General features: G+C 57.7%; 125 protein-coding genes and 1 tRNA gene (1 of these 126 only partly in view). 50 read left to right on the forward strand and 76 right to left on the reverse strand.

The features are described from left to right. Window positions 1-39 precede the first annotated feature (39 nt). The 6 genes from ACM6IO_RS03070 to ACM6IO_RS03095 form a co-directional block, all read right to left on the reverse strand. Complete coding sequence (locus tag ACM6IO_RS03070; RefSeq protein ID WP_414910879.1) at window positions 40-1446, reverse strand: ABC transporter substrate-binding protein; 1407 nt, start codon at window positions 1444-1446, stop codon at window positions 40-42. Between the two features lie 263 nt (window positions 1447-1709). Next, entirely contained in the window at window positions 1710-1955 is a 246-nt protein-coding gene (locus ACM6IO_RS03075) for a ferredoxin family protein (RefSeq protein ID WP_007946457.1), read from the reverse strand. Between the two features lie 25 nt (window positions 1956-1980). Further along, the gene (locus tag ACM6IO_RS03080; RefSeq protein WP_192228316.1) at window positions 1981-3711 is read right to left on the reverse strand and encodes a fumarate reductase/succinate dehydrogenase flavoprotein subunit; all 1731 of its coding nucleotides are present in this window, start codon (window positions 3709-3711) and stop codon (window positions 1981-1983) included. Then, window positions 3708-4460, reverse strand: coding sequence for a GntR family transcriptional regulator (locus ACM6IO_RS03085; RefSeq protein WP_008039052.1), 753 nt, complete (start codon window positions 4458-4460; stop codon window positions 3708-3710). The genes ACM6IO_RS03080 and ACM6IO_RS03085 overlap by 4 nt, the downstream gene beginning before the upstream one ends. Before the next feature lie 147 nt (window positions 4461-4607). After that, window positions 4608-5204, reverse strand: a complete 597-nt coding sequence (locus ACM6IO_RS03090) for a hypothetical protein (protein WP_414910880.1) — start codon at window positions 5202-5204, stop codon at window positions 4608-4610. Between the two features lie 36 nt (window positions 5205-5240). Then, a complete protein-coding gene (locus ACM6IO_RS03095) occupies window positions 5241-6128 on the reverse strand; it encodes a Dyp-type peroxidase (protein WP_414910881.1) in 888 nt (295 codons plus the stop codon). Window positions 6129-6314: 186 nt separating this feature from the next. Between ACM6IO_RS03095 and ACM6IO_RS03100 the strand changes: the two genes are divergently transcribed. Both ACM6IO_RS03100 and ACM6IO_RS03105 read left to right on the forward strand, forming a co-directional pair. After that, window positions 6315-7940, forward strand: a complete 1626-nt coding sequence (locus tag ACM6IO_RS03100; RefSeq protein ID WP_414910882.1) for an NADP-dependent glyceraldehyde-3-phosphate dehydrogenase — start codon at window positions 6315-6317, stop codon at window positions 7938-7940. A gap of 47 nt (window positions 7941-7987) precedes the next feature. After that, on the forward strand, window positions 7988-9028 hold the full coding sequence (locus ACM6IO_RS03105) for an FUSC family protein (RefSeq protein WP_414910987.1): 1041 nt from the start codon (window positions 7988-7990) through the stop codon (window positions 9026-9028). Here the strand turns inward: ACM6IO_RS03105 and ACM6IO_RS03110 are convergent, their stop codons facing one another. Further along, a complete protein-coding gene (locus ACM6IO_RS03110) occupies window positions 9029-9922 on the reverse strand; it encodes a DMT family transporter (protein WP_008039057.1) in 894 nt (297 codons plus the stop codon). 135 nt (window positions 9923-10057) lie between these two features. On the opposite strand from ACM6IO_RS03110, the gene ACM6IO_RS03115 reads away from it, so the two are divergent. Continuing rightward, window positions 10058-10495 carry an Lrp/AsnC family transcriptional regulator gene (locus ACM6IO_RS03115; RefSeq protein ID WP_008028095.1) on the forward strand — a complete coding sequence of 146 codons (438 nt, stop codon included), beginning with the start codon at window positions 10058-10060 and terminating at the stop codon, window positions 10493-10495. 64 nt (window positions 10496-10559) lie between these two features. Here the strand turns inward: ACM6IO_RS03115 and ACM6IO_RS03120 are convergent, their stop codons facing one another. Next, window positions 10560-11231, reverse strand: coding sequence for a Bax inhibitor-1/YccA family protein (locus ACM6IO_RS03120; protein ID WP_007915443.1), 672 nt, complete (start codon window positions 11229-11231; stop codon window positions 10560-10562). Window positions 11232-11354: 123 nt separating this feature from the next. Between ACM6IO_RS03120 and ACM6IO_RS03125 the strand changes: the two genes are divergently transcribed. Next, window positions 11355-11442 (forward strand) — tRNA-Ser (locus tag ACM6IO_RS03125). 215 nt (window positions 11443-11657) lie between these two features. Further along, window positions 11658-11867: a hypothetical protein gene (locus tag ACM6IO_RS03130; RefSeq protein WP_414910883.1), complete on the forward strand. Its 210-nt coding sequence runs from the start codon at window positions 11658-11660 to the stop codon at window positions 11865-11867. A gap of 71 nt (window positions 11868-11938) precedes the next feature. Here ACM6IO_RS03130 and ACM6IO_RS03135 read toward each other — a convergent pair whose 3' ends face one another. From ACM6IO_RS03135 to ACM6IO_RS03260, 26 genes are all read right to left on the reverse strand, one after another. Beyond that, entirely contained in the window at window positions 11939-12769 is an 831-nt protein-coding gene (locus ACM6IO_RS03135; protein ID WP_414910884.1) for a MinD/ParA family protein, read from the reverse strand. A gap of 449 nt (window positions 12770-13218) precedes the next feature. Next, window positions 13219-13731 carry a DUF2514 family protein gene (locus ACM6IO_RS03140; RefSeq protein WP_414910885.1) on the reverse strand — a complete coding sequence of 171 codons (513 nt, stop codon included), beginning with the start codon at window positions 13729-13731 and terminating at the stop codon, window positions 13219-13221. Beyond that, window positions 13728-14153: a cell wall hydrolase gene (locus ACM6IO_RS03145; RefSeq protein WP_414910886.1), complete on the reverse strand. Its 426-nt coding sequence runs from the start codon at window positions 14151-14153 to the stop codon at window positions 13728-13730. The genes ACM6IO_RS03140 and ACM6IO_RS03145 overlap by 4 nt, the downstream gene beginning before the upstream one ends. Window positions 14154-14214: 61 nt before the next feature. After that, the gene (locus ACM6IO_RS03150; protein ID WP_414910887.1) at window positions 14215-14685 is read right to left on the reverse strand and encodes a hypothetical protein; all 471 of its coding nucleotides are present in this window, start codon (window positions 14683-14685) and stop codon (window positions 14215-14217) included. A 10-nt stretch (window positions 14686-14695) separates the two neighbouring features. Next, on the reverse strand, window positions 14696-16003 hold the full coding sequence (locus ACM6IO_RS03155; RefSeq protein WP_414910888.1) for a hypothetical protein: 1308 nt from the start codon (window positions 16001-16003) through the stop codon (window positions 14696-14698). A 3-nt stretch (window positions 16004-16006) separates the two neighbouring features. Beyond that, window positions 16007-19210: a host specificity protein J gene (locus tag ACM6IO_RS03160; RefSeq protein WP_414910889.1), complete on the reverse strand. Its 3204-nt coding sequence runs from the start codon at window positions 19208-19210 to the stop codon at window positions 16007-16009. Next, window positions 19207-19818, reverse strand: a complete 612-nt coding sequence (locus tag ACM6IO_RS03165; protein ID WP_414910890.1) for a tail assembly protein — start codon at window positions 19816-19818, stop codon at window positions 19207-19209. Before ACM6IO_RS03165 ends, ACM6IO_RS03160 begins: the two co-directional genes overlap by 4 nt. 58 nt (window positions 19819-19876) lie before the next feature. Next, the gene (locus ACM6IO_RS03170) at window positions 19877-20212 is read right to left on the reverse strand and encodes a hypothetical protein (RefSeq protein ID WP_414910891.1); all 336 of its coding nucleotides are present in this window, start codon (window positions 20210-20212) and stop codon (window positions 19877-19879) included. A 58-nt stretch (window positions 20213-20270) separates the two neighbouring features. Continuing rightward, window positions 20271-20978 carry a C40 family peptidase gene (locus ACM6IO_RS03175; RefSeq protein WP_414910892.1) on the reverse strand — a complete coding sequence of 236 codons (708 nt, stop codon included), beginning with the start codon at window positions 20976-20978 and terminating at the stop codon, window positions 20271-20273. Between the two features lie 2 nt (window positions 20979-20980). After that, entirely contained in the window at window positions 20981-21673 is a 693-nt protein-coding gene (locus ACM6IO_RS03180; protein ID WP_414910893.1) for a phage minor tail protein L, read from the reverse strand. Further along, window positions 21670-21999 (reverse strand): phage tail protein, encoded by a 330-nt coding sequence (locus ACM6IO_RS03185; RefSeq protein WP_414910894.1) that lies wholly within the window; start codon window positions 21997-21999, stop codon window positions 21670-21672. Before ACM6IO_RS03185 ends, ACM6IO_RS03180 begins: the two co-directional genes overlap by 4 nt. Window positions 22000-22008: 9 nt before the next feature. Continuing rightward, window positions 22009-25041: a phage tail tape measure protein gene (locus tag ACM6IO_RS03190; protein ID WP_414910895.1), complete on the reverse strand. Its 3033-nt coding sequence runs from the start codon at window positions 25039-25041 to the stop codon at window positions 22009-22011. 27 nt (window positions 25042-25068) lie between these two features. Then, entirely contained in the window at window positions 25069-25335 is a 267-nt protein-coding gene (locus tag ACM6IO_RS03195; RefSeq protein WP_223553454.1) for a DUF1799 domain-containing protein, read from the reverse strand. A 53-nt stretch (window positions 25336-25388) separates the two neighbouring features. Next, window positions 25389-25772, reverse strand: a complete 384-nt coding sequence (locus ACM6IO_RS03200) for a phage tail assembly chaperone (RefSeq protein ID WP_414910896.1) — start codon at window positions 25770-25772, stop codon at window positions 25389-25391. 9 nt (window positions 25773-25781) lie between these two features. Continuing rightward, a complete protein-coding gene (locus tag ACM6IO_RS03205) occupies window positions 25782-26429 on the reverse strand; it encodes a phage tail protein (protein WP_414910897.1) in 648 nt (215 codons plus the stop codon). 70 nt (window positions 26430-26499) lie between these two features. Next, complete coding sequence (locus ACM6IO_RS03210; RefSeq protein ID WP_414910898.1) at window positions 26500-26919, reverse strand: phage tail terminator-like protein; 420 nt, start codon at window positions 26917-26919, stop codon at window positions 26500-26502. Continuing rightward, the gene (locus ACM6IO_RS03215; protein WP_414910899.1) at window positions 26916-27512 is read right to left on the reverse strand and encodes a hypothetical protein; all 597 of its coding nucleotides are present in this window, start codon (window positions 27510-27512) and stop codon (window positions 26916-26918) included. Before ACM6IO_RS03215 ends, ACM6IO_RS03210 begins: the two co-directional genes overlap by 4 nt. Continuing rightward, window positions 27509-27877 (reverse strand): hypothetical protein, encoded by a 369-nt coding sequence (locus ACM6IO_RS03220; protein WP_414910900.1) that lies wholly within the window; start codon window positions 27875-27877, stop codon window positions 27509-27511. Before ACM6IO_RS03220 ends, ACM6IO_RS03215 begins: the two co-directional genes overlap by 4 nt. A 157-nt stretch (window positions 27878-28034) precedes the next feature. Next, entirely contained in the window at window positions 28035-28535 is a 501-nt protein-coding gene (locus ACM6IO_RS03225) for a DnaT-like ssDNA-binding protein (RefSeq protein ID WP_414910901.1), read from the reverse strand. A gap of 9 nt (window positions 28536-28544) precedes the next feature. Continuing rightward, entirely contained in the window at window positions 28545-28853 is a 309-nt protein-coding gene (locus ACM6IO_RS03230; protein WP_414910902.1) for a hypothetical protein, read from the reverse strand. 53 nt (window positions 28854-28906) lie between these two features. After that, window positions 28907-29875 carry a major capsid protein gene (locus tag ACM6IO_RS03235; protein WP_414910903.1) on the reverse strand — a complete coding sequence of 323 codons (969 nt, stop codon included), beginning with the start codon at window positions 29873-29875 and terminating at the stop codon, window positions 28907-28909. An 11-nt stretch (window positions 29876-29886) separates the two neighbouring features. Beyond that, a complete protein-coding gene (locus ACM6IO_RS03240) occupies window positions 29887-30597 on the reverse strand; it encodes a hypothetical protein (protein ID WP_414910904.1) in 711 nt (236 codons plus the stop codon). Between the two features lie 426 nt (window positions 30598-31023). Then, the gene (locus ACM6IO_RS03245; RefSeq protein ID WP_414910905.1) at window positions 31024-32109 is read right to left on the reverse strand and encodes a minor capsid protein; all 1086 of its coding nucleotides are present in this window, start codon (window positions 32107-32109) and stop codon (window positions 31024-31026) included. Next, the gene (locus ACM6IO_RS03250) at window positions 32084-33544 is read right to left on the reverse strand and encodes a DUF4055 domain-containing protein (protein ID WP_223538780.1); all 1461 of its coding nucleotides are present in this window, start codon (window positions 33542-33544) and stop codon (window positions 32084-32086) included. Before ACM6IO_RS03250 ends, ACM6IO_RS03245 begins: the two co-directional genes overlap by 26 nt. Further along, window positions 33544-35031, reverse strand: a complete 1488-nt coding sequence (locus ACM6IO_RS03255) for a terminase (protein ID WP_223538779.1) — start codon at window positions 35029-35031, stop codon at window positions 33544-33546. Before ACM6IO_RS03255 ends, ACM6IO_RS03250 begins: the two co-directional genes overlap by 1 nt. Before the next feature lies 1 nt (window position 35032). Beyond that, window positions 35033-35632 (reverse strand): hypothetical protein, encoded by a 600-nt coding sequence (locus tag ACM6IO_RS03260; RefSeq protein ID WP_223538778.1) that lies wholly within the window; start codon window positions 35630-35632, stop codon window positions 35033-35035. Window positions 35633-35707: 75 nt separating this feature from the next. On the opposite strand from ACM6IO_RS03260, the gene ACM6IO_RS03265 reads away from it, so the two are divergent. Then, a complete protein-coding gene (locus tag ACM6IO_RS03265; RefSeq protein ID WP_223538777.1) occupies window positions 35708-35914 on the forward strand; it encodes a hypothetical protein in 207 nt (68 codons plus the stop codon). 31 nt (window positions 35915-35945) lie between these two features. On the opposite strand, the gene ACM6IO_RS03270 is transcribed toward ACM6IO_RS03265, so the two are convergent. Further along, entirely contained in the window at window positions 35946-36200 is a 255-nt protein-coding gene (locus ACM6IO_RS03270) for a hypothetical protein (protein WP_414910906.1), read from the reverse strand. A gap of 137 nt (window positions 36201-36337) precedes the next feature. On the opposite strand from ACM6IO_RS03270, the gene ACM6IO_RS03275 reads away from it, so the two are divergent. Further along, entirely contained in the window at window positions 36338-36526 is a 189-nt protein-coding gene (locus tag ACM6IO_RS03275) for a hypothetical protein (RefSeq protein ID WP_223538775.1), read from the forward strand. 11 nt (window positions 36527-36537) lie between these two features. Here the strand turns inward: ACM6IO_RS03275 and ACM6IO_RS03280 are convergent, their stop codons facing one another. After that, window positions 36538-36726: a hypothetical protein gene (locus tag ACM6IO_RS03280; protein WP_414910907.1), complete on the reverse strand. Its 189-nt coding sequence runs from the start codon at window positions 36724-36726 to the stop codon at window positions 36538-36540. A gap of 53 nt (window positions 36727-36779) precedes the next feature. Further along, complete coding sequence (locus ACM6IO_RS03285; protein WP_214382207.1) at window positions 36780-37112, reverse strand: phage holin, lambda family; 333 nt, start codon at window positions 37110-37112, stop codon at window positions 36780-36782. A gap of 277 nt (window positions 37113-37389) precedes the next feature. Between ACM6IO_RS03285 and ACM6IO_RS03290 the strand changes: the two genes are divergently transcribed. Next, entirely contained in the window at window positions 37390-37728 is a 339-nt protein-coding gene (locus ACM6IO_RS03290; protein WP_414910908.1) for a hypothetical protein, read from the forward strand. Window positions 37729-37787: 59 nt separating this feature from the next. Here ACM6IO_RS03290 and ACM6IO_RS03295 read toward each other — a convergent pair whose 3' ends face one another. From ACM6IO_RS03295 to ACM6IO_RS03355, 13 genes are all read right to left on the reverse strand, one after another. Continuing rightward, complete coding sequence (locus ACM6IO_RS03295) at window positions 37788-38240, reverse strand: hypothetical protein (protein WP_414910909.1); 453 nt, start codon at window positions 38238-38240, stop codon at window positions 37788-37790. A gap of 194 nt (window positions 38241-38434) precedes the next feature. Beyond that, on the reverse strand, window positions 38435-38980 hold the full coding sequence (locus ACM6IO_RS03300; protein ID WP_414910910.1) for a hypothetical protein: 546 nt from the start codon (window positions 38978-38980) through the stop codon (window positions 38435-38437). Next, complete coding sequence (locus ACM6IO_RS03305; protein WP_414910911.1) at window positions 38977-39552, reverse strand: recombination protein NinG; 576 nt, start codon at window positions 39550-39552, stop codon at window positions 38977-38979. Before ACM6IO_RS03305 ends, ACM6IO_RS03300 begins: the two co-directional genes overlap by 4 nt. Further along, window positions 39549-40019 carry a hypothetical protein gene (locus tag ACM6IO_RS03310; protein WP_414910912.1) on the reverse strand — a complete coding sequence of 157 codons (471 nt, stop codon included), beginning with the start codon at window positions 40017-40019 and terminating at the stop codon, window positions 39549-39551. The genes ACM6IO_RS03305 and ACM6IO_RS03310 overlap by 4 nt, the downstream gene beginning before the upstream one ends. Next, window positions 40009-40353, reverse strand: coding sequence for a hypothetical protein (locus ACM6IO_RS03315; RefSeq protein ID WP_414910913.1), 345 nt, complete (start codon window positions 40351-40353; stop codon window positions 40009-40011). The genes ACM6IO_RS03310 and ACM6IO_RS03315 overlap by 11 nt, the downstream gene beginning before the upstream one ends. A 92-nt stretch (window positions 40354-40445) precedes the next feature. Continuing rightward, a complete protein-coding gene (locus ACM6IO_RS03320) occupies window positions 40446-41240 on the reverse strand; it encodes an ATP-binding protein (protein ID WP_414910914.1) in 795 nt (264 codons plus the stop codon). Beyond that, on the reverse strand, window positions 41230-42072 hold the full coding sequence (locus ACM6IO_RS03325; protein ID WP_414910915.1) for a DnaT-like ssDNA-binding domain-containing protein: 843 nt from the start codon (window positions 42070-42072) through the stop codon (window positions 41230-41232). The genes ACM6IO_RS03320 and ACM6IO_RS03325 overlap by 11 nt, the downstream gene beginning before the upstream one ends. Next, window positions 42072-42878 carry a Rha family transcriptional regulator gene (locus ACM6IO_RS03330; protein WP_414910916.1) on the reverse strand — a complete coding sequence of 269 codons (807 nt, stop codon included), beginning with the start codon at window positions 42876-42878 and terminating at the stop codon, window positions 42072-42074. Before ACM6IO_RS03330 ends, ACM6IO_RS03325 begins: the two co-directional genes overlap by 1 nt. A 144-nt stretch (window positions 42879-43022) precedes the next feature. Further along, window positions 43023-43319, reverse strand: coding sequence for a hypothetical protein (locus tag ACM6IO_RS03335; protein ID WP_223553416.1), 297 nt, complete (start codon window positions 43317-43319; stop codon window positions 43023-43025). Beyond that, complete coding sequence (locus ACM6IO_RS03340) at window positions 43319-43750, reverse strand: phage regulatory CII family protein (RefSeq protein WP_403016035.1); 432 nt, start codon at window positions 43748-43750, stop codon at window positions 43319-43321. The genes ACM6IO_RS03335 and ACM6IO_RS03340 overlap by 1 nt, the downstream gene beginning before the upstream one ends. 187 nt (window positions 43751-43937) lie before the next feature. Further along, complete coding sequence (locus ACM6IO_RS03345; protein ID WP_414910917.1) at window positions 43938-44129, reverse strand: hypothetical protein; 192 nt, start codon at window positions 44127-44129, stop codon at window positions 43938-43940. Between the two features lie 21 nt (window positions 44130-44150). Then, a complete protein-coding gene (locus ACM6IO_RS03350) occupies window positions 44151-44354 on the reverse strand; it encodes a hypothetical protein (RefSeq protein WP_414910918.1) in 204 nt (67 codons plus the stop codon). 36 nt (window positions 44355-44390) lie between these two features. After that, the gene (locus ACM6IO_RS03355; protein WP_414910919.1) at window positions 44391-44639 is read right to left on the reverse strand and encodes a transcriptional regulator; all 249 of its coding nucleotides are present in this window, start codon (window positions 44637-44639) and stop codon (window positions 44391-44393) included. A gap of 95 nt (window positions 44640-44734) precedes the next feature. On the opposite strand from ACM6IO_RS03355, the gene ACM6IO_RS03360 reads away from it, so the two are divergent. The 7 genes from ACM6IO_RS03360 to ACM6IO_RS03390 all read left to right on the forward strand — a co-directional run bounded on the left by ACM6IO_RS03360 (window position 44735) and on the right by ACM6IO_RS03390 (window position 48597). Then, window positions 44735-45607: a S24 family peptidase gene (locus ACM6IO_RS03360; protein WP_414910920.1), complete on the forward strand. Its 873-nt coding sequence runs from the start codon at window positions 44735-44737 to the stop codon at window positions 45605-45607. A 95-nt stretch (window positions 45608-45702) separates the two neighbouring features. Then, window positions 45703-45852: a hypothetical protein gene (locus ACM6IO_RS03365; protein WP_414910921.1), complete on the forward strand. Its 150-nt coding sequence runs from the start codon at window positions 45703-45705 to the stop codon at window positions 45850-45852. Between the two features lie 51 nt (window positions 45853-45903). Further along, window positions 45904-46035, forward strand: a complete 132-nt coding sequence (locus tag ACM6IO_RS03370; RefSeq protein WP_414910922.1) for a YHYH domain-containing protein — start codon at window positions 45904-45906, stop codon at window positions 46033-46035. Between the two features lie 28 nt (window positions 46036-46063). Next, window positions 46064-46291 carry a hypothetical protein gene (locus tag ACM6IO_RS03375; RefSeq protein WP_414910923.1) on the forward strand — a complete coding sequence of 76 codons (228 nt, stop codon included), beginning with the start codon at window positions 46064-46066 and terminating at the stop codon, window positions 46289-46291. Window positions 46292-46607: 316 nt separating this feature from the next. Continuing rightward, entirely contained in the window at window positions 46608-47105 is a 498-nt protein-coding gene (locus ACM6IO_RS03380) for a DUF6978 family protein (protein WP_414910924.1), read from the forward strand. After that, window positions 47102-47869 carry a DUF1828 domain-containing protein gene (locus ACM6IO_RS03385; protein ID WP_414910925.1) on the forward strand — a complete coding sequence of 256 codons (768 nt, stop codon included), beginning with the start codon at window positions 47102-47104 and terminating at the stop codon, window positions 47867-47869. The genes ACM6IO_RS03380 and ACM6IO_RS03385 overlap by 4 nt, the downstream gene beginning before the upstream one ends. Before the next feature lie 251 nt (window positions 47870-48120). After that, a complete protein-coding gene (locus tag ACM6IO_RS03390) occupies window positions 48121-48597 on the forward strand; it encodes a hemerythrin domain-containing protein (protein ID WP_414910926.1) in 477 nt (158 codons plus the stop codon). A gap of 182 nt (window positions 48598-48779) precedes the next feature. Here ACM6IO_RS03390 and ACM6IO_RS03395 read toward each other — a convergent pair whose 3' ends face one another. Then, on the reverse strand, window positions 48780-49517 hold the full coding sequence (locus tag ACM6IO_RS03395; protein ID WP_414910927.1) for an SPOR domain-containing protein: 738 nt from the start codon (window positions 49515-49517) through the stop codon (window positions 48780-48782). A gap of 92 nt (window positions 49518-49609) precedes the next feature. Beyond that, window positions 49610-49921 carry a DUF1654 domain-containing protein gene (locus ACM6IO_RS03400; RefSeq protein WP_414910928.1) on the reverse strand — a complete coding sequence of 104 codons (312 nt, stop codon included), beginning with the start codon at window positions 49919-49921 and terminating at the stop codon, window positions 49610-49612. A gap of 628 nt (window positions 49922-50549) precedes the next feature. Here ACM6IO_RS03400 and ACM6IO_RS03405 point away from each other — a divergent pair. The 12 genes from ACM6IO_RS03405 to ACM6IO_RS03460 all read left to right on the forward strand — a co-directional run bounded on the left by ACM6IO_RS03405 (window position 50550) and on the right by ACM6IO_RS03460 (window position 57038). Next, window positions 50550-50909, forward strand: a complete 360-nt coding sequence (locus tag ACM6IO_RS03405) for a hypothetical protein (protein ID WP_414910929.1) — start codon at window positions 50550-50552, stop codon at window positions 50907-50909. A gap of 447 nt (window positions 50910-51356) precedes the next feature. Beyond that, window positions 51357-51605 (forward strand): hypothetical protein, encoded by a 249-nt coding sequence (locus ACM6IO_RS03410; RefSeq protein WP_414910930.1) that lies wholly within the window; start codon window positions 51357-51359, stop codon window positions 51603-51605. Then, complete coding sequence (locus tag ACM6IO_RS03415) at window positions 51602-51835, forward strand: hypothetical protein (protein ID WP_414910931.1); 234 nt, start codon at window positions 51602-51604, stop codon at window positions 51833-51835. The genes ACM6IO_RS03410 and ACM6IO_RS03415 overlap by 4 nt, the downstream gene beginning before the upstream one ends. Further along, window positions 51832-52026: a hypothetical protein gene (locus ACM6IO_RS03420; RefSeq protein ID WP_214382175.1), complete on the forward strand. Its 195-nt coding sequence runs from the start codon at window positions 51832-51834 to the stop codon at window positions 52024-52026. The genes ACM6IO_RS03415 and ACM6IO_RS03420 overlap by 4 nt, the downstream gene beginning before the upstream one ends. A 166-nt stretch (window positions 52027-52192) precedes the next feature. Further along, window positions 52193-52381: a hypothetical protein gene (locus ACM6IO_RS03425; RefSeq protein WP_414910932.1), complete on the forward strand. Its 189-nt coding sequence runs from the start codon at window positions 52193-52195 to the stop codon at window positions 52379-52381. Window positions 52382-52542: 161 nt separating this feature from the next. After that, a complete protein-coding gene (locus ACM6IO_RS03430; RefSeq protein WP_414910933.1) occupies window positions 52543-53703 on the forward strand; it encodes a hypothetical protein in 1161 nt (386 codons plus the stop codon). Window positions 53704-53758: 55 nt separating this feature from the next. Further along, window positions 53759-54748, forward strand: a complete 990-nt coding sequence (locus ACM6IO_RS03435; protein ID WP_414910934.1) for a RecT family recombinase — start codon at window positions 53759-53761, stop codon at window positions 54746-54748. Then, window positions 54748-55410, forward strand: a complete 663-nt coding sequence (locus ACM6IO_RS03440; protein WP_414910935.1) for a lambda exonuclease family protein — start codon at window positions 54748-54750, stop codon at window positions 55408-55410. The genes ACM6IO_RS03435 and ACM6IO_RS03440 overlap by 1 nt, the downstream gene beginning before the upstream one ends. A gap of 20 nt (window positions 55411-55430) precedes the next feature. Then, window positions 55431-55673 carry a hypothetical protein gene (locus ACM6IO_RS03445; protein ID WP_414910936.1) on the forward strand — a complete coding sequence of 81 codons (243 nt, stop codon included), beginning with the start codon at window positions 55431-55433 and terminating at the stop codon, window positions 55671-55673. Then, window positions 55670-56179 carry an HNH endonuclease signature motif containing protein gene (locus ACM6IO_RS03450; RefSeq protein WP_414910937.1) on the forward strand — a complete coding sequence of 170 codons (510 nt, stop codon included), beginning with the start codon at window positions 55670-55672 and terminating at the stop codon, window positions 56177-56179. Before ACM6IO_RS03445 ends, ACM6IO_RS03450 begins: the two co-directional genes overlap by 4 nt. Next, window positions 56172-56648 (forward strand): hypothetical protein, encoded by a 477-nt coding sequence (locus tag ACM6IO_RS03455; protein WP_414910938.1) that lies wholly within the window; start codon window positions 56172-56174, stop codon window positions 56646-56648. Before ACM6IO_RS03450 ends, ACM6IO_RS03455 begins: the two co-directional genes overlap by 8 nt. Before the next feature lie 81 nt (window positions 56649-56729). Continuing rightward, window positions 56730-57038 (forward strand): hypothetical protein, encoded by a 309-nt coding sequence (locus ACM6IO_RS03460; protein ID WP_414910939.1) that lies wholly within the window; start codon window positions 56730-56732, stop codon window positions 57036-57038. Between the two features lie 6 nt (window positions 57039-57044). Here ACM6IO_RS03460 and ACM6IO_RS03465 read toward each other — a convergent pair whose 3' ends face one another. Next, a complete protein-coding gene (locus ACM6IO_RS03465; RefSeq protein ID WP_414910940.1) occupies window positions 57045-57626 on the reverse strand; it encodes a hypothetical protein in 582 nt (193 codons plus the stop codon). A 47-nt stretch (window positions 57627-57673) separates the two neighbouring features. Then, complete coding sequence (locus ACM6IO_RS03470; protein WP_414910941.1) at window positions 57674-58210, reverse strand: hypothetical protein; 537 nt, start codon at window positions 58208-58210, stop codon at window positions 57674-57676. Window positions 58211-58294: 84 nt separating this feature from the next. On the opposite strand from ACM6IO_RS03470, the gene ACM6IO_RS03475 reads away from it, so the two are divergent. Together ACM6IO_RS03475 and ACM6IO_RS03480 are read left to right on the forward strand one after the other, a co-directional pair. After that, entirely contained in the window at window positions 58295-58582 is a 288-nt protein-coding gene (locus ACM6IO_RS03475; protein WP_414910942.1) for a hypothetical protein, read from the forward strand. A 27-nt stretch (window positions 58583-58609) separates the two neighbouring features. Then, complete coding sequence (locus tag ACM6IO_RS03480; protein WP_414910943.1) at window positions 58610-60292, forward strand: DNA cytosine methyltransferase; 1683 nt, start codon at window positions 58610-58612, stop codon at window positions 60290-60292. Here ACM6IO_RS03480 and ACM6IO_RS03485 read toward each other — a convergent pair. Beyond that, entirely contained in the window at window positions 60283-60636 is a 354-nt protein-coding gene (locus ACM6IO_RS03485) for a hypothetical protein (protein WP_414910944.1), read from the reverse strand. The genes ACM6IO_RS03480 and ACM6IO_RS03485 overlap by 10 nt on opposite strands. A gap of 597 nt (window positions 60637-61233) precedes the next feature. Between ACM6IO_RS03485 and ACM6IO_RS03490 the strand changes: the two genes are divergently transcribed. Further along, entirely contained in the window at window positions 61234-61824 is a 591-nt protein-coding gene (locus ACM6IO_RS03490; protein WP_414910945.1) for a hypothetical protein, read from the forward strand. Then, on the forward strand, window positions 61821-62114 hold the full coding sequence (locus tag ACM6IO_RS03495; RefSeq protein WP_223538739.1) for a hypothetical protein: 294 nt from the start codon (window positions 61821-61823) through the stop codon (window positions 62112-62114). The genes ACM6IO_RS03490 and ACM6IO_RS03495 overlap by 4 nt, the downstream gene beginning before the upstream one ends. A 43-nt stretch (window positions 62115-62157) precedes the next feature. Here ACM6IO_RS03495 and ACM6IO_RS03500 read toward each other — a convergent pair whose 3' ends face one another. Both ACM6IO_RS03500 and ACM6IO_RS03505 read right to left on the reverse strand, forming a co-directional pair. Beyond that, window positions 62158-62454, reverse strand: a complete 297-nt coding sequence (locus tag ACM6IO_RS03500) for a hypothetical protein (protein ID WP_223538738.1) — start codon at window positions 62452-62454, stop codon at window positions 62158-62160. Between the two features lie 172 nt (window positions 62455-62626). Continuing rightward, window positions 62627-62830, reverse strand: a complete 204-nt coding sequence (locus ACM6IO_RS03505; RefSeq protein ID WP_223538737.1) for a hypothetical protein — start codon at window positions 62828-62830, stop codon at window positions 62627-62629. Between the two features lie 176 nt (window positions 62831-63006). Here ACM6IO_RS03505 and ACM6IO_RS03510 point away from each other — a divergent pair, with 176 nt between their 5' ends. Genes ACM6IO_RS03510 through ACM6IO_RS03535 form a run of 6 tightly spaced genes read left to right on the forward strand, consistent with a single transcriptional unit; the run spans window position 63007 to window position 66671 of the window. Next, a complete protein-coding gene (locus ACM6IO_RS03510) occupies window positions 63007-63594 on the forward strand; it encodes a hypothetical protein (RefSeq protein WP_414910946.1) in 588 nt (195 codons plus the stop codon). Window positions 63595-63643: 49 nt separating this feature from the next. Next, window positions 63644-64006, forward strand: a complete 363-nt coding sequence (locus tag ACM6IO_RS03515; RefSeq protein ID WP_414910947.1) for a hypothetical protein — start codon at window positions 63644-63646, stop codon at window positions 64004-64006. Further along, window positions 64003-64320, forward strand: a complete 318-nt coding sequence (locus ACM6IO_RS03520) for a hypothetical protein (protein WP_414910948.1) — start codon at window positions 64003-64005, stop codon at window positions 64318-64320. Before ACM6IO_RS03515 ends, ACM6IO_RS03520 begins: the two co-directional genes overlap by 4 nt. 52 nt (window positions 64321-64372) lie before the next feature. After that, window positions 64373-65332, forward strand: coding sequence for a hypothetical protein (locus ACM6IO_RS03525; protein WP_414910949.1), 960 nt, complete (start codon window positions 64373-64375; stop codon window positions 65330-65332). 45 nt (window positions 65333-65377) lie between these two features. Beyond that, window positions 65378-65620, forward strand: a complete 243-nt coding sequence (locus tag ACM6IO_RS03530; protein ID WP_414910950.1) for a DUF4224 domain-containing protein — start codon at window positions 65378-65380, stop codon at window positions 65618-65620. A gap of 1 nt (window position 65621) precedes the next feature. After that, window positions 65622-66671, forward strand: a complete 1050-nt coding sequence (locus ACM6IO_RS03535) for a tyrosine-type recombinase/integrase (RefSeq protein WP_414910951.1) — start codon at window positions 65622-65624, stop codon at window positions 66669-66671. A 1520-nt stretch (window positions 66672-68191) separates the two neighbouring features. Here the strand turns inward: ACM6IO_RS03535 and ACM6IO_RS03540 are convergent. The 5 genes from ACM6IO_RS03540 to ACM6IO_RS03560 all read right to left on the reverse strand — a co-directional run bounded on the left by ACM6IO_RS03540 (window position 68192) and on the right by ACM6IO_RS03560 (window position 75575). Further along, window positions 68192-68473 (reverse strand): excalibur calcium-binding domain-containing protein, encoded by a 282-nt coding sequence (locus ACM6IO_RS03540; protein WP_414910952.1) that lies wholly within the window; start codon window positions 68471-68473, stop codon window positions 68192-68194. A 292-nt stretch (window positions 68474-68765) separates the two neighbouring features. Continuing rightward, window positions 68766-69776, reverse strand: a complete 1011-nt coding sequence (locus ACM6IO_RS03545; RefSeq protein WP_414910953.1) for a fimbrial protein — start codon at window positions 69774-69776, stop codon at window positions 68766-68768. Window positions 69777-69885: 109 nt separating this feature from the next. Next, window positions 69886-70917 carry a fimbrial protein gene (locus ACM6IO_RS03550; protein ID WP_414910954.1) on the reverse strand — a complete coding sequence of 344 codons (1032 nt, stop codon included), beginning with the start codon at window positions 70915-70917 and terminating at the stop codon, window positions 69886-69888. Between the two features lie 81 nt (window positions 70918-70998). Further along, window positions 70999-72213, reverse strand: coding sequence for an EAL domain-containing protein (locus ACM6IO_RS03555; protein ID WP_414910955.1), 1215 nt, complete (start codon window positions 72211-72213; stop codon window positions 70999-71001). A 149-nt stretch (window positions 72214-72362) separates the two neighbouring features. After that, the gene (locus tag ACM6IO_RS03560) at window positions 72363-75575 is read right to left on the reverse strand and encodes an ATP-binding protein (protein WP_414910956.1); all 3213 of its coding nucleotides are present in this window, start codon (window positions 75573-75575) and stop codon (window positions 72363-72365) included. 230 nt (window positions 75576-75805) lie between these two features. Here ACM6IO_RS03560 and ACM6IO_RS03565 point away from each other — a divergent pair, with 230 nt between their 5' ends. Together ACM6IO_RS03565 and ACM6IO_RS03570 are read left to right on the forward strand one after the other, a co-directional pair. Then, complete coding sequence (locus ACM6IO_RS03565) at window positions 75806-76705, forward strand: EAL domain-containing protein (RefSeq protein WP_414910957.1); 900 nt, start codon at window positions 75806-75808, stop codon at window positions 76703-76705. Window positions 76706-76776: 71 nt separating this feature from the next. Next, entirely contained in the window at window positions 76777-80439 is a 3663-nt protein-coding gene (locus ACM6IO_RS03570; protein ID WP_414910958.1) for a transporter substrate-binding domain-containing protein, read from the forward strand. A gap of 59 nt (window positions 80440-80498) precedes the next feature. Here ACM6IO_RS03570 and ACM6IO_RS03575 read toward each other — a convergent pair whose 3' ends face one another. The 7 genes from ACM6IO_RS03575 to ACM6IO_RS03605 form a co-directional block, all read right to left on the reverse strand. Continuing rightward, on the reverse strand, window positions 80499-81128 hold the full coding sequence (locus ACM6IO_RS03575) for a response regulator transcription factor (protein ID WP_192415655.1): 630 nt from the start codon (window positions 81126-81128) through the stop codon (window positions 80499-80501). 146 nt (window positions 81129-81274) lie between these two features. After that, entirely contained in the window at window positions 81275-83776 is a 2502-nt protein-coding gene (locus ACM6IO_RS03580; RefSeq protein WP_414910959.1) for a fimbria/pilus outer membrane usher protein, read from the reverse strand. Window positions 83777-83860: 84 nt separating this feature from the next. Then, entirely contained in the window at window positions 83861-84577 is a 717-nt protein-coding gene (locus tag ACM6IO_RS03585) for a molecular chaperone (RefSeq protein WP_414910960.1), read from the reverse strand. A gap of 59 nt (window positions 84578-84636) precedes the next feature. Then, the gene (locus tag ACM6IO_RS03590) at window positions 84637-85236 is read right to left on the reverse strand and encodes a fimbrial protein (RefSeq protein WP_414910961.1); all 600 of its coding nucleotides are present in this window, start codon (window positions 85234-85236) and stop codon (window positions 84637-84639) included. A 215-nt stretch (window positions 85237-85451) separates the two neighbouring features. Then, a complete protein-coding gene (locus ACM6IO_RS03595) occupies window positions 85452-87299 on the reverse strand; it encodes a GldG family protein (protein WP_414910962.1) in 1848 nt (615 codons plus the stop codon). Between the two features lie 3 nt (window positions 87300-87302). Next, window positions 87303-88037: an ABC transporter permease subunit gene (locus ACM6IO_RS03600; protein ID WP_223449399.1), complete on the reverse strand. Its 735-nt coding sequence runs from the start codon at window positions 88035-88037 to the stop codon at window positions 87303-87305. Beyond that, window positions 88034-88957 (reverse strand): ABC transporter ATP-binding protein, encoded by a 924-nt coding sequence (locus tag ACM6IO_RS03605; RefSeq protein WP_223553855.1) that lies wholly within the window; start codon window positions 88955-88957, stop codon window positions 88034-88036. Before ACM6IO_RS03605 ends, ACM6IO_RS03600 begins: the two co-directional genes overlap by 4 nt. 246 nt (window positions 88958-89203) lie before the next feature. Here ACM6IO_RS03605 and ACM6IO_RS03610 point away from each other — a divergent pair, with 246 nt between their 5' ends. Next, window positions 89204-90136 (forward strand): hypothetical protein, encoded by a 933-nt coding sequence (locus tag ACM6IO_RS03610; RefSeq protein ID WP_414910963.1) that lies wholly within the window; start codon window positions 89204-89206, stop codon window positions 90134-90136. A gap of 161 nt (window positions 90137-90297) precedes the next feature. On the opposite strand, the gene ACM6IO_RS03615 is transcribed toward ACM6IO_RS03610, so the two are convergent. Next, window positions 90298-90849, reverse strand: a complete 552-nt coding sequence (locus ACM6IO_RS03615) for a cytochrome b (protein WP_414910964.1) — start codon at window positions 90847-90849, stop codon at window positions 90298-90300. A gap of 201 nt (window positions 90850-91050) precedes the next feature. Between ACM6IO_RS03615 and ACM6IO_RS03620 the strand changes: the two genes are divergently transcribed. The 7 genes from ACM6IO_RS03620 to ACM6IO_RS03650 are packed head-to-tail and all read left to right on the forward strand — an operon-like array spanning window position 91051 to window position 97342. Beyond that, window positions 91051-91728 (forward strand): thermostable hemolysin, encoded by a 678-nt coding sequence (locus ACM6IO_RS03620; RefSeq protein WP_414910965.1) that lies wholly within the window; start codon window positions 91051-91053, stop codon window positions 91726-91728. Next, window positions 91718-93199, forward strand: a complete 1482-nt coding sequence (locus ACM6IO_RS03625; RefSeq protein WP_414910966.1) for an AMP-binding protein — start codon at window positions 91718-91720, stop codon at window positions 93197-93199. Before ACM6IO_RS03620 ends, ACM6IO_RS03625 begins: the two co-directional genes overlap by 11 nt. Beyond that, complete coding sequence (locus tag ACM6IO_RS03630) at window positions 93196-93870, forward strand: TenA family transcriptional regulator (protein WP_008028063.1); 675 nt, start codon at window positions 93196-93198, stop codon at window positions 93868-93870. The genes ACM6IO_RS03625 and ACM6IO_RS03630 overlap by 4 nt, the downstream gene beginning before the upstream one ends. Next, the gene (locus ACM6IO_RS03635; RefSeq protein ID WP_008039066.1) at window positions 93857-94663 is read left to right on the forward strand and encodes an SDR family oxidoreductase; all 807 of its coding nucleotides are present in this window, start codon (window positions 93857-93859) and stop codon (window positions 94661-94663) included. Before ACM6IO_RS03630 ends, ACM6IO_RS03635 begins: the two co-directional genes overlap by 14 nt. Further along, entirely contained in the window at window positions 94660-95304 is a 645-nt protein-coding gene (locus tag ACM6IO_RS03640) for a tetratricopeptide repeat protein (protein ID WP_192228338.1), read from the forward strand. The genes ACM6IO_RS03635 and ACM6IO_RS03640 overlap by 4 nt, the downstream gene beginning before the upstream one ends. Before the next feature lie 11 nt (window positions 95305-95315). Continuing rightward, window positions 95316-95978: a response regulator gene (locus ACM6IO_RS03645; RefSeq protein ID WP_414910967.1), complete on the forward strand. Its 663-nt coding sequence runs from the start codon at window positions 95316-95318 to the stop codon at window positions 95976-95978. Then, window positions 95975-97342: a sensor histidine kinase gene (locus ACM6IO_RS03650; RefSeq protein WP_414910968.1), complete on the forward strand. Its 1368-nt coding sequence runs from the start codon at window positions 95975-95977 to the stop codon at window positions 97340-97342. The genes ACM6IO_RS03645 and ACM6IO_RS03650 overlap by 4 nt, the downstream gene beginning before the upstream one ends. An 88-nt stretch (window positions 97343-97430) precedes the next feature. On the opposite strand, the gene ACM6IO_RS03655 is transcribed toward ACM6IO_RS03650, so the two are convergent. The 5 genes from ACM6IO_RS03655 to ACM6IO_RS03675 all read right to left on the reverse strand — a co-directional run bounded on the left by ACM6IO_RS03655 (window position 97431) and on the right by ACM6IO_RS03675 (window position 103186). Then, window positions 97431-98279: an ureidoglycolate lyase gene (locus ACM6IO_RS03655; protein ID WP_008024786.1), complete on the reverse strand. Its 849-nt coding sequence runs from the start codon at window positions 98277-98279 to the stop codon at window positions 97431-97433. Window positions 98280-98317: 38 nt separating this feature from the next. Further along, window positions 98318-99058 (reverse strand): SDR family oxidoreductase, encoded by a 741-nt coding sequence (locus ACM6IO_RS03660; protein ID WP_223414821.1) that lies wholly within the window; start codon window positions 99056-99058, stop codon window positions 98318-98320. Next, window positions 99055-100437, reverse strand: coding sequence for an MFS transporter (locus ACM6IO_RS03665; protein ID WP_032832480.1), 1383 nt, complete (start codon window positions 100435-100437; stop codon window positions 99055-99057). The genes ACM6IO_RS03660 and ACM6IO_RS03665 overlap by 4 nt, the downstream gene beginning before the upstream one ends. 89 nt (window positions 100438-100526) lie before the next feature. Next, entirely contained in the window at window positions 100527-102107 is a 1581-nt protein-coding gene (locus ACM6IO_RS03670) for an aldehyde dehydrogenase (NADP(+)) (protein WP_280161518.1), read from the reverse strand. Window positions 102108-102235: 128 nt separating this feature from the next. Then, window positions 102236-103186, reverse strand: a complete 951-nt coding sequence (locus ACM6IO_RS03675) for a LysR family transcriptional regulator (RefSeq protein WP_008024779.1) — start codon at window positions 103184-103186, stop codon at window positions 102236-102238. Window positions 103187-103300: 114 nt separating this feature from the next. Here ACM6IO_RS03675 and ACM6IO_RS03680 point away from each other — a divergent pair, with 114 nt between their 5' ends. Together ACM6IO_RS03680 and ACM6IO_RS03685 are read left to right on the forward strand one after the other, a co-directional pair. After that, window positions 103301-104482, forward strand: coding sequence for a fumarylacetoacetate hydrolase family protein (locus ACM6IO_RS03680; protein WP_414910969.1), 1182 nt, complete (start codon window positions 103301-103303; stop codon window positions 104480-104482). A gap of 47 nt (window positions 104483-104529) precedes the next feature. Next, entirely contained in the window at window positions 104530-106317 is a 1788-nt protein-coding gene (locus tag ACM6IO_RS03685) for an IlvD/Edd family dehydratase (protein ID WP_008024776.1), read from the forward strand. Between the two features lie 66 nt (window positions 106318-106383). On the opposite strand, the gene ptrR is transcribed toward ACM6IO_RS03685, so the two are convergent. Continuing rightward, window positions 106384-107265 (reverse strand): putrescine utilization regulator PtrR, encoded by an 882-nt coding sequence (gene ptrR, locus ACM6IO_RS03690; RefSeq protein WP_192415615.1) that lies wholly within the window; start codon window positions 107263-107265, stop codon window positions 106384-106386. 100 nt (window positions 107266-107365) lie between these two features. Between ptrR and ACM6IO_RS03695 the strand changes: the two genes are divergently transcribed. Next, window positions 107366-108735: the 5' portion of an aldehyde dehydrogenase family protein gene (locus ACM6IO_RS03695; protein ID WP_414910970.1), read on the forward strand. 22 nt of this gene lie beyond the right edge of the window; only the first 1370 of its 1392 coding nucleotides appear in the window; the start codon lies at window positions 107366-107368; the stop codon falls past the right edge of the window.

The raw sequence follows: 108735 nt of genomic DNA on the forward strand, positions 1-108735 counted from the left end.
GCAAGCCGGCTCCTACAGGGGATTGCGGGGTTCTGGCGGTTAGCGGGCGGCTACGGCCTGGGTGGTGGCGTCGGTGAAGTCGAGGACTTTGCCGCCCTGGGCCGTGGCGAATTGCTGGGCCTGGCCCTTGAGCAGGAACGCGCTGAGGCGCCCTTTCGCGTCACTGGCAAACCACGCCTGATCCGCCAGCAACTTGATCCCGCTGTCACTCGCCTGGGCATACACCGCGCGGATGTTTTTGCCTTCAGACTTCAAACCGGCCAATGCGGTGAACGCCGATTCCGCCGAGGCGTACTGACGCACTTTCGGCTCGCCGCGCACCCAGATCTCGGCCACATGACTGAAGTCGGTGATGGCTTTGCCGCTCAACGCATCCACTGCTTTGAGCGGTGTCTGGCCGTAGTCGGCCAGTTGCGCGGTGTAGTCCAGATTCGAGGCCTTGAACGCGGCGCGGATGTACTGGTCGTCGATGAAGGTGTTGAGGTCGAGACCGCGATCAGCCTTCTTCAGCAGCTTGAGGGTGTCGATGGCGGTGCCGACCGCCTGGCGATATTCCGGCTTCCAGCTCAGGTCGCGGGTCTGCACGCCGAGCGGGCCGTGGAACAGATAATTAACCTCGGCATCGACGCCGGTGACCTTGGCAATCAACTCGCTGTACTTCTCGGGTTCTGCCGCCAATAACTGGTTGGCTTCGATGCTGGCGCGCAGGTACGCGACGACGATTTCCGGGTACTTTTTCGCGTAGGCCTGATCGACCAGGGCGCCGTGGAACGTCGGCGTATTCGCCTGGGAGCCGTCATAGATCTTGCGAGCGAAGCCACGGCTCGGGAACAGTTCGGCGAACGGCACAAAGTCGGCGTGGGCGTCGATCTTCCCGGCCTGCAACGCGGAACCGGCGACTTCCGGCGGCTGGGCGATGATATTCACGTCTTTGAGCGGGTCCCAACCCTGAGCCGCCACGGCGCGCAGCAACATGCCATGGGCGGTCGAGGCGAACGGCACGGAGATGGTCTTGCCCTTCAACTCCGCCAGTGATTGCACGCCCGAAGCGCTCGGCACGACGATGCCGTTGCCGCTGCCCTTGATGCTGCCCGACAGTACGCTGATAAACAGACTGTGCTTGCCGGCGGTTTCGAACGCGACACCGTTGAACGAGCCGGGGAAATCGGCCATCGCGCCGAAGTCCAGTTTGCCGGCGACCATCTCGTTGGTCAGGGGCGCGCCGCTGGTGAAGTTCTTCCACTCGACCTCGTATTTGGCGTCCTTGTATTGGCCATCGTGGGGCAAGTATTTGTCCAGCAGGCCGAGCTCGCGAATCAACAGGCCGCCGGCGGCGCAGTTGATCGTGGTGTCCTGGGTGCCGATGGCAATGCGGATGGTTTCGGCGGAAGCCGACAAGGTGAAAGAAGCCAGTACCAGACCGGCCAATGCTGCACGCAATAACATGGTGAATCCCCTCGAATCATTTATAGGATGTTCGTCTCCGCCACGATCAGGGCGTGGTGGGAAACGAGGGGTGTTTGAAGCAGGCGTCCGGTGTTGCCGGGTAGCGTTTTATGTTGTTTGGGCTGGCCTCTTCGCGAGCAAGCCCGCTCCCACATTGGAACTCGATCAATTGTAGGAGCCGGCTTGCTGGCGATGGTGTGTCAGCCAAAGAGATGTCGACTGACACTCCATCGCCAGCAAGCCGGCTCCTACAGTTCGGTGTTTCAACGCAGCAAATAAGGGATTTCGACTTTCACCGCCCCGGTCGGGCAGTCCTTTTCGCACGGCATGCAGTACCAGCATTCGTCAAAGGCCATGTAGGCCTTTTGCGTGGCCGGGTTGATCGCCAGCAAGTCCATCGGGCAGACGTCGACGCACACGGTGCAGCCTTTGTGGGCGATGCACAGGTCCTCGTCGACCGTGACGGGTGCATTGGAGCGGAAGAAAATTTCCTGGGGTTGATAGGCCATTGGTCGGTCTCTCTTATAGTCAGGCTCAGGCCGCAAAGGCACCGACGCGCAGCCGGTCATAGGCCTGCATTTCTTCGGCATCCAGCGGGATGATGTAGGGCTCGACGGCTTTCTTGAAACTGCTCATCTGGCCGTTTTCATCCTTCTTCAAATGGCAATGGCAGAACCAGTCGCTGTCGTTGCGCTGCGGGTGATCGACCCGATAGTGGTAAAGCCCCCAGCGACTTTCGGCGCGGAACAACGAAGCGCGGGCGGCCATTTCGGCGCAGTCGCGGATCATGCTGACTTCCATGGCGCGCATCAGTTCGTGGGCGTTGTGGGCCTTGATCTGATCGAGATCGCGCTGGATATCGCTGAAACGCTGCAGGCCGATCTGCATCTTCTTGGTCACTTTCGGCGGTTGCAGGTAATCGTTCACGAAGCGTCGCAGCTTGTACTCGACCTGGGCCGGCGGCAGTCCGTGTTCGCGGTCCAGTGGCGCGTAGACCCGCGCTTTCTCTGTCTCGATCTGCTTGGCATCGACCGCTGAAAATTCGCGACCGGCGACAAAATCCGCCGCATTAGTGCCGGCAAACCAGCCGTAGGTGAACGCGCCAAGCATGTAGTTGTGCGGCACGGCGGCCATGTCACCCGCCGAATACAAACCCTTGACCGAGGTTTCGGCCTTCTCGTTGACCCACACACCCGACGCCGAATGCCCGCTGCAAAAACCGATTTCCGAGATGTGCATCTCGACCATCTGCGTGCGGTAATCGGTGCCGCGATTGGCGTGAAACTGGCCGCGACTCGGGCGTTCGTTGCTGTGCAGGATCTCTTCGATGTTCTGGATGGTTTCCTCGGCCAGGTGATCGAGCTTGAGGAACACCGGGCCGTTGCCGCTTTCGAGTTCCTGGTGGAACTCCCACATCATCTGGCCGCTCCAGTAGTCGCACTCGATGAAGCGCTCGCCCTTGTTGTTGGCGGTGTAGCCGCCCAATGGGCCCGTAACGTAGGCGCAGGCCGGGCCGTTGTAATCCTTGATCAGCGGGTTGATCTGGAAGCATTCGAGGTTCGCCAGTTCGGCCCCGGCGTGATAAGCCATGGCGTAACCGTCGCCGGCATTGGTCGGGTTTTCGTAGGTGCCCATCAGGTAACCCGAGGACGGCAGGCCCAAGCGCCCAGCGGCGCCGCACGCGAGGATCACCGCCTTGGCCTTGATCACGTGAAAATCGGCGGTACGGCAGTCGAACCCCATCAGGCCGTTGACCGCGCCCTCTTCGTCCGTCAGCAAGCGCGTGCAAACCACACGGTTGGTGATGCTGACCCGGGCGCGTTTCAACTGGCGGTACAGGACTTTCTTGATGTCATGCCCTTCCGGCATCGGCAGCACATAAGCACCCATGTGGTGGACCTTTTTCACCGCGTAGTCGCCGGTTTCGTCCTTCTCGAATTTGACGCCCCAGCGGTCCAGTTGCTCGATGGTTTCGAAGCTGTGGGTGGCGTAGGCGTAGACCGCTGCCTGATTGACGATGCCGTCGTTGGCGATGGTGATTTCCTTGGTGTACTGCTCCGGCGTGGAATGGCCGGGAATGATGGCGTTGTTCAGGCCGTCCATGCCCATGCTGATCGCGCCGCTGCGTTTGACGTTGGCCTTGTCGATCAGCAACACGCGCAGGTCGCGGTTGCGCTCCTTGGCCTTGATTGCCGCCATGGGACCCGCCGTGCCACCGCCGATCACGACGATGTCGTATTCCTGTTCGAGGGTACTTCTTGTCATGCCTGCGCCCCTTTGTGCCGGTCGATCCGCAGGCGGTACTGGAAGGCATCGCCACGGTAGTAAAGGTGTTCGAAGTCCACGGGTTGGCCGCTGGCATCGTGGGTCAGACGCTCGATGCGCATGATCGGCGAGCCGGGTTCGATGTTGAGCGCCTGGGTCAGGTCGCTGTCGGCGAGGACGGCATCGATGGCCAGATCGGCATGACCGAGGGCCAGGCCGCAGTCGTTTTCGAGGATCAGGAAGATGTCGCGGGTGACCAGATCGGCCTTTTCCAGCCGTTCGCCGATGGCTTTTGGCAGGTAGGTGATTTCCAGTGAGATCGGCTCGCGGTTGATCAGGCGCACCCGCTTGATCTGCGCCACGATCTCGCCTTCGGCCACCTGCAAACGCTCGGCGACGAGTTTGTCGGCGGGGATGAATTTGAAACTGCGCAGGCGGTTGATCACCTCGTAGCCACGCCCGGTCATGGACTCGGCGAGGCCTTGCAGGGTGCTGACGTTCTGGAAGGTTTTCGGCTTGGCGACGAAGGTGCCCTTGCCGTGAATCTTGAAGATCAGCCCTTCCTTTTGCAGATCGCCGAGGGCCTGGCGCACGGTGATGCGGCTGACTTTGAACAACGCGCCAAGCTCGCTTTCCGAAGGCATCTGGCTGTCTTGCGGGTATTCACCGTCGAGAATGCGGGCACGCAGGACGTCGCGCAGTTGAGTGTGCAAAGGAACACTGCTGAGGGAGAGAACGTTATCGGTCATGGCAGATCACTTGTTATAACGAGTTATGACGTGATCTTAGAGTTCTAGTGCGAGGGTTGAGAAATACTGTTTGAGAATAAGGTTAGATTCGCGGGATGCCGCGTTACCTGATGCACCGCGCTGCATGGATCGCCGGCAAGCCGGCTCCTACAGGATTGGCGTCAACCAAACACTCCCGGCACGCTTGCCGGCGATGGCGTCCATGAAATCGCCTTCGCCGGCAAGCCTGGCTCCTACAGGATTGGCGTCAACCGAATATTCCCGGTACACCCGCGCACTTGTAGGAGCCGGCTTGCTGGCGGTGGCGTCCATGAAATCGCCTTCGCCGGCAAGCCGTGCTCCTACAGGATTGGCGTCAGCCGAACATTCCCGGCACGCATACGCACTTGTAGGAGCCGGCTTGCTGGCGATGGCGCCCGTGAAATCGCCTTCGCCGGCAAGCCTGGCTCCTACAGGATTGGCGTCAACCGAACATTCCCGGCACACCCACGCACTTGTAGGAGCCGGCTTGCTGGCGATGGCGTCCATGAAATCGCCTTCGCCGGCAAGCCGTGCTCCTACAGGATTGGCGTCAGCCGAACATTCCCGGCACGCATACACACTTGTAGGAGCTGGCTTACCGGCGATGGCGCCCGTGAAATCGCCTTCGCCGGCAAGCCGGGCTCCTACAGGATTGGCGTCAACCGAACATTCCCGGCACGCCCACGCACTTGTAGGAGCCGGCTTGCCAGCGATGGCGTCCATGAAATCGCCATCACCGGTAAGCCGGGCTCCTACAAATCAACCGACGCGCAGTGCGCGCAAATCCAGTCGACCGTCCTTCAGCGGTGGGCACCAGTAGTAGCCGCCGGTGATCGGGCGACTGATGCGGTACAAGCCGTCGGTGATGCCATCTTCCAGACCGCTCATGCGCCGCAATTGGGCTTCGAAGGCGTCGAGGGAGAAACCGAACGCGAGGAACATCAGACCGGCGCGATCCCCTTCGATCCACGGCATCGAGCGGCGGACCACAAACGCCTCAGGGGCGAAGCTTTCCTGGGCGGTGCGTTTGACGTGGGCAGAGATCGGCGCGTCATCGATTTCTTCGTTGTCGCTCAAGCGACGGCCCATGATGTTGTCCTTTTCTTCGGACGGCATCGCGTGGAAGCCCTTCAGGTCGTGCTGCCACTGCTGGATCGCGGCGAAGCTGCCACCGACCACACCGTCAGCACCCTCACCAATCAACGCGGCAGATACGGCGGCTTCATCGTGCGGGTTTTCGGTGCCATCTTCATAACCGGTCAGGTCGTGGCCGGTGAGGTGGCGGAACGTTTCGTTCATCTGCACCAGGCGCAGGGCCGGTGCCAGCGCTGCTTCGATGGCGGTGGCGCGATTGAGCAACTCGCCACGGTCGACACCATGCAACCAGCACCACAGCGCGTGCTGGGTCGACGGGTTGTCGACGCCAACGCCGGTCAGTGCCGGAAACGGCCGCAGCCCGTCGATCTGCACGTGCAGCGCCTTGACCAGGGATTCACCGAAACCGGCCACCGCCGACTTCCCGTCCACCAGCAGCATCAATTTGTCGAGCGCGGCCGGCAGAGCATCGACGGATTCCAGCGCGAAGAACATATGACGGGCTTGAGGTGGAACGGGGGTGGCGAGGATGCCCGGCTGGTAGTAACTCATATGAACTCCTTAATAAAGAGCATGAAGTTTACCCGCAGCGTCGGCCGTTGTGTGTTCTCAGGTCAAAAGATCGCCGGATCTTGACCCCGGCACTTAAAAAGTCGAGGCAATAAGGCGTATAACCTTTGAAGTGAATTCTGAACTGCAAGCCGCCAGCGCATGGCTTACATCACATGGAGTAGCGACATGACCACAGCACACATCCTCGGCAACCTGTTTCCCGACGCCAGCGACATCCCGGAAAAGTACCGCCTCGACGGCCAGACCGAGCAACGTGAATACCTGGTCGATGGCGAACTGAAAACCTGGGCCGGCCCCCTCGCCCAAGTCCGCAGCCCGGTGTACCTGACCGGCGAAAATGGCGACGAACAAGTGATCCTCGGCAGCACGCCGCTGCTCGATGCCGACACCGCGCTGACCGCGCTCGACGCCGCCGTCCGCGCCTATGACCGGGGCCAGGGTTTGTGGCCGACCATGCGCGTGGCCGAACGCATCCAGCACGTCGAAGCGTTTCTCGGGCGTATGCGCGAACAACGCGAAGCCGTGGTCAAGTTGCTGATGTGGGAGATCGGCAAAAACCTCAAGGACTCGGAAAAAGAGTTCGACCGCACCTGCGACTACATCGTCGACACCATCAACGCGCTCAAGGAACTCGACCGCCGCTCCAGTCGTTTCGAGCTGGAACAGGACACGCTCGGCCAGATCCGCCGCGTACCGCTGGGCGTGGCGCTGTGCATGGGACCTTACAACTACCCGCTGAACGAAACCTTCACCACGCTGATTCCGGCGCTGATCATGGGCAACACCGTGGTGTTCAAACCGGCCAAGCTCGGCGTGCTGCTGATTCGTCCGCTGCTGGAAGCGTTCCGCGACAGCTTCCCGACCGGTGTGATCAACGTCATTTACGGCAGTGGCCGCGAGACGGTCAGCGCGCTGATGGCCAGCGGCAAGATCGATATCTTCGCGTTCATCGGCACCAACAAGGCCGCCAGCGACCTGAAAAAACTCCACCCGAAACCGCACCGTTTGCGCGCAGCGCTGGGCCTGGACGCGAAAAACCCCGGCATCGTTTTGCCTGAGGTGGACCTGGACAACGCCGTGAACGAAGCGGTCACCGGTTCGCTGTCGTTCAATGGCCAGCGTTGCACCGCGCTGAAAATCCTCTTCGTCCACGAAGACGTGGTTGAGGCGTTCATCGACAAATTCAACGCCAAACTCGCCAGCCTCAAACCCGGCATGCCGTGGGAAAGCGGCGTAGCCCTGACACCGCTGCCGGAGTCGGGCAAGGTCGATTATCTGCACGGGCTGGTTGCGGATGCCGTGAGCAAAGGTGCCCGTGTGGTCAACCCGAATGGCGGTGAAACCCGCGCGTCCTTCTTCTATCCGGCGGTGTTGTTCCCGGTGACGCCGCAGATGCGCGTCTATCAGGAAGAACAGTTCGGCCCGGTGGTGCCAATCGTGCCTTACCGGCATCTGGATACGGTGATCGATTACGTCCTGGAATCGGACTTCGGCCAGCAACTGAGTATCTTCGGCACCAACCCGGTGGCGGTTGGCCGTCTGGTCGACACCTTCGCCAACCAGGTCGGGCGGATCAACCTCAACGCCCAGTGCCAGCGCGGCCCGGACACCTATCCGTTCAATGGTCGCAAGAACTCGGCCGAAGGCACGTTGTCGGTGCATGATGCGTTGCGGGTGTTCTCTATTCGCACGCTGGTCGCGACCAAGTTCCAGGAGACCAACAAGGACCTCATCAGCGAGATCATCAGCGGCCGCAGTTCGAGTTTCCTGACCACCGACTACATCTTCTGAGGACCACGAGCCTGAGTACATTCAGAGCCAACCGACTACCACCGTTACTGCGCCGGGTACTGCGTCCGTTACTGGACCCGTACCGGCGCTATCGCCACGCCAGATTGATTCACGCCGTGCGTGTATCGCTGGGGTTGCTGGCGACGATCCTGCTGACCACCGGCATCCACCTGCCCCACGGTGAGTGGGCGTCGGTGACGATGCTGGTGGTGATCGGCGGTTTGCAGCACCACGGCAACATCGGCAAAAAAGCCGCCGAGCGCGCCATCGGCACCTTGATCGGCGCTGGTGTCGGCCTGTTATTGGTGGCACAACAAGCCTGGCTCGGGATGCCGTGGCTGACCTATTTTGCGATGTCGGTGGTCTGCGGATTCTTCTCATACCACGCCATCGGCAAGGGCGGTTACACGGCGCTGCTGTCAGCGATCACCGTGTTTATCGTCGCCGGGCATGGCGATAATCCGGTGACCGACGGGCTGTGGCGCGGGGTGGATATCCTGATCGGCATTGCCCTGGCCCTGGCGTTTTCCTTTGCGCTGCCGCTGTACGCGGTTTACTCCTGGCGCTACAACCTGGCCGATGCGCTGCGCGATTGCGCGACGATTTACGGGCGCATCATCAATGGCCAACCCGTGACTGATGACGAGCACGTGAAGTTGATGAATCGCCTGAACACGGTGATGGTGCAACAGCGCTCGCTGATGCCGTCAGTGTCCAAGGAAGTGAAGATTTCAATGACCGAGCTCGATGCGATCCAGCGCCATTTGCGCATGTGTGTCAGCACCCTGGAAATCCTCGGCAACACCCGACCGGATGCCAATGACCCCGACGCCATGGCGCATCTGCAATCGGCGTTAAAAGCGGAGCATCGGCTGATTCGCGTGCAATGGGTGGGGATGGCGCGGGCGCTGAAATCCGGCGCGTCCCAGCGGCTGAATCGACCCGTCGAGCTGCCGGCGGATTCAAGCCTGGACGCACCGGTCTATAACTCGCTGGACGGCTACCGGCTATTGATCTGGCAGCTGGCCAGCAACATTGGCGAAATGCGCCAGCGCCTGGCCAAGACCGCGCCGTGTTGGAATATCTGATTATTGTGTAACTGTCCGCCGAAACTTCAGGCTCCAGCCTTGTTGCATGCCCGCGGCGGCCAGCAGAATTGCAGCGACACCGATCCATTGCAGCATTTCCAGACGATGACCAAAGGCAAACCAGTCAACGAAAATCGCAGCAATCGGGTAAATGAACGACAACGCACCGGTCAGTGCCGTCGGCAATTTCTGGATCGCGCCGTACAGCAACACGTACATCACGCCGGTGTGAACAATGCCGAGAGTCACCAGGCTGGCCCAGGCGCTCGGTGCTTGCGGCAACGCCGAGAAGTGCGCGAATGGCGCGAGCAACAACACGCCGGTGCTGACCTGAATAAGCGCGATCAGGTGCGGTGGCGTGCCGGTCAGGCGTTTGATGATCAACGCCGCAATCGCATAAAGGAAAGCGGCCCCAAGCGCCAGCGCGATCCCCATCAGGTAATCATTGCCGCCCTCGCCCTGTTGCCCGTGTGCGCTGACAATCGCCAGCATCCCCAGAAACGAAACGCCCAGCCAGAACAGTTTCTGCAGGGTGATTTTTTCGTTGAGGAACAGCGCGGCCAAGCCGACCAGCATAAACGGCTGAACGTTATACACCGCGGTGCCAATGGCAATCGAAGCGCGGGAGTAAGAGGCAAACAACAGCACCCAGTTGCCGACAATCGCCACGCCGCTGAGCACGGCCAGCAGGAACGTGGTGCGGGTCAGAATGCCGGGGCGCAGGAAGCCGAAAGCCGCGCAAATCAGCAACAAGGTGCCGGCGCCGAACACGCAACGCCAGAACACCACGTCCAGCACCGGTTGCCCGGACACCAGCACGAACCAGCCGATGGTCCCGGAAATCAGCATGGCGGCGGTCATCTCGAATGACCCGCGACGAAGTGTTTTGTCCATCATCAGACTCCTGTGATTGAGCCCAAAGTATGCCCATCCAACCGGGGGCTTCTCCAGCGCAAAAAGCAGGCTAAACTCGACATCTGCCTTTTTTATCAAGGCGGTTTCGATTAATTGCCTTACAGGGGTTGCGCCATGACTGACGATATCGACCAGGTGCTGATTACGGCGTTGATGGAAGACTCACGGCGTTCGCTCAAGGCGCTGGCAAACCTCAGCGGCCTGTCCTCACCGAGCGTCGCCGAGCGTTTGCGCCGCCTCGAAGAACGCGGCGTGCTCAAGGGCTACACCGTCGAGATTGATCCCAAGTGTTTCGGCTATCAACTCCAGGCCATCGTGCGAATCCGCCCGTTGCCGGGCCAGTTGCAAGAGGTGGAGCGGCAAATCCAGGCGATTCCCGAATTCACCGAGTGCGACAAGGTCACCGGCGACGACTGCTTCATCGCCCGCCTGCACGTGCGCTCGATGGAACAACTGGACACCCTCCTCGACCGCCTGAACACCCATGCAGAAACCAACACCGCCATCGTCAAGAAAACCCCGGTGAAACGGCGGTTACCGCCCATGGCGTGAGCCTTCAGCCAAATCGCAGGCAAGAAAAAACCCGCCGAAGCGGGTTTTTACTCATGGACGACGATTAATCATCGCGGCTCATGATGCCGAAGATCTGCAACAAGCTGATGAACAGGTTGTAGATCGACACATACAGGCTGATGGTCGCCATGATGTAGTTGCGCTCACCGCCGTGAATGATGGCGCTGGTCTGGAACAGAATGCAGACCGAGGAGAACAGCACAAAACCTGCGCTGATCGCCAGTTGCAGACCGCTGACCTGGAAGAAGAAGCTCGCCAGCGTCGCACCCAGCAGCACGAAGAAACCTGCGGTGATGAAGCCACCGAGGAAGCTCATGTCCTTACGGGTGATCAGCACGTAAGCCGACAGACCGCCAAACACCAGCGCCGTCATCGCGAAGGCCGAGCTCACTACTTCCGCGCCGCCCTGCATGCCCAGGTAACGGTTGAGGATCGGGCCGAGCAGGAAACCCATGAAACCGGTCAAGGCAAACGCCGACACCAGGCCCCACGCGGAATCACGGAGTTTGTTGGTTAGGAAGAAAAGGCCGTAGAAACCGATCAGCACCACGAAGATATTCGGGTAGCCGACGCGCATCTGCTGGGCGACGAACGCCATCACGCCGCTGAATGCGAGGGTGAGAGCGAGCAAGCCGTATGTGTTGCGCAGGACGCGGCTAACCTCTAGCTGCTCAGCCTGCACGCTGTTATTAACTGCGTAATCCTGTTCGCGCATGGCGACACTCCTGTTGGTTTGAAACGTTCAGTCGCAAAGATCATAACAGACGCTCTGTAACAAGCCATGCACAGAGTTTGACAGTGTGTTTCATTCAGGTATTATGGCGCCCGCAACGCAAACGGAGGTGTGGCCGAGTGGTTTAAGGCAACGGTCTTGAAAACCGTCGACTGTAACAGGTCCATGAGTTCGAATCCCATCGCCTCCGCCATCTTTATACGACAAAGCCCTGATTATTCAGGGCTTTTTCGTTTCTGGGATTTGGCGAATCCTTCTCCGATTAGCAGGTGTTCCATAACTATTATGGAAGCGTTCCATAACTCAGCCTTATTTGCCCCTCCACGGCGTCCTGCCGAATGCTTCCCTTCTCCTTTATGTGTCACCACATTTCCGCTGCTACGCTGACCTCATAACTGAGGATTCACGATGCCAAATTCAGATCTGCTCCCTTCCCTGCTATTCAAGATCAACGAAAATCAACTCGCGCTCGAAGCTGCCATCCTGGAACTGTCGAACTGGGTGGAGCAGCGAGGCGCTGCCGACGTCGCCGACAACGTGCGCGGCGCCCTGGAGGCCCTCGACCGCAACGAGGAGTTCATCAAGATGACGCTCGCGGTGATGATGACCCCGGAATGACTTGGCGCCTAAAGCAGAAGAGATGGTGGTTAACACAACTCGCAAGCTAGGAGCGACGAGCCAAGCCACCACTACGGGAGGAGCCTGCTCGAGTTAAGAACGAGCTGATCAACGAAGAACTCCACATGCCCTCTGGGGCTGGTCGGCAAGGGTAAATCGTCGATCTTTCGAGCGATGCTCTGAAAAGCTTGCGCGCACTTGGAACGCGGAAACGCTTCGTAAACGGCGCGCTGCTTCTGCACCGCCTTGCGCATGCATTCGTCGTACGGCACCGCTCCCACATAACACAAGGCAACGTCGAGGAAGTTATCGGTGACCTTGGTCAATTTAGCGAACAGGGCTCGACCCTCCTGCGGGCTCTGCGTCATATTTGCCAGTACTTGGAAGCGGTTCATACCGTAATCACGACTAAGCAGTTTGATCAACGCGTATGCATCGGTGATCGAGGTCGGCTCGTCACTGACCACCAGCAACACTTCCTGGGCTGCCCGGACGAAGCTGACCACCGAATCTCCGATGCCCGCGGCTGTGTCAATCACCAGTACATCGATACTGTCACCGATGTCACTGAAGGCCTGGATCAGGCCTGCGTACTGAGCCGGAGATAAACGCGCCATGTTCTGGATGCCTGAAGCCGCGGGGACAATTCGCACCCCACCCGGACCCTGCACCAGTAAGTCGGATAGCTCACAGTGACCTTCGATTAAATCGGCAAGCGTGTACTGCGGGGAAAGGCCCAATAGGGCATCGATATTCGCCAAGCCAAGATCGCCATCCAGCAATACGACTCGCCTCCCAAGTTCCGCCAGCGCCAATGAAAGGTTCACAGCCACAGTCGTCTTGCCGACGCCGCCCTTTCCGCCAGTCACGGCGATAACTTGTACAGAATGCACACCATCCATGTTATTTATCCCTTCCATGTGCAACGTGCGCGAGTAATTACCAACTATCTCCATTTGTGCAATGGTAGCCGAAAGGTGCAGATTCACGACCCTAGCTATCACGGAACCACCAAAAACGCTGTAACCCACACAAAATCACACCCCAGTAATGCTGCGGTATGGGCTTGGATTGGGCGCGGGCCTTATAGACCAAGGGTTGCAGCTTTCCGCTGTCTAAAACTCAACGTTCAGAACACTTCGCTTCGGCCCAGCAAAACCGAGATAGATCGCGGTAGTTTTAGACAGCGTTTCACCCTCCTCCGGCGCCCTGGCGAAAGAACACAATCCACCTATCGAAGTAGTGATTCACTGGCACATCGCTGGTAATCTCCGCGCCACGTTCGCCAAACATTAAGGGATGGAGGCGAAAATAGAAGCCCCGAAGCCGCGAACCTTCGGGGCTTTGCTTTTTATTGCAACGAATCATATGCCTGCTCGCAGGTCATTCCCCGGGCTCGGGCTTGGTCAGCAACTTCAGCCAGTTCGCCCGCTCGCTGATCAGCGCGCTTGAACACGTCGGCAAGCACCATTGCGGCGCGGGTAGCTGCCTTGCTTGCGGCGGCAGCGCAGGAATTGCCGCTGGCTTCACTGGCCGCGAGGCGAGCGGCAAGGTCGTTGGCTGCTCCGCGCAGGCTGTCAGCAGCATTGCGAGCCCGGACAGCATCAGCAGTTGCTTGATCGATGATCTGTTGTCCATCTTGAATCGCCTTGTTGATGGAGAGTTGACGGGCTTGTTCTTTGGCACGCTCTGCGGCCTCGTTGTCGGCCTTCCCAGCGGCGTCTCGTGTGTCGCGGGCATTCCACCTCGCCTGCCATTCGGCATCCTTCACCGATCCGCCAAAGTGATAGATGCCAAAGGCCGCGCCGGCAGCCAGTAGTACCGCAGCTATATAAGGAAGAACTCGTAGGATGATGTGCGTCATGGCACATCCCTGAAGAAGACGTGACCACCAATCTTCACCGTCTGTTTGGCACCCTTCGCCCAGGCTGGCGCCTTCATCATCGCGGCGGCGTAGTAGTGCGTGGCGCCACCGGTGGGGTCTGGCACCTTTCCGTCAATCACCTGGTCAGCGGCGATCCGCGCCTGCGCAAGCTCGCGGAACGGGATCTGCTTGATGCCGATCAGGAACGCATAGTTCGGGTCGCTCTTATTCCAGCAGCTGAACTGATAGGGCTTCTGGCACACGCCTGCGTAGCCTTCGCCCCACCAGGATTTTTCCTTGCCATCGTTCACGCGGTTGCGGATGGTCCAGGCAACGGCGATCTGACCCGCTAGGCTTTCGCCGCGCGCCTCCCCCCACAACGTTCGGGCGAGAATGTCGCGATCTTTATCGGTAACTGGCATCACTTTTCTCCAGGCACAAAAAAACCGCTCAATGGCGGCCGGTTTACAGGGTGATTTCGCGTTAGACGGTGGATGGAGCCGAAGCTGAGACCGTAAGGTCCATCCCGCTTGTTGGCTGAACTGGCCAGGTGACAACGGTGTGCCAGCCTGCCTGCGAGGTCACACGCCCCAACGAAATGGAGTAGTTCTTCCATTTCGTCAGTTGGGCCTTCCGAGCAGGATACTCAGCCTCTTCTTCTGGGGTGGCGGCGAATTCCTCCTGCCCTTCAACCCCGATATTTTCGATGGCGCTCTCAAGGTCGCCAATCCGATTGGTGAGCGCGGTTTTTTGGGCTGCCGCAAGCTGTATAAATTGCTGCAGTTTGGCGCTGTTGATGGCGAGGTAATCCGGCGGAGGGTCCATGAACGCAAGATAGCGCGGATCGTCGTCGGGAACTTCGCCCTGATTCGGGTACTCAGTTGGGTCTTGTGGGCAGCCAAAGACAGAAACCACAGCCACTTGCGACGCATCCGAAAATTGAACGTATGGCATATGACCGCCTTTAGAAGGTGTAAGAAGTGACATAAATGAGCGCCGTTAGCGTGCCGGCCGATGTCGACACCGCATACCACATGGTTTGCAGCGTGATGACCACTAAGTTGAAATAGCCGGATGCGCTCGTATAGCCGCCTGTTACAAATGTCTGTCCGATGCCCACGGAGTTTGCCGACAGCCGTGCGGCATAGTCACCAGGACTGCTTGCCGACACCTTGACATAACCACCAACGCTTTTTGCATTGGGTGGAATTGCCGTCGATAGAGAGAGTGACGTCAGGCCGCCGGAGTTGGTGGATGTACTTAAAACGTTTACGTCGGGCGTGGACACCTTGCGAGAGTCCGAATCCAGATAAGCAATACCAAACTGGCTCGAGCCGGTGGTCGGCATCACCCCGATCAGTGCGGACGCGGTATACCCGGAAGGCATATTCGCTCCCGAATAAACCTCGGTCTGCACGCCGGCGGTGGCGTTCTTTGCCAACAGGGCACTTGCCAGAGTGGTCGGATTGTAGATCAGGTAGACCGCCACCCAGCCACTTACCGGGGCGCTCCCCGTGTCCATGCCGCCGGCGCCAGTGGTCGCGAGATTGATTGTCTTGCTGAGACTGGAAAGTTTGTAGCCCGTCCCGCCAAGTGCGGTTTCGACGATCGCCTCGTCCGCCGTGAAGGTGGCGGTGGCTGACGCTGCGGTAATCGACATCTTGCCATTGCGGGTGCTGCCAACCACTGGCGGCTGGATTTGAGCAAGAGTCACTGCATGTTTGCTTTTTGTCGCATCTGCCACCTGCTGCGGCGCACCGGTGCAGAACAGCAGGACGTACGAGCCGCCACCAACCGAAGCGTTCCATTGAATCCAGGCGATACCGTTGGCGATGATCTCGCCCCCCTGGAGCGCCGCATGCGCAGCGCCAACGATCGCCACCACACCCAAGCCATCGTTGATGGTGCAGGCTCCTGGGTTGGCGTTGGCAGCCTTGAAGCGGAGTGGTGTGCTCTCGCTTCGCGCGGTGAGCGTTGGCACGAAATTGCACACGTAGGCGCCGGCTGCGCCGGTGTCGGCGACGAATTCACCCTGGCTTGCCGCGTCGCGTAGCGGGGCATCCAGCGGACCTTTATCAAGCCATGCGGAATTCGCGGCGTTTCGTTGTTTGAGACGTCCTGTCCCGGTGTCTCCCCAAACTTGGCATGGGAATGTCGGGCTTGGGGCCGAAGCCCCGCTGCTCTGAGAAGCAAGCGCCTGCAAAGCAGCATTCGCATCATTCCGGAATACCAGGCCAGAGGCATTGTCCAGCGTCATATCATGTTGCGACATAAGTCAGTATCCCTTAGAGATGTAGTCAATCGAGCGGCCTGACTGGGCGACCCCACTGGAATTGCGAATGAAGACCGTGAAGCCCGTTGCGGTCTTGGCTGACACGTCCGGCCAATCACCGGGAGCGAGGTTTTGTGCAGTGATGCTGACGGCCGGCGAGGCGTTGAACGGCGGTGAGTAGGTGACGGTAAGCCCGCCCACTGGAACCTCGATGTCGTTTCCGCTTTCGATCCGGTCTGGCATGTCGATCACCACCTCGAGTTTGGATACGTCGATCCAGTGAGTGGTCTGCTCGACCGAGCCGCGAAGCTGGAAGTCGAAAACCCGAGCACGGTAATCGCCGACAACAAACGGCTTCCATGCCGACCAAGCGGCCGGTAGCACGTCCGAGGTACGTACCCACAGCGACAGCGAAGCTCCATTTGGCGGATCGCCATCAATGCCGAGCAGCACATCGAAGTCCACGACCGTGTCGATGTAGGTGCCGTCGTCATACAGGGCAGCGGCGACATCGGCCGTCAGCGTGCAGTCGTAGACGTACCCAAGGTCAGCAGGAGCCGTGAAGCTGTAGGTCGAGGTGAACAGCGATCCGCCGAACTTGTCGATCTCGCCCAAGACAGCATCAATATCGGTGACATCATCGATAAAGCCGGCACCAGACATTTTCAGCAGCCCGCCCGATGGCGCCGCGTTGACCGCCACACCGGTGAAGTCTGGCGATTCAGTAATGGTCAGCACCACATTGGTCGGCAGCGGAACTTGAGCATCGGACCAGACCTCGGTCACCGGCCCGCCGACACCAGAGGAATCGACCGCACGCGCCAGGTACTTGCCAGGCAGCAAGGCGACCACGGACGACGTGGACCGCCCCGCCACTTCGGCCAGTGGTAAGGCCGCATCCCAGTTAGCCGACGTATTGCGTGTATGCCGGATGGAGATGCTGCCGCCGAGCTTCACATCAAGCTCCGGTGCGGCATCCCATGCCAGTGTGGCCACGCTACTGATCACATCCAGTCGCAGACCGGTGAGCGCCGACGGCGGCGCCAGCAGCGCCTGAGCGTTGTACTCCTGTATCGATCCAGGGCCCGCCAGACCAAGGACTGACTTCGGCGTGACCCGAACCGACCACAGCCCCGATGAAGCCGAGTCGAAATCAATCGTTGGCGTGTTGATCTCCGTCACGTATTCCCAGTTACCGCCCGGTTTCTTGACTTCGATCTGGTAACGCATGGCGCGCGGTGGCGGTGTCCAGCTGACCGTCAAGCGAGCGGCAGCCAGGCCGGTGCCGGTGTCGTACAGCGACTCAAGGAACGTGAGTTGCCCTACTGCATCCGGTTTGCCGAGATTGACGATGCTGGTCGGATTGTCGACGTCAGGCGCACCGAACTCGACCTGGTCGAACTTGTCCGGGTCGTAAGCGATACCGCTGATCGCGTAGGTGCCGTCATCACCTTCGCTGACGCTGACCACGCGAAACTTCTGCGTTTCCAGCTCAGGAGTGGAAAACACCCAAGGCGCAGTGGCCAAAGGGGCAGATGCAAGCGGCGGAGAGACGGTGATCGATGTTCCACCAACCCCAACGGTTGCCGGGACAACCGCATAAGACCCATCTGACATGACAACACCGACTGTCCCGGTGCCGGCCAGTCCGATAGGGGCATCCAGCAGCAGCGTTGAAGCGGTACTGCCAGCCAAGAGTCGGCCGCCATTGCGAGCTCCGGCGCGATTCGCATCTGCGATATCAATGATGTCGCCTGGAAGCGGCAGCGCCCCGTCGGCGCCGACGGCAAAGGAAACCGCCTCAGTTTCGGCATACAGCAGCCAGCGGCCAAGGCGGCGCGCCTGGCCACGGGATGTGCAGCCGATGGCCACGACGTCGCTCTGCTGGATTCGATTCCACTTGGCGATCAACTCAGGCCGCTCGACGATCTCGACCGACTGCTTGTATTGCTGGAGCGGATCGTTCCAGGTGACAGCTGCGACGTTGAAGCGCTGATCGGACGCGACCGACTGATAGTTGAAGTCGCCGCCGACCACGTTGGAGTTGTTGAACAGGTAGCGGCTGGAGTGCGGAGCGTCCTGCACAGCAGTCAGCGAGCCGCCGGCCCAGAAGCAAATCGCCCGGAACACCGACACCATGTCGTTGACCAGCTTCCACGCATCTTGCTGAGTGGTCAGGGCGATGTTGCAGGTAAACCGCGGCTCCATGCCGCCAAAGCCGTTCGGCACCAACACATCGCAGTACTGGGCGATGCTGTACAGCGAGTACTTGTCGATCAGTGTCGAATCGAGCAAACCACCAAGCCCGTAGCGGGTGTTGGTTAGCATGTCGTACCAGATCCAGGCCGGGTTATCTGTCCATGCCCGGACAAAGGTGCCATCCCAAGAACCGGTATACGCTCGCGTGCCGGTGTTGTAGTTGCTCGGCACTAGGACCTTGATACCGTGGATCTGGAAAGCCATGCGCGGAATGCTGGAAAACTGCTGTGCATCGATCGAGATGCCGATCATCGCGGTGTTCGGGTAACGCAGCTTCTCGTCCCACAGCAAGGTGTAGCTGTCGAAGAAGGTACGGTTCTGGATTGCGCCACTGATGGAGTCGGACGACAACCGGGTGGCACGGATGTAGCGCGGCAGGCCGCCGGATACCGGCAGGCGGACGTAATAGGAGAACTGCGTCCGGCTCATGGTCTTGCCAGTGATCCAGATGTCGTCACACAGCTGGAACCAGGCGCTGGCTCCGATCTTCCCTTCCAGCCGGAAAACAACAGTTGATCCGGTGGTGTCGCCGCTCGTAGTGTTCTGCTCGCTCAGCTGCGGAACGCTGATCGTGAACCGAGTGGCATCCACGTCGGTGTCGGTGATGGCGCGCTCAATGGCGACGCCGTATTTCAGTTCAACCCCTACCGACTGCTCAGCCTCAAGGCCGGTCATCGGCATGTAGGCTTGGCCTTGGGTGCCGAGGCGGATATCTACGCCGACACCGGAGAAGTTGTAGCTGCCGTCGGCGTTCTGAAGCGGCACGTCGTCGAAGAAGATCTGCTGCGCGCCAGTGATTCCGGAGATTTCGCCTTCAGAGATAGCGTGCAGCACTCTTACGTGCTGATTGGAGCGAAGGCTGTCTGGCGCTTCTACCGGGGAGCGAGACGAACCACCGCCGCCACCACCCTTCCCGCCACCCTTCCTGCCGACAATGACTTCGCTCATACAGGAATCGCCTCTGCCCAGGTGCCGATAGCGACCACGCTGGAACCGACCAGCATGTGGCCGTAAACAACAGGCACAGGGAGGCCTTGCTGCGTGGAGTTGAACGCACCGTTGAACAGGTAGCTGGGTTTGTTTTCGGTACTGGCTTGGTCCTGTTGATCCGGCGTCTTGGGTACCGGCGTGAGCATTTGAACGACGCCGCCGATGGCCATGCCTATGCCTACAGATACCAACGCCCCCCCTATTGGGCCGGAAATTGGCGTAATGAACGCCCCCACCACGATTAGGACAACGCCAATCACGGTCTGAAGTAGGCCGCCATTCTTGCTGCCGGCGATGACAGGAACAATGCGGATCTCGGTGGTGCCGCTCAACGAAAATTCGGTTTTACCAACATTCTCGCGGTTGCGAAAAATGGCGTAACGCAGACCACGGCGAGCTGAGTCGCGGATGAATTCCTCAAACCCATGAACGGTATGCTTAAGCGCGCTGAAGGCCTCGGCTGCAGTTCCCGTTTCCAGATGGCGGACATGCTTGCGGCCGAAAGCTTGAGCCAGGCTGCCAGACAGCAAAATGGTGGTCATAGGCAGTGCATAGGCAGTACTCATACTTTTCTCCAGGCAATAAAAAACCGCCCGGAGGCGGTTTGATGTGTCTGCCCGGTTCTTATAGGCAGTCGATTACTGGCTGTTTCCAGCCATCAGTTCCAAGCTTCGTTACTGGGAAATAGGCCTTGATATTCGACCCTTCTGGCGAACGCTCAACACTTGCGAGAGACACCACTCCGTAATAGGTGGCGGATGCGGCAATTTTATAGCCTTGCTCGGTTTCAACTGAGGTGGTTGCTGGATTCATTGAAAGCCACTTCGGACCGAGGCATCGAGCATAAACCTGAGGCGTTTTGCTCGATTTCACCACAAGGTCAGGGCCGTCACTTTCCCTGCCGGCGATTGTGCATCCTGCCAGTGTGATCAATGCCAGGGCCGTGAGTGTTTTGTGCATGTTGAGCCTCCATGGGTTTTGGCGACTCTACCAGTGAAGATGCGCAGAAAGACAGGGCCTACCTTCGGTAGCGCATGATGTGCGTCGTACACTCACGGTAGGCGCGGCCGTAGACCTCTTTACAACTCAGCCGCCCATAGAGGTGATGCAGCAGAACATCACCCTCCAGCCAGATCGCGCCATGGCACGGTGTGGGACTGCCGATCGCCATAACGATCAGATCCCCCTGCTCTGGCGTATCGACCGGGACGAAACCAGTCTTGGCGAAGTTGTCGACATACAGGTTATCGCCGTTGTGCCACCAATCATCCTTGCGGTGGAAATCCGGCAAGATGATGCCGAGCTCTTGGCGGTAGTAGTCACGGACCAGGGTGTAGCAGTCAATCACGCCGTGGACGAACACGCGCCCTTCCAGCGGCATCTCGCCGGCGGCCGGCATCTCATGCCAGGTTGCGGTGCCATCCTTCAGCCCGACAATCCACCAGGTCATCCGACTCGCCGCATGGCTCGCCAAATCGTGCAGGCTCGGTTCCGGCCCGCAATCTGGGTGCGAGTGCACAATAGCCACGATGCCACCCATATCTTCGGCGGCGGCGTAGTCTTCAGGGTGCAGGATAAAGTGATCTGGCTTTTCTGACTGGTTGCGGCACGGGATGTATCGAGGCTTGCCGCGCACGGCGACGACCAGGCCAACAGCCTCGCGGGGATACTCGGTTCGGGCATGCGCTTCGGCATCAGCCCGGCACTTGTTGAACAGTTCGCTCATGATCAAAGTCTCGGTACGCGGGCAATGCCCGGGAAGCCACCGAACGGCAACTCGCCATATTCGCCAAAGCGCTTCTTGCAACCGGCCATGGTCCGGCTGCATTGGTCCTTGGCTGGGTCGCTGGTGGGGTTGTTGGCATAGTCCGCCACTGGCCCGCCGGCATAGCCGCACTCGCCAGAGCGGTAGGCCCACAGGCAAGTGCCGGCCACCACCTGGCGCCGAGGCAACTTCACGCCCTGCAGGTCGAGCGGCGAGCCAAGCTCGAACTCGATGGCGGCAGGTGTTTCGTTGACTTTGCGTGTGATGAACCACGTTTCGGTTGGATACTCTTGAGCCGGATTAGCCCCTGGGTTTCCGCCGGTGAAGTTCACCGCATCCAAATACTTGACCAGCGTGCGGCGGCGCTTCAGCTTGATCCCTAGCAGGTCATCGTATTGCCTGCACAGCGCCGACACCGCGCCGCCGAAGTTGCCGAGCTGAAGCTTTGGGCGGGCCGGAGACCCTTGGCTTGGCGTTCCAAACTCCACCGCCTGAAGCGGCCACGGGGTGTAAGTATTGCCCTGCCACACCACCGAACCCCGTGTTTCGTTGACGCCCGAATGGAAGCGCAGCGTCTGGTCAGGAAGGATCAGCTCGAAGCCTTCCCAGATCGACATGCCCGTTGCCAGTGAAAGCTGACCTTGAAGGGTGGTCATTCGTAAACCTCCTCAAAGATCGCGGACAGGCCATCAACGCCGAGGGCGATGTTGGTTCGCACCCACTCACGGCAAACAAAAACCCCGATCAATTGACCGGGGTGCGTGTAGTTGAAGGCTTCGATGGCGCCTCGGGCCGCGAGAAATGCGTCGATCAGATCAATCTCGGCCTTGGCTCGTTTGAACATCAGCGAATACTTGCGCGGCTGTCGGTTGATACCGGTTCCTTGCCGCTGCTCGTAGTTGTCACCGAACTTGATGACCTTGACGGTTGGGGTGATGGTTTTGGAGGCGTCATATGTTGCTCGCCATGTGAATGTCGGCATGACGCCTCCTTAAGTGAGTTGCCCGCCGTTACGGCGGGCAAGAGCGATTTCTTGTTTGGCAACCGCCGCCATAGCCGCGGCAAGACGCGCAGGGTCGGGCATGGTGCCGCCGCCTTCACTTGCATCGATATGGAAGGTAAAGCTCATGGTGGTGGAGTTGCCGCCACCTCTGATGCCAAGGCGTCCTTGTGAGTCTCGTGCCAGCGGCACGATTGCCTCATCCCCTGCCTCGCCCATCACACCGGTTTTACCGTTGGCCATACCAAACGCCGTTGGCTTGCTGACGATACTGTTGGTGAAGGCAGCGCCGTCGGCAAACATCTGCACGCCGCTGGACCATGCGCCACCCTTGGCTTGCGGAAACATTACAGAACCATTGCTTGCATCGAACTGGCTACCGAAGTTACTTGCACCCTGAGAGGTCCCGCCTGCAGTAGCAGCGCCGGTTGCCCCTCCACTTCCACCTCCGCCGAAGTAGCTCAGCGCAGCACCAAACAGACTGCTCAAAATTGCCGAGCTCGCTTGCCTGGTCGCAATCCGCGCCATATCAGCGAGAATCGACTTCGCGAAATCCGCAAACGACAACTTCCCGGTCATCGCGAAGTTGACGATCGCGTCTTCCATCGAGCTGAAGGCGTTGGTGAATAGGGTTTCTGTCTGCCCAGCAACGTCTCTCGCCGACTCCAGATAGTTTTGCCATGCCGAAGAAGCACCGGCGCTCCAATCACCCTGGGCCGCCGTCATGTCGTCGTAGTTGGATTGAACTGTGTCGTGCAAATCCTTTTGTGTGGCTTTCAGTGCTGCCAGCTTCTGGGTGTACTCGTCGAGGCTCATGCCGCGCGAGCCATCGCCGTACTGGTTGGCCAGTTCGAGGCTTTGCTGATTGAAGCGATCGTCGATGCCGTTTTGCTGATCCGTCAGTCCGCGCTGTCGATCGCCTTGGCCAAGGCTGGACGCTGCACGCAACCCCTGTTGCCGAAGCGTCTCGACTTGTAGCTGCAAGGCACTGGTGTAACTGTTGACCGCGAGCTCCTGTTTATTCAGGCGCTCCTTCTCTTTCAGTCTCAACACTTCCAGCTCGGTTTCAGAGTCCTGCTGCGCCTTGACCATGGCGGAACGGGCATCCGAGATCTTTTGATCAATCTGGATAACCTGCGCCGCTGTTGTTCCTTTCTTGGTCTTGGCCGCTTCGAGCGCATCGATTTCAGACTGGTAACCCTGGGCAACTTCAGTGGCCTGCTGCTTCAACAGACTGACGCGCTGCTCGGTGTAGCTGGCCTGGGAGATAACGCCGGCGCGCTGTGATGCTTCGAGCTCTTTGTCCGCGTTTTTGTAATAGGCCAGAGTTTCGGCTAGTACGTTTTTCGCGTTGTTGAAGCCGGTCAGATCGACGCTTCCCGCAGCGGCAGCTGGGTCCTTGTTCTTGTCCTTTATGTTTTGGATGTTTTTGGTAACAACATCAGCCTGAACAGAGGGATCATTGGGAGTTGCCTTTCGGATCGCCTCTACGTCACGCAAATACTCCTTGATGAGCTTGTTACGCTTTTCTTCGTTTGTGAGGTTTGAGTCAGTGAGCGCTTTGACTCGGCGCTGTGCGTCTTGCGCCTTGTCCTGGGTCTGCTGATACAGTCCAGCGGCAGAAGCAATTGCTGCTTGGGTATCCCGTTGTTTGGTAAGGAATTCGAGCTCTTGCTGAGAGTTCTGCAGCTTCTTCTTGGCGTCGGTGTCATCAGGGTCGGCGGCCAAAGCGCTGCGTGCGAAAGCGACACTCTGGGTAAGCTCAACAATTCGCTTCGCCGATTCCTCCGCCCGACCGATATCCTTGAAAGCATCCAGGGTCTTCTGGGTTTCAGATGCAACCCCCTTCCAAGCCCTTTCCCAGAGACTGAGATTGCTGATGATTTGCCCAGATCTGGACTGAATCGTATCGGCATAGGTGTCTGTCAGTAGCTTGGTGGCGCCAATGGTGTCGCCCTGTTCTTTCAGGGCAACAATTTGCGAATATACCGACGCAGTAAGGAAGTGGTACTGGTCGTTAAGCGACTTAGCAGCCGCCACCGGATCCTCAGCAATCTTCACAAACTCGGCAACGGTTGCATCCACCGATTTACCGGTGGCTTTTTCCATCGACAGAGCTGCCTCGGCGATCTCGACGAAACTGCCGCTCGCAAGTTTTCCGCTACCGGCCAGGGTAGCCAGCACTTCAGCGGCGGCCCCCGTTGTGCCTACCGTTGCGCTGACCTGACGCGCCATTTCGGAAAGCTGTCCGGCGCTGGTGCCGGCAAAGTTCCCAGTGAGTGTCAGCCCCTTGTTGTACTCGCTCGTTTCCTTCGCGCCCTGATAATACGCGTAAGCCAGCCCGCCCACGGCGGCAGTGGCCAAGGCGATTGGCCCTAAGATGGAAAGCAAGCCAGCGGCAGATGCGCCGGCACCTGCACCCAGTTGTGCCACTGCGCGAACGCCGCTACCCCAGTCACCAGACGACAGCGCATTACCGAGCTGGACGACGTTTTCCTGCGCCTGACGAGTGCCGAGTTTCAGCTTATCGAAACCGGTGGCGGTTTTTTCGAGCTTGGCGTAATCCTTGTCGATCTTGCCCAGCGCCGAGTTGTACTGGTCCTGACTGATGCGTCCAGCATCGAGGTGCTTGCCCAGCTGTTCGACTTGAGTGTCCAGCTTGGAGATTGCAGCCTTGGCCGGATCAATAGCACCGAGCAGGCTGTTCAGTGCCTTCTGCTCATCCAGTGTCGACTTGGCCAGCGCGATCTGTTGCTTGTCGAGCTGGGCGGTAATTTTGGAGAATTCCGCCTCGCCGTAAGCTCCGGTCTGGGTGAGTTTCGCCAGGCTTTCGCGCTGCTTGGCAAGTTCCTGCGTGGAGGTCGCGCCTTTCGACAGCGACTTCTCCAGCGCCTCCATCTCTTTCATCAGGCCGACGGCAGACTGCTCTGCCCGCTCGCCGGACTTGGTCAGCTTGTCGAGATCGGTCGCAGCCTGAGCAGCATCGGCGGAGTCGACCTTGATGCCGAGTTCTGCAATGTTCATCGACTCACCTTGAATAAGTGCCCGTGATTACGGGCTGTTGTCGCGTGCGTCGGCCATTACCGCGATAGCTTCCGACTCCATGACACGGATGTCCTGGAACACGCGCGAGCGGTCCTTGGCAGGGATGCCGACGAGTTTCATCACTTCTGGCAGTACGCCGTAATCGAGACCGGTTGCGCCGCATGCACCCGTGCGCCACTGGGTCCACATCGAGTCCATGACGAGGAACGACTTCCAGTTGTCCGGCCAGACTTCGAATGTGTCGTCGACGTCCGACGGAGAAAGGCCAAACACTGAAAGAACGCCCTCCGTAGTCGCCGGCTCGTACAGTGCGCGTGCGGCGTCGGTCAGTTTCCCAGGCGAGCCTTCCCAAAGGCTTCGCTGTAGGTCTTCACAACCGAATCTGAAACACCGATACAGCTCTTCACCAGGGCAGTGATTGACTCGTCGTTGAGCTCATCATCGAAACCCCAAGCCACCACCAGGTCCTTGATTTGATCGGCTCCTTGCTCGACTTCTGCCGCGGTTACATCAGCAAGGGTTGGCTGTTTGCCTTTGAATCGCTCGCCGATGGCTTCCGCTTTTTCTTTCCAGGAATCAAACAGCTCAGCCAGCGCTGTACGGTCGCGGTACTTGAACGTAAACGGCACCATGGCTGGATTGCCGCCTACCTGGGGGATGGCTACGTCGACAGTGAATGTCGGTTTCGGCGCGATGGAAAACTTTGCCATGTGGATTCCTTACGACAGGTAGCGAGTAGGTGCGGCCTGCAAGGCCAGGGAGACGGTGCGAGTCAGAAGATTGTTGCGGGATACGGCAGGCTGAAGCGAGAACGAGGTGTAGGCGCCGTAGTACAGCTTGTCGGTACCCGGCAGGTTCAGGCGAGCGGCCTGCATAGACTTCGCGGCATCGGCGGCTGTAACTACGGACACATACGGAAGAGTCGGGTCATCGGCGACAGTCAGCACCATGCTGGCGGCGGATTTATCGGTAGGCAGTTGGCGGCCTTGCTGGTCTTCAAGGAAGACGATGTCAGCGTAGTTCTGCTCGCCGCCGGAGAAGGCCACATCGGTGATCTGCGGGATTTGCGCCCAGGTCAGTACCTTCGTCAGCGTGCCCGCGCCAGAACCAGCTGGGAAGATCTGGGTGCTGGTGGTGTCAATTGCTTCCAAGGTAATCGCGGTCGCGGTGGCGGTCTTAACGCGAACCACCTTGCCATTGAGTGGCGTCCAGCCAGAAGCGATCTGCACAATGTCACCAGTCACCAGCGTGGCGCCGACAACGGTGCAGATGGCTTCGGAGGCATTGGAGATGGCAGAGAATGGCAACGCGGCAGCGTAGGTAGCGGCATGCTCGAACGTCGCGCCATTCGGGAGTTTGTAGCCCATGGGGTTTTCCTCTTTGCAGAAATGACAGAACCCGCTCAATGGCGGGTTCTGGGTTTGCCCAATGGGCGGATTAGGTAGTGGTATCGGCGCGGTACTGGAACGAAACCGGCAAAGCGAATGCGGTGTCTTCTTGCTGCTCAGGCCCGGGCTCGACAGGCGTCATAACCTGGGCGCTGAAGCCGGGCTTGGTCAGCCGGTCGTAAAGTGGGAACAGCGCAGTCAGCTCGTCGACCAGCCCCTCGGCTGCTCCAGTGCCACCGCCAGAGGGTGTCACGATCGTGATCTGAAACAGCCCCGTGTATAACCGATGGGCTCCAGCAAGGTCATTGCTGTTTGTGCCCGCCGGCAGCAGGAACGCCCGAAGGTAGGTCTCGTTCGCGGTCGGCGCAAAGTCAACGTTTTGGTAAGAGATGCGCAGCGCAGGACTGCGTGTATCGGCCCATGTTTTCAGCCGCCCCTCAAGCAAGGACCTGATGATCTTGTGACTCATACCTGATTATTCCTGATGGCGTCATCAACGATCTGCTGGAAGCGGGCCACAGTGATGCGAACCATGCCGGCGGGGGCTTGCTTCGAATGCCCGTATTCCAACGGTATTGCATACGGCAGATTGTTAATGAGGTAGGCAGTCTGTCCCGCGGTGAAGTCGCTGACCGCGGAGACCAGTGCAGCGATAGTCTCCTGCCCGCCTGGGTCAACCTCGTCAAACGTGACGTTCTCGACGACATCAATTGAAAGGTGCCAGTTCGCCCGAAACCGCCCGCCTACGTAACCGTCAGGGGCGCGGACGTCCATGCCGTCGTTCAGCTTGCGCCCGGGCTTGAGTCGCCCCGCCGTTGTCAGGTTGGTCGGATCGTTACGCAGGCCGCTGTTGTGATCGTCCACAGCCTTGTTGTACTGGCTGGCCACCGCGTTCTGCGCCCAGATCTCGGGATTGCCCACTGGAGACATGCGGATGACGCTGCTGCCCACCTCGATGATGATCTCGCGCAGGCTCGCGTCGATGGCTTCGGTAGCTTGAGCAGCGAATTCGGCGAGGCTCAACGCGAAGCTGCCGGACTGGCCAGAGCCGACGCGGCTCATGACCGCACCTGGAGCTCGTACAGGATCGGCGTACCCGCGGGATTGATCTCTTTCAGCGGAGGGACGATTGACCAGGTGCGACCTTGAACGATGACCTTGTTCAGTAGCCCTGGCACCCACGCCAATCCCTGCGCAGCGATTTTCAGCTTCTTGTCGCCCTGCTTGATGAGGCTGTTGTTCTGGAATTCTTGACCGGTGAAGTCGATCAGCATGCCCTGGGCGGTTTGATCGATTACGGTATCGGGTGGCGCGGTCCCGGCTTCGGGGTCGTACTCGCCGACGGTTGTCGCTCGGATAATCACGGGCTGGCCGAACTCTGTGATCATCTCCAGAGCCATCAAGGCCATTTCGTCGTAGAAGGCCATGCTGGCTCCAGATGTGAAAAACCCAGCACAAGGCTGGGCTTTCGAAATAGGTGCAGAGGGCCGGCACTGATCTCCGGCTTGGGGTCGACGTAGCGCGCTCGCCCCGCTTATAGCTACGGTAGCTGCGCATCAGCCTGCGCATCCATCTGCATAAACATTATGCCCGAACTGCGAACAGCCCGCGTTTCTGAAGGTAGTCAGCAAACTGCGTCGCACTGGGCCGATCCGGTGCCGCCGGCAATAGGCGGCCGCTAGTGTTCGGGATCGTCGCGTACTCGCGGGTTACCGCACCTTCGACACGCTCCAGCGTCACCGCGCCTTTGCGCTTCTCTGGTGGGTCAATGTCGTCAGCATGAATCTCGGCAGCCAGAGCCATCTGGCCATACTGGATGCGGGCCGGCAGGTAGTTGTCGGGCTTGATCTGCTGATCCAACTCGACGCCACGGCGCGGCCAGGCTAGAGCCTGATCGCTGTCCGTCTTGCGCCCCTTCCAGGTCATGCCATCCATCGCCAAGGCGGACCGGCGCAGCAACGCTTCTTGCGCTGGCTCGTCCGCAGGGATGGTCACACCGAACTTCACGGCGTACATGACCAGATCTGCGGCACTTGCGTAGCTTTCGGCGTCTTGCTTGCCGGTGCCGTCCTCGATGATGAGCATGTGTCAGTCCTATTCTTTGAGCAGTTTCAGCAGGGTTGGCAGATCGGCCTTGTCGTCAAAGGTTACGCTTTTTTCAGTCAGCGAGGCCTTCACTTGGTCGAGGCTGAGCTTGTCGCGCGGATCTGCCGATGGAGACTTCGAAGCCGGACGGTACTCAGGCTTCAGCTTAGCCTTCGGCGGCTTCTCCACTTCGCCACCGCGATCTTCCGTCACGTTTGCGTCGATGATGATCAGGCCTTCCTTCTTGGCGATCGCCTTCACGTCATCTTCGTAGCGGTGGAACGGACCCGGCAGATACCAGATGTTGTTGTCGGTCATCACTGTCACTCCGCTGCGCCAGGACATTATGCCCCGGCGCAGTCATCGATTGGTTACTTGGAAGCGTCGCCGATCAGGGCCACACCGGCGGTGTCCTTAATGCTGGCTGCGGTTTTGTCCCAGTTGGTGCCGGTCGCAAGCGCGGCGCTGGATGGAGACTTGCCGCCGTTCGCGACATCCCAGGTGTAGCCCTTGATGCCGAGGCCAAAGGTGTAGTCCACCTGGATGGTCGTGGTGATGCGCTCGTTACCGTTGTTGGTCTGCACGTTCGAGATGATGTCTCGGTTGTCGTGCACAAGCGCGGCACCAGCCGCCAGACCAAGGATGATCTCCTTGTTCGGCGTGCCGGTTTGAGCGAGAGCCGGCGCATCGGTGACGATCGAGGTCTTGCCGAGGATATCGACGACGCGAACGTTGCCGGCCTGGAACAGGTTGTTCGGGTTAGCGAGACCCTGGCCGACCAGTTTGTGCCAGGTGGTGCCCTGCATGACTTGAGCAACCAGGTTCTGGCTGGCATCGCCGAACTTCGCATGCGCGCTGTTCAGGCCGGCTTGGGAGATACCAAGAGTGGCCGACACGTCGTTTACCGCTGCTGCTTGCGCAGTGATGGCTGCTACCAGTGCAGCGATGGCAGTGTTCAACTGATCCTTCAGCAGCACTTCAGCGAACGCGCGGCTCGCAACTTCAACGCCTTGCGCAGTCGGACGCTGCAGCCAGGTCATTTGCGACGGCTCGTAGCGAATCGGACCGAAGCCACCCGCCACTTTCACGGTGGTGTCTTGCAGTTCGGTCAAGTCGACCGGAGTCACCGCGGCGTTGGCGCCGTAGCGGTTCACGCGACGCTGAGCTGCACCGAGGTTCTGGAAGAACGACTCTTGCAGGAAGTCACCGGTGAAGCCGTTCGGAGACAGCACAATCGCGCCGTTGCTGGCTGCGTTGAACGCTTCCAGCATTTGATCCAGCGTCTCGAGAGTCGCCGGCATGATGTAATCGTTGAAAACCTGCATTTGAGACAGGGACATGGGTCAAATCCTTAATTAAGAGGGAGATCAGAGAACCGGGACGCGATTGCCGCCGTCCGTTCTGCTTTGGTACCGCCAATGTTTCCTTTCGCGGCCCCGCCGCCACCTCCAGCACCGCCGGCCCCGCCGCCAGATGCCTTGCTTCCCGCAATCAGCGGCGCGAACGCCACGTCATTTGCGAATTCTGCTTTCAGCTCATCCAGCGTTGCCGCTGAGAGCTTGCCCTGCTGGTCGAGCACGACCACAACAGGCTTCCCGTCGCGCTGCTCGACGCTCAAACGGCGTTCGATGTGCGGCAACAGGGCTTTGGCGCTACCCGGGATTGCCAGGGCAGACGCAATATCAGTAGCGGTACGGCCGACAGTCAGATCCCGGATCTGCCCGCCCATCGTTCCGCGCTCTTGTTCCAGGAGGGCGTTCTTTTCTGATTCAAGACGGCTGTACTTTTCGGACCAGGACTTTTCGAGCTCTTCGACATTGCCGGTCTTGCGGGCATTCTCTTCGCGCTCCAGGCGCGCCTGATCTTCGGCGTCCTTGCGGGCCTTGTCGGCGGCCTTCTTCTCGTCCAGCAGTTCCTGAACCTTCGACTTCAGGCCAGAGACGTCCTCTGGCTGCGGCAAACCTTCAATGCCGAGAGTGAACTTGCCGTCCTTCTCGACATAAAGCGCTTTCGCGGAGTCATCGAGACCATCCAGAGTGTCCAGCTGATATTTCAAACCCATTTGTGTGTCTCCCAGAGACGATTTGCAGGCCCTGCCCGCAGACATAAAAAAGCCCCGGTAAATACCGAGGCTGTGCTTGAAGTAAATTTTCGTGCAGGGCTGACCCTGTCAGTCTTTTGATCCATTGAACGCGATCCGATCGTCACCCAGGAGATCTAGCCCCACGCAGCCGAAACCGTGAGCCTCAGCTGCTTCCCTTACCCTCTGGATCAATTTTTCAGGATCCTGCGCAGCATCACCGACTACGGGGACGCTCCCGATTAGCCAGCGAGGATCCCGCGCAAGGCGCAGTGTGTTCAGTACCAAATCAATGGTGTGGCCGAAGTTCTGCTCTGACTGTGAATACATGGTTGCCGCCTCTCGTTTTGTGTTTACAAAAGGCTAACACCATAAAAAACACCTTTACGGCAGGGGTTTGCATGCTTTTCACAATCTCGCCCGCTCGAACGCCAGAGGCTCAAGGGCTTTCATCTGCACAAGGGTCAGTGGTTTGAAATTGCGATCAAGCTGCAGCTCTGAGAATCGCTCGATGCTCAGTCCGCCTTCGCGGAACAGCTTGGCGCGGACCGGGCCAATGGCCTTGTCCTGAAATGCCGCCGGTTGCTGCTGGAGCCAGTCGTAATAGCTGAGGTCTGCCCTCACCTGCTGGGCGCCTCCGTCGCCGATGGATGCGCGCGTGGCCTCCTTGGCGAACAGAGCGTTGAAGCGGGTCACGGCAACAATGGTCGATCGGCAGTTGATGTGGATCGGCGGCCGAGGCCCCTCAGTCAGCTTGAAGCGCTGCTTGTCGAGCGTCCGGCACTGGCTGGTGGTCTTCGTGTCCAGCGTGCTGACCCACTCCACGGCCTGCACGACATCGGAGTTCTCTTTCAGCGTCTCCATGCGCGCTTGAGTGGCAACGTGTTGCACCGCCGTCCGCACCACAGCGCCGGCGTTCCGGTTGGTCGTGGCCAGGATACCGTCGTTGTACTGGAGCGCTTTGGTCCCGCGGATGCTCTTGATGATCTGGAAGTTGGTTTGGCCTTCGAAGAAGCCCTGCCGGATCGCGCCAGTGAGGCGTTGTCGCTCGGTGGAGGTGAAGCCATAAATGAACGACTTGAGCAGCTTGCCGCCGTCCGCGCCGCGCACACTGAGCGGGTTCGTGAGGATGGCCGCCCGGATTGCAGCAGCGCCAGGCACTGCCGCATCAAACGAGACGCCCACCGGTGCCGCCCGGGTCAGACTGGTCGCTTCAAACTCAGCCTCGTAGTTGGCGATGTCGATCAGGTCGAGGTTCAGCTTCTCGCTGTACCGGTCGAAGATGCCCAGCAGCAGGCTATCCACCTCGCTCAGCAGCCGTTCCAGCCGCGCGACGGTGTAATCCGTCAGATCCGCACGCGTCAGCCGCTCACGGATCGAGCGATCAATCTCCTTGAGGAATGGCCCGAACTTCGCGACCTCCCCCGACTTCAGTTGCTCAAGGAAGACGGCGTGCCGAATCGTGGCATCAAGGATCGCTTGGTTTGCCGCCATTCGGGATTACCTCGTCGTCATCCAGATCGATCACCGGATTCTCTGTTTCCAGTTCGTCGCGAATTTGGTCGTCGGTCTTCTCGGGATTGATCACGCCGCGATCGCGCAGGTACTGCCAGAAGTCGCCCGCCGGCAGCTTGCCGCCCTGAACCGCGTTGAACAGTGCAGTGAGGATCGTTGCGTCCAGGCTGATCTGGCTGAAGTCCTGATTGAGCTTGTAGAGGGTTTTGCCGGGAGCGTTCACGAACTCAGCCATCCAGACCAGGCACTGGCTGTAAGCCTCGCTGACGTTGCTGACCACCAGCGACAGAACGCTGTGTTCGGCAGCACTATCGTTGTCGGCCTGGGTCGCGGTCTTCACCGCACTGCCCCGCTCGATCAGTCGGGCACCGAGCGACACCATGTCTTCCTTCTTGGCGTCCATGGCCTCTTTGACGAGCGTGTTCGGCTCAGGCTGAGCAAAGCCGCACGACCCATTGGCCGGGAGCGTCAATGGCGCACGGGAGCCGACATAGATGCCGTTCGCTTCCAGGTGATCGCGCCATGCCTCATCAAGCCCGGAAATCCAGAACTGAGGCTGACCAGAAAACCACACCGAATCTTCATAGTCAGCGCTGTTGCAGTAATGGCCAATGTTGAGCACGGCCATGTCGTACAGCGGCGAGTCGTCGATGCTGGTGTCGTTGTTCTCACTGCCGAGAAACTGGAACGGGATAATCTTCCACGGAAGGCCGAGGCCGTTCAGCGGTGTGAAAGGAGCAACAATCATGGATGTTTCGCTGCTGCCTTCCTCCCAGACTTCCTGCGTGTAGATGCCAGCCTCGTCGAGACGAAGCACCCGATATCGCACAACCTTTTCGCCACCGAAGCCGTCGTCAGTGTCAACGTCGACTTCCTCGCGTAGGACGACAAGGCTCAGTAGGTGTTGACCACCGACCTTGCGGGTCTTCCAGTTCCTGATTGACTCGGCCGGGTAGCTGGCAACGCTCGCCCGTGCTCGGCCAGCCTGTTCGTCTGCTTTGCTCACGGAGCCCGCTTTGACAGCAACGTAATCCACCAGCAACCCGTGACGGCCGACTTCGAGCAGATGCCCGATGACCGATTGCGACTGCTGATAGACGCTCACGCCCTGCCCGTCGATGTCCTTCGACACATAGTCGAGTGCGCCAGGGACAGTTAGCGTTGGCCAGGTGCGAAACACCGCACCCACCAGGCTGTTTTTGGTTCGCCCGGTCGCGTTGTAGAACACGGCTCGCTGCTTGTAGCTCTTGTATCGGGCGATGTTCTCGGGACTTGTGTCGTGCTCGTTTGGCTTCGGCAGATACACATCGCCTCGAGCCTTCACGGTTTCGGAGCCCTTGCACACGTCGCGCACCAGCCGCCAACGGGACTGTGCCGCGTCGTATTCCGGGCGGGTGTACGTTACGTCTGCCATTAGCGAGCGAATCCCATTTTGATTGATTTGACCGGCTTCCTTGCGCTCTTGGCGACAGCGAAGTACCGGAATCCGTCGGAGCCGTGAGACGTCCAGTCGTGAAGCGGTTTGTCCTTCCAACAGCCGCGCTTGTCGTCCCACTCCTTGCGATAGTTCTCGAGACAGGCAATGCCCTTCTCGCACTTGGATTCGTCAAAAACGCACTTGGGCAGGATCTCGCGAGCCTGTTCAATGCCGTCGTTGATGCCAAGCTTTGGAACCACCTGGAAGGTCATGCAGTACTTTTGCCCGTCGATCTCGTAACCCTCACGGGCCAGCTCGCGGCGAGTCTTGGCATCGCTGCCGAACTCCCGGTTGTCGATGTCATGCGGCCCCCAATGCTCGGAATAGGTGTAACCCTTGTCCTTGAGCACCTTCATGTAATGCCGCAGGCCTTCGCCGCTGTTCTCGTAGTAGTCGATGACGTGGAACTCTTCGCCGACCTGGCGCACGAACCAGATGGCCGTGGAGTCGCCGACGCCGATGTCCCAGAAGGTCATCACCGGCAGATGTCTGTTGTTCGGTATCGCGCCAATCCGCTGCTGCGCGTAAAGCTTGGTCAGTTGCTGCGCGTAATAGGCGCCCTCGACTGACTGCTGGAAGGCTTCGACAGGAATGGACGGGTATTCCCGCTTCATGTCGTCGCCGAGCGTCTTCTCCTTGGCCGCGTACCAGGCGCGCTGACCGTCATTCGTGACGATGCCGTGCTTCGCGTGCAGTTCGTTGAAGTAATCGGTCAGGCGCTGCGGGATTACCACATCGGTCGCGTCAAGGCTGTAGGCCTTGTTGTTCCACCAGCTGAAGAAAAAGAACTTCCAGTCGAGCAGGCCCAGCGGCACACCGGAAAGCTGCTGCCTCTCCGCTGATTGGCTGTAATCGAAGAAATACCCGGCCCGCCCCTCTGCCGTTGACTCGATGGTGACGAAGCACTCAGCAGCTACGGCCTCAAAGGCGCCGGTGACGATCTCTCTCGCCTTGTGCGGAAACTTGGCACAGATCTTCCCGAACTCAGAAACGTGCAGGTAGCGCAGCGTGCCACCCCGGAACGAGGTGGAAACGTATAGCGAACCGCCCTTACTGAACACCAACTCGCCGGCAGCATCATTTCGAGCTGGGTTCGCAGCTCGGAGCTCTTTCGGCAGGTTGTCGTAGGCGTACTTGACCTTCTCCCGGAAAAGGCGCTTCGCGTCGTTCAGTGTGTGAGCGATCAAAGCGCACTTCGCAGCCTCGAACAGCGCCGCATCCAACTGTACGATGCACACCAGCGTCGTGAAGCCCAGCTGACGAGCCTTTAGGATGATGTTTCGGGTATGCATCCCCTGGAAGTAATCGATCTGCTCCTGCGTCATGCGGAAGCGAACCTTCTTCCCCTGTTTGTCGGTGATGAAGTAGAGATTATTCAGTCGCCAGAATCGATCCCGAAGCAGCTTCATGTGCTCGGGTTTCATGTCAGGCGTCCTGTGTTAATTCATCCATCATCTTCGAGATCTCGTCGGCGTCGTCCGTCTTCTCTTTCTCGTCCAGGCTGAATGCCTGACGCTCCAGAACTTGCAGGTTCTTCATTGCGGAGGACAGCTGGAACAATGTTTTGGAATTACTCGGCAGCGCCACAGCCGCGAGCATTGAGGCGCGGCGCATGCCGTTGTTGTCCTCATCCGTCTCGTCGATGATCGCGTCTTCGATCTCTTCGCGGCGCTGGATGGTGTTGAGCAGGTCATCCATCAACAAGTTGGCAAGGTTCGTGGCCTTGCGAATATCGCGGCGATGACTGCGAACCACCCGAGCGCCTTCTTCTGCGGCCTCTTCGATGATCTCGGCGTCAAGTTCGCAGTTCGCGCCTTGGTCGTTGCGAACCTCTCCGCGAACCAGCTTGCTGCGAACCTCTTTGCGCACCTGTTCGGAAAGGTCTCTCGCCCATCCTTGGACCTTGGCTTTCTTCCGAATTGCCGTATCGCTCACGCCTTGGCGCTCAGCGATAGTTCTGATGGAAAGCGACCCGGCCCGGTAGGCTCGTTCGATCGCCTCCCAGTCGGGTTGCTTGGTTGTCATGGAATCACTCTGATACTTGAAATGGTGGCTGGTTGCCGGTATTGGTGGGGTTCAATCAACCGCAGGGAGAGCAACATGTCAGAAGTAGGCAAGCTTGTATTGGCATCAGGAAAGAAGACCACGGGTGAAGATGTTTATCGGTTGCACGCTGTTGCGGCTGCACTCGAAGTTATCGCAGCAAGAGCCTCCAGCAGCACTCCGATTGACCTCGGTGCCGAGTTTTCAAATCTGTCCAGATACGCAGACCAGATCCAAGACGCACTTGTAGTCACAGCGAAGTGATTCACCTGTGCCGCACTCAACTGCGGCACACCTACCCCTCTCCGTCGTCGAGCAGCACATCGATCAGCTTCTGCTCACCGAGGCGCATCGCGCCCAAGCACTGCAGGTCGTCGCACTTAGGCCCCAACCCGAACACGGTGACCTCGCCTTTTGGACCGATCAGGGTCAGGACACCAACAGAACAAGCCGGATGATCGCCCGCATCGAGATCGCCAGCAATCTTGCGCAGGGTCTTGGCGGCGTCTCGCCAGTCTTCGCGCTTGAACTCCAGCAACTTCGCGGCCATTCATTTCTCCTTGGAGGGATCGGCCTCGCTTAATAAGCCGACGCACTTTTGGGAGCGGTACGCTTCATCAGTCCACCAACTCATCGAGGATCGATGGTCTATGGTTAGGCGACTGATCAACTCATAGAGGAAATTCGATGATCGAGCGCATCACTGAGGGGTTGGTAGTGCAGGCTGCCAGGGAATGGGCAGCACGAAAGAATAAAAGCGATGCGACTGCTGTAGCAAATGCGCAGGAGACGATGGTTACGCTCAAGGTCAAGCTGAGCAAAGAGGAATACGACCAAGCATTGGTGAAGCTTTATCGCGAGTACGAGGATTCGTAACGCATGTGTGTTCAGCTCACCATGATGCTGGTCTGTCCGTGTACATGCCCGTGCAAGAGAGACACGACCAACCCTTGAGGCAGACCGGAGGCCTTGGCAGCGTCAATCGCTTTGGTGATGGCGCTATCCAAATCGGTGACGGCCTTGTTGATGTCCGGACTCATGGGTAGAGCGTGGCGCAGCCGAGAGACGTTGGTCATACCCTTCTCCAGTGTCGCGACACTATTTGCTAATTCGCGAAACGTGTCGCGGATTACTCAGGCTTGCGGCTCGGCAACTTGAAGTCAGTCACCCGGTCAGCGATGTTGCGAATCTTCTCCACACCCAGGAAGCCAACCCAGCCACCGGCAAAGGTGGCCATGCTCTGGGGTAGGCCGAAGAAATCCAACCCGCTGATGATGGTCAGGGTCAGGCCGCCACAGATCGCCCCCTCCACCAGCATCTGACGCCGAGTGCCACCACCGTATGTGATTCGAAGTACAGCCATGGCGCAGGACAGTCCAGCGGCGAAGAGGATCGGCGAATGCTGGCTCAACCACGCAAGCGCTATCGCCCAGGTGTCTGGTTTGTCTGGCATGTTTGGCATCCGGATGTCCCTCCCTTTCGGGGAGCGAAGTTGATCCGGCTCCAGCAGCACTCCCAGCTCGGAGCAATGGGTGTGGTGGAGCCGAAAACGAAAAGGCCCCGATCAATGTCAAGGCCCTGAATAGATTTGCGTGTCTTCCCACGGTGCCAGCCAAAGATCCTCGCAGCGTCGATGCCCTATTGCAGGGCCATGCATGCCTAGGCCTTTCCTAACGAGCCACCATTCTGAGATCATAATGGGAACACCAGAGAAGACCATTTGCATTTAAGGGTATGGAATGAAGCAGAGTGTTTTTGTACTAGGGATTTTGGCATTTGCCATCTCCGGTTGCTCCAGCAAGGAAGACGACTTCGCAGAGATAGTTAAATGCAATTTATCCGCAGAAAAACTTAATCAATCGCAAGCGATGTATGAAATCAACATCTCAGCTCACAAATTCTCTGAAGACTCCGGCTATGTGCCAAAGCCTGAAGATGCTGTGCGGATGGGGCTTAAGATTCGGGAAGATCTCGACCTTGATAAGCTCAACGCTACTAAGACTGAAGAGCTTATGCTGAAGATCTACAACTCCTCAGCCTGCAAGAAAATGCATAAGCAGCTAGAACTAGAAAGTTGATCTCCAGGTCATGAAATCAAAAACCCGGCTCAATGGCCGGGTTCTCACATACAAATGACTTACCAAGTACCAGTCCCGCAAGGGTTCTCTTTCGACGCATAAGGCTTGGTCAATTTGCTGAGTCCTTTGGTTGGAATCGAACTGGTCAAGCCCTCAGCCTTCAACTCAATTGTTTTTGCCTTCCGCATTGCAGCCCAAAACGCAGGAAAGTTTCCGGAACAGGCGTTGCACTCAACGTAAAACGGATTGCTGTACTCGACACCGTCAACGATAACGTCGAAACCGCCTTTATCGTTGTGCGAGTAGAACTCCTTGCCCGAAATAGTTGCCGAGCCGCTTACCGGGCTCATCTCGTCATTTTCGTCACAGGCGAAGTTGAGGTAACTCTTTGCCTCATCGCCAGCAAAAAACTCAGTCTTCCCTTGGCCCCAGCCAGTTTGCCATTCATTGGTTGCGGCTGTTGCTGAAGCACAAACCAAAGAAAGCAAAATCGCAAATGCAGCTCTGTTCATACCCATATCCCTATTACGCTCGGCTGGCCAAATGATGCCAAAGCGATATTACACGGATATTCGGGGAAAATTTAATTCCGCAAACGAAAAACCCGGCTCAGTGGCCGGGCTTCTATGTGTCAATCCCAAACGCGCAAGATCGACAGGATGGATAAATATTCTCTCATTCTCTCACTCAATGCAATGGCTATTTGCTACGCCGCGCAACTTTCGATTAAGCCCTCCGCATCCATGATTTCTTCTGCCGCAGCCAGCGCGTCATTGACCTGATCGTCAAGGCTCTTGCGGATCGCCGAACGCCACCGGTAACGGGTGGATTCTGGCTTGCCATCGTTGTCCCAGTTCGTGATGTCGTACCAGGCCGCAGGCAGAACCGCTGCTGATCGCTTGCCGTCAGTGCCTGCCACCTGGGGAATGGCCCAAGTCAGAATCGCGCATTCGCGAAACCGCTTTGGCGCTGGCGACTTGACCGAGTTCAGCAGCTCAAGGATCGCACCGTGTTTGCGCTCCTCGTGAGTGGAATACTTCGCCACCAGCGCGCGCCAGTGCGCCGACGAAAGCGACTTATGCAAGCGCCCGAACACCCAGCAGTCGGTGAGAAACGCTGCCTCCTTGCCGACGATTTCGCCCTTCTGCTTGGCGCATTGAACCTTGGGTTCAAAGTCGCAGCCGCCGGCGGAGTTGATGGTCTCGGCGGCGAGCGCCCGAACAACTGCGGATACCACGTTGCGATAGGTCATGCTGCTCTCCCCTTCAGCTCTCTTGTCTTTGCACGGTATTCGGCGGTCATCGCCCTCAGCTCTTCGATGGTGTACTTCTTGGGCTCATGCGGACCTTCCAGCCACTCCACCGCCTCAGCACCGATCCGCCTCACCAGCTCGATGCGGTAGTTCACGATGTTCCCGGACAGCCGGGTGTTGCACGGCGAACACTGGCGGTGACAGTTCAGTGGCTCGAAGCGTAAAGCCGGATTACTCCCGACTGTTCGGTAGTGGCCTGCGTCGTACTTGCCTTGGTGATGGCGACCACAGCTGATGCACGGCAAATTGGCATCCCGCTCGCGCACCCAAGCGTTGAAAGCCTGCTGTGTGTCTTTGAGGTGGTCCGCTCTGCTCTTCAGTTTCTCCTTACGGACCTTGATCTCTTTGCGCTCGATCTGGGCCAGCGACTTGCGCGCCTTCTCCTGATTCACGTCCTTGATGACCAGTCCGCACTTAGGGCTGCACACGGCCTGACCCAGGCGCTGCGGAGGAAAGCTGACGCCGCATGCAGGGTTCTTGCACTTCTTCGGCTTAGGTTGTTTGGCGATCATGCAGCCTCCTTGCTGAGCAAATCTGTGAACACCACGCCCTGGCCGGTGAAGAAAGTGGCGATTCGGTCGGTGTAGGCCACGCCCTGGGCTCGATTGAACAGGCTGGTCACCGGGAAGCCATCAGGGCCGAACAGCTTGCATTCACCCATCATGGCCAGCTTCTCCTCGTAGGGCAGATGACGCATGACCCGATACCACGCTGCTTGGAACCCTGAGTCCTCGTTCAGCAGGATCTGCACGCCGAAATGCAGCTTGCAGTAACGACGGGCGTCGGCCGCGTCTCCGATCTGCGTCATCTCAGAGATGCGCTTGTACATTGCGAACCACAAAGCGTTCTGGTCGAGGGTGCGGTCCTTGCCCGGGCGCAGCGATACCACCACGAACTTCTTGTCGCGGTACATGGTGGTCAAACTGGTGATCGCTTCGGTTAGCTTGGCCTGACAGTTGACGGAGATTTTATCGGTCATAGCCGACCTCATCGCTCAGAGCGGCAAACTCAGGCGCAGCGCACACCATCGCCCTCCATTGGGCAGATGGAATTTTCGGCACGCATACTTCGGCAAAACGAACCATCTCCGCCGTCGGTTCCTTCGGCACCAGCGCCCAGTCGGCGGGAATGGGCTTCGCGGCTTTGCGCAGCGCCTCGTTCTCGGTGATCAATTCCAGCAGCACTTCCTCAACGGTCTTCTTGCCCAGGAACTCGCCGAGTACTTCCGAGTTTCTCTGCCATGACTCACAATTCAGGCTCCAGGCGGCGACTTCAGACCAGAGCAGCTTTTTCAGTTCGCTGTAATCGCTCATGACGTCAGCGCCATTGTGATGAAGACGCAGAACACGCCAATGCCGAATCCGGCGAAGGTGCAGACCAGTGTCATTGCTGATTTAGGGATCATCTAAAAACCCTCCTTGCCGCGCTGAGATTCCCACTCGAACGGAATGACGATCACCCCGCCCTCCCGCAGACGATCTACGCAACGCTCGCCCATGGCCGAAGACAGTGATTTGCCATCGAGGTTTGAAATAATCACCGTGGGTCGCATTTGCTCGTAACGGCCGTTGATGATCGTGAACAGGGTGGTCAGTTCGAAGTCGCTCGGGATCTCTTTGCTCACGCCAATTTCATCCAAGACGAGCAGCGACGGAGCGATCAAACCGGCAAGGATCATCCCCTCGGTGCGTTCCGTACCGCCGCCGTACGTGGACCTGATGTCGTGCAGGATTGAGCCAATCGTGCGGTACACGGCCGTGGCGGCGGTCTTGCGCATGAGCTCATTGGCAATGGCAACGCCCAAGTGGGTCTTGCCGGTTCCGGGCTTGCCCAGCATCAACAGGCAGCGGCCTGATTCAGATATCTCCGGAAACTTGTCCACGTACTTGCGGCAGATCCGCAGCGCTTCTTTCTGCTCGGGCGACTCGGCGTTGTAGCCGTTGAGCGTCTTGCTGGCGAAGCGTTTCGGGATCAGGGCCGAACCGAGCTTGACGGACAGTTCGTAGCGCTCATGAACCTTGGCCCGCTCAGCCTCTTCTTCCTTGGCTATGCGCATGCACTCGGGGCACCCGGTCTTGAACACCTTGCCGAAAATCACGTTCACGGTTTGCGGGAACTGGCCGTGGTCTTCGCAGATTCCAGTCGTCGCTTGCGGAGCTGGCACGCCACTCGGCATGGCGATTACTTTTTCAGATCGCATAGCTGCCGTCCTCTCGCATGGTCAGGCCGGCGGTGTAATCGCGGTCAGCGAAGCCGGTGTGACGGGATTGGGGTTCACGTTTCGGGAACTGGCGGACATTGCTCGCTCGGTGCTTGTCGTCCTTCACCCACTTGACCAGCAGGGATACCCATTTGGATTGGATCTGCAGGATGCCAGTCGTTTCATGGTGAGCAGTGAACGGGGCGATAGCCTCCCTGGTGAACAGGTCGGTCGAGACGCCGAAGTGGACGCAGTAGGTCTTCAGGAGGTTTTCGTCAGGCATCCACTCCAGGGCCATCTCGACAGGAGCCTTTGGGTCGACAGGTTCCGGGGCTGCATCGAGATCAAGTTCAGGCTGAGGCTCTTCGCCCGCAGTGTGAGAGTGGTGTTGATCTTCTCCATTCCCTTCTACATCTACATCCATTACGGGGTCGACTGGTGGTCGACCGGTCGACGACTCTTCGACGACTGATCCGCTACCATTCGACGACTGCTCGACGACTGGCTCAGGAACTGGAGGATATTTGAAGTTCTTCTTCTCGATCTTCTGGTGTTTCCAGCCACTCACGTGCAGGTACTGTTTGCCGTCAACGGTGTAGCTGCGCGTCAGGCCTGAACCTTCCAGTTCGCCCAGCAGTTCGCTTACCGCTTCGGTAGTGATGTCGTCACCAGGGAAGACAAGAGCCTTGATGGTTCGCGGAGACAGCGGGTGATTGCCGCCGTCGTCACAGAAATTCCACAGGCCGATGAACAACAGGCGAGCAAGGGGGCGACTTTCCATCACCTGCTCGCTGGACCAAAACTCGGGTTTGATGGTGCGGATGCGAGCCATTACGCGGCCCTCTTGAGTGCTTTGTCATGGGTGAACAAACCGTTCCAGTTCTTCTTCATGGGCAGCGCGCCGGCCAGGTACAGGTCGTACAGGCGTACGGCACCCTTCTTCAGCAGGACTGGCGTGAAGGAAACAAACGGCTCTTTGCCGTGAGGGGTGACTTCGTGCTGGTGCTCAGTCATGTACTTATCGCGGGCGTAGGACGCCACGCGGAAACGTAGGCCGGATTTGCTCTCGTTGAACAGCCAGTTGCGGCCCTCAAGAAACTTGCCCACCTGCATGACGTTGACCCCGTTGAGCCCCTTGCAGAACTGCGTATGGGTCATCCCTTCCTTGAACAGGTTCTCCATGGAGTGGATTTTTGAGGCCTGGGCTTCGACTTGGATTACCAGCTGCAGGCGCTGCTGCTCGGCCTCAAATGCAAGCTGGATGAGGTCCATGCGTGATAGTTCGCGGGGTTTAGTAGCTGCCCCTTCAAGCTCCTGCCACCGATCAACCAGCGCCGCGGTGAATTCAGGGCTGAGCTGGGCCACCACGACGAAGCTGTCACGCTTGCAGACTTGATAGACGGATTCGGCTCGAGGGCGCCCTAACGCGTCACGGAATTGTCCATCCCCCATTGGGGGTTGGACGATTACACCGCGCTCTACCAGCCGCTCAATGGATTGCTTGACCTTGTCGTGCCGAGAATCGACCAGATCTGCGATCTCTCGGGAAGACATAGTTGTACGCGACACGTTTTCAGAATTAACAAAACGTGTCGCGACATTGGAAGAGGTATTGCTTGAATTGGGTTGGCTCTGCATAATCGGCCTCATCAAGTGGTAATGAATCAGCCGGGGCGCAATCCCGGCTTTTTTGTGCCTGCGATTCAGGCGCTATAGGTGTCCGGCGCATCCGTGGTAGCTTTTTGCTTCCACACGAAAAGGCCTCGGAGGCCGGACATGTCATTAATCGATACTCAAAACTTCAACATCACCTGCGGCGAGTGCGCCCACAAATTCCCTCAGTCGGTCGGTGACCTGAAGCTCAATGACCGAATGACCATCTGTCCCGAATGCGGGAATCGCCACCAACTCGACAAAGCCGGGTTTGAGGCTGCCGTCGCTGAAGGTGAAAAGCAGATCGAGGACCTTCAAGCGAAGGTGCGGAGCATCGGAGAGAATCTTTTCAAGGGTGGCAACTAGCCCCTCAAGCTCGGAAAGACCGGGCTGAGCATTTAGTTGAAGTGTCAGTTCGGCTTTCATCAGGCGGCCTTCAGCGATTCGCGCAAAACGTGTAGCGCGTCGATGGCTTCCTGAATGGCTTTGTCGCCCTGGGCTTTTTCGTGCTGGCTGATGTGGTTGTCCGAGGCTGCGTCGAAGATCAATCGGCCAACGTCGCCGCATTCGGCGGTCAGGTGGCACAGCGCGGCCATCAGTGGCTTCGGCTCTGGACGCTTACGCAGCACGACGTCACATTCGAACTGGTTGGCGAGTGCGCCCAGCACGCTCAAGCGGCCTTCCAGCGGCAAATGGGTCAGAACCATCCCCAGCATCTGGATGTTCATCTTGTGATTGGCCCGGTTGGGGTTCGCGCAATCCAGCAGCGTGGTTTCGTTCACGCCCATTCGCTTTGCCAGCGCGGTGCCACCGTCAGCTTTCACTTCCCGGTGCAGCGTTCTTTCGAATTCTTCCATTGCGAAATCCCCTATTCGTCTCGCGTGGCGTAGTGCCAGTAGTTCCGCGATCATCTGTTCATCAACTGATCAGGGATGAACCCATGACCATTTCTTTTCCCAGTCCCGAAACAGGGACCAGCACCAAACTTGAAATCTGTGACCGGCCTGCCCCTCCCGCTCTCCGGTCCCTAATAAGGGGCGGAACTCATCGCTTAAGGTTGAAGGCCAGAACGTTGCTGACCGGCTTCGCGGTATCGCAGATCGCCTTCTTCAGCCCCGGCATTGCCAATCGCACAAGCTCGGAGGCCAATGCGTCAGGGGTGATCCCGACTTCCAGCGCCCATCGCGCCAGTTCTTCTATTGCGTTCTTCCTGAGCTCCACTACTGCACTGGGCATAAATCCCCCTCTTTCGCCTTTTCAGGCCTGTCGCTTCTCAAGCTCAAACGGCAATTCACCTAGTGTTCGCCTGACCTCAAGCGCCGCTTCGATGATTTCCCGGCTGAGCACGCTGTGTTGCAGCTTCATGTTGCGAGCAACGTCCTTGAGCTCTTGGAAGACTTCGTCATCGAGGCGCACCTTCACCTGGTGCTCGTGTCGATGCGCTTTGTCGTCGTAGGCCATAGGTTCACTTCCGATTTCGGGGTGACAGTGCTTGGGTTAGGCGGCGGAAAGGGTCTGGCTTGGCGCAGAGTTGATCTGCCCCCAAGGGAACGATGGGCAAAGGTCGGCCTTTTTGATTTGGCCTTCGGTCAATGCCTCGATCTGCAACGCACGCTTTGCTGGTACCGAGCGCTCGCCTGAACACCATTGGTTGACGGTGGGCGCTGTAACCCGCAGGAGGCGCGCCATCTCCGCCTGGCTGCCCAGCAAGCGGGATGCTTCTTTGGCTGCTTCTGCTGATTTCATGATTTCTCTCCTGGAGACTGGATGTGAATATAAGGCATTACCTTATCCACGACAAGCCATTGCCTAACCAAACTATGGATAGGCTTAATTAGGCAATGCTTACCGGACCAGAATTAGGCGCAGCTATTGAGGCCGCGCGGATCGCCAAGGGCGTATCGAAAAAGAAACTCGCAGACGACTTCCAAGTGAAGCCTCCGTCGATACAAGGTTGGGTGAAAAACGGCCGTATCGATAAGTCGAAGCTGATGGACGTCATCTCCTATTTTGAAGATGTGGTTGGGCCCGAGCATTGGGGGTTGAGCCCCCATTTCTCTTTCGGAAGACCCGCCTCGGCTCCTGCCTCATCTCCTGCTGACGACGAAGATCACGAGTTAGAAAAAATCCCTACTCGTATCAAATCAGCAGCTGAGATCGTACGCGGCATGCTTTCCAAGCAAGGGAAAAGGCTTTCTGAGGACGCCCGTAGGCGATTGCTTGAAGTAGCTGAAGCCGAGGATGGGGGTGGTTTGCTTGAGCTCGACTACTATCGCCCCGGCGCTGTAGGTGACGAAGTATGGATCGCCCATTACGACGTCCGCGCGGCAATGGGCGGTGGGCAGATCCCACACGACTATCCCGAAATGTTTCAGGACGTGCGCGTCAGCCCGCAGCATCTGCGAGAAATGGGCGTCGATTTCAAGGAGCACTTTCATCTGAAAATGGTGACAGGTTGGGGGCAATCGATGGCACCGACGATTAAGCACCGTGATCCGCTCCTCGTCGACGTCAGCATTCGTGAATTCGCCGGCGATGGAATCTATATGTTCTCCTGGGAGGGCCACCTGTACATCAAGCGTCTTCAGTGGATCGGTGATGATCAGATCAAGATGCTTTCCGATAACGATAGACATCCGCCGCAGACAATCAGGGCTGATGAAACCTTCATTCAGGCCCGCGTGCTCCTCGTTTGGAACGCCCAATTGGTGTAACCACATGCCCCTCGCCAAACCAAATCAGCAGCTTCGACGCGACCTGAAAGAGGCCGCCGTCCTTCTCAAGTGGTCCGGCGTGGATCTGTTCGGCTTTGCCAAGCCGTCTTCTGGCTGCCGGCGACGAGCAAGGCGCCAATGACCTGATGAAGATCGCGCTGAGCCCCCAAGAGACCGAGGACAAGCTGGCGGGGTATGCGGAAGAAGTGAACGAGGGAAGGATTTTTCGGGGGAAGGCCGATTGATCTGGCGCGGCGGGGATTTGTAGTTTTTCCAATAACCACAGGAAGTGAATCATGAAAATCATCACCATCGTTCTGGCCGCAGTCCTTGCTGCCACCTCCGTCTCCGCAATTGCACACGGCGGCCGCACCGACAAGCAGGGCTGTCACAACGATAAAAAGGCCGGGACGCGGCACTGTCATTGATAGGTAGCAGGCATTTCAGGAGGCCATCGTGGGGCTCAACAAACAAACCCAAGACCTGAGGCGCGAACTCAAGGAGCTAGGGCTTGACCTTGAGCAGGCCGCAGACGAAGTGCTCAGAATCACCAAGGATTGCCGGGATGTCGATCCGATAGCCGTCCTGAAGCTGATTGCGAAGCTCTACGAACATGCGGATCGGGTTGCAGCGCTGATGGACGAGGTCCGGGATGGCGTGATTGCGCGAGGGAAGGCTGAGTAGGTGTGGAGAGGATTTTTAAAACGCGGAGCACCCATCGACTCCAAGGATAGACATGACAAAAACGATGACATTTTTTGTGCTGGCCTTGCTAGTTGGCTGCAGCACGCATAAGCCAGAACCACCTCTACTCCCGCGGGGCAACATGCCGATGACGGAGCAAGAGTACCAAGAGGCTGAGCTTTTGCTGCTCAAGAAGCAGGAGTTACCGCCTGATGAGTGCGCGAAATAGGTGAAGGCGGGAAGTATTGTGCGGGGGAAGGCCTGACTGGTTTCAGCTGAAATTATTTGTTTGTTCGGTATCTAAAGGAATGATTCCGTGGTGTTCAGTGAAGAGTTGATAAGTGAGCTGCTTTTGATGCCGAAGGTGGTGATGAACCCCAGCGCCAAAGCCAAGGTCCAAAAGAAATCTGAGCGTGTCACGTATCAGGTCGAATCGGTCGACGGTGAAAAGTCCTTTGAGATGTACACCCGACAAAATCAGATTGATCCCGATGCATACTCCTGTGGCTTGGTGTACCACCCCAAAAGGGGAGAAAAGGTAACCCTCGTACGCTATAACGGAAGCAATCACGTCCACCTGAATCCACTTGAGGATGGTGAGTTGATTGTGAACCGGTGCCATATACACCGAGCCACTCAGCGGTATATGGAAATGGGAGAGAAGGCAGAAAAATATGCCGAGACCACAGATCGCTACGACCACCTATCTGGAGCTATGCTATGCATGATCGAGGATTGCAATATCTCCGGTCTTCAACCGCCACCAAATGAGCCTGAAAAACCTTATGAGCCACAAATGAGCCTTGGACTATGAACGAGGTTGCCGCAATAAAAGAGACGCTCTGCGCCGCATTCTGTGAGGATGTGGCTGTCTCTGCGCGCGGTAATTTGCTCACAGTTTCATTGCCTATGGTTGCAAGGGATGGCGACTCGTTCACGACCTATCTCAGCAGAATTTCTGGCGGTTGGAGGATATCCGATGCCGCTAACACCATGATGCGACTGAGCTACGAGAATGACCTGACCAAGCTGCTAACAGGACCTAGGGCAAGGCTATTTGAAACAATTCTTTCTGAAAATGGCCTCCAGGAAGACGACGGCGAGATATTTTTAGAGGTTCCTGCGGATCGACTTGTTCGCGGAATATTTCAGCTAGGGCAAGGCCTGAGCCGAGTCGAAGACATTTCTCTGTGGTCTAGAACTCGCGTGGAGTCGACCTTCTATCACGACCTCCGGGAAGTTCTGTATGCGACTCTTCCCGCCGACCGAATTGAAGAGTCGTACGCGCCTGAAATCCCCTGCGGCGAAGACTATGCAGTTGATTACCGAATCAAGACCGAGGGGCGCCCATTGTTCGTCTTCGGCGTAAACGGTAAGGACAAGGCGCGACTCACCACAATCACGCTTCTGCATTTGAAGCATCAAGGTTTGAAATTTGATTCGATGGTGGTGTGCAGTGATTTCACCGAGCTTCCCAAGCAGGATGCCTCTCGGCTGATGACTGCTGCGAACGACATCGTCCCAACTGTGGCGGACATACAAGCCATCCGAGACAAAATACTCGACAGAGTGTCCTGATCAAAAGCCCAGCCCAGCGCCGGGCTTTTCGTTTCTACCCCCTCTCTACACCCGCGATTTGCAATGCTGCGAAACGGCCCTCGTGCAGCATGCATGAGCCCTCGCTGCCATCACCATATCTAAAGCATTGATAGTCAAGCTGATTACTTACACCCCTGATTGGCACAGGTGATGCACTACTACCTTGGAAAACAAAGTGGTGTCGGCAATGACCGTCCCGCATCCTATCCGTGATAGCAGAGGCAAACACAATGAACGCCATTGACCTTTTGAAGGCTGACCACGTACGAGTAAAAGACATCCTCGCCCAATTGAACGAGTCGAGTGATCGAGCCACAAAAAAGCGCGTTGACCTGGTAGCCAAGCTTGAAATGGAAATCACGATCCACACCAAGCTGGAGGAAGAGATACTGTATCCGGCCTATAAGAAGGCAGGTGGTAAGGAGCAGGAGCAAATGTATTACGAGGCCAAGGAAGAGCATCGTACTGTCGACTCTCTCGTGCTCCCTGACCTAAAGGCGACAGACCCATCGACTCCTGAGTTTGCAGGTCGCGCGAAGGTTGTTAAGGAACTGCTGGAGCATCACATTGAAGAGGAGGAAACCGAAATGTTTCCTCATGCGAAAAAGCTGCTCGGCAAAGCGACCCTGGATGCACTGGGTGAGCAAATGGAAGCCATGAAAGCTGAATACAAGAAAGGTCTCAGCGCGCCAAATATTGCCGCTTAACAGACCAACATAAAGCGGAGCCCGGTCCACCGCCGGGCTTTTTGCATCTGCCCTTCGTCGCGTAACTATTGAGCTGTCACATTGCGTGGCTGCACACTGAGCGAGCTGACGGATCGGCGCCCCAAGTGTTACAGAGAGCCCGCCCCGTGCGGGCTTTTTTGTATCTGCACTTCCCTGTCCCTCTATTGCTCGACCCTTATCACGAACCCCTTCAGGAGCTGCTTAGTTCGTAGCTCTCCTATCATGGTGTCTGCCTTCCCCCGCTCCGCAAACGGCCCAACAAAAACTCGGGTCTTGCCATCTTTGGTGGTTGTGTAAGAGGCAAGCCCATCGGCCGCCATCTTCTTTTGCAGATTTATTGCCTGTGCCGCATCACTCATAGATGCAACCTGCACCGCCCATTGGGGCTCTTTGGTAGGCACAGTCTTCGCAACCTTAGCGGGTTTCTTCGCTTCTGGTTTTGATGGTGCTGGGACTGGCAAGTCGGCTTTTGCTAGCTCTACTTTCGCTTGTGCAGGCCTTGGCTCACACTTTCCAAGCCAGTAAATCTGATGGAAGTAAGAAACTCCCTCACGATTAAGGCTTGCATTGTCGCCCTCTTCGATCGTGACATAGCTAACCCCAATGCGGCCCTGCTTTGAGTAATTGAAGTTCGCCACGAACCTGCGGAAGCCGGTGAGCCCACCGAACGAGTTTCGAGAGTTAACCTCTCCACAAAGCATGCCGTAATGCACGTCTCCGATGACCTGCTCTTCCACCATAAAAACGCGCTGAAACTTTGCGGAGTCCGCGTCCTTTAGGGTTGAAGCGACCATGTCCTTAGCCTTATCGACCGCCATATCTTGAGTAACGTCGCAACCGGCCAGCACGCCCAATGCTGCACCGATAGTGAAAATCCTAATCCACACAAGAAAATCCATTTAAATCACTCGCTGAGCCCGTAATGGGTGGTACCGCAGAATATCAGTCTCGCCTGGACATGGCCCGCCAAGCGCGGGCTTTTCTTCTCCCATCAGAAAGGCGCCGGCTCCTCGATTGGCTCCCAAGCCTCGACCGGCCGATCCTCCACCGCGCTCGCTTCCCACTTCAGCGTCACCGACTCATCGTCGTTGAACGTCATGTCTATGCCGTCTGTCTCGTTCAACAGCCCCATCACCTCCTCCCACTCCCGGTCTCCGTCTGTGTCCAGACGATGGACCGTCACCCAGCGCTGAATCTGCGCTACGGGGTGATTGATCATCGAGGAGACGCGTAGCCCTAACCTTTCAATCCCGCTCATCTCTTGCCGCTCTACCTGCTTTTCCTGTTTTTTCGCCTTCGCCATATCGCCCCCAAATACTGGATATCCATACAGGTTTAGCAAAGCTTACCCCAGCGCTAACCAATTGCATATCCAGAACTGGGTCTTTCCGAGAGGGCAAATAATTTGAAAATAATTAGGCATTACCTATTTACAGAAATTAGGCATTGGCTTATCTTCAATCCATCGCCACCGAGTACCCAACAAGGGGCCAGCTGCGAAGGGTCGAGAGATCCGCCGCTCTTTAACAATCCAAACCATTCGCGGATCGATCCCCGGAAACGGGTAGCCCTTGAGGCGTCGCTGGAAACAGCGAACAGCGCGAACCATAAATTTCGATCCCCATGTCAGCTCTGGAACTGAACCACGCCCGGCTCTGGTTACCGGACCAGATCGACCTGCTGATGCCTCTGGATTCAGCGACCACCGATCTGCGCTGTAAGTACTCCCTGCCGGAGCCAAGATGAGGTGCTTCACCGGCACAGTTCGAAGCAGTGAAACGAATGCCCTCCAGGGTGGCGAGTAACCCTGTACCGAAAAGCCAGATGAAGTACCGCGCAAGAGGCCAGACGCTGAGCGCGAGCAAGACCCAAAGAGATTTACTGATGCCGCTTCGATGAGGCGGCATTGGAAATCAACGGAGGGCACCGAGATGCCAAAGAAGGCCTATGAGTGCGGCAGCTGCAACGACGTGCACAGCACGCACTACGCCGCCGAGCAGTGCTGCCAGCCAGAAGTCAGCGACGTTTGGCTTTGCGATACCTGCGAAGAGGCGCATGACGAGAAAGACGATGCGGAGAAATGCTGTGTCGGCAAGGTTAAGGCGCGCGGCATTGAAACAGTTCGCTGCCCGGCCTGCTTCCGGGATCAGGAATTGGTGCAGCACGCCATTGAGATTGAAGTTGCCGGCCACTGCTCTGAGTGCAATCCGCACTACTCGGTAGACGACACATTCAAGATTGGCGACCTGGTAGATCAGCAAATTGCTGAGAACCTTGAACGCTCGCTTTGACAACCAGCGCCACGACAGCCTGTCGTTAACTGCCCGAACGCCTGGTACTCCCCAGCACCAGGCCGCATCGGAGAGTGATCGAAGCGTGCCCAAGCGGGCTGCAGCGCTAGGATCGCAAAGACCCGTGAATGTCCTGAGCCGGTATGAGCGAGACGGCCAACACTATAAACGCGGCGGGAACCAAGCAGGGGTAGCGCCCTGGTGTTTCGATCACTCTCCGATGCGGACGAAACTGCGGCCTATAACCGCCCACCTGCGTCACCATCGTCCAGTTGGCCAGGTCGTTTATCGCGACGTCAACGCTGGAGCCGGACAGCGTTACCGGCAACCCCTTCCCCTCCGACACCACCCGCATGCACTCCCCTCCGCGCCCAACGGCAACCAGCGGAACGGATGAGTGCAGCCGAGTTTTGTTGGATCAGCACCGCCACTCTTGGAGGCGACGCCATGGCAACCACCTATGCAGACAGTGCGCAGGCCCGAGAGTGGGATAGACGCTACGACGCTTGGGGTCGCGATAAGAGACCTCAGCCCCATGAGTTCCACGATTACGAGTCCGCCGAGCAGTTGCGCACTCAGGCCCTGGCTGATCGTGCCGCCCGTGAAATTGAAGAGCGCAAAAGCCTGAAGTGCCGAATCGGTCTGGCAATGGCGCAAATGGAAACGATCTGTCCACCAAATGGAGGCGCAGCGTGAACACTGAAGAGCGCGATCACCAGACCGCTGTCACCTGGATCGAAGGCGAGATCAACAACATGATCCGCGACCTTGGCAAACCAAACGCCAGTTCGGCGGCTACGTCAGTTATCACTCTGGCCTTCCTGCTGCGCGCCATCGACGACACAGAGCAACGCCACTACCGGGCACGCATCGACCAGATCTATGCCTCCTACAACGAGTCGAACAAGCAGGGAGCCGCAGCATGACAACCCCGCCAGTTAAATCACTGATCGACGATCAGCTCGACGAAATTGAATCGAAGCTGATCATGCTCGGCTTCGGCCTTCCGTTTAACGAAGTGATCGGCCAACCGCGCGAACGTGCAGTGGCCAGCCTACCGCAGCGCTTGGCGGCCACCATGAAGGGTGGGCGAATCGCGGTGAGGGTCAGGCCATGAAGATCGTATTTTGGCTTCTGGCATTCGGCATGACCGTCCTACTTTTCCAGTACGTGCTGTTCAAAGAGAGCGGTGCTCCTCGGCAGCTCAGCCTGCCAGTGGCGGTGATGCGATGAGCATGATTTGCGGCAACTGCAACCAGACAGGCATCCGCTGGATGGGGACGATGAGTCGGTTAACTCATACCGAATGCCCGCACTGCGGCGGCACCAACTGCCAGATCGCCAATCAGCCAGAAGAAGACGAGCCAGAGATTGCAACTTGCGGCTGCGGTGCAACTGGCGAGGTGAACTACGACAACGGCACGGAGCGGCGTTACTACTGCTACAGCGCCTTGCCGATGTGTTCACCATGACCTCTCGCCAGCGCTCCCGGCGCCGCGCCATCCGCTGGACATCAGCGTTTGTCGGCTTCCTGTTCATCACCATCGTCCTTCTGGCCCCGGCACTCGGCGGCCTTGTAACTCAATAACCCTCACACTATTAAGGGCTGCGCACCGCGCGGCAAGGAACTGTCATGTCCGCAAATACTAAACAAGCACTCGCGCAAGACTCGCTCGAGATGGGCGAAGCCGAAGACGCACAAAACTCCGTTGTCCCTTCGGTAGCTGTCACCGACATCGCCGAATACCGACCACACGAGGAACAGATCGTTCGTCTGGAGGCCACCTACGCAAAGTTGGTCGTTGACTGCTCGACCAGCGAAGGTTTGGCGAATGCGAAAGAAGTTCGCGTCGATATCCGCGATGTTCGCTATGCCCTGGCCAACACCACCAAAACGGCGCTCGTTCCCTATCAGCAGAAAGTCAAAGATGCCCAGGCTCGCGTCAACCAGGTTAAAGAGTTCGGTGAGATGCTGAAGGATCGCGTGTTGGCGATTGAAACGCCTGTCGACGAAGCAATCAAAGCCGAGGAAAAACGCGTGGCTGATGCCAAAGCCGAGCGCGAGCGTGTTGAGGCTGAACGTGTCGAAGCCATCCGGGCAAAGATTACCCGCTTCAGCTCTGTCGCTGCCGCATATGCAAGCCGCAGCGCTGCTGATGTCGCAATCGTTCTGCAAAGCGTCAAGGAGTCGGTGATCCTGCCCGAAGAATATGCCGAGTTTGAAGCTGAAGGCACCATCGCCCGCGACAACGCTATTGAACAGCTCGAAACGCTGCACAAGTCGGCTGTTGAACGTGAAGAAGCTGCCGCCAAGCTGCTGGCCCAGCAGAAAGAACTCGACGAATTGCGCGAGAAACAACGCATCGCCGACGCCGAAGCTGAGGAGTTACGCAGACAACGTGCCGAAGAAGACCGTCTGCGTTTGAAGAAACAGCAGGACGATCTGGACCAGCAGCGCCGCGACATGGAAGCACAGCAACGCCAACAGCGTGAGCAGCAGGAAGAGCAACAGCGACAGCAGCGCGAACGCGACGCTCAGTATCAGCGTGATCAGGAAGAACTGGCTCGCCTGCGTGCCCAAGCTGCCACACCGGCCCCGGTCATTGCCGCGGTTGCGCCGCTGATCGAAGAGCAGGTTGAAGTCGCCCACGTCAGCACAAAGGCGATTGAAAGGGAATCCGACGACGTGACCACGACCGCTCCATCGGTTGACGACATTGTCGAGGTTGTAGCCCTGGGCTTCGACGTGGACCTCGACACCGCTCGCGCTTGGCTTCGCGCCATCCGCTTCTAACCACCCCCTTTCCATCTAAAGGTCGACACACTCCTTGTCGGCCACGGAGAGCGCCATGACCGACTCAGACACTCAAGCACCAACGGGCCTCACCACTTACCACGATCCATCGCACAACGCGGCAGCGCTCATCCTCGACCCAGGCACCATGAAGTCGATGAGCGACCTCGCGCTGATGATGTCGAAGGGCGTGACAACAGTCCCCAAGCATTTGAAGGGCAATCAAGCTGACTGCATGGCGGTGGTGCTACAAGCAATGCAGTGGCAGATGAACCCATTCGCTGTTGCGCAGAAGACGTTCATCGTCAATGGCGGTGCATTGAGCTACGAGGCGCAGCTCGTCAACGCAGTAATCACATCCAAGGCACCCGTGAAGGGTCGCCTGAACTTCGAATGGTTCGGCGCCTGGGAAAACGTCATCGGGAAGATGCGCGAAGTCACCAGCAAAACCAAGAAGGACGAGGACACCGGCGAGTTCAAGAAGTACCGCGTCCCAGCCTGGAGCTTTGACGACGAGAAAGGCCTCGGGATCAGGGTCTGGGCAACCTTCAAAGGTGAAGACGAACCTCGAATTCTGGAGCTTCTGCTCACCCAGGTCCGCACCCGGAACTCTACGCTTTGGGCGGAAGATCCCAAGCAGCAGATTGCCTACCTGGTGACAAAGAAATGGGCGCGGCTCTTCTGCCCTGACGTCATCCTCGGTGTCTATACGCCCGATGAGTTCGAAGACTCATACGGTGGTGAAATCGATATCACCCCCGTGAAACAAGCTGCGAACACTGCTGCCGTCTCGAGCGTTTCCTTCGGTCCGAAATCCCCGTCGCCTGAAATCGACGGAGTATTCGCAGACCTTTTAGCCGTCGCCAAGCGGCAGGACATCGATGCCTATGCGACAGCCTGGGCAGGTCTCAAGCCTAAGCAGCGCGCAGCGATCGGCCTGGAGTGCCACGAAGCGCTCAAGAACATGGCTGCGACCGTTGATGGCGACTTCACCGATATGACTGGCACGAACGACGACCTGTCTCAGGCCGAGGAAGCGGCGTAATGAGAGCGGAACTTCAGGGCACTGAAAAGTGGCATGCAGACCGATCCGGTCGGGTGACAGCCAGTCGGTTTAAAGACGTGATGGCCTGGGGGAAGCCTGACAAAAACGGGAAGCGCGAACCTATGGGCGCGCGCACCTCGTACATGCGCGAACTGTGTTTCGAACGGCTGGCAAAGAAGTCCAAGCACAACGTCAGCAGCGCTTCCCTGAAGTGGGGTCACACCGAAGAACAGAAGGCTCAGGACGCTTACGAGATGCTGACCGGCAACATCGTGATGCCGTCGGAATTCATCGTTCATCCGAAGTACGACTGGCTTGGCTGTTCGCCAGACGGACTGATCAATGACGACGGGGGCACCGAGTCGAAGTGCCCCTTCAATGAGGCGATACACGTCAGGACCTGGCTCGAAGGCATGCCCGAGGAACACATGCCCCAAGTGCAGGGCTGCATGTTCGTCACGGGCCGGAAATGGTGGGACTTCCTATCGTTTGATTCTCGCCAGGACGAAGAGTGTCAGCTCTACATCGAGACGATTTACCGCGACGAAGATTACATCGCCAACCTGCACAAGGAACTCGTCCAGTTCAACCTGGAACTGAATCGCATGGTTGATGAGGTCGCAGACAGAGCTCGCGCTCAGGCCCATCGGCTCAGCGCCTGATAACAAATGAGGTGGCCACCATGATCAGCAACCTGAAATACGACATCGAGTACCGGCGCGATAAAGCGCTGGAGCTTTCCAGCCAGGTCGCACAACACCTAGCCGCGGGCGGACGTTTCACCAGAACCGAGCCCGCACAAATCAATCCGCTACCGGCGGAGCGCTCGACAAAGATCGATCCCGATACCGTCCTCAAACGGCGACGCCCCGCCATCTCAGCGGCTGAGCGCAAGGCGCTGCGGAAACTCGCGGAGGCACTATGAGCGAACTCACACAAGATCAGGCGAACGACGCTCTCCATTACGACCCGGAGACGGGGATATTCACGCGAAAGATCCAGACTTGCGGACGAGTGAAAGTAGGAGATGTTGCGGGTTATGTTCGGGATGACGGCTATCGCATGATTCGAGTTCGTGTCCGGCAGTACCTTGCTCATCGTCTGGCATGGCTCATGGTTACCGGGAAATTTCCAGAGAATCAGATAGATCACATAAACGGGAGCCGCGGCGACAACCGATGGTGCAATCTCCGCGCAGTGACCAATACGGAAAATGATCGTAATCGAGCAGTGCGCCGCGATAGCGCTTCTGGTGTGATGGGGGTCCGCAGGCACAACCGAGCCGATGGATGGGTTGCGAGAATTACTGTCAGCGGCAAAATAATGAACCTGGGCTTTTTCAAGAATATTAAGGATGCGACTGCTGCCAGAAAGTCCGCTGAAGCGAAACACGGGTATCACAGCAACAGCGGGAGAACACGCAATGCCTAAAGCATCCGTCAAGCGTCGAAAACCGAACAACGGCTTCGCCCGGGCAGAACGCAGTTGCCGGGCGCTGCTGCGGACCAATCACGTCGCGGTGGTGAACATTGACCCGAGCGGCAGCCAGATCATGGCGAACTGGAAAAGCTGCCGGCAGATCCGGAGCCTGGCCATCGCCAACGCCCTCTTCGAATTCTCTTACCACTGGACGATCTACCTCAGCGCCATGTGTCGGGACGAGCGCGGCGTCGAGTATGTCAAGTCGGTGGAGATTTCGCCCGAGGGCATCTACAAGGTCGAGCGCCTGACGGATGCCATCGAGCATTACTACCTGGAGCTGCGAAACAGCTGCAACCCAAACCACATGATCGCGTCAGGTTGGATCGCTATTCCCGCGGAGGTATCGCTCGAAGAAGCCCAGGCCGCGAAGTTGTTCTACGCCGCCGGCGCCTGGCATCAGGTGAAGGTCGCAGCATGAGGAAAATCAGCAATCAGGTGCGCCAGCGCCGACGACAGACATGGCTGGATATACCGGCCCACGGAATTGAAGAGGCAGGCCATGGCCAAGAGCAACGCGGATATTCAGAAGGACAAGCGTGCAAAGGAGAAGGCCCTGCTCGACCGGATCGGCGCCGAGAAACGCACACTGATTGTGTCGAAGGCATTGGATGATGCCCTGAATATTCTCGGCGCCCGGCACGACTTCGAGGAATGGCAGGAGACGGTGACGACATTCATTTTGAACCTGGCTTCGGCGCCGCCCGAGGAGTCCGACCGTTACGCCTCAATGTCGCGACATAAAATTGATGTATCGGAAAAGTGGTCGCGACAGCTTGAGCGGTTTGCCAAGACCGGTGTCGAAGTCTGACAGGAGTTACTTTCCAGCTTCCATGCGGCGAAGCAGTTCAAGCCCGTCGCGGCCCTTCTTAAGTTCCCAAGGCACGACTTCTAGCACTGTCTGAATTCCGCCTGGCAGGCAATAGCAAAGATCGATACAGAAGCCTCTTGCATCATTGAGTAGTTTCATTACATCGCCGTTCTTGATGCTGTGGGTAATAGACGAGTCGCCAAATATTGTTTTTTGATCGTTATGAGCAATAAGTTTGTCCCTGAAGTTTTTAATATTAAGGGCCTTATAGCGGCCTTTTATAGCTTCAAAATCGTTGAGCAGCTTCTCAGAGGCGAATTCACGGTACTTGTATTCAAAGTAGTCAAGCGAAAGATTTGGATCGCTCCCGAAAGATTTGGAATCGAATACTGCCGACACCCGGGTCAGGATACTTACAAACATCGATTTCTGAACAATCTTGAACACATCCATCAAATTGGCATTGATGATCGCCAAGGAATCCTCAGAGCAATAAAGCTGCTCGTATAGCAAAACTTCTCTACGAATGTCAGTAATGTAAGAGTTGTATCTCGATAGTTCACGCAGTGCCTCTTCCAAATCAAACACATTGACCTCCTTGTACTGGCCCCATGCCAGGCCACTTACGCTGATAGTCAGGAATGGTAAATCCCATTTCCCATCATCGTATTGCCAAGGTGAAAAAAACCAGACCCATCATCTATCGAAAACATGACAGTAGTTTCGGCGAGAAGATCGCGAAGTGCCTGAAGCTCCGCAGGATCGGTCGGCATCTTTATAAGAATCGATGAGACCATTGCATCATCATCTAGCCTATCCATTTGAATGTATTCATAGCCAGCCAGAGATTTTCGTAGGGAATGGTGACCACCAATCTCTTTGCCTGAGCGAACAAGCCTCGCACAAACGGTGAACGCAAATGCGTAACCCGTGATTACCGGATCTGGAATTGGCGCGTCCTTCCACTCATGACCGTCTTTACTTTCGATCATGTATGGGCCCTCACCAATGTACTGACCATAGTTCTCCACGAGATAAGCCATTTCATAGGTCGATTTCACTGTCGAGGCTATCTCCATAACTGGCGTACTCATGCTGACAACGAGCATAGAGGCTGCCGCTAGGCCTCTCAGGTAGGCCGGCAAGTCATTTTTCTGAACGAGCTGTTTCATAGCACACCCTTTATTCCGGCTCCATGCCGGGCCGAACACAAATACCCCACTTCAACGAATCACGCCAGCCGGCGAGGATCCCCTATGTCCGCACAACAATCATCAGCTGCGCGCGACGAGCGCCTGGTCACTCTTCCAATGTGGATCATTGAGGCCGTGCGCGCCGAGGTTCGACTGGAGATTCACGTCTGGTCGGAAATGGCTCGGCACGTTGAAGAGTCGTTGGCCCTGGGCGACCAGGTACTGCCCTGCGACGTGAAGCTGCCGCCGGCCACGGTGTTCCTGAAAGGCACCAAAGTCAGCACGTTGATGCTTGGCATTCAGCAGCGCCTGAGCTTCCCGTCGCACTCTCGCGAATTCGAAAAATCCTGACACCTCCAACCAGCCAAGGATCCCCGCATGGAAATCACTTACGGCTCGGTCTGCTCCGGCATCGAGGCGGCAACGCTTGCATGGAAACCACTCGGCATGCGCGCAACCTGGTTCGCCGAGATCGAAGCATTCCCCAGCGCGGTGTTGGCCCACCACTACCCGAACACGCCGAACCTCGGCGACATGACAAAGCTCGGAGCCCTGGTCCTGGCAGGCAAAATCGCGGCGCCGGACGTGCTGGTCGGCGGAACCCCTTGCCAAGCCTTCAGTGTCGCCGGCATGCGCCAGGGTCTGCTCGACCCTCGCGGCGCCCTCACCATCAAATACGTGGAGCTCGCAGATGCAACTGACTATGTTCGCGCCATTGATCGAAAGCCCCCCTGTGTCATCGTCTGGGAAAACGTCCCCGGCGTCCTCAGCGACAAAGGGAACGCCTTCGGATGCTTTCTTGGCGCGCTTGCTGGGGAAGACTGCGAACTGCAGCCTTCAGGGAAAAGGTGGCCGGACGCTGGTTGTGTGTATGGACCCAAAAGAACAATCGCGTGGCGGGTCCTGGACGCCCAATATTTCGGCCTGGCCCAACGACGCCGCCGTGTGTTCGTTGTCGCAAGTGCTCGAGACGGATTCGATCCCACCGAGGTACTTTTTGAGCGAGAAGGCGTGCGCCGGGATACTGCGCCGCGCCGAGGCGAGGGGCAAGACGTTACCGGAACAGCTCCTTTCGGCCCTGCGCTCCAGTGCGGATGTGGACACGTCTTCGGCGAAGAACTCGGACCGTACGGCTGCGTGAATTGCGAGGGTGACGAAGGGCCGGCGGTTTCGATGTTCGGTGGCATCCCGGCGTTCGGCGGCCACAGCCTTGGAGGATCGGTCGAGCGCTCAGCCACGCTTACAGCGAAAGACACCCGTATGGACATGGAAAGCGAAACGTTCTTCATCGCCCCGACACTCGCCGGCGGCGCTCGCAAGTCCGGAGGGTATTCGCTTGACGATATCCCCATCACTGCCCCGGCCCTGCGAGCCCAAGCACAGAGCAGCCATCGCGCCGACTCCGAAGCATTCATCGTGGCCGGCACGCTCAACGCCAACGGTAAGGCCGCCGGCAGTGCCACGCAGCAGGATGCGGAATCTGGCCTGCTTGTGGTGCATGGTACTCAAGACCCTGGAGTCAGTGACTCAACGGCCTTTGCGCTAGGCCGAAATAGCGGGCAGGAAAACGCGGTCCTCGCCTTCTCCTGCAAGGATCATGGCGCAGATGCGGGCTCGATAGCTCCCACCCTGCGGGCGATGAATCACTCTGGTAGCCACGCCAACGGTGGTGGGCAGGTCGCGGTGTGCATAACCGGCGACATAACCCACACGCTGAAGGCCGACGGCTTCGACGGCAGCGAAGACGGCACAGGCCGTGGTCAACCGATCACCCAAAGCAACGCTGGTGTTCGGCGCCTCACCCCCCGAGAGTGCGAGCGCCTTCAAGGTATGCCGGACGACTACACGCTGATCCCTTGGGATGGATGGCGAAAGCTTGATGCCGATGAGACACCGGAACAGTGCATCGCCGACGGAATGGACGTGCGCCAGGCGAAGACAAGTAAAGCCTGGTACGTCCGCGACGCCGACGGCCCACGCTACAAGGCGATCGGGAACAGCAAAGCGGTCACCGTCGTTCGCTGGATAGGGCTGAGAATTCTTCGGCAACTTCAGTCATAACCGCCCTTCATGTTGCGGATGATCGGGTGCGCATCGCTTCGACGATAAACCCGAAGCTTCAAACCGCTCGAGCACGTAATTACTGAGAACTTTTCTGCTGCTGGCTGGTGTTCCGAGATCACTTCTGAGCAGTCCCATCCGTAGGTATTCAGCGCATGCCATGCAAGATCCGCTTTGGAGAGGTTGCGGCTGCTATGAGCATGCGACAGATCATGGTTGAACTCAGAATCTTCAGCCTTGGTTGCCTCCTTCGCGGGAGATGTTTGAACGGGCGCAACCTGTGCTTGAGCAACACTGTAGCTAGAGAAGGTTTTTGCGGATGGATTGTTGTGACTATCAATCATCCCTTTTCCAACAATCCCGACGAGCCCAAACGCCAAAATAATCCCAATAGTCCTTCTCTCCACCGCCATCGCTCCCTCTGCAAAGAATTTAATGATGTCAGCTTGCGCTGCCTTCAGTCCACAAACTCAAAAATCACCGCCCGGGCATGACCCGGCATAGGACGCCCCATGTGGCGCCGAACCATCGCTGCGATGTAGTTGGCACTTCAGCGGAGCGAAATAGGAAACCCATCTATTCCGGCGCTACTGGTTTACCAGAACGACTCGGCAAGTGGTCAGATCGCTCTTTAGTGACACGATGCAATAAAGAAACGTTGTAGTCGTAAGTCGATATCAACGGTCCGGAGCCTTCCTGCCGAGCAATCCCGAGCCATTGCCTCGTTCGTTCAACGTCAAAGAATTCGTTTTTGAACTTCATCTTCGCAACAAGGCTTGCTGAGACCCTAAAGTGTCCACATCCGGCCGAGCATTTGACCTCGGACCAGCATCCTGTCGTGTGAACAATTTTAGAAGCAGCTTGGCAAATTAAGCATTGCATGTCCGATCTCCATTTCGATGACCAACTCACTGTAGCCGAACACCGGCCAAGGCCCCTCCATGCCCACAGAAAACAAACCGGTCGAGCCTGGCTTTGACCTGAACACGCCAGATGGCGGACGCGGTTACATCGACAACCTGTTCAAGACTGTGCTCAAGCGTCACGACTACCGTCAGTACATTAATGAGCGGCTGGCCGGCGACTTCGCGTGCACGCTGGCGCAGCACTTCGAGGAGGTCAAAGCTCGCGAACAAGCCCTACAGCAGCGCCTGAATGCAGCGGATCAACAGATTGATGACCGCGCTGGCACCTGCGAGTGGAGTCGGGAAGACGACAGCGGCATCTGGCATAGCGGCTGCGGTGTGACCTGGTCATTCCATGATGACGGTCCGGAAGAGAACGGCATGCACTTCTGCCACTCCTGCGGGAAGACATTGGTGGTTGAAGCCACCGTGTCGGAACCCGAGCGGGATGATGACTGGCATATGAACCCCTGCAAGCAAGGTCATCGCGATGTCGGTGCGTCCGGTGGAGTCGCCCACTGTTACACCTGCGGCGAAGAGATTACAGCCACCACTACGCAGGAAGCATTCGAACAGTGGAATGCAACGCACGCAGCAGTCGACGCAGCACCCGAGGCGAAGCCATGAGCGGCGCCGAGCTCTGGATGATCAACGTCCGGATGCGACGAGTTGAGGAAATCAAGTTGCACCAGCGGGCCGGCCTGAGTAACCGGCCCTGGCCGAAGTGCTACCAAGGCCCAGGCCGGACCTACATGCTTCATGAAAGCCAGGTTCACACTTCGCGCCATTCGGCGCTGGCCGCTTTGAATCGCAGCCTGCAAGCCATCTATGAAGAGCGAAACTTGAAGCAGCAAAAGCTGTTTGCCGAAATGCTGTCCATCACCTCCGAGCTGGAGCATGGACAGGCCTCCGCCTGAGCTCAAGAGGAGTACATCTGTACTCCATCTCGGGATTTGGCAATCACGCCTGCGATCGCATCGGCAGTTGGCGCAGCTCCTGCTCAGCAAGTCGGCGCGCTTTTCCAACGCCCCAGGCCAAGGCACGCGTCATCGACTCACTAGGTCGGCAGTTAACGGCTTCTTCATAGAGCGCCATGCCTGTTGCGGCATACACCCCGATAAACAACTGAGTAGTGCCTGCAGTAGACAGCCTCACTTGAACGTCAAAGTGAGTTCCATCGTCGAGCTCTTCACTATGTGTCCGGGTGTAAAGCGTTGGATCTGCCCATGCCCAAAAGGCGCTGCCTCTGATACGCATCTTGTTGTCCCTCCTGCCAGCGAACAAATAAGGCACAACCATAGTTCAGTGCAAAAGAATGAAACATGACCATGACTCAGGCCAATAAATTCTAATTATTGAAACTCTCTCCTCCTTCCAAAATCAGCCCCTATAGCGGCAAGGGACAGGTGCTGCCCGGAGATTCCAGAAATTAGTCATCTGCTCTGAGATCCTCATACTTGTGGGGTAATTCCATCCAGGCATCAAGGGATGCTATTTGGCGCGCTACAGCAGCGTCCCACGCCGGGCCCACCGCCTTATTCTCGCGCATCATCGCCTGCATGCCAGATGTCGCTTCTATGAACTCATGATGAAGCTCTATCGCCCTCTCTAAAAACTCTTCCCGCCGACTCATAGAAATTCTCCCGAGACAGGTTGAAGTGTTCGTCTCTCGAACGATGTCCACAGTCGAGAAACTGCTGCGCCTCAGTTGGTGGATTGCCTACCGACTTAGTAATTCCGAATTACCGGACCGCCGGTAATCATCCCCCCCCCTTCAAAGTCAGCCGCTATAGCGGCAAGGACGAAGTCATGTCTGCACAAAAGCCAATCATCATGTTCGACGCTCCGGAGGCGGCCAGCCTAAAAACGGTAACCGGCTGGGTTTCCTCTGGCGGTCGTTTTTTCGGTGAAGATGAGAACCTTGCTCGGTACTGCGGCGCGACACACCGCCGCTGCGATGCGAACCCAAATCACCAGATTTACGAAGTGAACAGCTACTGCAAGGAGTGTCACCAGCAAAGACGGCAAGCAAAATTCGAAGCCATGCCGGTCAAAGAGTGGGCCGGAGAGCCGCTGGTTATCTTCGATGGCGATCAATACTTCTTCGATGAAGACAGCCTGCGCGACTACCTAATCGACAGCGATATCGAGCTGGCCGACCTGCAGCTCTGCATCTGCGAACCGAACTATCCCAGTCAAATCGACCCGGCAGACCATTTCTGCGATGACCTGCCGGAAGACGGCGAGATACGCGACGACCAGCTGCTTGCGGCATTCGAACTGCTGAACGAGATGATCCGCCAGTCTGAACCCCTGTCGTGGACAGAAGGCGAGTTCGCCGCACAGCTCCCGCAATCGCTTATCGACGAGATCACCGCAGCGAGGGCCGAAGCATGATCGCCCTAGCCTGGTTTGCCTACGTGTACTGCTACAAGGGGCCGTGGCGATGAAAGCTCGAATCGAGAAGAAACTCAGCCAGCGCCTCGTTCAGCTCCACCCCGCACTGTATGGAAAGGCATGGCGCGACGATGAATTGTCTGAACTGGCATGCGACCAGCGCTCAAGCGTCAGGCACTGTCTGAGTGTTGGCGGTGGCACCGACTACTGGGGTGAAGGCATGGACGCCTACACCGTGTGGGCTGATTGGAAGATGAATTGGAGTTGGCATGGGCCATTCGAAGCGCATCCAGATGGCCACCAGTCCGAGGGATATCCAGACACAGGAACCTTCAGGCCGACCACACGAAATCTGCTGAAGCTGGCAATCGACTGTGAGCTGGCCGAGCGAGCCAAGGCGCGCCCGCGATGAACCTCATGGTCAGCGTCCGCACCGAGGAACTGACCGGCCCGGCGCTGGACTGGGCAATCAACGCGATCGAGGTTGACCAGCAGCCCGTCGCGGGCCAGCTGGATCTCTTCGCTCTGCCCGACGCCGAGCATTTGATTACGAAGTACGGCGTCTGGGTCGATATCGGTCACCGGCACCCGTGGCTGGCCGACGCGACGAACGACCCATTCAACCGCCAGATCGGCGATACCCGAACCATCGCAGTGTTCCGCGCCGTGGTCTTCGCCAAGCGCGGCGCCACGGTCAAAGTCCCCGCCGAACTCATCCAGCAGTAACCCCTCCCCCTACTCAACAGCCTGCCGGTGTACGGCGGGCGAGGAATCCTGCATGTACGAAATCATCAAAGCTTGGTGGTCCCGCAACGTTTTCCGGGCGAATCCGTGGCACGACAAGTTCGTGCTGCTTAACTTCATCGATCTGTACTACAAAGGCCAGCGCGATAGTGTCCTGGGCGTCACGCTGAACTCCGGCGACGATGGCGATTATCCGGGCAACAAACTGGTGATCCAGATTTGGAAGTACTCAGCCTGGATTAAGATCCCTCGCCTGCTCAAGCCGTGGGCCGAACAACACACCTTCACCAGCCTGAGCCCTGAGGCGCAAGCCAAGCGAATTGCAGAGCATGGACACCTTCACTACTACGAGTACCACTCTCGCCAATTCGGCTTTCATCTGACCACCCACGGAATTCACACCAACTTCGGTCCGAGCACTTGGGATTCTCGGACCACAAAATCTCGATACCGCTCGTTTCCATGGCGCGAATTGGATCTGGTCCTGAACGCCATATCCGACGCCGATGGAGTCGAGCACATCGAAAAGCGAAACGGTGTCCGCCTGGACTACAAGGAAATGGGCGCAATCAAGGACACGATGCCGCGCTACGTGTTCCTGCTGCGGGATTATGACGGCCAAGAGATCCGCGCCTATTGCCACATGGAAAAGCGCGTATATCGCATTGGCACTGGCTGGGTGAAGAAGTACTTCGGTGCGTTGCGCCCTACTCGCACGTTCATCGAGCTGGATATCGCCTTTGACGGCGAGACCGGGCCGGAGAAAGGATCTTGGAAAGGCGGGACGATTGGTACCGGCAGCCGGGCAGAGAAAGGCGACAAGCACGACGCCCAGCATCTGATCGAGAAGTACTGCGCCAGCACCCACCGAGCGAAAGGTGCTTCCTACTCGATGACCTTCATCCGCCGCGAGCCTGACGCCCCGTACACAAACGAGACGTACCGGAAGGCATCTGCTGAGCGACGCGGCGAAACGTACGCCCCGCTGTCCTGACCCTATCACCACCTTCTGCCGCCACGCGCGGCATGGAGCATCAATATGGAAACCGAAATTCTCTCGGACGAAGAGCTGGCGGATCTCACCGGCTACAAGGCCAGGGCCTACCAGCGGCGCTGGCTGACAGATCGCCATTGGGTGTTCGTGGAAAGCCGCGGCAAGCGCCCGCTCGTTGGCCGGATGTATGCCCGCATGAAGCTGGGCATGCTCTCTCCTAACATCGCCGATCCTAACCCGCCGCCGGCAGCACCGGCATGGACGCCAGACTTCTCGCGAGTGAACTGATATGCGCCCCCGCAAGACCGAGCACCACCATCTGCCCCCTCGGATGTACAAAAGATCTCGACAACGCAAAAACGGCAGCACCTGGACGACCTACTACTACCGGGACCTGCTCGGTAAAGATATTCCGCTGGGCAAGGACCTGGACAAAGCCAGGATCAAATGGGCCGAACTCGAAGCCAAGGAAAAGCCGCTTGACTTGCGCACTATGAAGGGCATCTTCGACCGATACATCCGCGACATCGTCTCGAAGAAGGCACCACGCACTCAGAAAGACAACCTGTCGGAGATCAAGCAGCTGCGGCCGATGTTCGACAGCGCCCCGATCGACTCGATAACCCCGGCAACGATTGCCGGATATCGGGATGCTCGGACGGCCAAGGTCCGGGCGAACCGGGAAATTGCCACCCTCTCCCACGTGTTCAACATCGCCCGAGAGTGGGGGCTTACGACCAAGGAGAACCCGTGCCAGGGCGTACGCAAAAACAAGGAAACGCCGAGGGACTATTACGCGAATGATGTGGTTTGGGATGCGGTTTACAAGAAGGCAGCTCAAGAGCTGAAAGACGCGATGGACCTGGCCTATCTGACCGGGCAGCGACCGGCAGATGTCCTGGTGATGCGAAAGGACGATGCAGAGGGGGGATATTTGGGGGTGCAGCAGAACAAGACGCACAAAAAACTGCGTATTCAGATGACCACTGCCGGAGAGGCGAATAGCCTGGGCCGGCTGATCGCCGAGATAACTGTGCGCAATGCCCAGCACGTCTCGAACTACCTGATTGTGAGTCGGCACGGTAAGCGGATGACCGCGCCGATGCTGAGAAAGCGCTGGGACATAGCTCGAGAAAAAGCGAAGCTGGCGGCAATCGAGATCGGCGACGAACTGCTGGCGACGAAGATCGGTGAATTTCAGTTCCGAGACATCAGGCCGAAGGCTGCGTCGGAAATCATCGATGTCGGCGAGGCAAGCTTACTGCTGGGGCACACCAAAGGCGACATCACCGAGCGGGTTTACCGTCGCGTTGGCGCTATCGCCAAACCATCAAAATAGCCGGAAAAACAGTTCCAGAACTCAAAGCCGACCCCTTGTAGAATGCGGTCTGTAGAGGTGCTGAAAAATGAAAGTAATGGAACGGAAAATCGCTACGAGCATCGGCCCGCTTACGTCTTTGTAGCGGTCTTGAAAACCGTCGACTGTAACAGGTCCATGAGTTCGAATCCCATCGCCTCCGCCATATTTGATACGACAAAGCCCTGATTATTCAGGGCTTTGTCGTTTCTGGGGTTTGAGAATCGGCGGCGATTTTTCGAGGCGTCAGAAAACTAATTGGTAGCCGTTACAAACTTTCCCGCTTTGACCCTCTTCCGGCGTCCTGCCAACTGCTTCATGCCCCCATGTGGCACACCACATTTCCACTGCTGCGATGACCTTCTTTCATGGAGGAATCGCGACGCCAAACTCAGGCCGCGGGAATGCTTGCAGGTCGAAATGTCGACTTGCACGCCGGCATTGCTCGAGCCGGCGACGACCTGCTCGCACTTTCCGCCATCGCCTGACCGCCCAGCTCCCACATTCCACCGCCCGGACATGACCCAGCATAGGACACCCCATGCCCACGCAGCGGCGGACCAATATACAAAGTCAATTATTCCGAAGCGATCGAAGTCCTAGAACGACTCGCCGAGCTGCCAGATCGCTCTTTAGTGGCACGGTGCAATAAGGAAACGTTGTAATCGTAGGTCGATATCAACGGCACTGGCCCCTCGTTCCGAGCCATCCCGAGCCATTGCCTTGTTCGTTCAACGTCAAAGAGTTCGTTCTTGAACTTCATCTTCGCAACAAGGTTTGCTGAGACCCTGAAGTGTCCACATCCGGCCGAGCATTTGACCTCGGACCAGCATCCTGTCGTGTGAACAATTTTAGAAACAGCTTGGCAAATTAAGCATTGCATGTCCGATCTCCATTTCGATGACCAACTCACTGTAGCCGAACACCGGCCAAGGCTCCTCCATGCCAACAGAAAACAAACCGGTCGAGCCTGGCGTTGACCTGAACACGCCAGATGGCGGACGCGGTTACATAGCCCACCTGCTCAAGACCGTGCTCAAGCATCACGACTATCGTCATTACATCAATGGATGGCGAGGACGGTTACTGCCGGGACATCGTGTTTGCAGTCGAAGATCTCGGCGCGCAGGTGAACCCATGATCGCCTCATTCAATCGCACCCGGCGCTGTATCGAAAGGCCTGGCGTGACGATGAGCACTCCGAACTGGCGTACGACCAGAAGTCGAATGTCAGGCATTGCCTGAGCGTGGGAGGTGGAACCGATTATTGGGGTGACGGGATGGATGCTCACACCACCTGAGCGGACTGGAAGATGAATTGGCCTTTCCATGGTTCGTTCGAGGAATACCCGCATGGGCATGACCTTGCTCACTACCCGAACGCGGAAGGCTTCAAGCCGACGACTCAAACCTGCCTAACCTGGCCGCCAAGTGCGAGCTGGCATCCAAAGCAACAGCCTAACCCCTCTTCCACCTACCAGCCTGCTGCTGAACGGCGAATGTCACCGGCACCACTGCATCTCACAGGGGACTCCGTCATTGTCGCCATCCATTTTCATTCCTGGACAATTTTGCAGAAAGCTTTTGGCCTCTGCGCACGAGGTCATCTGCGAGCAGTATTTGCGCCCATCGCATTTGACTGGAGCCGAAACAGGCTTCGGCACAGCCACGACCGTAGAGATGATTTGGGGCGTCGATAGCCGAGCCTCAGCCCAGGACTGTAATTCAGGGGAAAGCTTCCAAGCCAACAGACCAACAACAAGCACAACCAAAATCAGTTTCATCTTGATCCATCCATGATGAGAGACCGTTTGCGTTCTCACGTTGCCTGCTTTCCAGCGTAACCCACAAATTCACATACAGCCTGCCGGTTAACGCCGGGCGAGGATAACTATCGCGAGGAACACGGATAGGAATCAACGGCGCCTGCTGGAAAAGTAGAACGCCAAGCTGCCACCGCACCTTCAGCGAGTGCCGCCAAATCAGTGGCCAGGCTTCAAGCCTTGCCGGTGTCTAGCTGTACGCCAACCTCACTGCCACCACAATGGGCCGGTCGCGAAATCGGGTACCGAGTCTTTATTGGTAAGACATTGTAATTGTCATTCCCGCGTTTACTTTGCCTGCAACAAAGGGTGGGGTAGCCCTAATATAGCGAGCAGTAAATGACTTGCGTATACGCCCGCCGGCACTTGTGATGTTTCCGAAGTCTCGTTGGTTGATAGTGCCTATCGTTGATGAATCAGGACCGAAACCTACAGGCAAACCGTTTTCCAGAACCTCAATAGCAAAACCTGATGCGGAGTCCGGTACTTTCGCCAATCCTAGCGCCGATGAGGTATTTGTGGGGAATGAAATATCGGTGAGGGTGTATTTCGCATTTACGCTTGAGGCGCCCGCCCCGCAATCTAAATCGATAGAAAAAGGGGTTTCCCCGGCCGTCGTTTTTGCATTCTCCAAGGATCCAATATCTACTTTCGGTAGTTTTACAATCCCTGGCACACTCAGCTTACAGCTAGGGTATTTCACATCGAGAGTCGCTCCCTGAGTCGTTATCGATCCCCAGCCATAATAATTACCAGGCAGGTGGATACCGTGCCGCATGACTGTGACGGGTGGAATGTTTATTATTCCCGGCTGAAGGAGTTCTGTGGCAACAAAGCGAATTCGAAACCTACTTTCCACAAAAGGACTATTGAATTCAGTATTGGAAGACCATATTTTAATTTCAGATGACATGAAAGGCACATGAGGTGAACTCCAATGGCCAGCGGCCATAATTATGCCAACACCCTTGACACCTGAGTTGTAAATAGCATACTCGCTTCCTTCAAAGTTTAACGTTTTTGCCGTATTAGTAAGCAAACTATTCGCGAGCGAGTAGAAGTCGGCTTTTAATGGATAGTCAATACATTTCCCGAAGACTCCTGAAACCTCATGCCAAGAGTTCGAAATGACTGTCGGCAAAGCGGCCTCCCTAGCCGCCAGCGAAAGAGCAGGCGTAGGAATTGTGACGTTGTCGAATGTACAGGTTGTTGCAGCAAGTAAATTACCGCTAAAAATTGCAGATACTAAAAGCAATGTTCTCATAAGGCTCCGGCCAAAGGTAGTCTAGGCATTCAGCTTTGCTGGGGTCATAGCTGTACGCTGACCTCACTGTCTCCACAATGGGTCGGTCGTGAAATCGGGTGCCGAGTCTTTATTGGTAAGACATTGTGATGGTCATTCCCGCGTTTACTTTTCCAGCAACAAACGGGGGGGTAGCCCTAATATAACGAGCAGTAAATGTCTTGCGTAGACGCCCGCCGGCACTTGTGATGTTTCCGAAGTCTCGTTGGTTGATAGTGCCTATCGCTGATGAATCAGGACCGAAACCTACAGGCAAACCGTTTTCCAGAACCTCAATAGCAAAACCTGATGCGGAGTCCGGTACTTTCGCCAATCCTAGCGCCGATGAGGTATTTGTGGGGAATGAAATATCGGTCAGGGTGTATTTCGCACTTACGCTTGATGTACCCGCTCCGCAATCTAAATCGATAGAAAAAGGGGTTTCCCCGGCCGTCGCTTTTGCATTAACCAAGGATCCAATATCTAATTTCGGCAACTTCACAGCCCCTGGCACGCTCAACTTACAGCTAGGGTACGTCACATTGAGAGTCGCTGCCTGAGCCCATATGTATCCCCAGCCGTAATATTTACTTTCGAAACGTATGTGTATGCCGTGGCTCACTAAAATGGTTGCCGGGATGTTTATTATTCCCGGTTGCAGAATTTCTGTGGCAACAAAGCGAACTCGATAGCTCATCATCGAATCAACGGGCGTGACTCCAACCACCCCTCCATCTGGTACATATTCACCTAACGTGAGAGGCCTATAATAACCGCTATTCCTAAGTTGAGTAGCCACAATCATGCCAACACCCTTGATGCTTGTGTTGATTATTTTATATACGCCTCCTTGAAAGGTGAATTCTTGTGCTGTCACAGTAGCCCCAGGACGTATGATAATGGTGAAATAGGATGATCCTGTTCCTGCTTGAGCGCCTGCACATGACCCCTTTACTCCTGAAATTTCATGCCAAGAGTTTGAAATCATCGTCGGCAAAGCGGCCTCCCTAGCCACCAGCGAAAGGCCACCAAGTATAGGAATCGTGACGCTGTCGAATGTACAGCTTGTGGCAGCAAGTAAATTACCGCTAAACAATGCACATGCTATAAATAATGCTCTCATAAAGTTCTAATACCGTTACTGCCCATTGTCCAGTCGAAGCGGACCGTATGTCTTTCTTGATTTGCTCCGGCCTCCATAAATCTACTTCATTTCGGCTTTCGTTCCAGACCCTGCGCGCGCCGACAACCAGCGCAACAGATCCTCACCGCTCATCGGGCGGGCGTAGAAATAGCCTTGCCCAGAAGTGCAACCCAGCTCCAGTAACAGGTCATGTTCTTCTTTATTCTCAATGCCCTCGATCACCACCGACATTCCCAGGCTTTTACCTAGCGCCAAAGTACTGGAGATGGCTGCCCGGCAGCGTGGCTCATGTTTGAGAGTGCGGATAAATTCGCCATCGAGTTTGATCTCGTTGAATGGCAACTGACATAACCGCTGCAACGACGAGAATCCCGCCCCAAAGTCATCGATCGACAACTGGCAGCCCATCATTCGTAACCGCACCAGGGTTTCCAGACTAGTGACTGGACTTTCCAGCAACCCACTTTCCGTGAGTTCAAAAGTCAGGCTGGAACCCGCCGCATTGTGAAACTGCAGAATGCGTTTGACGATTGATGTGAGGTCGCTATTGGTCAGTTGCGTTACGTGCAGGTTGAACGCCAGGTTTAATACAAAGCCATCGCTGCGCGCTTGTTGTTGCAGGCGCAGCGAAGTATCCATTTGTGCGAATAACAACTCATCAAGTAATCCGCATCGTTCCAGCACTGGCATGAACACCGCCGGGGACAGAATGCCTGAAGCAGGATGCTGCCATCGCGTCAGCACTTCCACGCCTTTCACCTCCCCGGTACTCAGATTCACCTTGGGCTGATACCAGGCTTTCAGCTGTTGCTCGCGTAGCGCTCGACGAACCTCATCTTCACTGGCCAATTCAACAGGCGCGCGAACTGGCGGCACAACATCCGAACCACGCAAGTGCTTTTTCAGCAAGACATCCAGAACAGGCGCCTGCAGCGGCTTACCGACATCACCGAGCATTTCCAGCCCCAACAACGACACGATCTGCTGCACCGCCCGACGCAGGTCGGCGGACAGCGAGCTGCTGATGATCACAGAGCCTACGAGCCCCGAGCGTCCGACTCGCTGAAGAAACTCCAGACCATCCATGCCGTCCATACACAAGTCACAGAGGGCAATGTCTACCTTGCCCACTTTGTGTAAAACATCGAGTGCCTGGACGCCATCTACAGCCTCGAAAACTTCCTGACAGCCAAGCTGGCGCAGCATGCTGACCGCGACTGAACGCTGAAAATCATGATCTTCGAGCACCAGTACACGTAGAGGAAGACGCTTCATGGAAATCAGCTCAGTGATGGGGGGCGAACCATCCTGCCTAAAGCTGAAACAAATCTAATTAGGAAATATCTGACATTCGCGAGGATAAATCTTACGTCGATGAATTTCTCTGGCGAGACCCCAATGCAATATGAGCCGTTGAGCATGCCTCAGTTCGCGCGGATAGCTTGTTCCACGCGCCGAACAAACTGATCGACTTCGACTGCACAATCGTGGCCAGAGCTCTCGACCAATCTCTCCACTTCTCGACAAAGAACAATGAGGCTTTTGGCTTTGCCGACCGCAAGAGCGCCACGAATCCGGTGCAACAATCTAACGGTTTTTGCAGCGTCGGCTTCGTTCATCGCGGATTTCAATCCGCTCAAATCTTCACGAATGGTGAGCATAAAGAGTTCAACCATGCGCTCTGGAATCTGAATCCGGTCTTGAGGGCCCGTAGCCTCGATCACTTGTGCGTGGTCGAGCACTGGCTGATTCATCGTACTTTTCAGGCTCAAGTAAAGGCCCTGAATGTCGATGGGTTTGGTCAACCAATTGTTCATGCCAGCATGTATGCAGCGCTCGCCTTCCTCTCGCAATGCATTGGCAGTAACGCCGATTATGGGTATCTCCAGATCCCGCTGTCTTACGGACTCCGTAAAGTCATAACCGTCCATGACGGGCATGTTGACGTCAGTGACGATCAGGTCATAGCGTCCGTGTTCAAGAGCTTTCAGCGCTTGAATACCATTCGATGCCACCTCGACCGTACAACCGATGGCTTGCAGTTGCTCTTTCATCAACCGCTGATTGACCGGGCTGTCTTCAGCCAGTAGCACGTTAAGGCCCAAATGACGTTTATCGGGGGCGATTGCATTGACAATGGGCTCGGGCATGGCACCGGTGACGGCCATGGCGAGGGCCTGGCGCATGCCCGAGAGGCTGTGCTGACTGACCAGAATATCTTTGCCAATGACTTGCGGCACTTCACTGAAGTCATGCTGGGCAAAGACTTTGACGCCCCCCCAATCAAGCACTGGCAATTGTTCAGGCATGACTTCCAATAGCGCATCGTGGAATGCCTGGACTTGAGTCGAAACAATCACGCCCAGACGCTCCAGCCATGCAGTCAGACTCTGCGTCAATGCCGGGTACGGCGTGCGCACCAATACGTTCTTACCGGATAACAGTTGATCGGACACAGGGATCATCGCCGGTTTCAGGACATCCACCGTTAACGCGAAAGTGAACTCGCTGCCCTCTCCCGTTTGACTGCTGACCCTGAGGGTTCCGCCCATCATCTGGCTGAGCATGGAACATATGGGAAGGCCCAACCCTGTGCCCTTGATCGTGTGTTGCTTGCTGTTGGCCTGGAAAAAACGCTCGAACAAGCGCTCCTGGTGAGCTGGTGAAATACCCGGCCCGGAATCGACGACTCGCCACTCCAATCCGACTTGACCATTAGGGTTGTGGGTCACAGCCACAAAAACCGCTACCTGCCCACTGTCGGTGAACTTGATTGCATTGCTCAGCAGATTACTGATGATTTGCCGAATACGAAGACTGTCCCCTGATACCTCTTGAGGCAGGGCCGGATCGATGCAACAAAAAAGCGATAAGCCCTTACTCGCAGCGGTACCTGCGAAGAGGCGAATGATGTCTTCGATAAGGTCCAGCGGATTGAATTTGATCGGCTCAAGCACCAGTTGTCCTGCTTCGATTTTCGACAGATCCAGGACATCGCTGATCAAATGCAGCAGAACGTCGGAGGAACTGTTTATCGTCGCGAGATAGGCTCGTTGTCGCTCTTCCAGTTCTGTCATGCCCAGTAATTCGAGCGTTCCAAGTACACCGTAAAGCGGCGTGCGAATTTCGTGGCTGATCGTTGCCACGAAGTTGCTTTTTGCTTCGTTGGCCGCGTCCGCGGCCTTGCGCGCAAACACCAGAGTTGCCGCCGCCTCGCGATGGGAAGTGATGTCCGTGAAGGTGCACAGCAAAACCCGCTCGCCCTGATAATCTGTCGGGGCAAAACGAACATGCAGCGATCGTTCAACCGTCATCAGGCAACCTTCACCCGAGAGCGCCTGATCCTGGTCGAACATAGGCCAGTCGCGCATCAAGTCGTGAAGATCTCCGGCATCACCGAGCCACTCGGTAAACAGCTCGTTTTGGGTGACCTGCTCCAAACCCTCCGCTCTTATAACGCACAAGGCCAGCGGCACCGTTTGCAGCAGTGAATGATTAAAGTCGTGATTAACCAACAACTCCCGATAGTCCGTACTTGCAGGGACCAGGACACGACGCCGATACCAGTTAATCAGCCACCAGCCACCGAACACACACACCATCAACAAACCCGTCAGCCCCAGTAGCGGCCATCTCGCGTCGTGAATAAGTCGCTCATAACTGATGTAATACAGCGCCTGCCAGGTTCCAATAGTGCCGGCACTACGCTTGATCAGCAGACCGGAGGTGGTCAGGTGCAGGCCGTTTTCGTATTCACGAATATCAGTGTTCTGTGAACCGACCAGCACGCTACCGTCAGGTGCTATCAAATCAATCGATTCAAACGCGGGCAAATTGTAAAACTGCTTGTCGATACTGATGCCGAAGGCATTGAACTCATTGAGTTCCAGCAGGGTCGCCACGATTATTTCCGGGGGGTTGTGGCCATCTGCACTGTATTCATGGGATTGGTCGGAGATATAGGCCAGCAGTTCCCGTCGGCCATCCGCCAGAAAGCGTCTACCGGGTGTCCAGTGCACAATCAAATCGCTTTTTTTGGGCGGATTCCTGGCAATAGTTGCCTTGACCTTTTCGATGACCGGCAACAACGCGGGCTCTGAATCCGCAGGCTCCGCGTCAATCGAGGGCACCGCTACATCAAAACCATCTTCCAGATCGAACAAAAACATCTGAGGCGCGGTAAACGATGATCCACCCCAGAAATCACTGTAGACATTGGCCATGCCACGAGCTTGATCCAGTTCCCGAGCAACCGCGCCACTGACCAGCAAGTCGATGCGATCAGGCCCGAGAACCGATACCGTGGTCGAAAACTGTGAGGCCCTGCCCTCATAGAGGCGCAAGTCGCCCATTGGACGCTCATCAAAGACATAGCCGACGCTTTTCTCCGGTTTGTAATCAACCGAACCACTGGCTTTTATTGCTCGCAACAAAAACGTTTCGTGATCGTTGGCGCGCGCTACCAGTCTCAAAAAGTGATAGTTGACTTTGACAAGTTCGCCCCTGACTACTTTGTAAGTTGCCCAATAGCCGACAACTACAAAAAACAGCAGCAACAAAAAAGAAACGATCAAACCAAAACCCAGACGCAGGGAGATTTTTTCCAGCCGCCCTACTCTTGATTGCCTATAACGCATAAAAACTCAAATCAGACGGCATCAAGCCACGTCCGTAAACCATCAAAAAATCCCCCGCCACAGAAGCGTTTTCGCTCCCTTTGCGTGCTGACAAGCCATGAAAGCAGAGTCATTGAAGCCTGTAAGATTAATCCTACAAGCGCTGTAGAAACCGCCGACCGACAGTCTGCCTGAGCTGCGCCAAGGTTCACAAACAGTTTCTCTTACCTGTTTCTGACCTTGGAGCGTCCATGAAAAATTCGAGTGTGAAAAATCTGGATTTGCTCGACCGCGCTCGATTGTCGACAGCAGAAAAAGATCGCAATCCATCTTCAAATCCACTTGTTGCGGCACCGCCTGCTATCACTTCATACGAAATATGCCGGGGGCTGCGTAATCATGAGTTCGCCTCTTATTACCAACCGAAGTTATCACTGAAAGATGGCACCATTACTGGCGCCGAAGTACTCGCGCGCTGGAATCACCCGCAGCGCGGAGTATTGAGCCCGTCGCAGTTTTTACCGGCGATACAGCACCACAACCTGATCGACGAGCTGTTTTTTGAAATGCTCGAACAGGGCGTATTGCTGAGAAGGACCTTGTCGGCGTTCGGCTTTCCCATGGAACTCGCCTTTAACCTGCAACCTTCGCAACTGGGCTGCAAGTCATTTTCCAACACGATCCGTCATTGGCTTGAACAGTATCAATGCCCCGCCAGCCGAATCACGTTTGAAGTCACCGAAACCGGCTCAATGCACTTGTCGCCGGCTTGCCTGAAGAACCTGTTGCAGCTGCGAATCCTCGGTTGCAACCTGTCAATGAACGACTTCGGCACCGCGTTTTCCTCCCTCGAACACTTGTGCGACCTGCCCTTCAATGAGTTGAAGCTGGAAGGTTCTTTCGTGCAACGCCTGCACTCTCATCCCTCCTGCCGGATCGTGGTGGAAAACACCATTCAACTGGCAAACACCCTCGGCCTGTCGCTGGTTATCGAAGGCGTGGAAACCGTCGCGCAAATGAAAGAACTGGAAGCTCTGGGCTGCCCGATGGTTCAAGGCTTTGCGATTGCCCGACCGATGCCGGAGCAGCAGTTCATCGACTATTGCCTGCAATACATCGCCCTGCCCCGAAACACCTCGCTCTGCGCGTGATGCTCACTACGCCTTGCCCGGCATCTCGCAGTTCCACCACCACGGGCACCTGCCTGCCAAGAAGACATTCAATGTTCAGCGCCAAATCCGTTTTAACTTTTCTTCTCGTGTGCCTGAGCTCGCTGATTGCGAGCAGTCGAACCCTCGCCGACCCGGCCGGAGGCTATCTCCATCTGACCAGTCAATTGGCCAGCGAGCCGCAAAAGTTGCAACTGGCCCCCGAGGATTGGGCCTGGCTTCGTGAACGGCGCAGTCTGACGCTGGGTGTACCGGGGACGTCCGCCCTGCCCCTCGACGTCATCTATAGCAATGGCGATTACGAAGGCATCAGCGCCGATGTCGTCACGCTGCTGAAGCAACAACTGGGTATCGAAATCAAGGTCCTGGGGTTCGCTACGCGCCAGGAAGCACTGACGGCGTTGCAGGCCGGGGAAATTGATCTGATCAGCCGCTCCAGTGTCTACGAACATCATCACCCGGAAACCGCCCTGAGCATCCCTTATGCAGTGAATGCGCCTTCGTTGTATCGACGCCCCGGGGATAACCGTCCAGTCCCGGACGATCTGCGCGGCATGACCATCGCCGTGGCGAAAAACTACATCCCGTCGGAGCTGTTCCGCAGCCGCTATCCCGAGGCTCGGATCATCACCTTCAACAATAATATCCAGGCGATGGCCGCCGTGGCGTTTCAGGGGCTCGACGGATACATCGGTGATTCGCTTTCCGCCCATTACATGATCAATCACAGTTTTTTCAACTTCCTGAAGTTTTCGCAATTCATCAAGCTCGACGCCGGCGGATACGGTTTTTTGCTCAGGGGCGATGAGGGTCGGCTCTTGAACATACTCAACTCCACCCTGTCATCTTTCGGCACTTTGAAAATGAGCTATCTGGTCAAACGCTGGACCGGTGGCGGCACGGTGATACCGGAAGACCGGGTGACGCTGTCGGACCAGGAGAAACGCTGGCTTGCCAGGCATCCTGTTGCACGCCTGATGATCAATGATGACATGGCGCCTTCGGCCTACTTCGATGCCCGCGGTCGATTTAATGGCGTGGTCTCGGACCTCTTCGAAACCATCACCCAGCGCACCGGCCTGCGCTTCGAAATATTGCGCACATCAAGCTTCCAGGGCGTTCAGGATGCGCTGCGTGAAAACGAAGCGGATCTGGCGCTCCTGACCCCCAGTGCCGAACGCCAGGAAACACTGCGATTCAGCCATCCTTTTGCTACCAGCTCGTTCAGCCTCGTGACTTCAGTCGATCACCGGGACATTTTCGGTCTGGACGCCATGACTGGCAAACGCCTGGCGATTGCCAAGGGCCACGTGCTGATCAACAGCCTGCGCCGGGAGTACCCGGAAGTGGTCCTGCTGCAACCAGCCAATAATCTGGAAGCAATGAACATGGTGGTCAGCGGCGAGGCCGATGCCGCGGTGATGGCCCTGTCCATGGCCCGCTATTACACCGCTCGCCTGTACGAACAAAAACTGCGTATCTCGGCGATCCTCGACGGCGAAGACGCAACGGCGAGCTTTGCCATGCGCCGCGGCGACACCGAACTGCAATCGATCATGGACAAGGCGATCCTGAGTATTCCACCGGATGAGCTGAACGCGCTGACGGCGCGCTGGCGCTCCAACGCCGCAATGAGCGGACAGAGCTGGCGCGACTATTCGCGGGTGATTCTTGAAATCGTCGGTTGCGCGCTGTTTGTGCTGGCGATCTCGATGCTGAGAATTTTCCAGTTGCGCCGGCAGATTCGACGTCGTGTGGCGGCCGAAAAAGCGCTCAACGATCAGTTGGAGTTTCTGCAAACCCTGAACGACTCCATGCCGATTCCCATCTATGTCCGCGACCTGGAAGGTCGCTTGCTGTCGTGCAGTCGCAGTTATGAAGAGGTCATGAATCTGCGTCAGGCCGACGTGTTGGGCAAGACTGCACTGGAAATGCCAATCGAGCATTTTGAAATGGCCCTGGCGCTGCACAACAGCTACCTGCTCGCAATGGAAACCGGCACTCCCCTTGAGCAGCAGTACGAAATCTCAATTGCCGGCAACAGCCGAAGTATCGAGCATTGGATACAGCCGTTCCGTGATTCTTCGGGAAGCATCAAAGGTGTGATCTGCGGATGGCAGGACGTGTCCGAGCACCGCCGACTGATCCAGGATCTGCAACAGGCAAAAGAGCACGCCGACGAAGCCAGCCTGGCAAAGACCCAGTTTCTGGCGACCATGAGCCATGAAATCAGAACGCCGATGAGCGCAGTGATCGGCACACTGGAGCTTGCACTCAAGCGTGCCGATCAAGGCGTGCTGGATCGTGACAATATTGACGTGGCTTACGACTCGGCTAAAAACCTGCTCGAACTGTTGGGCAACACCCTGGACATCGTGAGGATCGAATCCGGTCGTCTGAGCTTTTCGCCAAGACGTTGCAGCCTCAAGGAATTGGTCGAGCCTGTGGCGCGGGTCTTTGAGGGTCTGGCACGGCAGAAAAACCTCAAACTGCTGCTGGAAATCGACGCCGGCACTACTCGGGACGTGTTGGTGGACCCTCTGCGCTTCAAGCAGATCCTGTCGAACCTTGTGAGCAACGCGATCAAGTTTACTGACGAAGGCAGCGTGGCCATCCGCATCACCACCCATATCGATGCCTCGCGTATGTTGCATGTGCAATTGCAGGTCACCGACACCGGAACGGGTGTCTCCGATGAGAACCTGCAGTTGTTGTTCCGCCCTTTCGCACAGGTGGCGCAATCGACACTCAACGCCCAAGGCGGAAGCGGGCTGGGTCTGGTCGTCTCGCGCTCACTGTGCGAAATGATGGGCGGACGCCTGGAAATGCACAGTGCGCTGGGGCACGGCAGTACGGTCAATGTCACGCTCAAACTGAAAACGCTTGAACCGCTTCCTTTGATGGATGACGTGCTTGTTGCCAAGCCCCGGCAGGCGCCGAGAAAAATCGCCCACGTGCTGATCGTCGATGACAACACCCTCAACCGGCAGATGCTGCGTGCGCAACTGGAGTTCCTCGGCTGCACGGCGGTAGAGGCGGAAAATGGCCTCGAAGCGCTGCAATTCTGGCGGCAGCATTCGTTCGATCTGCTGATCACTGATTACCACATGCCGGTCATGAACGGCGTCGAGTTGACCCTGGCGATTCGCAAGGAAGAACACGAGCGGCAGCGCCCTCGCCTCACGATCCTCGGTCTTACCGCTGACGCACAGCAAGAGGAAATCGATCGTTGCATCAGCGCCGGCATGCGTGACTGCCTGATCAAACCCGCCAGCCTCGGCGTGCTGGAAGAGCGATTGAACGCCTTGATTCCAGCGGTCGCGACAGCGCCCTCAAACGAGGTGTTTGTGCCTGCCTGCGACGCCCTCGCCGACATGCCCGAGGGCTACGCCGAAGCGATCGACACGTTGAGCAAAATCAGCATGGGCAACCCCGTCGTCGTCGAGCAACTGCTCGGGGAACTGCTGAAAAGCAACCGCCGGGACCTTGAGGAACTGCGCCAACTCAACGAACACATGGACATCAATGCACTGATGCAACTGTCCCATCGCATTCGCGGAAGCGCAGCGATCATGCGCAACACCCGCCTGATCGAGTTATGCAAAGCCATGGACCTGGCCTGTGTCGAAGGCAGCTTCGAGGAACTGACCGGCAAAACGGCCGAAGTGGACAAAGAACTGCTGCTGATAGAAAAGGCCTTCACCAAACCCCAGTGACAAAAAAGGGCTGGAGAGATGCTCTCCAGCCCTTTTCTTTTTTGCGCTTGAGCCTGGGCTCAAACCAGATCGTTACGCTTGGCCAGTTCGACCAGGGCAATCAGGTTTTCCGCACTCAACTTGCGCTGCAGTCGCACTTTATACGTGCTGACAGTTTTGTGGCTGATCAGCAACTCTTCGGCAATTTCCTGATTACCCATGCCTCGAGCCAGCAACTTGAGCACGGTGATCTCGCGATCCGACAGCTGGGAAATCTTCTGGCTTTCCTGGCTGGCAGCCTGGGAGTTGTCCCGCAACATCTGAATGGTATCGGCGGGGAAATAACTGTATCCCGACAGCACCGCTTTCACGGCCCCCACCAGTTCATCCAGACTGTCGTCCTTGCAGACGAAGCCAGATGCACCGGCCTGCAATGAGCGCACGGCAAAGTTACTGGTGTCGCCGGAAGTCAGAATCAACACCTTGGTGGAAATACCAATCGCCTTGAGATGCGCGATCACCGACAAACCATCCATCTTCGGAATGCTCAAATCCAGCACGATCAGATCCGGGAGCAACTTGCGGATCGCTTCCAGTGCGTCCACACCGTTATCGACTTCCGCCATGATGGTGTGCCCTTCACCTTCAAGCATCACCCTCACCGCCATACGCATCAGCGGGTGATCATCGACGATGACTATATTGCCCATGGTGTTTACTGCTCCTGAAGTGAAGACGATCGAGTGGCACGCATTGAATGGCGGCCAACATAGCACAGGCCCGAGAGCGCAATGCTTGCGCGCCCGGGCCTGTGGTGTTCAGTGAAATGAGAGTGTAACGATGTCATCAGCGCTCGCTAAGTGGTTACGAACGTGCAAACCACATCAAACTTCTCGTACATCATGTCTTTTTTCGCTGGCGGCACGTCGTAGTTCGCCCGGCAACTGCCCTGGCTCCAACGAACATCCAGTACACCTTTATCCTTCGCACCGAATACCAGCAGGCGCGACAGGTTGTCGACCACTCCACTGACGTTGCCTTTTTCGTCAAAGGCCTGGGCGCCAAACGGAATTTTCTCGCCGTTGTCCAGGCTCAACGTCAGTTGCATGCGACGTCCCGTTTCCGCTTCGAACCGACCTTTGACGATGGCACCACGGGTCGGTACGACCATGCGCGAAGTGTCGGTGACTTCCATGTCGCTACCCAAGGTGCTGGTATCGAGGTTGATCCAGTTAAAGCGATACGGTTGCGCATACGGCACCACTGCGTAGCCCTTGCCGTCCGTGCGTGCGGCGCCGGCTGAAGCGACACCGACATCGGCCACACCCGGGACCTCCACCAGAGCGAAGGTCTCGCCGACCGGCTGACCAAACGTCACGCCGCCACCGTGTACAACCATAGAGCCGGACGCACCGGTGTTCATATGGGTACTGCCCGGACCCTGGCCATAGTTGCCGTTGATCTTGGCTTTCGGGGTATCCCAGCTCAGACCGAGGTCGCCGTTGGTACCACCATTTTTGCTGTGACCCGCCTGGGCCGAATACATCAGGCTGCTGTCTTCGGTCAGGTTGCCGGCAATGCCGGACTGGATCGACGAATCGCCCTGGGACGAAGACGTTACGCTGGTGTAAGCCCTTTGCGAACGCTTGCTGCCACCAAATGGCAGGCTGATCGACGCAGTGACCTGTGTATCGGCGCCTTGCGTCATGGCTTCGCCATCGGTACGTGAAATGGCGAAGCTGTAACTGGCATCCGAGTAGCTGCCGCTATAGCCGAACTGCCAGCGGCGAGTGCTGCCTTGACGATTCCAGTAGCTGGTTTCACCGAGGCTCAGGAACAATGAACCGCGGTCGGCAAACGACTGGTTGATGTTCATGTCGAATCGGCTTTTCTGCCGTCCGTAGTTCGAGCCACTGAGGTAGCCTTGTTCATCGACGTGCTGGCTGAACGTCCGATAACCTTCGGTGGAGTAGCGATAACCGACCATTGTGAAGGTGGTATCGGTGGCACTGAGGGTCTTGGAATACAGGAAGCGCGCGCTTTTCCCGGTGTTCTTGCGTCCGGCCGCATCTTCGGAGGTGCTGCTGGTGACGTCAAACGACAAGCCGCCCACTGAAGTATTCAAACCCAGCCCGAGGTTGAGCGCTCGGTACTGCTTTGAAGTCAGCACGCCGCCGTAACCGGTAACGTTATCGCTGACACCGTACACCAGCGTGCCCTGGCCGAATTTCGGCGCAACGGGGCCCTGGCTCTGGTATTGACCACCGGCAAAACTGTACCGGGCACTGCCACGGCGAGTCATCACCGGCAGATACGAATAGGCTTGGGAATACTGGCGTTCGCGGCCATCGGCTTCGATGATCTTGACCTTGAGGTCGCCGTTCGAACCGCTGGGATAGATGTCGCTGATCTCGAACGCACCAGGCGACACCGTCGTCGAATAGATGACGTAGTCGTTCTGGCTGATTTCGACAGTCGCGTTGGTCTCGGCGATACCACGCACCACCGGGGCAAAACCGATCTCGTTGTCCGGCAACATGCCCAACTCGGAACTGATTTGCGCGCCGCGAAAGCGAACGCTGTCGAAGATATCTCCCTGCGTGTACAACTCCCCCGCCGCCAGTTTGGCTTTGAGGCCGATGAGATCGCGCTCCACGTAACTGCGGTTGCTGCTGAATTGATTCCGAGTGCCGGTAGAGCCGGTAATCGACGACTCATTGCGCAGGCGCCAAGCCCCGATATTGAAGCCGTTGCGCAAACCGATGTAGCGGTAGTCGTTGCGATTGCCCTGATTGATATTGCGGCTGAAGTTGGTCTGATAATTGGTGTAGAACGCAGTAATACCCTGATCCCACAGCGACGGGTCAACGTAGCCCCGAGACTGACGCTGGACATATGCCTGGGGAATGCTGATCTGCAGCGCCAATGCGTTTACATCAAACTCGACTGCCGCACCGGGCGCCAGCGTCGCGACATCAATGACGGACTGATCATCACTGTCCTGGGCAATAACATTTTCCCGACGCAAGCGGTTGATGTTGACGCCGAGGTTTTGCAGTACACCTAGCTTAATGATCGGGCGCACCTCTCCAGTGTCGCCAGACACTGCAAACTCGATGTTCTCGCGGACAATCAGAATCTGGTTGAGATAAATATCTACCGCGTAGCGACCCGGCGGCAGTGAGTTACCCTGCTCAAAGTATTTTAGTTCAGCCTTGGCCCCGCCCTTACTCAGGAAGTCAACATTGAATTCGACCGGAAACGCCGCGACAGGAACAGTCATCCCCAGGAGAAAGACGCAAGAACCACTTACGTAATTAACGAGGCTTGAATTCGCGTTCTTCCTGAAAACATACACAGGCTATTTCCTCTTGCAACTTCTTAGTCAACTTGTGGCTCCCCTCCACTACAGAAAGTCAACCCACGGACATGCACCCAACTATTATTCGAAAACACTCACCGTATGCTTAATCGGCGCACCGTAATCGTTGATGTTGTAATACTCGACTACAGACCGTTTATCGATGCTGCCTGCAGGCGCGCCCTTGACCGGAAACTTTCCGGTAGAGAGTGGTGCGACCATATCGGTGTCTACCGGGTATGTTTTGCCATCGCTTTTGTATTGAGTCGTGCCGAAGGACACGTGATAGAGCGAATCGTTAGTGACGCGAAGATAGCGCTTGCCACTTTCATCCTGAACACGCCATTTGAGACCACTGGCAGCTTGCGCCGAAGTGCCCGTCATAGCGTCGGGGCGATAGAACACCTTGATCCGTTGGCGTATCGCCAACTGCAAAGTATTGTCACCTTCGGCCTTTTGCGGAATTTCCTGGACATTGAGCCAGAACACCGATTCCTTGTCGCCTGGCAGCCCTTGCCCGTAATAGAAAACCCGCAGAGTCTGCTGTTTTCCAGTGGCGAGACGGCTCAGGGCCGGGGTTAGCGCAAACGGCACATCCTTGCCTTTGAAGGCGACGTCCGGCTCGATCCAGGACTGAATCATGATGTCCTGATTACCGTCGTTTTTAACCAGAATGGATGTTTCCTTGCTCTTTTGAGGATAAATAATGCGCGTGCCGCCTAATGTAATTCCTGCGGCGGCGACGCTGCTGTAAAGCAAAGCGATACCAGCCAGCACATATCTGGATTTCACTATCATCGTTTGGACCTTGAAGAGATGAGACAGAGAGGCAATTGATGTCTCTCTGTCTTGAAGACTTACTGGTAAGTCAGCGTGTAAGGCAAAGTACCGTTGGCAACGCCCGGAGTAATGGTGGGTTCACCGTTGGCAACATACGCGGCGCGAATGTTCAGATGGGCCGTGTACTGGGCTGCAGCACCTGCGCCCGTTGCAATCAACGCCGAGTCAAAACTGTCGCCAGCCGCCAGGTTCAACATGGTGTTGTTAGCAGCAAAGATACCGATACCGACTCCCGCAGCGCCGCCCGGGGCAATTTTCAGCAGTGCATTATTCTTGTCATCCACACCGCTGCCCGAGTACGGGTCAAACTTCATTTTCACTGTGGTCAACCCGGCGGCTGTATTGCCGCAATCCAGATTAATGTTGATTGGCGTGCCGGAAACAATAGGCGTGGTACCGGCATTTTTCAGCGAGTCAATACTGACCTTGCCCAGCCCAACGGCAATAACTGCATTGCCTTTATTACCGGTAATGCCCGTACCGGCACCGGCGGTGACACTGCAGGAAGCCGCGGTGATTTCGCCGGTGAATTCAATTTTACCGTCAGCAGCAATCGCCGAAGTTGTAATGAGCCCGACTGTGGTGGCAGCCAGAATACTTCTCAGGGAAACAAACATTGCGTATTCCTTTTACTGCGTAAAGTGAGCGCTTCTAGAACTCTATAAAAGAGTCGGGCAATCTTTACCGAGTGCAGCTAAAGCAACAATTGCAGGATTCGTCCTACCCCAATAGATAAATCTGTCTGGCGTGTAGGATTAATCCTACTTGCTTGGGAGGTTTGCAAAAAAAACCGCCTGAACCTTACGGATCAAGCGGCGTTGCGCGAGCAACCTTAAAACGTTTGCCATCGTCTACGGCGCAACAACCTGCGAGCACTCCACAGACCGAGAACAAGCAACGTCAGCACACCGGGCACCAGACCGATATTGATGGCTTTGAGCAGCGCGCCCAGCTTCTCAACCTCCAGATTCGATTGCCTGGCCACCGCGCGCATCTCACTTGCAAGGGCGGTTTTCTCCTGAAGGAAGCGATCGATTTCCTTTTGCTGATCGGGGCTCAGACCCGTACCGTCGTGATGTTCAGATTGCAAAAACGCCAGCTGTCGTTCGGTTTCATCGAGCTTGCCCTGCAACGTGTCGCTCATATCCCGAAAGCGCTGCCGAGCTTGTCGCAGGAGAACGTCCACAGTGGTAAACGTGCGGCTGAAGTGCCCCCGAGAGCGTAAATTGATCAAGGCATCGGTGCCGGTCAGGCTGTCCAGCGCGTTGAGCACAAACACGCCGTTATCAGCCCAGGCCGTGGGGTCACCGATGCGACCCCGAGCGTCAACCCACAGGTTGTCGCTGAGCAGATCGGTGTCGGCCACCACAATCACATTAATGTTTTCAGTCGAGGTAATTGCTCCAGGCTTGCCCTGTACCTCCGTCAGAAACGCTGACTGCGCCGGACCTTGCAGCCGGGCCGCGAGGGTGAAGCGCTCGCCGGAAGGTTTCATTTCCCGCGCCAGTTCGCCCGAATCTTTCATCTGGTCAAAGCGCGCAGTGCTGAACGGCATTGAGTACTCGGAGCCGCGCAACAAAGGGCTGAACGTAGTGCGCGAGCCCTCCAGCGGCTCAAGAATCCCCGCCGTGGTCAGGTTGATGCTTTGCAGTCCAGCGGTGGCAACGTCCTGTTGATTCATCGCCGACGCAGGCAGTGCGAGTGCAGTCGGCTGCCATACCGGATCGGCGCTGTCCTTGAGGTTGACGAACTGCCCATAGTGACCGTCGCCCAGCACCTTGCCAGGCACCTGGCGCACACCCCATGCCCGTAACAATGGCGCCAGGTCAGATGATTTGTCTTTGCTGGGAATGCCGAAGTATTGCTCACCGCGATCCTGCTCGCTGTACGGATCTACAAACAGCAGCAACCGACCGCCCCGCAGCACGAACCGATCAATGGCCAACTGGGTGTTGCGGCTGACTCGCTTGGGGTGTACCAACATCAGCACGTTGAGCCCCTCGGGAATCTGTTCGATTTCGCCGGTCAACTCCTGCACATCGAATGCCTTGCGAATCTCCTCGAGCACGAACCAGGGCGGTAACGTGCGTCGACTCTGCTCATCGAAACCACCCGCCAAAGGCAGGGATGACAGCAAACCGATGGGCGCCCGCTCCGGCTTGTCCAGAGACTGTAAAAGACGACTGATCTCGTACTCCAGGAACGCTTGCTCATCCAGAGAGAACAAGGGAATGCGTTGCGTATGCTGTTGTTGATCGACCGCCGCCAACCCGAAGAACACCTGCCCTTCGACCGGCCCCAAAGGAATGGCATCCAACCCGAATTCACGCGCTCGATCTTCCTCGACAGAGAACGCCTGCGGATCGATTACGTGCAATTTGAGTTTGCCGTGGCCCTGTCGCTCATACTCCCTGAGCAGCGCCTCGACGCGCCGGGCGTAGCTGCGCAGAACAGGCAGGTCTTTGGCAGCCCTGCTGGAGAAAAACAGGTAGAGATCCGTCTGACCGGGGAGCTGCTCGATAATCTGCCGGCTACCTTGGCTCAAGGTAAACAGTTGCTGCTCGGTCAGATCCAGCCGAGGCTCGTCCAGTAAAGTACCGACACCGGGACTGCCGGCCAGAACCGTCAAGGCTGCGCCGCTCAGGCACAGCGTGACGTAACGCAAGCGTCTCAAGTCCATGGCTTACGAAGCCTTCTTCAGATCGACAACCAACGCCGTCGCCGCCAGCCAAGCGACGATCTGTCCAAAGAAATAAAGCAGGTCCCGAGGCGCTATGACGCCTTGGCTGATCGAGCCGAACCGTGCGAGAAAACTCATGGACGCGCTCACATCAAGCCACGCCATCGGCGCCCATTGTTTAAGCAGGTCCAGTACCGGAGCCGAACCGCTGGCAATAAACAGCAGGCCGACCATGGCCGCCATCAAGTAAGCGACCACCTGATTCTTGCTGAGTGCAGACATACAGCCGCTGATCGCCAGGTAAACGCCGGCCAGCAACCAACTTCCCAGATAACCGCACAAAATGGCGCCATTGTCCGCTTCGCCCAGATAATTGACGGTGAGCACGATGGGAAAAGTCAGCAGCAACATCAGTGCGGCAATCAACCAGGCCGCGAGGTATTTGCCGACCACCACTTCGAAACGGGTCAACGGCAACGTCATCAGCATTTCAATGGTGCCGGACTTGCGCTCTTCAGCCCATTGGCGCATCGCCAAGGCTGGCATCAGCAGTAGATATATCCATGGGTGCCAGGCAAAAAACGGCGCCAGATCCGCCTGGTTTCGTTCAAAAAAACCGCCGGGATAAAACGTGCATACGCCACACAGCACCAGGAACGTCATCAGCAGCAGGTACGCAGTTGGCGTGGCGAAGTAGCTGCAGAATTCGCGCTGGACGATTGGCGACAACAGCCTCATGCGGCGCGCTCCCGGGTCAGGGTCCGGAACACTTCCTCAAGCCCGCCCCGCTCCTCCTCCAGACGCCGCACTTGCCAGCCTTTGCTGACGATCAAGGCGTTGATCGCCGGAAGAATGACTGCACCGTCCCGGGCCAGCACTTTTACGCTGTGCGCCTCGAGACCTGCCTCGATTCCGGCAACGCCGGGCAGTACCGCCAACGCCAGCAGATCCAGCGGATGGCGGCCGAACACTGTCACGGCCTGGTGATAACGGGATCGGCTTTGCAGTTGTTTCAGTGTTTCGTCCGCCAACAAATGACCGTTGTCGATGATCAGGGCACGACTGCACAGAGAGGTGACCTCTTCCAGAATGTGCGTCGAAATCACCACAATCTTGTCCTTGGCCAGCTCCGAGATGAGCTCGCGCACATGGTGCTTCTGATTCGGATCAAGGCCATCGGTAGGCTCATCCAGGATCAGCACTTTAGGGTCGTGCAACATTGCTTGCGCCAGACCCAGGCGCCGCTTGAACCCCTTGGACATGGAATCAATGGTGTCGGCGCGCACGTAACCTAGCTCGAACCGGTCGAGCATCTGCGCTACCCGCAACTTCCTTTCAGCGCCGCGATAACCGCGCACCCTGGCAATAAACCCGAGAAATCCCTGCACACTCATATCGCCATAACACGCGTTACCTTCCGGCAAATAGCCCAACAAACGCTGTGCCTGACGAGTGTGTCGGCTGATATCGAAACCGCAGACGGTAATAGTTCCAGAAGTAGGTTTGATCAGGCCGGTGAGCATGCGCAGGGTCGTGGATTTACCTGCACCGTTAGTGCCGAGAACCCCTAGCACTTCTCCCGTGACAACCCGGAACGAAATATTGTTTACGGCGACATTTCCTGAGAAACGTTTTGTCAGTGTCGAAATATCAATCATGGCTTCCAGCTCGCTAAGCGATTTTTCCGCTTCACATTTGCAGATACGTTTGTTGAAGCGAGGAAACATAAACCGCTGATTGATCCGATTGAACGGGGGCAAGTGAATACCAGATCGGTCTGTGGGCCGTGAGGATTTATCCGAGGCCTTATGCGCTTATTCCTACAAAACACGGCACCGACACTCGCTATTCTTTAATCGGCCGATAGTCCAGATTTTTGCCCAGCCTCGGAGCCGCGAAGCCAAATGAACTTTAGAACAATCACCGTATTGAACACCGAAGGGGAACCGCTGAACGCTGCAGTACTGTGCGTGTTTACGGCGGTTGTGATTGACAGGCGGTTTGTGATTTACAGCCTGAATGAAAATCTTGGTGGGGGCCTGATACGGATCTATGTGGCGTCTCTGTGTGACGACGGGGAAGCGTTACTGATGACCTGCATGTCCCCGAACGACTTCAAGATTGCTGCGCAAACCCTCAAAAACATCATAAACGATGCCCTGGCGCCGGCACCCCACATGACAGATGGGAGCTATCGGATACTTGACCTGCTGGAGACTCGGATCATTCCCGGGGATGTACACACCCACCGCACGTTGAAGGTCAACGAAACATGGGTGGAAAAGCTGTTGAATTTTCAACCCTCGCCAGGACCCTTTGTACAAACAACCATGAAAACTTCGACGCAGGATTTACATATCGAACTGGAGTGCACCGACTACTACTCGAAACTTACACGCTTTAACCAACATGAAGACGACCATCGTCAGGCTCCCCCTCCGCCCTTGAACAAGATCCCCCGAGATGCCCCCGCTGCTTCTCCGAAATCCATTATGACCCACGTAACGTCAACTACCTCCCTGACAGCATCCGAGGAAACCGCGCCAATGACCCAAAATTCCGTATCGCGCATTGAACAAAGCTTGCAGACACTCATGACGAACCTGAGCAACCATAAAGAGGCGCTGCAGAACAAACATGAGGAGTTCTATAACGTTCGACTTAAACAGGAGCGTCTTGACCGCGACTTGACTGCCCGTGAAGCCATGTTGGATCAACGGGAGGAAGAGTTGAGCAGAAGCGCTGCATCATTGACCATTGCCGAGGCGCAACTAAGTGAGTTGATCCACCTGATCAACGATGCCTCCGTTATTGCCTTGCCTCCAAAGTCCGATTGAAGCTTCAATCACCTTACGGTTGTAAGCCTCAAAGCCGCGAAAATTTGTGGATAGCTCGGCAATGAACCTGACTATTCCATATTCAGAGCAGTATTGAACGACCCTCGCCATGCCCCTGAACATCGTGAGCAACCGCCGTCTGGGTCAAGAGCGCACTGAATTCATGACCTGCTTCGTCCAGACAACATCCGGGCAAGGGTGTTATCACCGACCCAATAGTGATGGAACAGGCCAGCGAGCGCATGCAGGCCGATCAGCCAGTAGCCGCTGGTGCCAAGCCATTCGTGCCAGTACTTGAATCGCTTGGCCAGATCCGGATCCACCGACACCGGTGCCGACAGATAGAAGTCGAAATACGGCAAGGGCTTGCCCCCCGCAGCCAGCATCAACCAGGCCATCAGTGGCGTCACAATCATCAAGCCATACAGCGCCAGGTGCATCAGATGTGACAGGCCGGTCTGCCAGGCCGGCGGCGTGGGAGTGATCGGTGGACGCGGCGTCAGACGCCCGAGCAGGCGAATCCAGACCAGAGCGAAAATGCTTATCCCGAACAGCCCATGCAACCCCAGGAACAGAGCTCGCGCGTTGCTGCCGCGTGGCAGCAGCCCTTTGATCTCAATGCAGGCATACACGCCGACGAACAGCGCCAACATCAGCCAGTGCAGGGTGATCGACAGCTTTGCGTAACGATCTGTGGCTATCTCGCGGGTCATAAACACGCCTCATCAAAATTTAGGACGACTGCCGTGCGACAGCCTCTGAGCGGTTGCTTTGAACCGGCGGCACGCAGCCTGTCGGTCAAAACTTAAGACAGTCTGAAGAACAGCGCTCAACGAACCTTTTTCCACCTTCAGACTTCATTAAGAAATGCCTCGGATACTCCCCCCAAACTTATAGAGGGAGGCGTTCCGCCCATGCCCGATTTCGACTGGAACATTGCACTGCCGCTGCACTTCGGCCAGGCAGAAACGCCACAGATCGTCCTGTCCCGCGCCTTGCCGGGCGATGAACAGAGGCCGGTATTCGAGAACTTTATCCAGCAACGCTTTCGCAAGGTTCACGGCGCAGACATTCGTCAATTCATGCCGCAGTTGTTCGGCATAAGCAGCAGCGACGGCGAACTGTGCGCGGTCGCCGGGGTACGCCTGGGCCGTGACGAGCCGTTGTTTCTGGAGCGTTATCTGGACAAACCGATCCAGACATTGATCAGCGCCGTGGTGGGGCGCCCGGTGGACCCTGCCGGCATTGTCGAGGTCGGCAATCTGGCCGCCACCGACACCGGAAATGCCCGGATGAGCATCATTGCCATTACCTACCTGCTGGCCATGGGCGGGCTGGAATGGGTGGCATTCACCGGCAACATGGGCCTGGTCAACAGCTTTCACCGACTGGGCCTGAAACCGGTGACTCTCTGCGCCGCCGACCCGCAGCGACTGGGCGACGACCGGCACAGTTGGGGCAGCTACTACGAAAGCAAACCCTGGGTTCACGTCGGCAACATCCGCGCCGGCTTCATTCATCTGCGCAACATCGGTCTGTTCAGCCGGCTGGGCTTGCCATCGTCCCTTGACGGAGCCTGCCATGTCGCCTGAATGCCACCGATTCGAGCAGGCCTTGCGCAGCCATGCCGAGCACAAGAGCAACGTCATTGCCCTGTGGGGCGACACCCTGAAAATCGATTACGCCACGCTGTACGCTGAAGTGAAGTACCGCCAGCAACGTCTGCGTGATGAACAGGCAAGCGTCATCGCCCTGGCTCTGGACAACGGCGTCGAGGCCATACTCTGGGACTTGGCCGCGCTGTTCGAAGGCCTTGCTTGCGTGACCTTGCCCCCCTTCTTCAGCCCCGCACAGCGTGCCCACTGCCTGGAACAGAGCCAGGCAGAACGAGTGATTGCCGAACCGGAATTCGAAGCCGAACTGCTCGTTGCCGGCTATGAGAAAAGCGCCGAGTTCTGGCGACGCCCGTTCGCCGGCCCGAGCCCGATGCACCCCGGCACGGCCAAACTGACCTTCACCTCCGGCACCACCGGGACTCCCAAAGGCGTGTGCCTGAGCGCCGACAGCTTGTTGCGGGTAGCGCGGGAACTGGATCAGGCCAGCAAACCCACTGAACCACAGCATCACCTGGCGCTGTTGCCGCTGGCGATCCTGCTGGAGAACCTGGGCTGCTACGCCGCGCTCTACGCCGGTGCCACCCTGAGCCTGCCGAGCCAGAAAACCCTGGGCATCCGGGGCGCCAGCGGCGTCGATGTACCGCGCCTGCTCGGTTGCCTGGCCAGTCGTTCGCCCGAGAGCCTGATTCTGGTGCCGCAACTGCTGCTGATGCTGGTCAGCGCAACCGAACAGAACGCGTTCAATCCGCAAACACTGCGCTTTGCCGCCGTCGGTGGCGCGCGAGTCTCTAAGGACTTATTGCAACGCGCCCGGCACGTCGGCCTGCCGGTCTATGAAGGTTACGGCCTGTCCGAATGCGCTTCGGTCGTCTGCCTCAATCGCCCCGCAGCGTACCGTGCAGGTAGCGTCGGCCGGCCCCTGCCCCACGTCGAAGTGAAACTGGCCGAAGACGGTGAGGTACTGATCAAGGGCTCGCTCTTGCTCGGTTACCTGGGTGAGCCGGCCTACACCGACGAGTGGTGGCACAGCGGCGATCTGGGGGAGTTCGACGCGCAGGGTTTCCTCTTCCTCAACGGTCGCAAAAAGCATCAATTCATCACCAGCTACGGGCGCAACGTCAACCCCGAATGGGTCGAAGCGGAACTCACCCAACGCCACCACATCGCCCAGGCTTTTGTGTATGGCGAGGCCCTGCCGCGAAATCACGCATTGCTGTGGCCCAACCGCCCGGACTGCACGGACGAACAACTGGCTGCTGCCGTCGCCGAAGCCAACGACGCGTTGCCCGATTATGCCCAGGTGCATCACTGGACACGCCTGAATGAACCCTTCACTGCCGCCAATGGCCTGCTGACCGCCAATGGCCGCCCGCGCCGGGACGCCATCGTCGCGTTATACCGCGCACAACTGACCGAATTCCCCCATTCCGAGGAGCCCGCATCATGACGTTTTTCGACACCCTGCAAGAAGCCACTCAACAAGAGCGCCACGAACTGTTCAACCTGCCGATCATCCTCGATGCGCTGCAAGGCCAGGTCAGTCTTGAAAGCTATCGGGCGTTTCTCGCTCAGGCGTACTACCACGTGCGCCACACCGTGCCGCTGATGATGGCGTGCGGCGCGCGCCTGCCCACACGCCTGGAATGGCTGCGCAAGGCGGTATGTGAATACATCGAGGATGAATACGGCCACGAACAATGGGTGCTCGACGACATAGCCGCCTGTGGCGGTGATCGCGAAGCGGTGCGCAACGGCCAGCCCTCGCTGCCGATCGAACTGATGGTCGGTTTTCTCTACGACCTGATTGCCCGGGGCAACCCGGTGGGGCTGTTCGGCATGGTCAACGTACTGGAAGGCACCAGCATCGCCCTGGCGACTCACGCGGCGGGCAGCATCCGTGAGCACTTGGCCTTGCCGGAAAGCGCCTTCAGTTATTTGAGCTCCCACGGTTCGCTGGACATCGAGCACATGCAGACCTATCGCCGGCTCATGAATCAACTCGACGACAGCGCCGACCAGGCCGCCGTGATCCATGCCTCGAAAGTAGTGTACCGGCTTTACGCCGACATGTTCCGCGGTTTGCCGGGCCGCCTGGAAGTCCAACATGCAGCTGCATGAGGCCCGTGTGGTCCTGACCGGCGCGAGTGGCGGCATCGGCATGGAGATCGCCAGCGCACTGTGCGCCGCCGGTGCCCGGGTCCTGGCCGTGGCTCGTCACCAGGAGTCACTGCTGCCGCTGCTCGCGCGCTATCCGCAGAATCTGCACTGGGTGGCCGCCGACCTGACGTTGCCCTTTGACCGGCACAAGGTACTGGCCGCCGTTGAGGCCATCGGTGGCATCAACCTGTTGATCAATGCCGCCGGCGTCAATCATTTCGCCATGCTGGAGCAGCTCGATGACAGCGACATCAACGCCATGTTGGCGGTCAACGTCAGTGCACCGATTTGCATGACCAAGCTGCTGTTGCCGCAGCTCAAGCAAGCCGACAGTGCCATGGTGGTGAATGTCGGCTCGACCTACGGTTCGATCGGCTACCCCGGTTATGCCAGTTACTGCGCCACCAAGTTTGCCCTGCGCGGTTTTTCCGAAGCCCTGCGCCGGGAACTGGCGGATACCCGGGTCAGTGTTCTGTACGTGGCACCTCGCGCCACACGCACATCGATGAACAGCGCGGCGGCCCAAGCCCTGAACGATGCCCTCAAGGCCAATGTCGACGACCCGAAAACCGTGGCCTCGGCCGTCCTCCACGCAATCGCCGGCGACCACCGCGACCTTTACCTGGGCTGGCCGGAACGTTTTTTCGTGCGTCTCAACAGCCTGTTGCCCAACCTGGTGGATCGAGGCCTGCGCAAGCAATTGCCACTGATCCGCCGTCTGAGCCACAAACCCGAGAACGAGCAAAAACCATGAAAAAAATCTTTGCCTGCCTTTTGATAGGCGCCTTCAGCCAGATCGCCTGGGCCCTCGACAGCGCTGACCAGCAACGCCTCTCTGCCCTCCAGCAGAGTTGGGCGCACATTCAATACGAAATGCCGGAAAAACAACGCGAGCAAGCCTTCGAACAACTGGCCGCGCAAGCCTCCGCCTTCAGCCAGGAACGCCCGGCCGTGGCCGAAGCGTGGATCTGGAAGGGCATTGTCACCAGCAGTTGGGCCGGCGCCCAAGGCGGGCTCGGGGCATTGGGCAAAGCCAAAGACGCCAAGGCTGACCTGGAAAAATCCCTGACTCTGGACCCCAAAGCCCTGCAAGGCTCGGCTTACACCAGCCTCGGCGCACTGTATGACCGCGTACCGGGCTGGCCCATCGGTTTTGGTGATTCAGACAAGGCCGAACAACTGCTCAAGCTTGCCTTGCAGATGAACCCCAATGGCATCGACAGCCTGTACTTTTGGGGCGATCACCTTTACCGTCAAAAGCGCTACTCTGAGGCCAAGGCAGCGTTGCAAAAGGCGCTGCTGGCCGCCCCTCGCCCCAACCGCGAAACGGCCGACGCCGGGCGCCGCAAAGAGATCGAGACGTTGCTGGTGGACGTAAACAGAAAACTCGACTGACAGGAGTTCGCGTGCGTTTATTACTGATCGAGGATGACGTCGCCCTCGGCGAAGGCATTCACCAGGCCCTCGGGCGCGAAGGCTACACCGTCGACTGGATCAAGGACGGCAGCAGCGCCCTGCATGCCTTGCTCAGTGAAACCTTCGACCTGGCCGTGCTTGATCTCGGCCTGCCGCGCATGGACGGTCTCGAAGTGCTGCGACGCCTGCGCGACAGCGGTTCCAACTTGCCGGTCCTGATACTCACTGCCCGCGATGCCACCGAAGACCGCATCGCCGGGCTGGATGCCGGCGCCGATGACTATCTGATCAAACCGTTCGACCTGGCCGAACTCAAAGCCCGGTTGCGCGCCCTGCTGCGGCGCAGCGCCGGACGCGCTCAAATGCTGATCAAGCACGCTGGCATCAGCCTCAACCCCGGCACGCAGCAGGTCAGCTATCTTGGCCAGCCCGTGGGGCTGACACCCAAGGAATACCAGTTGTTGCACGAATTGCTCTCGCCACCGGGTCGCGTCATGACCCGCGATCATTTGATGCAACTGCTGTACGGCTGGAATGAAGAAGCGGAAAGCAACACCCTGGAAGTGCACATCCACCACCTGCGCAAGAAATTCTCCACCGACCTGATCCGCACCGTTCGTGGTGTGGGCTATCTGGTGGAGGAACGTCGATGACGTCGATCCGTCGCCGTACGCTGACGCTGATCATCGGCTTGATGCTCGCCGGGCTGGCGGTGATCAGCCTGTTTAACGTGCACGACAGCAACCACGAAATCGCCGAGGTCTACGATGCGCAACTGGCGCAGAATGCCCGCCTGTTGCAAGGCGTGATGCGCATGCCGTTGGCGAGTCAGGAACATGCGGATCTGTACCAGGCGTTCAATACGGCGCTGGGCGAGGCAGTGCCTCGCGGCGATGGTCATCCGTACGAAAGGAAAATCGCCTTTCAGGTGTGGAGTCCCAAAGGTGAAGTGTTGGTGCACACCGCCAGTGCGCCCTCGTTCGGCACGCCACCGAACACACCCGGTTTCAGTGATGTGGTGGATTTGAACAATCGTCACTGGCGCGCCTTTGTCCTTGAAGACAAACAAAATGGCCTGCGTATCTGGGTCGGTGAACGTGACGATGTGCGGGCGGATCTGGTTGATCGCATTGTCCGCCACACCCTGTGGCCGAACATGCTGGGCAGCCTGATCCTCGCGGCGATGGTTTGGCTGGCCATCGGCTGGGGGCTCAAGCCGTTAGCCGATATGGCCGCGACCCTGCGCGCACGCCATAGCGGCTCGCTGGAGCCGCTGCAAATGACACCGCTGCCCAGCGAACTGGAACCGATGCAGGCGGCACTCAACCGCATGCTTGCGCAAATTCAGGACGTGCTCGGACGTGAGCGGCGCTTCATTGCCGACGCCGCCCACGAAATGCGCACGCCCTTGGCCGTCTTGCGGGTGCACGCACAAAACCTGCTGGAGGCCGGCACCGAAAATGACCGACGCGAATCACTTGAACACCTGATCGCCGGCGTCGATCGTGCCAGCCGGCTGGTCAACCAATTGCTGACCATGGCACGTCTCGAACCGAAGACGGCAGCCAAAATCCCGCCCCCCATTGACCTCACAGCCACCGTTCGAGAAAGCCTGGTGCAGTTGACTCCCTGGCTTTTGAGCAAAGGACTTGAACTGGTTTTCGATGCGGATGATGACATCGGCCCGGTCAGGATCGATTCGGCCGACATCCACATTGCCTTGAACAATTTAGTGACGAATGCGGCAAATTTTTCGCCGGCTAACGGTTTGATCAGCGTGCGCCTGGAAAGAAAAGCAGATCGCTATGAGTTATCCGTCGAGGACGAAGGCCCGGGAATCGAAGAGTCGGAACGCAATCGGCTCCTTGAGCGCTTTTACAGCCGTGGCAATGGCCAAGGGGCAGGCCTGGGGCTGGCCATCGTCAAGGCAATCGCAGATCGTACGGGAGGGGAAATCAAACTGGAAAACCGGACGCCAACGGGGACCCGTGCGACGTTAGTGATTTGTCCTCGCTAAGTTGAGTTTGAGTTAACAAGACCCAGAAAAACGACAAAGCCCCGATTGCTCGGGGCTTTGTCGTTTCTGGTGTTTGGGAAAGCTTGCCTCAATCCGCCTGCACGGTGACTTGCTGCTGTTCGCCCAACCCTGCGATGCCCAGGCGTATGGTCTGCCCCGGACGCAGGAAAACCGGCTGTGGCTTGATGCCCAAACCGACGCCCGGTGGCGTGCCCGTCGAAATCACATCGCCAGGTTGCAGGCTCATGCAACGACTCAGGTAAGCAATCAGTTGCGGCACGTTGAAGATCAGCGTCCGCGTATTCCCTTGCTGGTAGCGGTGTCCGTCGACATCGAGCCACAGGTCCAGCGCATGCGGATCGGTGATTTCATCGCGGGTTACCAGCCACGGGCCGAGCGGACCGAAGGTATCGAAGCCTTTGCCCTTGTCCCAGGTGCCGCCACGCTCCAGTTGCCATTCGCGCTCAGAGACATCGTTGATCACGCAATAGCCGGCGACATGCTCCATGGCGTTGGCTTCATCGATGTTGCGCCCGCCTTTGCCGATGACCACGCCGAGTTCGACTTCCCAATCGGTCTTCTTTGAACCGCGCGGGATCTCGATGTTGTCGTTCGGGCCGCAGATGGCACTGGTCCATTTATTGAAGATGATCGGCTCTTTCGGCACTTCCATGTTCGACTCGGCCGCATGGTCGGCGTAGTTCAGACCAATGCAGACGAATTTGCCGACCTGGCCGACGCAGGCGCCTATCCGTGGCTTACCGGCAACGATGGGCAGGCTGGACGGATCGATGGCGGCAAGCGTCGCCAGGCTTTCCGGGCTCAGGGCCAGTCCGGCGATGTCCGGTACATGCGCCGAGAGGTCGCGGATCTGATTATCGGCATCCAGCAGGCCCGGTTTTTCCGAACCTTTTTCGCCATAACGCAACAGTTTCATTTAGTTCTCCTGCTCAAACCGAAAGTGCGAAGCGGGTTTCAGATGCTCATGCCGCCATCGATGACATGCACACCGCCTGTGGTGTAGGCGGACGCATCGCTGCCCAGGTACAAAGCCAACTGGGCGATCTCGTCGGCACTGCCGATGCGACCCATGGGTTGGCGGTCAAGAAATTGCTGGTAGACCCGTGCTTCGTCGACGCCTTGTTGCGCGGCCTGTGCGGCAATGCGCTGACGCAGCGACGGCGATTCCACGGTACCGGGGCAAATGGCGTTGCAGCGAATGCCCTGACTGATGAAGTCGGCGGCAACCGCCTTGGTCAGCCCTACCACCGCCGCTTTGCTGGCAGCATAGGCAAAACGGTTGGGCACGCCCTTGATGCTGGAAACCACCGATGACATGTTGATGACTGATCCACCTCCGCGTTCCAGCATGCCCGGCAGGAACGCGCGGATCATGCGGTACATGGCGGTGACGTTGATGTCCATCGACCGCGCCCAGTCCGCTTCATCGCATTCGAGAATGTTGCCACTGTGCACGTAGCCTGCGCAGTTGAACAGCACGTCCAGTGCGCCGATGCGCTCACTGATTTCGCTGATGGCGGTGGTCGAGGTCACGTCCAGGGTAATCGCCGTTATGCCTTCAAGCCCTTCCAGCCTGCTGATATCGAGGTCCGTGGCAAACACTTCGGCACCGGCCCGGGCAAAGGCAATGGCGCTGGCCATGCCGATACCCTGCCCCGCCGCCGTGATCAGCACCCGTTTGTTCTGCAGGTTCATGCAGCCTCCAGCTTCGCGGTGAGGGGTGCTGTTTTAGGGGTTCTGCCGAGCATCGACGCGGGAATGGCGAGGATCAGCCCGCCGCTGACGAACAAGCACAGCGCCAGAACGTAGGTGCCGTTGTTGATATTGCCTGTCAGGTTTTCAGCGACGGCGGTGATCATCGAGCCGGTGAAACCGGAGAGGTTGCCGAAGGCGTTGATCATGCCGATACCCGCCGCAGCGGCGACGCCGGAAAGCACGGTCCCCGGCAGGGTCCAGTAAATCGGCATCAGGCTGAGGATCCCCGAGGCAGATACGCTGAGGAACAACACGGACAACACCAGGTTGTCGGCGAAATACGCGCTCAGGATCAACCCCAAACCACCGATGAAGGCCGGAATCGCCGCGTGCATACGACGCTCACCGGTCCGGTTGGAGTGCCGTGCGTTGAGCAGCATCGCAACCGTGGCAATCGAATAGGGAATGGCGGTCAGGAGGCCAATGTGCAAGCTGTTGGTGATGCCGGTGCTCTTGATGATCGAGGGCATCCAGAACGCCAGGCCGTAGAAGCCGGTGTTGAAGGTCAGCAGGATCAGGACCAGCAACCACACCCGTGGATTGAAAAACACCTCGCTCAGGCGCGAAGCCTTGCCCTGGTTATCGGTTTGCAGATTGGCCTTGAGCAAGGCTTTCTCCGCAGCGGACAGCCATTTGGCGGAGTCGATGTTGTTGGCCAGGCAGACGATGACGACGAACGCCATGATGATCGAGGGAATGCCTTCGATGATCAGCATCCATTGCCATCCGGACATGCCCTGCACGCCTTGCATGCTGCTCATCAACCAACCGGAAAGGATCCCGCCCAGGGTCAGGCTGACCGGCAAAGCCATCAGGAACCCGGACATCACCCGGCTTTGCCGATGGGTCGGAAACCAGTAGTTGAGGTACAGAATCACACCCGGGAAAAAGCCGGCTTCACAGATGCCCAACAAGAAGCGCAGCACGTAGAACATCGTGCTCGATTCGATGTGGAAGAAACCCGCCAGCGGTACGGTGAACGCCACGGCCATGGAGATTACGGCCCAGGTCAACATGATCCGGGCAATCCAGAAGCGCGCGCCGTAGCGATGCAGCAACAGGTTGCTTGGCACTTCAAACAGGAAGTAGCCCCAGAAGAACATACTGGCGCCCAAGGCATAGACGGTGTTGCTGAACTGCAGCTCGTTGAGCATGTCGAGTTTGGCAAAGCCGATATTGACCCGGTCCAGGTAAGCCGCCATGTAACACAGGAGCAGGACAGGAAGAATTCGCCAGATCACCTTGCGGTAGGTCCGGTCTTCAAATTCGAGTGCGCTGGCCTGCGCCTGCGCGGGCAATTGCTCGGATATCGTTTGCATGAGGTAACCCCTGGGCATGTGGACATGCCTGATTGTTTTTATCGAATGGGTCAGGCCAAGTGAACCGTTCACTCGGCATAGCGCAATGACTAGAGTGCTTCGGTGGTTTTTTCTCCGTTGACCAGGCGCGTCAGTCCCAATGGGTTGCGGTTTTTCAGCGCGTCAGGAAGCAAGGCGTCCGGGAAATTCTGGTAGCACACCGGGCGCAGGAAGCGATCGATGGCCAATGTGCCAACCGAGGTGCCACGGGCATCGGATGTCGCCGGCCAAGGACCGCCGTGGACCATGGCATCGCAGACTTCCACACCGGTGGGGTAACCATTGACCAGTACGCGACCGACTTTTTGCTCAAGCAGCGCCACCAGGTCGGCGGACTGTTCCAACTCTGCCGTCTCCCCCAGCAAGGTCGCGGTCAGTTGGCCGCGTAAACCGTGCAAGGCCGCCAACAGTTCGGCCCGATCGGCCACCTCGACCACCACGGTGGCCGGACCGAAGATTTCTTCCTGCAGCAACTCGTTGCCCGTCAGCAGCAAGCTGGCATCGGCCTGGAACAATTGCGCCTGCGCCTTGTTGCCCTGCTGTGCCCGCCCTGCCAGATGAATGATCTGTGGATGCGCCAGCAACGTTTCGCAACCGTGAACGTAACTGCGCAGGCCGCCCGCATTGAGCATGGTTTGCGCGGGCTGATCAGCCATCAAGGCACTGAGCGTCTGCACAAAGTGGCTGAAGGCCGGTGAGCGAATGCCGATGACCAGGCCGGGATTGGTGCAGAACTGCCCCGCGCCCATGACCACCGACGCCGCCAGTTCGGTAGCGATGCGCTCGCCGCGCACTTGCAATGCCTCGGGCAGGACCAGCACCGGGTTGATGCTGCTCATCTCGGCAAATACCGGGATCGGTTGCGGGCGGGCGGCGGCCATGTCGCACAGCGCCCTGCCGCCCTTGAGTGAACCGGTGAAACCGACGGCCTGAATCAGCGGATGCTTGACCAGCGTTTCACCCACGCCGGCACCGAAGATCATGTTGAACACGCCTTCAGGCATGCCGGTATGTTCGGCGGCGCGAACGATGGCTTCGGCCACTCGTTCGGCGGTCGCCATGTGTCCACTGTGGGCTTTGAACACCACTGGGCAACCGGCGGCGAGCGCAGCCGCGGTGTCACCTCCAGCGGTAGAAAATGCCAACGGAAAGTTACTGGCGCCGAACACCGCCACCGGGCCGACACCCAGGCGACACTGACGCAGATCGACGCGCGGCAAGGGTTGGCGTGCCGGGAGTGGCAGATCGATGCGTGCACCGTAGAAGTCGCCGCGACGCAGGGTCTGGGCGAACAGGCGCATCTGGCCGCTGGTGCGAGCGCGTTCGCCCTGGATGCGTGCCGCCGGCAAAGCGGTTTCCTGGCAGACCAGGGCAACGAAATCATCGCCCAGTGCATCCAGCTCTGTGGCAATGGCCTCAAGGAACTCGGCACGACGGGCGGCCGGCAGATGACGATAAACCGGATAGGCCTGGGCGGCGGCCGTTGCCGCGGCGTCCACTTCCTCGACCGTGGCCTGAATGAAGGCCGTGGGCAAAGGTTGCCCGGTCGTCGCATCAACGCTGTGCAACACCACCGATCCGGCGGCGCTGCGGCCTCCCGCGATGAAATTGTGTCCGGACAGTTCGGGCATGACAGTCTCCTGACCCTGATTGAAAGCTGGTCGCTACTGTACTGTCGCGAATCGATTCTTTCCCAATGGCATTTTTGGATTAACCGATAACGATCCGTTATCGAAATGACCGATAAACCCCATCGGATTTAACTCGCCGAATCGTTGTTCAAACGGGCGTTGTCCTTGAGTATTTCGGCAAATTCCAGAGCCGCCCCCACCAGTTGCTCGCCCTTGCGGGTGAGGATGCCGTAGTCCTGCGGGACCAAATGCAAAGGCGTATCCAGCGTCTTGAGCTGACCGCTTTCGAGCAGTGGGTTGACCATGGCATTGGGCAGCATCCCGATCATCGGCCCACGCTGCAGCACCTGGAGGAAGGTCTGCATCGAAATGGTGTCGACGGTGTTGCGAGGCATGCCCACGCCGGCTTCGGCGAACGCGAGTTCCATGCGCCCGCGAATCGGCGTACCCACCGGGTAAAGAATCCATGGCAAGTCCACCAGTTGCTCCAACGAGATGGGGCCGACACCTGCCAGCGGGTGGCGGTCGTTGACCACAATGCAGAACGGTTCGGGAGCCAGCGGTTGAAAGTCGTACCGCTGCTGCTGGCTTTGATCGGTGAAACGGGCGATGGCCAGGTCCAGCTTCTTCTCTTCAAGCATTTCCATCAGGTGGTTACTGGTTTGCTCCACCACCTCGATCGACAGCAATGGCCAACGCTGTTTGATCTGCAAGATCGCCTCGGGCAGGGCCACCGCCGTAGCGGCAAATATTCCGCCGACCTTGAGGTGACCGTGCCCCCCCTCGCGCAGGCTGCTGATTTGCTCGACGAAGGAGCGCGCATCGTTCAAGGCGATTTGCGCATAGCGCAACACGTGTTCGCCCAGCGCCGTGGGCGGCATGGCCCGTGGTTGGCGCTCGAACAAGGCGAAACCGAGCAGGCTTTCGATCTCTTTGAGCATCTTGCTGATGGCCGGCTGGCTGAGGTTCATCTGTTGCGCCGCCAGGTGCATGTTACGGGTGCGCCCCAACGTGTCGATCAGCAGCAAATGCCTGAACTTGAGCCAACCGCAGAAACTGGAGAAGGACAGATCTGACATGAACACGCCTCGCACAGGTAATAACCGCAAGTTATCGAATACTGAATTTATCTCATTGGAGTTTATCGACTGTCCGTCCTAGCGTGAAGTCTTTACGAACCAGGAAGATGCCCCATGTCGCTATTGCTTACTCCCGAAAACACCCTGCCCGTCGATGGCGTCGCCGGTACCTTGATCGGCCGCGCCTGGGTACCAGGCCAGATCGCCGGACCCTCGCCGATCGTCCTGCGCGCCGACGGCGTGTTCGATCTGTCGGAGCGCTTCGCGACCCTGAGTGACTTGCTGGAATCGGACGCTCCTCTGTCGGCAGTGCGCGAGACACCGGGCACCTTCATTGCCAGCATCGAAGCCTTGCTCGCCAACACCGGACCTGACGCCGACCCGTCCCGACCTTACCTGCTGGCCCCTCTGGACTTGCAGGTGATCAAGGCCGCCGGCGTGACCTTCGCCGCCAGCATGATCGAGCGTGTGATCGAGGAGCAGGCCGGTGGTGACGCCGCCAAAGCCGAAGCCGTGCGGGCCACCGTGCATGGCGTAATCGGTGACAACCTGCGTTCGATCGTTCCTGGCTCAGAGCAGGCCATGCGTCTGAAAGACTTGTTGATCGAACAAGGCATGTGGTCGCAATACCTGGAAGTGGGCATCGGCCCGGACGCGGAAATCTTCACCAAGGCACCGGTTCTGGCCTCTGTTGGCAGCGGCAGCCGGATTGGCATTCATCCGGGTTCGCAGTGGAACAACCCGGAACCGGAAGTGGTGCTGGCGGTGAACAGTCGCGGGCAGATTCACGGTGCGACCCTGGGCAACGACGTCAACCTGCGAGACTTTGAAGGCCGCAGCGCGCTGTTGCTGAGCAAGGCCAAGGACAACAACGCATCCTGCTCGATCGGGCCGTTCATCCGCCTGTTCGACGAGCATTTCAGCCTGGACGATGTCCGCGCCTGCGTGGTCGACCTTGAGGTGCAAGGTGAGGATGGTTACCGGATGCACGGATCGAGCTCCATGAGCCAGATCAGCCGTGACCCGCAGGACCTCGCCGGCCAGACCCTCAACGCCAATCACCAGTACCCCGATGGTTTCCTGCTGTTTCTCGGTACCCTGTTCGCGCCCACCGAAGATCGCGATCATGTCGGCAGTGGTTTCACCCACAAACTGGGGGACCAGGTCAGCATCAGCAGCCCGTTGCTCGGCAGCCTGCACAATCAGGTGACCCACAGCTGCGAGGCGACGCCATGGACCTTTGGCGTGAGCGCCTTGCTGCGTAACCTGGCGTCCCGAGGACTGCTGCCACGCTGAGCCGGAACAGATTGTCGATTCATCCAATTACAAGAGAGACATGAATCATGAGTGACACCCCTAAACGCCGTCTGCGCAGCGAGCAATGGTTCAACGACCCTGCCCACGCGGACATGACTGCCCTGTATGTCGAACGCTACATGAACTACGGCATGACCCGAGAAGAGCTGCAATCGGGTCGCCCGATCATTGGCATCGCCCAGACCGGCAGCGACCTGACACCTTGCAACCGTCATCACCTGGAACTCGCGCAGCGGGTCAAGGCCGGCATTCGTGATGCCGGTGGCATCCCCATGGAATTCCCCGTCCACCCGATCGCCGAACAGTCACGCCGGCCGACTGCCGCACTGGATCGGAACCTGGCCTATCTGGGACTGGTGGAGATTCTCCACGGTTATCCGCTGGATGGTGTTGTACTCACCACCGGTTGCGACAAGACCACCCCGGCCTGCCTGATGGCCGCCGCCACCACTGACCTGCCGTCCATTGTGCTGTCCGGCGGGCCGATGCTCGACGGTCATCACAAGGGCGAACTGATCGGCTCCGGCACCGTGCTCTGGCACGCGCGCAACCTGATGGCGGCCGGTGAAATCGATTACGAAGGCTTCATGGAAATGACCACCGCGGCATCGCCTTCGGTGGGTCACTGCAACACCATGGGCACCGCACTGTCGATGAACGCACTGGCCGAAGCGCTGGGCATGTCGTTGCCCGGTTGCGCGAGTATTCCGGCGCCCTACCGCGAGCGCGGTCAAATGGCCTACGCCACCGGCAAGCGCATTTGCGAACTGGTGATGCAGGATGTACGCCCGTCACACATCATGACCCGCGAAGCCTTCGAAAACGCCATCGCCGTCGCGTCGGCGCTCGGCGCGTCAAGCAACTGCCCTCCGCACCTGATCGCCATCGCCCGGCACATGGGCGTCGAGTTGAGCCTGGATGACTGGCAACGGATTGGCGAAGATGTGCCGCTGCTGGTCAATTGCATGCCGGCCGGCAAATACCTGGGCGAAGGTTTCCATCGCGCGGGCGGCGTGCCATCGGTCATGCATGAACTGCAAAAAGCCGGGCGCCTGCACGAAGACTGCGCCACGGTCAGCGGCAAGACGATCGGCGAAATCGTCAGCAGCAGTCTGACCAGCAACGCTGACGTGATCTATCCCTTCGAGACCCCTCTCAAACATCGCGCGGGCTTCATCGTTCTCAGCGGCAACTTCTTCGATAGCGCAATCATGAAAATGTCGGTGGTCGGCGAGGCGTTCCGCAAGACCTATCTATCCGAGCCAGGCGCAGAAAACAGCTTTGAAGCACGGGCAATTGTGTTCGAAGGACCGGAGGACTATCACGCCCGAATCGACGACCCGGCGCTGGAAATCGACGAGCGTTGCATCCTGGTGATTCGTGGTGCCGGCACCGTGGGCTACCCCGGTAGCGCCGAAGTGGTGAACATGGCGCCACCGGCAGCACTGATCAAGCAAGGCATCGACTCTCTGCCGTGCCTGGGCGACGGTCGCCAGAGCGGCACCTCGGCCAGCCCTTCGATCCTCAACATGTCTCCGGAAGCCGCTGTCGGCGGAGGTTTGGCGCTGCTGAAAACCAACGACCGCCTGCGCGTGGACCTCAACGCAAGATCGGTAAACCTGCTGGTCGACGAAGCCGAAATGGCCCGCCGTCGCGCCGAGTGGACGCCCAACATCCCCGCGTCCCAAACGCCCTGGCAAGAGCTGTACCGGCAATTGGTTGGACAGTTATCGACGGGCGGATGCCTGGAGCCGGCCACCCTGCATATGCGGGTCATCGCTCGAAGTGGCGGCGAGCCGCGTCATTCGCACTGACGGTTTTTGCGCAGCCCTGCTATTTCGGCCGGGCAGAATCTGCTGATCGATGGCGGCGCGATTCGCTCAAGTCAGCAGGTCCGCCGCTGCGCATCGCTCTTCGAGCAAACGCACGAACATGGTCAGGCTTTGCGACACCGTGCCCCGGCGCCACACCAGCCAGGTTCGCAAATAGCGAAAGGACTCAGACAACGGCCACACACTCACGGTGGTGCAGCCCGGCATGCTTTCGAGCATGCTGCGCGGCATCAGCGCCAGGCCGGCACCGGAGCTGACACAGGCCAGCATGCCGTGATAGGACTCCATTTCGAAAATCTTGCCGGGTACTGCGGCGTCCTTGGCGAACCAGCTTTCAAAGTGGTGGCGATAAGAGCAATTGGAGCGAAAGGCGTAGATGTTTTCGCCGTTCACGTCTTGCGCGCGGTGGATCGGGGCATGGTTGAGCGGCGCGATCAGCACCATCTCTTCCTCGAAGGCCGGCACGCCCTCCAGTGCCGGGTGCAGCACCGGACCGTCGACAAACGCAGCGGCCAATCGACCCGAGAGCACGCCGTCGATCATGGTTCCGGAAGGACCGGTGGACAAGGCCAGCTCGACCTTGGCGTGCTTCTGGTTATAGGCGGCCAACAGCCCAGGAATACGCACCGCCGCCGTGCTCTCCAGCGAACCGAGGGGAAACGATCCTTGCGGCTCTTCCCCGGCAACCGTCGCGCGGGCCTCCTGGACCAGGTCGAGGATGCGGCGGGCATAGTCGAGAAAACTCCAACCGGCCGGCGACAGCCGCAGGCGGCTTTTCTCGCGGATAAACAGGTCCACGCCCAGATCCTGCTCCAGTTGCTTGATCCGCGTCGTCAGGTTCGACGGCACCCGATGGATATGCTGAGCGGCCACGCTGATGCTGCCGTGCTCGGCGACAGCTTTGAAAATTTCGAGCTGAACCAGATCCAAGTCATTCTCCAAACGTGAACGGTACGATCAGTATTATTCAGTTTCCAGAAAACAAATGCCACCGTAGTCTGAACCCATCCCCACCCCGCAGGACGGTGCCATGACCCATGTTTCCAGCCTCACCCATGCCATTTCGATCAACCCCGCCACCGGCAAGCAGATCGGCCACTACCCTTTTGAATCCGATGCGGCGCTGCAATCCGCACTGTCACGCGCTGCGGCCGGGTTTCGTGCCTGGCGCGGCACACCGGTGGCGCAACGCGCGCAACGGCTGATCGCCCTGGCCAACGTCTTGCGCAACAACGCAGAAGCGATGGCAACCATGATCACCCTGGAGATGGGGAAGCCGATCAGTCAGGCCCGTGGCGAAATCGAAAAGTGTGCGCAGCTCTGCGAATGGTACGCCGAGCACGGCCCGGCCATGCTCAACGCTGAACCGACGCTGGTTGAGGGCGGGAAAGCACGCATTGAATACCGCCCGCTCGGCCCGATTCTCGCGGTAATGCCGTGGAACTTCCCGATCTGGCAGGTTCTGCGCGGCGCCGTTCCGGTACTGCTCGCCGGCAACACCTACGTGCTCAAACACGCACCAAACGTGATGGGCAGCGCTTACCTGTTGCTGGACGCCTTCAAGCAAGCCGAATTCCCTGAAGGGGTTTTCGAAGTCATCAACGTCACGCCGGACGGCGTTTCCACGGCGATCAAAGATTCACGCATTGCAGCGGTGACCCTCACCGGCAGCGTGCGGGCCGGCATGGCCATCGGCGCGCAGGCCGGTGCAGCGTTGAAAAAATGTGTATTGGAGCTCGGTGGTTCCGACCCCTTTATCGTGCTCAACGATGCCGACCTCGACGATGCGGTGAAAGCCGCCGTCATTGGCCGTTATCAAAACACCGGGCAAGTCTGCGCAGCGGCCAAACGCCTGATTGTCGAGCAAGGCATCGTCGAGGAGTTCACACGCAAGTTCGTCGAAGCCACGCGCAAACTGGTGGTCGGTGATCCACTCGCCGCCACCACGTACGTCGGCCCGATGGCCCGCTTTGATCTGCGTGATGAACTGGATCAACAAGTGCGCGATACCCTGGAAGAAGGCGCGACATTGTTGCTGGGTGGCAAGAAAGCAGAAGGCCCCGGCAACTTCTACGAGCCAACGGTTTTCGCTGATGTCACCGACCAGATGACCTCGTTCAAGCAGGAACTGTTTGGCCCGGTCGCGTCGATCATCACCGCACGCGATGCCGCCCACGCGCTGGAACTGGCAAATGACAGTGAATTCGGCCTCGCTGCGACTATCTACACCGGCAACGTAGAACGTGCCCAACAGATGGCCGGCGAACTGGAAACCGGTGGCGTATTCATCAACGGTTACTGCGCCTCCGATCCGCGCGTCACCTTCGGCGGCGTGAAGAAGAGCGGTTTTGGTCGCGAGCTTTCGCACTTCGGCGTGCGGGAATTCTGCAACGCGCAGAC

Origin of the sequence: Pseudomonas sp. IT-P44 (assembly GCF_949768225.1) — a bacterium.
GTDB classification, from domain to species: Bacteria; Pseudomonadota; Gammaproteobacteria; order Pseudomonadales; family Pseudomonadaceae; genus Aquipseudomonas; species Aquipseudomonas migulae.

Bases quoted from the DNA above. Each gene is read 5' to 3' on its own strand.
- ACM6IO_RS03175 (WP_414910892.1), bottom strand. From the start codon at position 20,978: ATGAGCGAACTGTTCAACAAGTGCCGGGCTGATGCCGAAGCGCATGCC.
- ACM6IO_RS03660 (WP_223414821.1), bottom strand. From the start codon at position 99,058: ATGAACCTGCAGAACAAACGGGTGCTGATCACGGCGGCGGGGCAGGGT.
- ACM6IO_RS03140 (WP_414910885.1), bottom strand. From the start codon at position 13,731: ATGACGCACATCATCCTACGAGTTCTTCCTTATATAGCTGCGGTACTA.
- ACM6IO_RS03600 (WP_223449399.1), bottom strand. From the start codon at position 88,037: ATGAGGCTGTTGTCGCCAATCGTCCAGCGCGAATTCTGCAGCTACTTC.
- ACM6IO_RS03500 (WP_223538738.1), bottom strand. From the start codon at position 62,454: ATGCGTATCAGAGGCAGCGCCTTTTGGGCATGGGCAGATCCAACGCTT.
- ACM6IO_RS03565 (WP_414910957.1), top strand. From the start codon at position 75,806: ATGAAAAATTCGAGTGTGAAAAATCTGGATTTGCTCGACCGCGCTCGA.
- ACM6IO_RS03555 (WP_414910955.1), bottom strand. From the start codon at position 72,213: ATGAAGCGTCTTCCTCTACGTGTACTGGTGCTCGAAGATCATGATTTT.
- ACM6IO_RS03395 (WP_414910927.1), bottom strand. From the start codon at position 49,517: ATGGATTTTCTTGTGTGGATTAGGATTTTCACTATCGGTGCAGCATTG.
- ACM6IO_RS03300 (WP_414910910.1), bottom strand. From the start codon at position 38,980: ATGACCTATCGCAACGTGGTATCCGCAGTTGTTCGGGCGCTCGCCGCC.
- ACM6IO_RS03200 (WP_414910896.1), bottom strand. From the start codon at position 25,772: ATGGCAAAGTTTTCCATCGCGCCGAAACCGACATTCACTGTCGACGTA.
- ACM6IO_RS03480 (WP_414910943.1), top strand. From the start codon at position 58,610: ATGGAAATCACTTACGGCTCGGTCTGCTCCGGCATCGAGGCGGCAACG.
- ACM6IO_RS03100 (WP_414910882.1), top strand. From the start codon at position 6,315: ATGACCACAGCACACATCCTCGGCAACCTGTTTCCCGACGCCAGCGAC.
- ACM6IO_RS03625 (WP_414910966.1), top strand. From the start codon at position 91,718: ATGTCGCCTGAATGCCACCGATTCGAGCAGGCCTTGCGCAGCCATGCC.
- ACM6IO_RS03165 (WP_414910890.1), bottom strand. From the start codon at position 19,818: ATGAGTACTGCCTATGCACTGCCTATGACCACCATTTTGCTGTCTGGC.
- ACM6IO_RS03205 (WP_414910897.1), bottom strand. From the start codon at position 26,429: ATGGGCTACAAACTCCCGAATGGCGCGACGTTCGAGCATGCCGCTACC.
- ACM6IO_RS03235 (WP_414910903.1), bottom strand. From the start codon at position 29,875: ATGTCCCTGTCTCAAATGCAGGTTTTCAACGATTACATCATGCCGGCG.
- ACM6IO_RS03455 (WP_414910938.1), top strand. From the start codon at position 56,172: ATGCCTAAAGCATCCGTCAAGCGTCGAAAACCGAACAACGGCTTCGCC.
- ACM6IO_RS03495 (WP_223538739.1), top strand. From the start codon at position 61,821: ATGAGCGGCGCCGAGCTCTGGATGATCAACGTCCGGATGCGACGAGTT.
- ACM6IO_RS03630 (WP_008028063.1), top strand. From the start codon at position 93,196: ATGACGTTTTTCGACACCCTGCAAGAAGCCACTCAACAAGAGCGCCAC.
- ACM6IO_RS03635 (WP_008039066.1), top strand. From the start codon at position 93,857: ATGCAGCTGCATGAGGCCCGTGTGGTCCTGACCGGCGCGAGTGGCGGC.
- ACM6IO_RS03225 (WP_414910901.1), bottom strand. From the start codon at position 28,535: ATGCTCATCATCGAGGACGGCACCGGCAAGCAAGACGCCGAAAGCTAC.
- ACM6IO_RS03655 (WP_008024786.1), bottom strand. From the start codon at position 98,279: ATGAAACTGTTGCGTTATGGCGAAAAAGGTTCGGAAAAACCGGGCCTG.
- ACM6IO_RS03150 (WP_414910887.1), bottom strand. From the start codon at position 14,685: ATGCCATACGTTCAATTTTCGGATGCGTCGCAAGTGGCTGTGGTTTCT.
- ACM6IO_RS03180 (WP_414910893.1), bottom strand. From the start codon at position 21,673: ATGACCACCCTTCAAGGTCAGCTTTCACTGGCAACGGGCATGTCGATC.
- ACM6IO_RS03315 (WP_414910913.1), bottom strand. From the start codon at position 40,353: ATGAGCGATTACAGCGAACTGAAAAAGCTGCTCTGGTCTGAAGTCGCC.
- ACM6IO_RS03275 (WP_223538775.1), top strand. From the start codon at position 36,338: ATGATCGAGCGCATCACTGAGGGGTTGGTAGTGCAGGCTGCCAGGGAA.
- ACM6IO_RS03155 (WP_414910888.1), bottom strand. From the start codon at position 16,003: ATGTCGCAACATGATATGACGCTGGACAATGCCTCTGGCCTGGTATTC.
- ACM6IO_RS03450 (WP_414910937.1), top strand. From the start codon at position 55,670: ATGAGCGAACTCACACAAGATCAGGCGAACGACGCTCTCCATTACGAC.
- ACM6IO_RS03145 (WP_414910886.1), bottom strand. From the start codon at position 14,153: ATGCCAGTTACCGATAAAGATCGCGACATTCTCGCCCGAACGTTGTGG.
- ACM6IO_RS03115 (WP_008028095.1), top strand. From the start codon at position 10,058: ATGACTGACGATATCGACCAGGTGCTGATTACGGCGTTGATGGAAGAC.
- ACM6IO_RS03110 (WP_008039057.1), bottom strand. From the start codon at position 9,922: ATGGACAAAACACTTCGTCGCGGGTCATTCGAGATGACCGCCGCCATG.
- ACM6IO_RS03420 (WP_214382175.1), top strand. From the start codon at position 51,832: ATGACAACCCCGCCAGTTAAATCACTGATCGACGATCAGCTCGACGAA.
- ACM6IO_RS03215 (WP_414910899.1), bottom strand. From the start codon at position 27,512: ATGAGCCGCGTCGGCTCTGGCCAGTCCGGCAGCTTCGCGTTGAGCCTC.
- ACM6IO_RS03640 (WP_192228338.1), top strand. From the start codon at position 94,660: ATGAAAAAAATCTTTGCCTGCCTTTTGATAGGCGCCTTCAGCCAGATC.
- ACM6IO_RS03270 (WP_414910906.1), bottom strand. From the start codon at position 36,200: ATGGCCGCGAAGTTGCTGGAGTTCAAGCGCGAAGACTGGCGAGACGCC.
- ACM6IO_RS03620 (WP_414910965.1), top strand. From the start codon at position 91,051: ATGCCCGATTTCGACTGGAACATTGCACTGCCGCTGCACTTCGGCCAG.
- ACM6IO_RS03610 (WP_414910963.1), top strand. From the start codon at position 89,204: ATGAACTTTAGAACAATCACCGTATTGAACACCGAAGGGGAACCGCTG.
- ACM6IO_RS03390 (WP_414910926.1), top strand. From the start codon at position 48,121: ATGAACGCCATTGACCTTTTGAAGGCTGACCACGTACGAGTAAAAGAC.
- ACM6IO_RS03460 (WP_414910939.1), top strand. From the start codon at position 56,730: ATGGCCAAGAGCAACGCGGATATTCAGAAGGACAAGCGTGCAAAGGAG.
- ACM6IO_RS03340 (WP_403016035.1), bottom strand. From the start codon at position 43,750: ATGGAAGAATTCGAAAGAACGCTGCACCGGGAAGTGAAAGCTGACGGT.
- ACM6IO_RS03505 (WP_223538737.1), bottom strand. From the start codon at position 62,830: ATGAGTCGGCGGGAAGAGTTTTTAGAGAGGGCGATAGAGCTTCATCAT.
- ACM6IO_RS03120 (WP_007915443.1), bottom strand. From the start codon at position 11,231: ATGCGCGAACAGGATTACGCAGTTAATAACAGCGTGCAGGCTGAGCAG.
- ACM6IO_RS03665 (WP_032832480.1), bottom strand. From the start codon at position 100,437: ATGCAAACGATATCCGAGCAATTGCCCGCGCAGGCGCAGGCCAGCGCA.
- ACM6IO_RS03330 (WP_414910916.1), bottom strand. From the start codon at position 42,878: ATGCAGAGCCAACCCAATTCAAGCAATACCTCTTCCAATGTCGCGACA.
- ACM6IO_RS03615 (WP_414910964.1), bottom strand. From the start codon at position 90,849: ATGACCCGCGAGATAGCCACAGATCGTTACGCAAAGCTGTCGATCACC.
- ACM6IO_RS03540 (WP_414910952.1), bottom strand. From the start codon at position 68,473: ATGAAACTGATTTTGGTTGTGCTTGTTGTTGGTCTGTTGGCTTGGAAG.
- ACM6IO_RS03305 (WP_414910911.1), bottom strand. From the start codon at position 39,552: ATGATCGCCAAACAACCTAAGCCGAAGAAGTGCAAGAACCCTGCATGC.
- ACM6IO_RS03310 (WP_414910912.1), bottom strand. From the start codon at position 40,019: ATGACCGATAAAATCTCCGTCAACTGTCAGGCCAAGCTAACCGAAGCG.
- ACM6IO_RS03485 (WP_414910944.1), bottom strand. From the start codon at position 60,636: ATGATTGATAGTCACAACAATCCATCCGCAAAAACCTTCTCTAGCTAC.
- ACM6IO_RS03515 (WP_414910947.1), top strand. From the start codon at position 63,644: ATGAAAGCTCGAATCGAGAAGAAACTCAGCCAGCGCCTCGTTCAGCTC.
- ACM6IO_RS03470 (WP_414910941.1), bottom strand. From the start codon at position 58,210: ATGAAACAGCTCGTTCAGAAAAATGACTTGCCGGCCTACCTGAGAGGC.
- ACM6IO_RS03400 (WP_414910928.1), bottom strand. From the start codon at position 49,921: ATGGCGAAGGCGAAAAAACAGGAAAAGCAGGTAGAGCGGCAAGAGATG.
- ACM6IO_RS03240 (WP_414910904.1), bottom strand. From the start codon at position 30,597: ATGGGTTTGAAATATCAGCTGGACACTCTGGATGGTCTCGATGACTCC.
- ACM6IO_RS03295 (WP_414910909.1), bottom strand. From the start codon at position 38,240: ATGAACAGAGCTGCATTTGCGATTTTGCTTTCTTTGGTTTGTGCTTCA.
- ACM6IO_RS03335 (WP_223553416.1), bottom strand. From the start codon at position 43,319: ATGAAAGCCGAACTGACACTTCAACTAAATGCTCAGCCCGGTCTTTCC.
- ACM6IO_RS03190 (WP_414910895.1), bottom strand. From the start codon at position 25,041: ATGAACATTGCAGAACTCGGCATCAAGGTCGACTCCGCCGATGCTGCT.
- ACM6IO_RS03680 (WP_414910969.1), top strand. From the start codon at position 103,301: ATGTCGCTATTGCTTACTCCCGAAAACACCCTGCCCGTCGATGGCGTC.
- ACM6IO_RS03255 (WP_223538779.1), bottom strand. From the start codon at position 35,031: ATGAAACCCGAGCACATGAAGCTGCTTCGGGATCGATTCTGGCGACTG.
- ACM6IO_RS03550 (WP_414910954.1), bottom strand. From the start codon at position 70,917: ATGAGAGCATTATTTATAGCATGTGCATTGTTTAGCGGTAATTTACTT.
- ACM6IO_RS03650 (WP_414910968.1), top strand. From the start codon at position 95,975: ATGACGTCGATCCGTCGCCGTACGCTGACGCTGATCATCGGCTTGATG.
- ACM6IO_RS03605 (WP_223553855.1), bottom strand. From the start codon at position 88,957: ATGATTGATATTTCGACACTGACAAAACGTTTCTCAGGAAATGTCGCC.
- ACM6IO_RS03230 (WP_414910902.1), bottom strand. From the start codon at position 28,853: ATGACCGACAACAACATCTGGTATCTGCCGGGTCCGTTCCACCGCTAC.
- ACM6IO_RS03265 (WP_223538777.1), top strand. From the start codon at position 35,708: ATGTCAGAAGTAGGCAAGCTTGTATTGGCATCAGGAAAGAAGACCACG.
- ACM6IO_RS03445 (WP_414910936.1), top strand. From the start codon at position 55,431: ATGATCAGCAACCTGAAATACGACATCGAGTACCGGCGCGATAAAGCG.
- ACM6IO_RS03355 (WP_414910919.1), bottom strand. From the start codon at position 44,639: ATGAAATCAGCAGAAGCAGCCAAAGAAGCATCCCGCTTGCTGGGCAGC.
- ACM6IO_RS03510 (WP_414910946.1), top strand. From the start codon at position 63,007: ATGTCTGCACAAAAGCCAATCATCATGTTCGACGCTCCGGAGGCGGCC.
- ACM6IO_RS03360 (WP_414910920.1), top strand. From the start codon at position 44,735: ATGCTTACCGGACCAGAATTAGGCGCAGCTATTGAGGCCGCGCGGATC.
- ACM6IO_RS03425 (WP_414910932.1), top strand. From the start codon at position 52,193: ATGAGTCGGTTAACTCATACCGAATGCCCGCACTGCGGCGGCACCAAC.
- ACM6IO_RS03435 (WP_414910934.1), top strand. From the start codon at position 53,759: ATGACCGACTCAGACACTCAAGCACCAACGGGCCTCACCACTTACCAC.
- ACM6IO_RS03535 (WP_414910951.1), top strand. From the start codon at position 65,622: ATGCGCCCCCGCAAGACCGAGCACCACCATCTGCCCCCTCGGATGTAC.
- ACM6IO_RS03090 (WP_414910880.1), bottom strand. From the start codon at position 5,204: ATGGACGCCATCGCTGGCAAGCCGGCTCCTACAAGTGCGTGGGCGTGC.
- ACM6IO_RS03290 (WP_414910908.1), top strand. From the start codon at position 37,390: ATGAAGCAGAGTGTTTTTGTACTAGGGATTTTGGCATTTGCCATCTCC.
- ACM6IO_RS03325 (WP_414910915.1), bottom strand. From the start codon at position 42,072: ATGGCTCGCATCCGCACCATCAAACCCGAGTTTTGGTCCAGCGAGCAG.
- ACM6IO_RS03320 (WP_414910914.1), bottom strand. From the start codon at position 41,240: ATGCGATCTGAAAAAGTAATCGCCATGCCGAGTGGCGTGCCAGCTCCG.
- ACM6IO_RS03250 (WP_223538780.1), bottom strand. From the start codon at position 33,544: ATGGCAGACGTAACGTACACCCGCCCGGAATACGACGCGGCACAGTCC.
- ACM6IO_RS03075 (WP_007946457.1), bottom strand. From the start codon at position 1,955: ATGGCCTATCAACCCCAGGAAATTTTCTTCCGCTCCAATGCACCCGTC.
- ACM6IO_RS03570 (WP_414910958.1), top strand. From the start codon at position 76,777: ATGTTCAGCGCCAAATCCGTTTTAACTTTTCTTCTCGTGTGCCTGAGC.
- ACM6IO_RS03135 (WP_414910884.1), bottom strand. From the start codon at position 12,769: ATGGATGGTGTGCATTCTGTACAAGTTATCGCCGTGACTGGCGGAAAG.
- ACM6IO_RS03405 (WP_414910929.1), top strand. From the start codon at position 50,550: ATGCCAAAGAAGGCCTATGAGTGCGGCAGCTGCAACGACGTGCACAGC.
- ACM6IO_RS03685 (WP_008024776.1), top strand. From the start codon at position 104,530: ATGAGTGACACCCCTAAACGCCGTCTGCGCAGCGAGCAATGGTTCAAC.
- ACM6IO_RS03095 (WP_414910881.1), bottom strand. From the start codon at position 6,128: ATGAGTTACTACCAGCCGGGCATCCTCGCCACCCCCGTTCCACCTCAA.
- ACM6IO_RS03280 (WP_414910907.1), bottom strand. From the start codon at position 36,726: ATGACCAACGTCTCTCGGCTGCGCCACGCTCTACCCATGAGTCCGGAC.
- ACM6IO_RS03160 (WP_414910889.1), bottom strand. From the start codon at position 19,210: ATGAGCGAAGTCATTGTCGGCAGGAAGGGTGGCGGGAAGGGTGGTGGC.
- ACM6IO_RS03595 (WP_414910962.1), bottom strand. From the start codon at position 87,299: ATGGACTTGAGACGCTTGCGTTACGTCACGCTGTGCCTGAGCGGCGCA.
- ACM6IO_RS03260 (WP_223538778.1), bottom strand. From the start codon at position 35,632: ATGACAACCAAGCAACCCGACTGGGAGGCGATCGAACGAGCCTACCGG.
- ACM6IO_RS03545 (WP_414910953.1), bottom strand. From the start codon at position 69,776: ATGAGAACATTGCTTTTAGTATCTGCAATTTTTAGCGGTAATTTACTT.
- ACM6IO_RS03130 (WP_414910883.1), top strand. From the start codon at position 11,658: ATGCCAAATTCAGATCTGCTCCCTTCCCTGCTATTCAAGATCAACGAA.
- ACM6IO_RS03285 (WP_214382207.1), bottom strand. From the start codon at position 37,112: ATGCCAAACATGCCAGACAAACCAGACACCTGGGCGATAGCGCTTGCG.
- ACM6IO_RS03185 (WP_414910894.1), bottom strand. From the start codon at position 21,999: ATGCCGACATTCACATGGCGAGCAACATATGACGCCTCCAAAACCATC.
- ACM6IO_RS03410 (WP_414910930.1), top strand. From the start codon at position 51,357: ATGGCAACCACCTATGCAGACAGTGCGCAGGCCCGAGAGTGGGATAGA.
- ACM6IO_RS03670 (WP_280161518.1), bottom strand. From the start codon at position 102,107: ATGCCCGAACTGTCCGGACACAATTTCATCGCGGGAGGCCGCAGCGCC.
- ACM6IO_RS03430 (WP_414910933.1), top strand. From the start codon at position 52,543: ATGTCCGCAAATACTAAACAAGCACTCGCGCAAGACTCGCTCGAGATG.
- ACM6IO_RS03525 (WP_414910949.1), top strand. From the start codon at position 64,373: ATGTACGAAATCATCAAAGCTTGGTGGTCCCGCAACGTTTTCCGGGCG.
- ACM6IO_RS03245 (WP_414910905.1), bottom strand. From the start codon at position 32,109: ATGGCGGCAAACCAAGCGATCCTTGATGCCACGATTCGGCACGCCGTC.
- ACM6IO_RS03490 (WP_414910945.1), top strand. From the start codon at position 61,234: ATGCCCACAGAAAACAAACCGGTCGAGCCTGGCTTTGACCTGAACACG.
- ACM6IO_RS03085 (WP_008039052.1), bottom strand. From the start codon at position 4,460: ATGACCGATAACGTTCTCTCCCTCAGCAGTGTTCCTTTGCACACTCAA.
- ACM6IO_RS03080 (WP_192228316.1), bottom strand. From the start codon at position 3,711: ATGACAAGAAGTACCCTCGAACAGGAATACGACATCGTCGTGATCGGC.
- ACM6IO_RS03220 (WP_414910900.1), bottom strand. From the start codon at position 27,877: ATGGCCTTCTACGACGAAATGGCCTTGATGGCTCTGGAGATGATCACA.
- ACM6IO_RS03385 (WP_414910925.1), top strand. From the start codon at position 47,102: ATGAACGAGGTTGCCGCAATAAAAGAGACGCTCTGCGCCGCATTCTGT.
- ACM6IO_RS03530 (WP_414910950.1), top strand. From the start codon at position 65,378: ATGGAAACCGAAATTCTCTCGGACGAAGAGCTGGCGGATCTCACCGGC.
- ACM6IO_RS03170 (WP_414910891.1), bottom strand. From the start codon at position 20,212: ATGCACAAAACACTCACGGCCCTGGCATTGATCACACTGGCAGGATGC.
- ACM6IO_RS03475 (WP_414910942.1), top strand. From the start codon at position 58,295: ATGTCCGCACAACAATCATCAGCTGCGCGCGACGAGCGCCTGGTCACT.
- ACM6IO_RS03350 (WP_414910918.1), bottom strand. From the start codon at position 44,354: ATGGCCTACGACGACAAAGCGCATCGACACGAGCACCAGGTGAAGGTG.
- ACM6IO_RS03370 (WP_414910922.1), top strand. From the start codon at position 45,904: ATGAAAATCATCACCATCGTTCTGGCCGCAGTCCTTGCTGCCACCTCC.
- ACM6IO_RS03560 (WP_414910956.1), bottom strand. From the start codon at position 75,575: ATGCGTTATAGGCAATCAAGAGTAGGGCGGCTGGAAAAAATCTCCCTG.
- ACM6IO_RS03210 (WP_414910898.1), bottom strand. From the start codon at position 26,919: ATGAGTCACAAGATCATCAGGTCCTTGCTTGAGGGGCGGCTGAAAACA.
- ACM6IO_RS03520 (WP_414910948.1), top strand. From the start codon at position 64,003: ATGAACCTCATGGTCAGCGTCCGCACCGAGGAACTGACCGGCCCGGCG.
- ACM6IO_RS03440 (WP_414910935.1), top strand. From the start codon at position 54,748: ATGAGAGCGGAACTTCAGGGCACTGAAAAGTGGCATGCAGACCGATCC.
- ACM6IO_RS03345 (WP_414910917.1), bottom strand. From the start codon at position 44,129: ATGCCCAGTGCAGTAGTGGAGCTCAGGAAGAACGCAATAGAAGAACTG.
- ACM6IO_RS03070 (WP_414910879.1), bottom strand. From the start codon at position 1,446: ATGTTATTGCGTGCAGCATTGGCCGGTCTGGTACTGGCTTCTTTCACC.
- ACM6IO_RS03590 (WP_414910961.1), bottom strand. From the start codon at position 85,236: ATGTTTGTTTCCCTGAGAAGTATTCTGGCTGCCACCACAGTCGGGCTC.
- ACM6IO_RS03585 (WP_414910960.1), bottom strand. From the start codon at position 84,577: ATGATAGTGAAATCCAGATATGTGCTGGCTGGTATCGCTTTGCTTTAC.
- ACM6IO_RS03675 (WP_008024779.1), bottom strand. From the start codon at position 103,186: ATGTCAGATCTGTCCTTCTCCAGTTTCTGCGGTTGGCTCAAGTTCAGG.
- ACM6IO_RS03575 (WP_192415655.1), bottom strand. From the start codon at position 81,128: ATGGGCAATATAGTCATCGTCGATGATCACCCGCTGATGCGTATGGCG.